The sequence below is a fragment of the Desulfobotulus alkaliphilus genome, from assembly GCF_007830435.1.
Lineage (GTDB): Bacteria > Desulfobacterota > Desulfobacteria > Desulfobacterales > ASO4-4 > Desulfobotulus > Desulfobotulus alkaliphilus.
In genome coordinates, this window is the sequence record NZ_VLLC01000008.1 from 18,807 (window position 1) to 119,483 (window position 100,677).

The window sequence follows — 100,677 nt, forward strand, 5'->3', positions numbered from 1 at the left end:
TTTGTCATAAAGTAACTTTTGAAGTTACTCAGAAGCAACCCACGCCGTGTTACGGCGCTTTGTCATAAAGTAACTTTTGAAGTTACTCAGAAGTTACGAAAATCTTTAACTTTTTTCATCCGACCGAGAGCTTATTTATGCATATCCAGATAGCAAAAACAGCAGGCTTCTGCATGGGTGTCCGCAGGGCCGTTGACATGGCCATTGATGCGGCAAACAAAAGTGAAGGCCCCATATGCACCTATGGGCCTCTGATTCATAACCCACAGGTCCTTGACATTCTTGAAGAAAAAGGCATCCCCATCCTCAACGGCATTCCGGAAAAGGGAGAGGGTACCATCATCATCCGTGCCCACGGAATCCCTCCCTGTCAGCAGAAGAAACTTCAGGATGCCGGATACACGGTCATGGACGCCACCTGCCCCCGCGTCATCCGTGTGCAGACCATCATCCGGAAGCATACGGAATCGGGGCACCATGTCATTATTGCAGGGGATGCCGATCACCCCGAGGTTGTGGGACTTCTGGGCTACGCCGGCAGTACTGGCCATGTCATAAGCAGCATGGAAGAACTGGCTGCCCTTCCTGTCTTTGAAAAGGCCATTATCGTGGCCCAGACAACCCAGAACACCCGCTTTTATGAGGATATGCGCACATGGGTTGCAAGGGAAAGATCCCACTACAAAGTATTTAACACCATCTGTGACTCTACGGAAAAACGCCAGAATGAAACCATGGCTCTGGCAAAGGAGGTTGATCTTGTCATTGTTGTAGGCGGCAAAGAGTCCGGCAACACCCAGAGGCTTGCGGAAGTAGCCATGGAAGCCGGAACCCCCAGCCTTCACATTGAATCCGCCGAAGAAATCCCAAGGGATATACTGAGCGGTAAAAAACGCATCGGTATCACCGCAGGTGCTTCCACACCCAACTGGATTCTGCGTCAGGTCGTCAGTACCCTTGAAGGTCAGGCCATGACGGACAGCCCCATGCAGGCATGGATAAAAAGAACCCAGCGTTTGCTTTTAAGCAGCAATATCTACCTTGCCATGGGGGCTGCTGCCCTCAGCTATGCCGCCAGCACGCTGCAGGGATTCGACCATGAACTTCGCTACTCCCTCATTGCCGCAAGCTATATTCTTTCCATGCAGATCTTCAATACCCTCACGGGGATTCCTTCGGACCGCTACAACAATCCGGAGAGGGCAAAACTCTACGAAACCCACCGGCCATTTTTCTTTTTTCTTGCGGGTGCTGCCGGAATTACAGGCCTTGCAACGGCATTCCAGGCTGGCATCTTTCCCTTTACCATGCTTTTTTTCATGACCCTTGCGGGCCTTCTTTACACAGCCCCCCTTTTACCAGCCTCCTTTTCCCGCACCCACATCCGCAGCTTAAAGGATATTCCGGGATCCAAAACCATCCTGATTGCCATTGCCTGGGGAGTTCTCTGCGTTATTCTTCCTTCGGCAGGCATCAGGGGGAGTCTTGACACCGCCACCCTTTCGGCCTTTCTCTTTGTGGCTGCGCTTGTTTTTGTCCGCACCGCTTTTTTTGATGTCATGGCCCTTCAGGGAGACCGCATTGTCGGGAAAGAAACCCTTCCCATTCTCCTTGGAGAAGAAAGGAGCCGCAGGCTGCTCATTCTCCTGAGCACCCTTGTGTTTACAGGAATTTTTTTCTGCATCCATCTTTCCATTTTCCCTGATCCGGCCTTTTTTCTGGCCCTTGCCCCCTTTCTTCTGATATGGATGCTGTGTGGTGAAATCAGCGGTCGCATTCCTGCGGATACACATCTGGCTTTTCACATTGAAAGCCTGCTCATCCTGACCGGTATTCTGGCAACCATGATTAAAATTCCCACGCTGCAAAATATTTGGTAAAGACCTGCTGCCGCACCGAAACAGCAGACTGCTGTGCAACAAGGAGCCTTTCCATGGTTTTCCATAACGATAATGCAAGGGATCTCTCCAGAGAGGTTCTCGTGGCCCTGCGCCGTATCACCCAGGCCATTGAGCTGCACTCCAGACAACTGGTGAGGAGCCACGGTCTCACAGGACCCCAGCTGATTATTCTCGAAGAAATTGCCAGAAACGGGGAAATGGCCGTCACGGAGCTGGCACGGGCCATCAGCCTCAGCCAGGCAACGGTGACGGGTATTCTGCTGCGCCTTGAACGTCAGGGCCTGATTTCAAGACTGCGCGGGATCAGGGACAAACGCAATACCCTTGTCTCCGTTACGGAAAAAGGAAAAGCCATACTGGACGAGGCCCCTCCCCTGCTGCAGGAAACCTTTGTGCGCCGCTTTGCGGACCTGCCCCAGTGGGAACAGCTCATGATCCTGTCCAGCCTGCATCACATCGTCCATATGATGCAGGCCAGAAGCATAGACGCTTCTCCCTTTCTCGTTACAGGCCCCATCCACAATGAAAATGAAACAAAGGGTCAATAGCGGATAAGAAATCCATAAGGCCTGCACCAGAAAAAGAGGACGCATTTATCCTGATGGGGATATCCTTAAACAGGCTTTAAGTAAGAAAGACTTTTTGCCGATCACATAAAAGAAGCTGCGAAGGATCAAACAGCATCCGACAGACAGGGGGTATTCAACCTTTACTCCCAATTTTCAGTGTCGATTTCCGGCACTCATCTGAATAAGACAGAACGTAACTGTTCAGCACAGTTTATTATGAACTGCCAATGCTGCAATTGTAGCAGCTTCGTACTGTTGCAAGGCTCCGTGGCTATTTGCAAGTGACATTGCAATCGTTTCGGATTCCGGCACTCAAGCCATAAACTCAATGCCTACTATAAATAGCAATAAGCTTTTTCAGGCTTGAGTGCCGGAGTGCGTCATGGGCAAATAGCCTGGGGCCTGTGTATATGTCTTGCAGATATGGTAATTGGAAAACTGTGCTGAATAATTACGACAGAGCAAAGCAAACGGGTGAAAGAGCCGTCGGAATGTTACTGCCTCCTTTTTCCCATGACCTGAACGTCTGGAGAGCCCATGCCGGAAAAAACCCTTTCCTACCAATGCAAAAAATGCCATGCAGAGCAGCAGCTTTCAGGCGCTGCAGCGGGCAGTGTCGTGCCCTGCACCCATTGCAGCGCCCCCATGGCCATACCCGCCTCTGCACCTCCGGTGATTCTGCAGCTGGCCCTGCACGCAGGGGATATTACAAAGGAAGGGCTTTCTGAAATCATGCGGCTGTGGGAGGAAAAAAGGGCCGAAAACCCCCATACGGAAATTCTGGAAGTTCTTAAGGATCAACCGGGCATAACTGAAGAAAAAATCAATAAACTGAAAAAAACCCATAAGGTTTGGCTGCTGCGCAGCCGGGAAAAACGCCTTGCAGCGGCCATTCTGCGCCTTGGGTGGGTTTCCGAAGAAAAAATAAAGCAGGCCACGGACATTCAGCAGCTCATTTTCCGCAAAAAAGGCGTTCACCCCGGCCTCGGAGATGTTTTAATCCAGCAGGGCCATTTGAAAAAGGCCCAGCTGGATGCCATTCTCAAGGCCATGAATAAATGTGATGAACCCGCTGCAAAAGCCCCGCCTGAAACAAAAAAAACACCACCCAAAGACCCTGAAGGGGATCCTGTCTGCCATGCATCCGCCCCCGATGGAATTCCCTGTTATACAATGGAGCAGGATGAAACATCCCCGTCTGAACTGGACAGCTATCTCAGCCTGACCGTTTCCAAAGACAATATGGCCGCATTCATCAGGGAAAAAGAACCCCTTCCCCCACACCTTACAACCGATGAGCTGCTGGACTGGATTCAGGCAAAGGGCATCATTTATGGCCTTGTGGACCAAAACCTGCTGGATGGTTTCATCCGTTTTGAATCCGTGCGCCAGTCCAGCTTCAAAACAGCCTCAGGCAAGCCTCCAAGGCCAGGGAAGGAAGGAAGGATTCAGTTTCATTTTCCAACGGATTTCCTCTCCAGCGGTGCCATGCTCACCGATGACGGACGCATTGACTTCCGGGAGCGGGGTGCCATTCCCCATGTGACAAAGGGCAGTCTTCTTGCTGAAAAAACAGCTACCATCCATGGAGTAAACGGAGTGGATGTCTTTGGCAATATACAGGTGGTTCCCGAAGTGAAGGATCCCCCCTTAAAAGCGGGAACCGGCGTCTACACCAGCGAGGACCGTCTCAAAATATTTGCCAAAATCGACGGTCAGCCTTCCCTCCGGGCCTCGGGCGAAGTCTCTGTGATTGACGAAATTCTCATCAAAGGGGATGTGGGCTATGAGACCGGCCATATTCAGTATGAGGGCAAAGTCCGCATTACGGGTAAAATTCCGGCGGGATTCCGGGTAGAGGCCAATGAAGTAACCGCAGAAGCCGTAGACGGCGGCCAGATCAGTGCCAAGGGAGATGTGGTGATCACCAATGGAATCACCGAGGGGGAAGTTTATACGGAAGGGGAAGTGCGGGCCAAATTTGTCAATAAGTCCAAAATACGAACCCTTTCCAATGTCACCATTCACAGTGAAGTGATTGATTCCGACATTGCCTGCTCCGGTGGTTTCAACATCCGTAGCGGAAAAATCATTGCTTCGGAAATAGCTGCCCGTCAGGGTATTGAAGCGGGTACCATCGGAACGGAAATATCCTCTTCTTCCACCCTGCATATCGGTATTGATCTCCCCCTTCAGGAAACCTTCATGGAGATCGACCGTAAAATTCAGAAAAAAAAGGATATCCTATCCAAAGTGCTTCTCCTGCCCCAGGAGCTGGAAAATGAGGAGAAGAAACTTCTCGCCGACATCACCCATTTTGCCCAGGTCCAGGACCGTTCCGGCCTGAAACTGAAACTCATTCAGGAAAAAAAATTTGACGAAGCAGAAACCACCGCCGCCGAAGCCCCTTCTCTGGTAAAAAAACTCCATGAAGACATGCAGGAGGCCGAAAAAAGACTGGGAGAACTCTTTAACCGTCAGGACACCATTGATGATGACAAAAAAAAGGCCCGGGAAGCCATAGATGCGGCAGAAAAAAATCTGAAAGAAGACGAGCAGGAAAAAAAGGCCATGGAAGACTGGGCTGCCCAGCGTACGCCCATTGCCCTTTTGAAAATCAACAGCAAGGCCTATCCGGGGACACGGATTGTCGGCTCCAAAGCCCAGGCCACCCTTCAGGAGCCCTTATCCAAGTGCATGGTACGTCAGGTTGAAGTCCAGGATACGGGGGAAAAGGAATATATCATACGTATATTCAGGTAAGAAATGTCAAAGGAATGTAACAGGCTTTTCAAAGCCCTTTTCCCCGTGCTATCCTTTAGAAAATAATCAAAGAGGCTGTATCTGCCCATTTTCATAACAAGGATACCCCCCATGAACACCATTATTCCTGCCCCCCTGCGGGGGACGCTTGTCATCAGCATCATCGGACTTTCCACGGCTGTCCTGTTCATTCCCCTCATCTGTCTCGCCATACTAAAAATTGCCATCCCATGGAAAGCCAGCCGAAGCGTATGCACCCGGATACTCATCCACATCAGCACCCTCTGGGTTTACATCAACAGCCAGACCTTTTCCCTTCTACTCCCTACGAGGTGGGAAGTGCGGGGCGGGGAGAGGCTGTCTCCCAAAGGATGGTATCTTGTGCTGTGCAATCACCAGAGCTGGGTAGACATTCTGGCCCTGCAAAAGGAGCTGAGGGGAAAAGTACCCTTTTTAAAGTTTTTTTTAAAGCAGCAGCTCATATGGGTCCCCGTCATGGGTATCGCATGGTGGGCGCTGGATTTCCCCTTTATGAAGCGCTACAAAAAAGAATACATCCTTAAATATCCCCACAAAAAAGGCAAAGACCTTGAGGCCACACGCAAAGCCTGTGAAAAATTCCGGACCAGCCCTGTTTCCGTCATGAACTTTGTGGAAGGCACCCGCTTTACCCCCAAAAAACATCTCTGGCAGAAAAGCCCCTTTACAGGGCTTCTAAGGCCAAAGGCTGCAGGCACGGCCTTTGTTCTCTCTGCCATGGGAGATCAGATGGATCAGATCGTTGATGTCACCATTGCCTACCCCAAAGGCATTCCCACCTTCTGGCAGTTCATATGCGGCAAAACCCCCCTTATCCGTATGCACATCCGTACATTACCCATCCATGCAAAACTGCGGGGAGACTATTTTAATGATACGGATTTCAGGGAAACCTTCCAGCAGACCCTCAACGGTCTCTGGCTGGAAAAGGAAAAACGCCTGATGGAAATGCAGCAGGAGATATGGAGAGATCCAGATCAGATAAAAATGGAAGCTGCATAACCGGCGACTCCAGCCGGAGCCTTTCTGTCGCCTGACACAGGGTAATTATTCCGCCATCTGGTTAACTCTGTCCCTCAGAACAGAAGAACATTTAAAGGTGACCACCTTCCTGCCATCCAGCATCATGCTGTCTCCAGTAGCAGGATTGCGTCCAAGCCTCGGCTTTTTATCCCTGACACAGAATTTTCCAAACCCGCTGACCAGCACGTCTTCTCCGGACTCCAGATTGCGTTTGATTATTTCCAGCAGTATCTCCACGATCTCTATACTGTGCCTGCGGTGAATACCAAGACCTTCCTGAATGGCATCAGCAATATTATTTTTCGTCAACGTCATATCCTCATCCCCTTTAGCGTGAATTCATCCCGGGCTATCGTAACAATTTGGAACAAATCTTACGGATGTTTTTAAATAAATCAAGCATAAACGGCACATTGCAATGGAATCTTTCTGATATCTGACATATCAGGAGATGCCCTTCCCTGATAAGGACAGGACACCTGACACAGGCTACAGAACAATTGACAAAAAAAAGAAAGCCCTTCTATAGTGGCGGAGTTTCACCATCAGATTTTTTATTCAGGTAAAAAATATCAGTCGGAAATACCCATTCATACGGAGAAGAAACCATGCAAGGAAAAACTGTCAGGGAAAGCCGGGTTATTCTGTCCCATCTTATGCTGCCGGAAGACACCAACCCCGCTGGCAATGTCCATGGTGGTGTTATCATGAAATACATTGATAATGCAGCAGGGGTTGTGGCCGTACGCCATGCCAGAAAACTCTGCGTCACAGCGTCTGTTGACCGGCTTGATTTTTTTAACCCCGTTTTCATCGGCAATCTTCTCATCATCAAAGCCAGTATGAACATGGTTGGCAGCACATCGGCAGAAATCGGCGTACGGGTAGAAGCAGAGGATGTCCTTACCGGTGAAATAAGGCACGTGGTTTCTGCTTACCTCACCTTTGTGGCGCTGGATGATAAAATGAAACCCAGCCCCATGCCTCCCCTGATACTTGAAAATAAAGACGAGGAACGCCGTAACAGGGAAGCAAAGGACAGGCACAGGGTACGTATAGCAGAAAAACAAAAGGAGAAAGCCTGCCAGAAAAACCCGGACCTCTGCGCATAAACTAAAATCATGGGTTAAAAACCCGGCTACCCGGGTTTTTAGCCCTTTGGCATCCATAAAACCAAACAAAAATCTCCTGCCATGGAAAAAAGATATGACCCCAAAAAGCTTCATCGTACAGATCTTTTTTTTATGCCTTCTCTTTGCCAGCCTCCCATCGGCGCAGGCCGTTTCCGAAGAAAAAGATACGCTGCAGTCCGCCGGTCCACCTTCGGCCCTTCAGACACTCAAAGACCTTCGCCTGTCCATCGAAGCCATTGATAAGGATATCCTTGAAAAGGAAGAGAGCTACGCAAAAGCCCTCATGGAAGAACGCAAAAAAGCCATCCGCATGGAAGTCAGCCACCTGCTGAGGCTCAAGGATGCCTATCAGCGGGAATTTGAATCCATTGCCTCGGGCATAGAGATTGAAGAAACTGCACAGGCCCCTCTGAAAGCCTTCCGCATTGAAGAAGAACTCATGGAGGTACTGCGGCCCCTTGTGGAAGGCTTAAAGCAGATGACATCAAGGCCGAGGGAACTGGAAAGGCTGAGAAAAGACATTACATTTTACGAGAATCATCTCCCTGAAATCCGCTATGCCATCTCCAAGGTAGAAGGCTTCATGGCAAAAACAGAGGATGAGCAACTCTCCCTGCACCTTGAAGAGCTTCTCATGAACTGGCAGGAAAAAGAGCAGGAAGTGATCCGCCAGATACGTCGCCTCCGCTTCCAGCTGGAACAGAAAACCGGCCCGGATGAGTCCATGCTGGTCACCATGCAAAAAGGGGTCACCAATTTTGTCAAAACAAGAGGGCGCAATCTTTTTCTGGCCTTTTCCGCTTTTATCACAACCTTTCTGCTCCTGAGACTGGCCTACTGGAAGTGGAGTCAGAACCAGAAAAAATCCCCACCGCCCTTTTATCACCGCCTGCTTCAGGTAATTTTTCACAGTACAACGGCCTTTGTCTCCGTCAGTGCTGCCCTGCTCCTGCTTTATGCCTTCGGAGACTGGATGCTCCTCAGTATCGCCCTGCTCCTGCTGATTACCCTGATCTGGTCCGCCAGAAATGGTATGGCCCAGTTCTGGGAACAGGGTAAACTGATCCTGAACATGGGAACCCTCAGGGAGGGGGAAAGGGTCATTTACACAGGCCTGCCGTGGAAGGTTCAGAAACTGGGTCTGCACGGCATCCTCATCAACCCCAGCCTGGAAGGGGGAATGCTTCGCATTCCACTGAAGCACCTTGTGGGTATGCAGTCCAGACCCTATGAAGAAGATGAACCCTGGTTTCCTTCCGAAAAAAATGATGTCCTTCTTCTGGAAGATGGCAGCATTGCAAAGATCCTCATGCAGACACCGGAGCAGGTTGTGGCAGAGCTGGAGGGTGGGGCCAGAAGAACCTGGGCCGCCGTGGATTTTCTGGGCTTGTCCCTTTGCAATCTCAGCAGAAAAAAATTCGGCATCAGCGTGACCATGGGGCTTGACTACGGATATCAGGCAGAAATTACAAACAAAATACCCGGACTCCTGGAGCAGTATGTCAGAAAACACCTTGATCGGGAAAATCATAACAGGTATTTGCAGTACCTTGATGTCATCTTCCTTGAAACGGGACCATATGCCCTCAACCTCAGGGTTTTTGCCGTATTTTCTCCCGAAGCTGCGGAAGAGTACCTGAACCTGCAAAGAAAAATCAGAAAACTCTGCATGGAGGCTTCCAGCCATTATGGCTGGTGCATTCCCTTTCCCCGGCTTGCACTGCACCGACCCGCCAGTGACTGACAGCGCAGATCCCGCAGGCGATAACCGGCCTCCACGCCTTCCAGTCCGTGATCCGGAGGAAGATGGATGGAAAGAATCCGTTCAAGGTCCTTTTTTACCCTTTCAAGGAAATCCTCTCCGTGATCTGCCCTGACCAGACGGAACAAAGCTTCCACAAGATCTGCCCTGTGCAGTGTGACCAGAAGATCCACACGGGTACCCGGGCGGAGGCTGCCATAGAGCCCTGCCTTCATATGATAACGTGCAGCCATGCGACCGGCTTCCGTAAGCCGCCTTGAAAGCCGCAGCTTCAGGGCAAAACTCCTGGCCATGGTTTCACCCGCCCTATCATGGCCATGGTGGGAAGGCCACGCTTCCTTCGGGGTGGCAAGCTTTCCAAGATCATGGCACAATCCCATCCATGCCAGAAGCTGGCTCCCATGCAAAGCATCCGTCACATCCATCATATGTTCAAACAGTGACCCCCTGTGCCATGGAGCAGGACCAGCCGGAACATCCATGGCTTTTTTCATCTCACTGAACCAGGGAGAAAGACAGCCGGTTTCTGCAAGAATACGGAAAAAACGGGATGGTTTTTCACCGGAAAGGGCAGAAAGAAGCTCATTCCCTACCCGTTCCGGTGAAAGGTTTTCCAGCACATGAGACGTTTCCTTCATGGTTTCAAGAAGTTCTGGGGCTGGGGTAAAATCCGGAAAAAGACTTGCAAACCTTGCGGCACGGAAGACCCGGAGGGGATCTTCCAAAAAATTTTCCCTGCGCACCGGCCGCAGTATTTTTTCCTTCAGATCCCTGAGGGCCATGGGATGATAATAAAGTCTGCCCCCTTCATCTTCTGCCATGGCGTTGATGGTCAGATCCCGCCCCAGCAGATCCTCCTGAATATTATCTGTATGGGAAAGAATATATTCATCCCCTCCCACCCTGTACACTGGTGTCTCTTTTCCCTGCTTCCGGGCAGAGGGAAAAGCCTTCATAAAATCCGCTTCGTTGGCCCCTAAAACCAGAAAATCCCTGTCTTTAAAGGCTCTTCCCATAAGCCTGTCACGGACAGCCCCACCTACGCTATAGATTTTCACACGCTATTTCCCGCCAAGCATGGCCCGGATTTTCCTTATCAGGCCGGCTCCGATCATCTCATCGGCCACATCCAGCACACGGCGCACCGTCTCAAAAAGATCCTCCTCACCGACCCAGTGTTTTTCAAGGACATGGGCCGGGGTCCGGGTCATGACACTGTTCAGGGCATAGGTGGCCAGAACAATATCATCCAGATAACCCGCAGGTCCCAGAATGGCTTCGGGCAGAAGATCAATGGGTGAAATAAAATAAGCAATGGCAAAGGCAAGCTTGGCCTTTTCTCTGGCTGGAACTTCCGGATCCACAACCAGTTTACATAAAAGATAGAAAAGATCCGGTGCCAGCAGAATATACTCCGACCATCTGTTGTTTCTGCCTGCTTCGGATACGGCCCAGTCTTTAATTTTTACCCGAAGCTTCCGGTAAAAATCTTCATTTTTATTGTCTTCCCACTCTGTCATTTGCTCCCCCCTGTTTTGATGCACTGCCCATTATTATTCAATTTGCCCTGGGACAAATTGACAAAAAGTATGGTAAACCTTGAGTAATTATTCAGCACATTTTTATATGCAAGATTGTGTATTATTTTCAAAGTACTGGTTCCTGCAAAAGACAATCGGGCTGTTTGTGAGTGACATTGCAATCGTTTCGGATCAGAGATTCGAAGGCCTGTGTAAAACCATCAAAGCTTAAGCCACGGCCGCCGGGATTGCAAGCACCACGCTGTCTGGATTCCAAAGACTGAAATCAGCATTAAAAAAAATCCTTAAAGCCTGTATCAATGGGCTGCACGTCCTTGATGTTTCCACCCGATGTGTGGATAATAATAAATGCATAAAACATAAATACCTGTCATGGAGAAAACATGGAAAAGAAAAAAGCACTGGTAACGGGCGGCAACGGCTTTCTTGGTTCAGCCATTACCCGCAGCCTTCTTGATACGGGATGGGAAGTCCGGATTCTGGCCAGAGGACAGACAGGGATACCGGAAAAAAAAGAACATCTTTCCTGGATTCGGGCAGATATACGGGACAGGGGACAGGTCATGCAGGCCGCAGAAGGGGTTGAGACCGTCTTTCACACGGCAGCCCTGGCCGGCGTCTGGGGGCCTGAAGAAAATTACCGCAGCATCAATGTGGAAGGAACGGAAAATATCCTTGAAGCCTGCAAAGCAGCAGGCTGCCGCCTGATCCACAGCAGCTCGCCTTCGGTGATCTTTGACGGCAGTGACATGGAAGGGGTAGACACAAGCCATCCCTACCCGGACACCTACAGTGCCGCCTACCCGAAAACCAAGGCGGAAGCAGAAAAAAAAGTAAAAAAAGCCGCCGCAGAAGGACTTCCCTGCATCATCCTGAGGCCCCACCTGATCTGGGGGCCGGGCGACAACCACCTTGTTCCGAGAATCCTTGCCCGCTCAAAAAGACTGGCCCGCATCGGAAAGGGAAACCCGCCCATTGATACCGTATATATTGACAATGCCGCCCACGCCCATATCCTTGCGGACAAGGCCCTTGCCGCCAGACCGGAGCTTTCCGGAAACATCTATTTTGTTTCAGACAACGATCCTGTACCCCTATGGGATATGGTGGATGCCATTCTGGCAGCGGGTTGCAAGCCTCCCGTTTCCAGGCGGGTTCCCCTGAAACTTGCCCGCGGACTGGCCTCTTTCCTTGAAGGCCTTTATACTCTTTTCAAACTTCCCGGCGAGCCCATGCTGACGGGCTTCACCGTTAAAGAACTGAGTACGGCCCACTGGTTTGACATAGAAGATCTCTGCCGGGATACGGGGTATGCCCCTCTGGTTTCCAGAAAAGAAGGCCTTAACCAACTTGAACGCTATCTGAAAGGGACGCCATTATGAAAAAGAAAAAAACGCTGTTTCCTGCCTTTGTTCTGATTGCTGCTCTGGGCCTTTCCCTTGCCCTCTTTTCTCCCGTCGCATCTTCCGACGCTCTGGCCGAAGGGGAAAATCTGCTCCAGAACCGGTGCACTTCCTGCCATGGGGCAGGAAAAATTACCCGAGCAAAAAAAGACAGAAACGGATGGGAACGCACCGTAAGGCGAATGGAACAGAAAGGGGTTCAGTTAACGGATGCCGAACGAAGCCTTCTCATCCATTACCTTGCCACAAGCTACGGGAAATAATTTTCTTCAGTACTTTTTTTCAAGCCTTGCAAGCTGCCCGTACAGCCGCTGCTGACGGGCAGTATCCATAAAGGGCAGATGGGTCTGGATATCCGCCAAAACCTCCCTCAGGGCCTCTTTTTTCTGAACAGGATGGGGCATCCAGCTTCCATCCACGGGATGCTGCATCTCAACACTTTCCCAAAAGACCCTGTTCAGAGGAACAAGGGAAACCCGCCAGAAACGGATATCCGCGCCACAGGCTTCGGCAAACTGCTGCAGAACCCTCAGATGGCGGTTGGATATTTTACTGATGCGCTTATACTGCTCAAAGGTAAAAAGCTTTGCCTCACCTGCTATCCGGATACGGCCCAGCCCCCCTTCGGCCCTCCGGATTTCCTCTTTTGTTCTGCGGATGACCCTGCCATCGGGAAGGGTATGCACACAGCCCGCACTGGGCTCCCAGTCTTCCAAAGCGGAGCACCAGACCACAGCCCTTTCCCTTGGTGAAAAGGACGGCGAGGTGCGGATGACGCCGGCAGCAAGAATCCCTGCAAGGGCTTTTCCCGTTGTGTAGTGATAGACGGACTCCGAAGCGGCCATGGCATATTCCTTAGAGATAAGTCGGCTAAAGATTTTTTTTGTCCCACATCCTGACTTACGGTGAATTCCCCCTGTTTCTACTGAGGGCTTTTTTGTAAAAACTTTCTGGCAAATTTGATAAAGGCTTTAGGCTCAGAAAGCTCCTTCACTTCTGCCATCAGCCCCATCTTCATCAGGTTATCGAGGGGCCTGTTAATGGCCGTTCCCGAAGCCTTGCCCTGATCCACCAGTGTAAACAAAAGCTTCTGCCTGTGACGCAGCGAAACGGTCACTGCGTGAAGAATTTCCTCCTTGCCCTTCAATGCCTCGGTGGCCTTGCGTACCCTTCCCTCGTGCTCGGAAAGGAAGCGGCGACCATCCTCACTGGCCGGTGGTACAGAAAAAAGCCTGTTGGTCACAGCCGCAGCCAGCAGCCCTGCCCTTTCCTGCTCCATACTTTCAAGGTATTCCTCCAGCAGTCTTCTGTATACCCCATGCTTGATCTGATCAAAGGCCCTGTCCATACTTTTATAAAACTGTTTTTTTGTAAAAAAGAACACGTCTTTGCCCCATATATTTAAAAAGTCATATGTTTCCTGAAACACGCCCGCAGAACTTAAAAATGAAAAGAACAATTCTTACAGCTTTTCTTTCTAGCCGAAAAAACACCGGGCCTCAAGGAGTGAGCCCTTATAAAAAATCATATTTTTTCAAATTTGATTTTTATTCACAGCAATGATAGCAGATACCTTCCAGAAAGATCATGATTGGACAAAAATCAGGTCTTTTTGTCCACCATGTTCACCATCCATATCATCAGCAGGGAGGCTCTCCATGAAAAGCATTCGGGATACGGCAAGGGAAAAAATGACCGGCTACTGCCGGGTCTGCCCCATCTGTAACGGTAAAAACTGCGCTTCCGGTGTTCCCGGAATGGGCGGACTGGGAACGGGTGAAGCCTTCCGGGCCAATGGCGAAGCCCTTGCTGACATCCGGCTCAACATGCGTCTGATCCATGATATTACGGAACCGGATACCCGGACAGAACTCTTTGGAACAAGCCTTGATTTTCCCCTGCTGGCCGCACCCATTGGCGGTGTTTCCTATAATATGGGCGGTGCCATTCCCGAGGCAGCCTATATCCATGCCATTGTGGACGGATGTCGCAAGGAAGGCCTCATTGGATGCACGGGCGACGGCGTTCCTCCGGAAATCTCCCAGTGCGGGTTTGAAGCCGTCAAAGCCGCAGAGGGTCTGGCCATCCCCTTCATCAAGCCATGGGAAGACAAGGAGCTTTTTGAAAAACTCGATAAGGCTCTGGCATGCAACCCCATGGCCATCGGCATGGACATTGATGCCGCAGGTCTCATTACCCTGAGACTGCAGGGCCGCCCCGTTTCTCCAAAATCCATCTCAAAACTCAGGGAAGTCAGAAAGCATATCCAGAGGCCCTTTATCCTCAAAGGCATCATGACACCGGATCAGGCGGAACTGGCCATGGATGCCGGGGCCGATGCCATTGTGGTTTCCAACCACGGCGGCCGTGTTCTGGATATGACTCCGGGAACGGCGGATGTGCTTCCGGAAATCGTTGAAACCGTAGGCGGAAAAATCCGTGTACTGGTGGACGGTGGCATCCGGAGTGGGGTGGACATACTGAAAATGCTGGCTCTGGGAGCGGATGCCGTCCTCATTGGAAGGCCCTTTTCCATTGCCGCCTGCGGGGGAGAAAGCGAAGGTGTATGCACCTATATCCGCCAGTTGCGTACCGAACTGAAACAGGCCATGGTGATGACCGGCTGCGCCAGCATTGCAGACGTGGATGAATCCATCCTGTACTGATACCGGAAACCGGGGAAGTTGGACTGCCTTCCCCGGTTTTGACTGCCCTTCAGAAATCTGTACATCCCGTTTTACAGTCTGATAACCAGCTTCTTTTATCCACTGGGATCTGAATCAGAATAATTTACAGCCGGTTGAAGGAGAAAGCGTGACAGACACATTCCGTATTGTATCCTGGAACGTAAACGGTCTTCGGGCCATCTGGAAAAAGGACTTTGAAGCTTCTGTCAAGGCCCTTGATGCGGACATTCTCATGCTGCAGGAAACCAAGCTGCAGGAAGACCAGAGAAGTGAGGAGATGCTTCATCTGGCCGGATACCCTTTCCAGGCATGGAGTTATGCCCGGAGCAAAAAGGGCTATTCCGGCGTGATGAGCTACTCCCGCACGGCACCCGCAAGCACGTCATCGGATATCGGCGTCCAGGAATTTGATGATGAGGGACGTGTCAACCAGCTTGATTTTGAAGATTTTACCCTTTTCAATGTGTATTTTCCCAATGGTCAGATGAGCGAAGAGCGCCTTGACTACAAGCTGCGTTTTTATGAGGCCTTCTTCAGCCATGCGGATGGGCTGCGCAGGAAAGGACGACCTGTCATCGTCTGCGGAGACTACAACACAGCCCACAATGATATTGACCTGAAACACCCTAAGGCCAATGCGGACCGCTCCGGGTTCCTGCGCATCGAACGTGACTGGCTGGACCGCCTCATGGCCGGTGGATGGACCGATACCTTCCGCCATCTCTACCCGGACACCGTGAAATACTCGTGGTGGTCCTACCGGTCCAATGCACGAAAAACCAATGCAGGCTGGCGCATTGACCTTTGCCTTGTCTCGCAGAATATCGTAGAAAAGGGCTGGCTGAAAAGTGCCTTCATCGACAATGATATTATGGGCTCAGATCACTGCCCCGTGGGACTGACCCTGGAAATACCTTAAGGCTTGCGCCTTGCAATCAAAGATTTTTACAGAAACACCGACACCAAAGGTTGGTTTATGGCCTGTTTCCCGCCGGAATCCTCTCTTAGATGCTGCGCGCATCTGCCCGTATCTCCGGAATCTTCCCCGGAGCAATCATGTGAGAACGCAAGGGGCAGACAGAAAAACAAACTCTTTAAGCATTTTAAAATACTATCTATTTTAAAAACATCCCTATTGTTTTTTCTTTTTTCGGGCTGTTCCTCAGGCAGCGTGCTTATCCGGGAAGCAGATCTCGCCCGGATGGACCGCCATCTTTCGGATCAGGCACTGATGACCAGTCATATACTGGAACTCCAGAGCCGTAACAATGATGTCCTGATCAGCCTTTTTCACAGGGTCCAGTCAGGTCAGGACTGTGGCGAACTCATACCATATATTTCTGAAATCATTGAACTCAACAAAAAAAACACCTGCCTGCTGGAAAAATTACCCGAGAGACTGAGCACAATAAAAAGCTCTGAAGCTCCGATAAAAAACGATCCCCCCCGACTTCCGCCACCCCACACAACGGAAACCCTGCCAACCCAAAAAATGCTCGTTGGTGCCGAAGAAAAAATCCGTATCACTCCGCCGGGGCTGGTTTTCCCGGCCCGCATGGACACAGGTGCGGAAACGGCCTCTCTGGATGCCAGAAACATTGAGCGCTTCGAACGGGACGGAGAACGCTGGGTACGCTTTGACATGCCCCATCCGAAAACCGGAGACATGATTCCCATGGAGCATAAACTTCTCCGTAAGGCCCGCATTCTCCAGTCCAGCAGCGATGAAAGTGAACGCCGCGCAGTAATTGAGCTTTCCATTACCATAGGTGAAACCACCCAGCTTGCGGAATTCACTCTCACGGACCGCAGTCACCTAAGCTTTCCTGTCCTCATTGGCAGAAATGTTTTAAAGGATGTCATGGTGGTGGATGTCGGCCTGTCCAATACCATTCCTCTGACAGAAAGTCCGGCTGCACAGAGGCCAGACAGAACGGATATGCCCTGATGCAGCGACTCAGCCTGTACTGGATTGTCGTACTTCTGATCACAGCGGGCATCAGCCTTGCCTGGCTCCGCCACACCCAGATGCAGATCCCCTTCAAGCCCGGCTGCGATACCGGTGTCTGGCTCATTGAGGCCCGCTTAAGCTTCACCGCCTCCCAGCGCCCCGTACTTGCCAGCCTGAGCATTCCCAAAAACCCTCCCGGATTCCGGATCTTCAATGAGCAGGCCGCATCTCCGGGCTATGGCTTTTCCATTGTGGGTCAGGGAGAAAACCGCAGGGCAGAATGGTCCCGGCGCACGGCCGAAGGTGCCCAGACCCTGTATTATAAAATCCAGCTGAGCCCAGATCCATTGCAAAGGCAAAAAACGGAAATCCCGCCGCCCCCTCCGGATATGGTTTACTGGCAGCCATCCGAAGCAACCGCAGCCCTCGCTCTGATTGAAGCGGCAGGTGCCACATCCAGCACACCGGAAAGCCTTACCCGGGAAATCATAAAAATTCTGAATACGAAAGAAAAGGAACAGAATGCCGCCCTCCTGCTTGCAGAGTACAGGCAGGAAATCCTCCTTACCCGCCTCCTTGCGGAAGCAGGCATCCCAAGCCGTGTGGTGCAGGGAATATTTCTGGAAGACGGCAGAAGAAACCAGAGCCTTGTCCCCATGGTCGAAGTCTATGCAGGGGAAAAATGGATACTTTTCAATCCTGCAACGGGTGAGCAGGGCATTCCGGATCATTTTCTTCTGTGGCACAGAAGTGGCCCATCACTGCTGGATCTCTCCGGTGGCAGTTCGGCAAGGGTCAGTTTTTCCATGATTTACCAGAGTATCCCTGCCCTTGAAATGGCTAAAATCCAGTCGGACAGCAATGGCTTTTCCTTTTTAAGCATGCACCATCTGCCCCTGGATCAGCAGGGTGTCTTCAAACTGCTGCTTCTCATTCCCATGGGAGCTCTGGTGGTCACTTTCATGCGGATTCTCATCGGTATCCGGACATCCGGCACCTTCATGCCCGTACTCATCGGCATGGCCTTTCTCCAGACCTCCCTGATCCCCGGTCTGGTCTATTTTCTGGCCATCGTGGGGACTGGCCTTCTTATCAGAAGCTATCTTTCCTATCTCAACCTTCTTCTGGTGGCACGCATAGCCACCATTGTCATCATTGTGATCACCCTGATTACCCTGGCCAGCCTCATGGCCATCCGCCTTGGCTTTCACACGGGCATGCCCGTCACGGCCTTTCCCCTCATCATCATTGCATGGACCATTGAACGCATGTCCATTCTCTGGGAAGAGGAAGGTATGCGGGAAGTCATGGTACAGGGTACGGGAAGCCTTGCGGTGGCACTCTGTGCCTATGCCTTCATGCGTCATCCCCTCGTGGCCCATTTAAGCTTCAATTTTCCCGAACTCAACCTGATCATCGCCGCCCTGATTCTCTTGCTTGGACAGTACACGGGCTACAGACTCTTTGAGCTCCACCGCTTTGCAGCCATGAAAGACCGGACACCATGAGCTGGATTTCACCCTTTGCGCTGAAAGATATGGGAATATTAGGCATGAACCGCCGCAACCATGCCTTTGTGGCCCGTTACAACCCACGCCGTTTCTACCCCCTTGTGGACAACAAGCTCAAAACCAAACAGCTTGCTGCGGCCTGCGGTGTCCCCACCCCGACCCTTCGCCTCGTCGTCAATGCCCAGCATGAAGTAAAATATGTGAAAAATAAGATGCAGGACTGCGAAGGCTTTGCCATCAAACCAGCCAAAGGCTCCGGTGGGAAAGGTATTCTTGTCATCTCAGGAAAACGGGGGAATCATTTTATCAAATCTTCGGGCAAACATCTCAACGAGCGGGATATGGAAAGACATATTTCCAATATCCTTGCGGGTCTGTACTCTCTGGGCGGTACCCCGGACACGGCCCTGATCGAAGACATCATTCAGATGGATCCCCTGTTTGAAGGATACTCCCATCAGGGGATTCCCGATATCCGCGTGATTGTTTTTCAGGGCTATCCCGTTATGGCCATGCTCCGGCTGGCTACCGAAGCTTCCGATGGCAAGGCCAACCTGCATCAGGGGGCTGTGGGAGTAGGGCTGGATATGGCCACAGGTAAAGGCCTGAGGGCGCTTCAGTTTGGAAAATCCGTATCCCGCCACCCGGACACGGGCAAAGAACTGACATCCATCACAATACCCGACTGGAAAAACCTGCTGGTTCTTGCCAGCCGATGCTATGAAATGACAGGATTAGGCTACATAGGAGCAGATATTGTACTGGACAGAAACCGCGGCCCTTTAATGCTGGAACTCAATGCAAGACCCGGACTTGCCATACAGATGACCAATGGAGAAGGCCTTCTGGGCCGTCTGAAAAAAATTGAGGGGCTGAAACAGCAGAAAACAGACATTCATGACCGGGTCAGTCAGGCCATGGAGTTATTTGGGAAAAAGACCCCCGGCCCATAATCAGGCGACTGACAATTTTTCGGACAATCGTTGCAGAACATGGCAGACCCTCTGCAGGCCTTTCACACCCATCCATGCCCCTTACAGGACAGGTCAGGTCAGGGACCGGACTGTTTCGCAAGGAGGGTAAGCCCATAGAAAAGAACCGGCACAAAGATGGCGGGCAGCATATTGCCCAGGCGGATGCGGGTGATTTCCATCAGGTTCATGCCGATGGCAAGGATAAGGAGTCCCCCCGTACCGGACATCTGGGCAACCACCTCCGGAACGAGAAAGGGTTTGACGGCAACAGCGGCGATGGTGATACTTCCCTGATACAAAAGAACCGCCAGCGCCGAAAACAGTACACCCGCCCCCATGGAAGCGGCAAAAATAACCGAAGCCACACCATCCAGAGCCGATTTGGCAAAAAGGGTCTGATGATTGCCTGTCAGGCCACTTTCTAAAGAACCCACTATGGCCATGGAGCCTACACAGAAAATAAGACTGGAGGTAACAAAGGCCTGGGCCATACTGCCCTCACCGTCTTTTCCGGCAAACCTCTTCTCCAGCATCCTGCCCAGTCCTGCCAGCTTTTCTTCTATGCCCAGCCATTCGCCCACAAGGGTTCCCAGCACAAGACTCCCGATCATGATCAGAATGGCATCACAGGCCAGGGCTGTTTTAAGACCAATGAGCATCACAGCCAGTGCCAAAGCCTGCATGATGGTCTGCTTATACCGCTCGGGGATGCCTTTTCCAAAAAGGAGTCCCACAAAGGCACCGACGCATATTGCCGCAACATTGACAAGGGTTCCCAGCATAAAACGCTTTCTTTTTTCATATGAAAAGGGCGAAAACCGGACTTTTCCGGCATCCGCCCCTTCGGTGCTGATTTTTCAGAAAAGCTATTTAAACACTTACAATTAAAGACCGTTGATAACAATGGCAGTGGGCTCACACACTTCAAGACAGGACTCGCAGCCAAGGCATTCGTCTACATTGACAACTTCAGACTTGCCGTCTTTCATTTCAAACACGTCCACAGGGCATACATCAACGCATTCTTCACAACCAATACATTTGTCCTGATCTACAATGGGTTCGTAAGACATTCTGCTTCTCCTTAAAAAATTATTTTTTTAAACAAAACGGGGAAATCCCCACATTCACTCCCAAAGGCCAGTTTACGTTTCAGGCGACTCCCTTGCGGCCTTTCAACCTGACCGTTCTTTCGGGTACAGTGAAACGGCTGCTCTGTCAACAGATCTGACAAGGAAAAAAACACCCCATCCCCAAAAACCAGTCCTCTTACAATTTTTTTTTGATGTCAGGGCCATGGATGCAGCTCCTGCATCAGAATCTGTAAAATTCCCCGGAAGCCATGGTCCGTTGCCCATGGGCTGATGAAAAGCAAAAAGATACAGATACCCCCAAAAACAAGACAGACCCGGTCCCCAGCGGTCCACGCAGATCTGTCTGCATTTCTTCCGGAAAAACCATTCCCCGCCTCCGCAGCAACGCAAGGGGGATTTTCTGCCACTCCGTCTGACCTCCGCCGCCTGCGCAGCAAGACACGCAGCACCTGAGCCAGATCATCCATAGAAAGAAGAACAGCCCTGAGTGCCTTTTCCCATACCACAAACCGGGCACCGGTTTTCACACCCTGCACCCCTGCCCGTGCCGCAGAGCCAAGGCCAGCAATCCCCATGATGATCTCCATATAAACCCCAAGGACCAGTGCAAAAATCACAAGACTGATGTCCAGCTTGATGGACCAGCAGACCCTTGCCAATATAAGTGGAAAGGGGGCGCCTTCATCTTCGGCCTTCTGCCGGATTCCTTCGAAAAGACCATGGACAGCCACCACGGCAACCAGCCAGAAAAGACTGATCCAGATGCTTAACACCACGGCAAGCCCAAGATAGAGAAGGATAAAGGACCAGCGCTCATCATGGTTCAGAATCCAGTCATACAAAATGCTTTTCAATTCCCTTCCCTTCAGCCTGCACCCTCTCCTCCCATGCCGATACCGGGAGGCGGTTTGATTTCCATGGCAGGCTGTCTGAAGTCATTGTTTAAATCATAATGGACGGCTTTCAGAAAAAGACCCTGAGGCGGTGCGGTAACACCTGCCAGCTCACGCTTTTTCCCTTCAAGGATTTCTGGTAATGACTCAGGCTTTATTTTACCCCGTCCCACCTGAATAAGGGTACCTGCCAGATTTCTTACCATATAACGCAGAAAACCATTGCCTGTCACCTCAAAGGCAAAAACATCGGGAATACCCGGCTCATCGCTAAAAAAAACACTGTACAGGGTCCGTACCGTATGGCTTCTCGGGCTGCCAGCCGCCTCAAAGCTTTTAAAATCATGGGTTCCCACCAGATATGCCGCAGCGGCATCCATGGCTTTCCTGTCCAGAGGCTGCCAGACATGCCAGAGATAATTTCTGCCAAGGACCGGGCGCAGTGGCCGGTTCAGAATGCGGTATCTATAGGTTTTTGCCCTTGCAGCAAAGCGGGCATGGAAGGCAGGGCCTGCCTCCATACAGTGATGGATGGCAAGACCTTCGGGCAGAAGACAGTTCAGGGCCTTTTTTATGGCAGAGCCATTCATGCGGGTATGCATATCAAAGTGGGCCACCTGGGCAAGGGCATGGACACCAGCATCGGTCCTGCCGGAGCCATGCACGATGACGGGCATATTGGCAATCAGGGAAAGGGCCTTTTCCAGCTCTCCCTGAACGGTTTTAATTTTGGGCTGGCACTGCCAGCCATGGAAACATGAGCCGTCATATTCCATGACAATTCTGAATCGACGCACCTTTTTTCCAATCCCTTTCAAAGACGATCCACGGGAATCCAGGCAAGGCGCTCTTCCATGGCCTCATCCATGAGCTCCTGTACCCTGGATTCCGGACAGTTATGGCCGCACACCGTGCAGCGGAAAGTCACCCTCCGTCAGCTGCGTCTTACCAGAATTCTGCCCTTCCCGCATACGGGACAAACCAAAGCTGTTTCCACCATCCATCCCTTCCCTGTCAAGGTGAATAAAAATCTGTGTATTATGCCTTGATCCCCTGAAAAGATAAAGTACAATGGAAAAATGTCTCAGGGAAAGAAATGTTCCCTTATTCTCCACAACCTTATTTTTCAGGAACACACCATGACAGCCATGCAATGCAGAGGTTTTTCCGCCGGTGCCCTTTGTGCCGGAATCAAATACAAGGACAGACCGGATCTGGCCATGCTGGTCTGCGACCACCCCGCAGCCGCAGCCGCCGTTTTCACCCGGAACAGGGTCACGGCTGCGCCGGTGAGGCTCAGCCGGGATCACATCGCCTCCGGCCGCTGCCAGGCCCTTATTGTCAATTCCGGAAATGCCAACTGCGCCACCGGAGAAAAGGGAATGGAGAATGCAAAGGCCATGGCAGAGGCCACAGCCCATGCCCTGCAGATGGCACCGGAGCTGGTGCAGGTGGCCTCCACGGGAGTCATTGGCCAGCAGCTTCCCATGGACCGTATTCTTCCCAAAATACCGGAACTGGCCGCAGCCCTTCACCCGCAAGGGCTTGATGATCTCGCCTCTGCCATCATGACCACGGATCTTGTGAAGAAAACAGCTTCCCGCACCCTGCAGATCCGGGGAAAGGAAATCACCCTCTGCGGTGTTGCCAAGGGCTCCGGAATGATCCGGCCGGACATGGCCACCATGCTGGCCTTCCTTGTCACGGATGCGGATATTCTTCCGGAAAAGCTGTCTGCCCTTTTAAAAGAAGCCGTAAATAAAAGCTTCAACCGCATTTCCGTGGACGGCGATACCAGCACCAACGATACCGTACTGCTCATGGCCTCCGGTGCTTCCGGCATACAGCCCGCAGGAGAGGAAGAAAAGACCTTTGCCTCGGCACTGAACGACATCTGTCTGGACCTCGCCACCCAGGTGGTTCAGGACGGTGAAGGTGCCACCAAGCTTGTAAAAATTGTGGTGGAAGGGGCAAAAAGCAGGGAAGATGCCCTGAAAGCCGCAGATACGGTGGCCTGCTCACCCCTGGTAAAAACCGCCATCTTCGGAGAGGATGCCAACTGGGGCCGCCTTGCCATGGCTGTGGGCCGATCCGGTGCGGACCTTGACCCGGACCGCATCACCCTGTCCTTTGACAACACCCTGCTCGTGAAAGACGGCGTATGGTTAGGGCAGGATGCGGAAAGCCGTGCTTCTGCCGTCATGAAACAGAAAGCCTTCACCATTCTCATTGATCTGGGGATGGGGGACGGCAGGGATTTCATGCTGACCTGTGACTTTTCCTATGACTATGTGCGCATCAATGCCGACTACAGATCATAAACAACAAACTCCGCCATCGGAAGGCATCCGCCTGCAGAAATATCTGGCGGACGCAGGCCTGTGCTCCCGCAGGGAAGCAGAACGCCGCATCGAAAAGGGCCGGGTGCGCATCAATGGAAAAACCGTCCGGGAAATGGGCCTCCGGGTAAAGCCCGGAGACCTTGTTGAAATGGACGGTAAAAAAGCCGAGGCCAATGATCCTTTCATCTATGTGATGCTGCACAAACCCGCAGAGGTGGTCACCTCCTGCAGGCACAGGGGAGAAAGGGTGGTCACCGACCTTGTGGACCTTCCTTTCCGGATTTTTCCCGTGGGAAGACTGGACAAGGATTCCACGGGCCTTGTGCTTTTAACCAACGACGGCCCCCTGCACCACAGGCTTTCCCATCCCTCCTTTGACCATGAAAAGGAGTATCTGGTGGAAACGGCCCCGGCCCTTGACGCCAAAGCCCTGAAACAGATGGCTGAGGGCATTGTCATTGAAGGCAGAAAGACCCGGCCGGCAAAGGTATTTCCACAGAACCGGAATGCCTTCCGCATTGTGCTGCTGGAGGGACGTAACCGGCAGATCCGTAAAATGGTTGCGGCCTGTGGCGCAGAGGTTCTCCGGCTGCACCGTATCCGGATGGCCGTCCTGAACCTTGGCAGCCTGCCATCGGGTGAATGGCGGCATCTCACCCCTGAGGAGGTGGCAAAGCTCAAGACCTTAAATAAAATGTAACTGTTCAGCACAGCTTTCCAGGTACCATAGCTGCCAGACAGATGCACAGGCCCCAAGCTATTTGCCCGTGACGCAATCTTATTCGGGAGCTTCTTGCCCTGTGCGGAAGCGGCAAAAACTCGCCGCCACAGGCAGGATAAGCTTTTTATTACCATGGCAGGCCTTGGTACGCTGCCTTTGTGGCGGCTCAAACAATTTGCCGCTTCTTTCGCACAGGCCTGCAAAGCTCTGATCCGAAACGATTGCAATGTCACTTGCAAATAGCCACGGAGCCTTGCAACAGTACGAAGCTGCTGCAACTGCAGCATTGGCAGTTCGGAATAAACTGTGCTGAATAATTACAATAAAATGAAAACCAATTTCAGAAACACAAAACAGCTTACAGGGAGAAAATAATGCGCATTCACATTCCTGTTCTTTTCATCTGCCTGCTGCTGGCCGGAACAGCGGTCATGGCAGGCACCCTGCAGGTGCAGACCGGCAGCACTCCGCTGCGGGAAATGCCTTCTTTCCTTGCGGGTACCATTACAAACCTTTCCTACGGTCAAACCGTGGAAATCCTTTCCCGGCAGGGTGACTGGCGCAGGGTAAAGGTGGCAGGATCAAAAACCATGGGATGGGTTCACGCCTCGGCCCTGACGGACCGGAAAATTGAGCTGGCTGCCGGTGATGCCCTCTCCGGCAGCGTGAGTTCCGATGAGCTGGCTCTGGCGGGAAAAGGTTTCAGCCCGGAAGTGGAAGCTGCCTTCCGTGCGGAAAACAGCAAGCTGAATTATGCGGATATCAACCGCATGGAAACCTTCCGCATCTCGCCTGAAACATCCTTACGCTTTCTCCGGGAAGGGGGCCTGCGGCCCGAAGGAGGTCTTCAATGAAAAAAGCAGCCTTTCTCCTTCTCTGCCTGTCCATGACTTTTTTTGCAGGGTGCAAAACCATGGGCGTGGTTTCTGAGGTGGGAACCACCGTGGGCGTTGCTTCCGGAACCATCAGTGAGTCCCAGGCGGAAGCCATCAAAAGAAGCAGTGCGGCACTGGCCAAAAGTTTTGAAGATATCACACCGGAACAGGAATATTATATCGGGCGCAGTGTGGGCGCCGTCATCCTGTCTTCCTACAAAGTATGGAACAATGAAAAAGCAACGGATTACGTGAATGTTCTGGGTCAGACCCTTGCCCTCTACTCCAGGACCCCTGAAACCTACCGGGGTTATGCCTTTCTGATCCTTGATTCCGATGAAATCAACGCCTTTGCCGCACCCAGCGGCTTTATTTTCATCACAAGGGGCATGCTGCGCCTCTGCAACAATGAAACGGAGCTGGCTGCGGTGCTGGCCCATGAAATCGCCCATGTTTCGGAAAAACACGGCCTGAAAGCCATCAGAAGATCCCGCCTGACCACAGCCCTCACCACCATTGCCGTGGAAGGGGCGGGAGCCTTTGCCGGAGGCCATCTGGCAGAACTCACCGAAGCCTTTGGGGGTTCCGTTGCGGATATCACAGGCACCCTCATGACCAATGGCTATTCCAGAGCCTTTGAACGGGAAGCCGATGCCGGAGCCGTGGCCATACTCAGGGCTGCGGGCTATGATCCTGCAGGGCTTCCCAACATGCTGTCTGCCATGGAAATACACCTGAAGCCCGGAGCTCCTGACTTTGCCAACACCCATCCCGCACCCCGGAACAGGATAGCAGAACTCCGCCAGATGGGAGTTCAGGCCAGAACCATACAGGCGCACCATGTCCGGGACGCCCGGTTTAAAAATGCACTGGGCAGTGTATAGGAGAAAATCATGCAATCCGGCAGCTCCCTGATTCGCATCCTGTACCGCACGGGCCTTGCAACGAGCCTTGCCATGGCCCTTGTGCTTATGGTGTCTTTCACCGGACTGCTGGACAGGATGGAATGGAAAACCTTTGATGTCCGTGCAAGGATGATGGCCAAACCTTCCGCCAGTACAGAAAATGTGGTCCTCATTCTTGTGGACCAGAACAGCCTGGACTGGGCCAGGGAAACCAACCACCTTTCCTGGCCCTGGCCCAGGGAAATCTGGGCCTACATCCTTGATTTCTGCCAGTCCAGAGGAGCAAAGGCCATAGGACTGGATATTCTGTTTACGGAACCCTCCATTTACGGAGAATACGATGATGCGGCCCTTGCTGCGGCTTCCCGGCGCTTTGGCTCCGTTGCAGGTGCCCTCTTTCTGGGAGACAGCACAGGTGCGGCGACAGACTATCCTGACAGGTATCCCCAACCCCCTCCCTTTCTTGGTACACAGCCACCGGAGCGCAAAAGGGCCAGTCTGGCCCATGGAGATATTGCAGCCAGCTGGGGGATACCCGGCAATGTGGGCCTGAACCCTGATCCCGACGGAATTTACAGAAATGTACGGCTTTTCACCTCCTTTGACGGTAAGGCCTTCCCAAGCTTAGGGCTGGCCACATGGATGGCGGCCCACCCCCATGTCCGCCCGCTGCAGGACGGCAAGACCCTCTATCTTGACCACCGGAGTATTTTTTTAAACAGTCACCATGAAGCAAGACTCCGCTTCCGGGGGCCATCACGCACCCACCCTTCCATCCCCGCAGCAGCCATCCTCAGGGCTGCCATTCTGGAAATGCAGGGCAAGGATGCGGAGCTAGCCGAAGCAGATTTTTTAAAGGATGCCTATGTCCTTGTGGGCTATTCCGCTCCCGGACTCCATGACCTCACGCCCGTCCCCGTTGGCGGTGCCTATCCCGGCGTGGAAGTTCATGCCACCCTGCTGGACAATTTTCTGGAAGGGGATTTTTTAAGGGATATTTCAAACAAGGCCTTTTACGGTCTGGCCCTTCTGCTGACGGCATTCTGCGCCCTGATACCTGCGGCTTTTCCCGCCATGGCTGCTGCCCTTACAGCCCTTGCACTGGCCCTGCTTCTGCCAGCAACCCTCAGTTTCAGCCTCTATGGTGCGGGTATGGTGCTTCCCCTTCTTCCCCTGATGAGCGGCACAATCATGGCATCCGTCACCGTCATTTTCATCAATTACACCACGGAGGGTAAGCAGAAGCGTTTCATCAAAAATGCCTTTTCACAATATCTCAGTCCTGCGGTCATTGATGAGCTGCTTGTCCATCCGGAAAAACTGAAACTGGGGGGAGAAAAAAGGGAAATCACCATCTTTTTTTCCGACCTTGAAGGCTTTACAAGCATATCCGAAGGCATGGACCCCGAAGATCTCACCTCCTTTCTCAACCATTATCTCTCCGCCATGACAGACATCATTCTGGAAAGCGGTGGCACCGTGGATAAATATGAGGGGGATGCCATCATTGCCTTCTGGAATGCCCCCCTGTCCCTGGAAAACCATGCAGACAGGGCAGTTCAGGCTGCCCTGCGCTGTCAGGATACCCTAAGGGAAATGGCTGATGCGCTGAAAAAATGGACACAAAAAAAAGTGCGCATGCGAATCGGCATCAATACAGGGGATGCGGTGGTGGGTAACCTTGGGTCCAGCAAACGCTTTGACTACACCATGTTGGGGGATGCGGTGAACCTTGCGGCCCGGCTGGAAGGAGTAAACAAAATATTTCGTACCTACACCCTTATTTCAGAAAGCACGGCATCTGCCATGGGACCGGAAATCCTTCTGAGGGAAATTGCAAGGGTGAAGGTTGTGGGTAAGGAAACACCCATCCGGATCTATGAACCCGGATGGGCCGGAGCTGACGATGGGCTCCTCCCCTTATTTAACGGGGCAAGGGAAGCCTTTTACAGGGGAGAATTCAGGAAAGCCTCAGAAAAATTTCTGGCTCTGGCAGAAAAGGATGGGCCATCACGATCCTATGCAAAAAAATGCAGGGAACTCATGGAAAATCCTCCCGAAGAATGGCAGGGCATCTGGGTGATGGATCAGAAATAATCAGGCAAGGTGTCAGCAGGTAAGAGTGCATCCCATGGCCTGTGTTGGCCATGGGATTTTTTTTGAGAGAATCCGATTACTTATTTGAAGGTATATTCCAGGCTGAATGCCAGAACATGGGCATCGGGCCTTTTGTATGTGGTTGGATAACCTTTACCCTCAGGAAACTCAGTGGCATTGTTTTTCACATCAAAATAAATGTTCCGCATGTAACCGACACCAATGGAGAAATGATTGTTCACTTTTGTTTTTACGCCCGTACCCAGATTGAAATAGTTATTCTTGTAAAGACCTTCCGACTGATACTTGTCATCATAGTTGAGGAATGCATAGGCAATACCGGCGCTGAAGGTGGTATTTTGAGAAATTTTATAATTTCCGCCCACACCGATTTCAAATCCCGGATCCAGATCATACTTGATTTCATTCTCGACCATACCCTGAGCCGTGCGGGTAGATGTTGCTGGCTTCTTATATTCCCCCCACATGGGCAGATAAAGGATGAACATACCATTCATGTTCAGCCTTTCAGTCAGGGCATAATCCGCCCCCAGAAATATTTTGGTGGGCTCATCAAAACGGAAGGTTCTCTTATCCGTATAACCGGAAGCATGGGAGAGGACATTGTCTTGGGAAAGGTCCTTTTTCACATCCACCTCCCAGTCCATGGGAGCAAGGGACTCGATCATAAAGGCAAGGTTCAGCCTTTCAACGGGCTTATAGTTCACACTTAAAAAAACAAGTCCCCCCAGAGCCGACCATTCCCCCTCATAAAGGGTATCCTTCACCCCCAAAGGACCTGCGCTCTGCACGTCAATCTGTGTGGACTGGAAGCCGTAAATAATCCTTGCCCCTGCCGCCACAGACAGCCTCTCATTCACCGCACGGGCCGCACCAAAGGTAAAGGCCGGCATCATGGAAAGGATTTCCACGCTGGCTCCTGCTCCTGGTCCAGCAATAGGCCTCATAACAGGATTGCCATCTTTTCCTATAACAGGATTACCATCTGGTCCAGATACAGGTACATAATCAATATCAAAATAATTTTTCCCATTTGTCCAGGGAGATTGGCTTCCAGCTTTTGCCTCAATACCCCACAAGGCCGTATTCACCATGGGTGTACCATCGGCAAAAAAGATGCTGCCTCCCCCGCCATAGAAATATAAGCCGCCAAAGAAGGCCCAGTCATCCCTCTTGTAATTGGCGTAAATGGAAGGAACAAATTTGGTCGCCCTTTCCTGCGAGTAGGATCTCTGTCCCGGATAGTCTCCGCCCACCTCAATTTTGTATGGGTTGTAAAGGGACTGACTGGAAAAATGAAGGTGTACCCCATCGTCCATCCGTACAAGCCCGGCAGGGTTCATCACCACACCATCGGCACTGTCCGTTGCGGCATGCCTGCCTGCCGGGTTGGAAATCCAGTTGGCACTTAAGTTTGTTGCATAATTGATATAGGTTGCATACGCCGAGGATGCTAAAAAAATTAAACTCACTGTCAAACCAAAAACCAAACCATTCCTTTTCATCAAACTTCTCCCCTGACAACATTAAATAATAAATAAGTACCTGCCCCTGCGACAGCATACCAAAAACAGCTTTTGCATCCGCAGACCCTTCACAGTCAGCAACCATGGTCTTCCATGGCGGCCTGCATATCCCGACAGCGGATCAGGATTGGCTCCGCATCAGAAGCCCCGTCCTGCACTGTGCGTAAATACAGACAACATCCGTATTCAGTGCGTAATCACAGCCAATCCCAGAACTGGAATTACCTCAGGTAAATCCTGTTCTCTTACAATGTCATTGCAAGTCCTGTTCCCGGACACATGTCACCATGGCATCCGTCACAGGATCAAGGATGCGAACGCAGCCTCATCTTTTTTAACGGCCTGAAAAAAAGTGAAAAAATCAACCAAAAAAAATACCCTGTTTTCATCCCATGCCGGATACGGCAGGATCTGAAGCAGGGCAGCAGCAACAATAAATTTAAAAATAAATACAAAAAAACAAACACTTAAACCAAACAACCCAAAGAAAAAAACGTACGCTTTCTACCCGCAAAAAAGAGTACGACGATACAGAACAAAAACCTTAACGGTGGGACATTTATGCCCTTTCCCTCAAAAATCAAATAAACATATATAAATTACAAAACCTTAACACAAGCACAACAAAACCACCCATAGTTACATGTTTTACCCATACCTGAAACAATTCCTTACGGGAACACAGATCTCACCAAAAAAACAATCCTCCAGTATTTCCAATCGAGTAGTTGTAGTGCAGAGTGATCCTCTCCGCAAAATCTCTCTCACAGAACCGTGCTTACGGGCCTCGTACACAGCTCCTGTGAGAAAATCGAGAAAATTACGAAAAATGTAAGTAGGGGCTTGTCAGAAGGGACATAACTGGGCTATGGGGAGTGCTTTGTTTTACAGAAAGGGATATCTGCGAGTAATTGTGCGATCCTTATCAGATTATTTTTTCTTCATAATTTTACTAAAGAGGTCATTTCCCACTCGACACAGATAAAACGGCCTGATTTTTGTGATCAGGGAGCAAGGAACCAAAACCATATCGAGGGATTTTTGAATTTTTTAAGCTGAAGATTTTATTTTTTTAAAAAAAGTGAGGAGGGGTATCGTGGAAAACCGTGTAGAGTTTTATAGGATGAGTAAAACATCCAATCCTAAAATTTTGAATAGAATTACTGAGCAAATTTTAAAGGCAGGTTTTTCTGGAAATATTAAAGTTTATGATTTGGGTTTAGACGATGAGGCATCAATGAGCTTAATAGTTGAAGGAACTTATGAAAATGAAGATTGTTGCGTAGCTGTTGGATATGGAATGAACAGGCAAAATCTGGCAATTAGAAAAAAATGGTTCAGGCATGCTCCTTGAGAAGACCAAAAGAGTTGACAGGTTATTATTGTGAAATCTTCGGCAAAAAAGATCCTTTTTTATGCTGGAAAGCATGGCTGGAAGGAAAATGCTATAACAATACGACTGTTTAAGAGCTTATCCAAAATTAATAGATTTAAGCCAAAACAGGCAATAAATGGCCGCTATTGACTAATAATAATACTATATACTGTATAACGAGCTGTTCGGAAGAGATTTTGGGCAAGCTCTTAAACCTGTAATCCTTAAAACAATAACCATGAACTTTAAAACCATCAGTAAAGAAAAGAACAAATGAATAAAACATTTAAATTTCTAATATTTTTTGCGTTCATTACCATCTTGCCAGCAGAAGCCGGAATTTTTGGTAAACGATATATTGGATTTAGCGTAGGGCATACTATTGTAGGAGATGAAGAACTACAAAACATTGATGACCCTATTTTGTCATACGGATTAGGCGGACGTTTCCCTGTCAGCCCTAATCTTGACTTGATGGGCTCAGTCACTCAAAGTAAGATTAGTGGAGACATGTATTTATATAATCAATGGGGTGGATACTACTCGGTATCTATGAAAACAACAGGAACAATAATTTCTGGTAGTTTTCAATATCATTTTTTACCTGAAGAAAAAGTTAACCCCTTCATTGGTCTTGGCCTTGCTTGGTCGAAAGTGGAGACTGAGACATCGTTTGGAGGATATACTTATTCAGAAACAGATAACGATGCAGGGGCTCTGCTAGGAGCTGGGGCAGAGATCAGCCTTGACGACACTATCTCATTAAATTTTGGTATTTTGTATCAAACAGAAATGTATGATAAAGAAGACTTCATTCTGGGTGGCGGGTTTAACTTATGGGCAACACCTCAGCTGCTACTGACTATCGCTGGACAATATAGCTTTGAATTTGAAAATAAATCAATCTCGGCTGGTATATCGATAGGATTCTAAAAAAAAAATAAAACCGTATTACTGCGTTTGCTTGTCAGTTGTGCGTTAAAAGGAAAAAAAATGAATCGAACTATGCTTCTCGTCTTTCTCTTCATGCTCATTACCGGATGTGCAACTACTGCAACAATGACAGGAAGAGCTTATCCTGCTGTTAATCCCTTACACGTGAAGGTCTTATTTGAAGAAAAACCATCTTGCGAATATGAGGAGTTGGCATTTATCGGAACACCTCTTCTATGGAATCAAAACATCGCTGTTCAGCAGGCTAGGGAAAAAGCAGCAGAAATCGGGGCAGATTACGTTGTGATTAAAAGGGTCCATGTGAACGCATTCAATGATGCCAGCGTTAGCGCTATTGCGTACAAATGTGGAAAAGTCGATAGGGAAAAAGTGGAAATCAATCAATAGGCAAGGTTATTGTAATTATTCAGCACAGTTTATTCCGAACTGCCAATGCTGTAGTTACAGCAGCTTTGTACTGTTGCAAGGCTCCGTGGCTAATTGCAAGTGACATTGCAATCGTTTCGGCACAGGGCAAAAAGCTTGGGGCCTGTGCATCTGTCTTACAGGTATGGTATTTAAAAAACGGTTCTGAACAGTTACGCATTATTAAAAAATAATCGAGTAGGATAGTGCAGAGTGAGCATCTCTGCACTATCCCTTTCAATTTATGGTGGGTCAAAATTATTGCCCGCTAGTGGGCCATTTACCATGATCACTAACAACTGCACATACCCGATGAAAATACCGGCACTGGCAATCTCCGCTCACCATTCCGGTATCCGCCTAAAATCTCAGACCTGCCTCCACAAAAGGCCCTGAGAATGTGGCATCCACATGAATACCAGATTCATCCAGATCAATAATTTCATGCCGCCAGCCTCCGGCTATGAAACTTGTAACAATAAAAGGAAGATTCATGAAATTATAACGGATGCGACCAATACCGGACAGAACCTGACTGTCTCCGATGGCAAGCCCCCGGAACTCCGCCTCAAGCCCCAGAGAATCAATGGGCTCAAAACGGGCGGCAAGATAAGCCATGGGAATGGCCACATTTGTACTTTCACTGAAAGAGTTCACCCCCTGAGTCATGCTGGCATCCAACTGATACAGCCGGACGTTGATACCAAAATCAATGGCTGTGGTGCCCAGGGTAAAAATACCCAGAAAGGGCACTCCGTAAAAAAGGGTCACATCCAGCTGGTCTGCGGTCAGGCTTGAGTCATAGGGCGTATTGGCGATAAACCTCTGACCGGCAAAATCAAAGGCATTCTGAAAGGTACCTGTCCCACTGAAATCCATGGCCGTTCCCATGACATACACATTGGGAAGAACAAGGGGCAGGTTGATCCTGAAACGGCCCGTCAGTCGCCACTCACTGTCATAGCCAAGATCCCTGTCCACATCCAGCCTTGTTCCGTTCACCCCCCCACGACTGACCCCCATGTCACCGGAAGGCATCTGCATCCATCCGCCAGCGGCCACTTCTGCATTGATGAGGGGCAGGGCCGAAGAATATGAAGGCAGTGCCAGAAAAAAAGCCAGAACAGCAATGAAGTGCATGCGTTTCATCAAAAAATTCCTCCAGAGTTTTTTAGTTAATCAGATGTTTTTGGTTGATAAGCGGAAAAGGTCTCAAAAAGTGCCGTAAAAACAGCCTTGCCTTCCTGATCTCCTTTTTTCTTTCCGGTAAACAGTTTTTTCACAATAGTTTCCGTTTCCTCAACGCCTGGGATCAGAGGACCAGAAATGCGGAAAATCCGGAAGTCCTGCCCACAGAATGCCGTCAGCCCGCGGACAGTCTTTTTGTCTCCTTCTTTTTCCTGCAATCCATAGAGCAGCCATCCCGGTTCTCTCCATGCCGCAGGACCAGAAGACAGGCCCAGCAGTTCGGCAAAAAGCATCAGGGCGGTTTTCACACCTTCTTCATCCCGGATCTCCAGTGCCAGTGCCCCTTCATCGGCAATGGCCTCAATATCTTTAAGCGTAAAGGAAAGATCCAGTCTTTCAAGGCAGTGGGAATGAAGATGGTCAAGAGTATCTGCTTTGCTGCTAACCAGAACGTCCGCATCCGAAAGTATCTTTCTGGCATTGGTAAAACTGATCATTTCCTTGATGGTAGGGCTTTTCCTCATGGCAACATCCTCAAGGCTGCTCCTGTAACGGCCCAGCCCCCTGTCGGCCACCACAATATCAGGAAGCGCTCCCGCCTCTTCCCATATATAAACATCCATATCCCGAACCGTTCGGGGCAGATAGCTGCTTTCTGCCATGAGGAGACGCAGGCTCTCTTTGTCAAGTTTTTCAGCATCAGGAGACAGAGATTTTTTTATCCTGAGGACCAGTTTGTCAAGAGCAATTTTTTTCAAAAGGGACTCACGAAAAGTCACGATAATCCTCCACGGCAAAAACAAGGTTTCCTTCATCCGGATTCCTGCAGGATCAGATAAACAATCTGCATTTTTTTCCGCACCCGAAAATAAAGAGGTTAAATATAATAATAGAATAAAAAAGCCTCTGTGGGAAGATTACTCTCAAACAAAAAAGAACCCGGCATTCCTAACGCAGTCCGAATAACGATTTCTGCCCCTTTTTTTCAAAACATGGATAGATCTGCACCAGCAGCACAAAAAAGCCATATATACCAAAAAGAAAAAGCAATGCCGCCTCATGGAGCCTGAAAAAAAAAGTCCCCTTCCACCACTTCCTTATCACCATAAACAGCACCAAAAAGAAAAGAATCCCCGCAAATGAAGTATGGTCAGAGAAATCAAGGCGCAGATCCGCGCCCCTGCCATATTCAGCTCTGGTCTGAACAACAAAGGGGAAAAGCATGGATCTGACCCTTGATGCCCCTGACGAAAGCCCTTGAATTCTTTCTTCTTCGTAAGAATGAACAGGATGATAGTCCAGCCCCAGACGCAGGGCATATATTTTTTCCTCATCCCCGTATACCACTGTGCGGCCAAGGAGATCTGCCATGAAAATAAGCCCCATGGTTTCAGGATCAAAATCTTTCAGATCAAGGCTTTCCACCCGGTAGTTTTCCTGCATGAGAAGATGAAACCTTCCGTCATCCGTTACAAGATAACCATAGAACTCCCGGCGGCGGTCTTCGGTCACAGCCAGATGCCGTATCTCTCCGATACCCCTAATGCCTGTATCCATGCAGACAGGTTCTCCCCTCACCTGCCTGAGGTGAAAAAGGCTTCCTTCTGCATCCCTGATAAAATAGCCGTCGTCATGGGGTTTTCTTGTGGTAGAATTGCCCCACAGGGCTTTTACGGGAAAGGAAAACCCCGCTTCCGAAAGGGCATTGTTCACCTTCTCTGTCATTTCAAGATCTTTTTTTCGGGTCAGACCATTTTCAAAAACAAGGCCACCATCCTTCCAGAACATGGTCTCGGGCAGCCTGAGATCGGAAAATTCCGAGGCCGATTCCAGCAAAGGCCACAGGGGAACAGGGGGTTCCTTCAGATCCTGCGGACGATACCTGAATACCTGATAGCCTTCTTCCACGGCTTCCCTTGTAATCAAAACGCCCTGAATCGTTTCAGGCATGCTGTTCCAGGCAAAAACATTTCTGTACCAGAACAGGGGCGTTGCCATCATAAATTCCATTCTGTCATACTGCCTGCCGGTTTCATCCCTGTAAACCCTCTGCCCATCCGGCGTACTGCCGGACAAGAAAAAAAGATCCTTTACCGGGCTGTACAAAATAAAGGGAGTCGGTGCTCCCTGCCTGAAGGCAAGGTCAAACATGCGGGGCAGGACAACGGCCATCACCAGCACGGCGGACAGACAAAGCACCCATCCGGATATTTTTTTAAAGAAACTTTCAATGATCATAGGGTTCCCCTTTTAAAGCGCTCCGCAGAAATAAAGGGGGCAAAGAGCATCAGCAGGGCCATCAGACCATAAAGCCCCAGCACACCCTCAAACCCCGCATAACCGCACCCTGCAAGGTAAAGGGACGCCATCTGCCAGCCAATAATTCCGTAAATCACCCTTCGCAGAAGAGAGATATCCAGCAGTGCGGCCCCCGCCATGGCATAGACGGGAAGGCCCGCCAGCATCCATGGAAAAACCGTCAGTCCCACAGAGCGCACCACAGGCCATGGGAAAAAGTACTGCGTGATCAGCAGCAGCGCAGCAATCATGAGACCGCAGACAACAATCACCGTAAGGGCACCACAGAGAACAAGGATGCCCACACCCTGCATCTGGGGGAAAGGAAGGTGAAGCTGCAGCCTCAGCCCCCTGTTCGGAGTATCCGGCAACCATTGCACCAGTGCCGTTACCAGGCCGGCCAGCACACCAAAATACTTAAGACCGGAAAAAAACATCACCTGCCGTTCCACAAGATTCTGCCAAATGGGCACAGCGGGCCCTGCAGCAAACTCCCTGTACAGTCCATGTCCCGTAAACAAAAGAAAAGAAAATCCCAGAAGAGAAAGCCCCAGAAAGGCCCAGCGCAGCTTCAGCCATTCCTTAAAGATGAAGGCCCGGATCATACAGCCCTCCTTTCCACAGGTTTCTGGCCCGGCACATGGCCTGCCCATAAAAGGGCAAAAAGACCGAAAAAACCACAAACCCCCAGCACCAGCCAGTCTGCGGGGCTCTCCTTCAGGGATCTTCCCTGCCAGTGCCGCCACAGAACAAAAGAACCAAGGGCCGCAAGAATCCCCAGCGCCCTTGCCAGAAGAAAATCATGATTCCATGAAAGGCGCAGGGTCAGATAACCCGAATCCGGAACCCCCTGCATAATCCTGAAGGGAAAGAAAAAAGCCTCGGCTTTGCGTGCAGACTCACTTCGCAGGGGAGGTAAGTCCATGCGAATTTCCCGGATGACCGCATCCCGATGATCTGTGACAGTCACGGAAAGGGCATCCCCCCCTTCTACGGTATAGTGGTGTACCAGAGGGTCCCTTCTCCATGTAAGCCGCATTTCTGATGGATTAAACTCTTTCAGGGGAAGGGGTGTAAGGCTGTAATCCGGATAGTTCATACGATGGACACCCCCTTTCCAGTCCACCAGAAGACCATAGGCATGCCGTCCCGGATGTTCTTCCACCTGAACATAACGGATACCGGGAGCAAAATCCTTGAGGACAGGCCGGACCTGGGGCTGTCCCTTCGCCTGTATGAGGTGAAAAAGGCTGCCTTCCGCATCCAGAATAAACCAGCCCCAGTCAAAGGGCTTGCGGGTTGAAGTCCTGGCCCAGGCTTTTTGTGCCGGAAAATGAAAACCCGCCCTCTCAAAGGCTGCGGTAAAAAGCAGGGATTTTTCTTTAAGAACCCTATTATCCGAAGTCCGGATAAATTCCGCCTGCCTGCCGGAAATTCTCATCACCTCTCCGGGCATTTCCAGATCAACAAATCCGGAGGCCGCCTCCATGACAAAACAGAGGGGGATTTCAGGACCATCCAGACTCCTTGGCCGGAAAAAAACATTTTGAACGCTCAAAGGCAGTTTTTCCGGTTCCACGGCCACACCCTGGATGGTTTCCGGCATTTCTCCCCACCGGACAAGGTCCCTTGCATAACGGAAAGGAAGCAGGCTTACAAAATCCTTCTGATCCAGCTCCCTGCCTTCTTCCGTACGGTAAAAATTCTGACCATAAGCGTCCAGTTCATGAATCAGAAACCCTTCACTCACGGAACTGTAAAATATAGCAAGCCTGTTCCGCTGACCCTCTGCTGCCTGCCAGAAAAAGCGTGGCAGGAAGGTGGCAAGAACCACAAGGGCAAAAAAAACAGCCGCATACCTCGAAAAAAACGTCACTGGTCACCTCCCCGTTTTGCCCTCATAACAGGAAGAAAGAGCATGATCACAAGGCTCAGGGTCACCAGCCCGTACATCCAGAGGGACTGGGCATAGGCAGCAGGCTGGCCGCCTGAGGTCAGCATCTTAAAAAAGCCGTAAACAAGGCATGCCCCCATGACTCTCCGCCACCATGCCGTTTCCATAAGCACCATGGCGGCCCCGCAGTAAAGGGTCATGCCTGCCAGCATATGGGGGAGCCAGGCCCACACAAGGCCCGTTACAATTTCATGGGGAAAACGCAGGGCATAGATGAAAACCAGCCCCAGACCATGCAATCCGGCAAGAAGACAGACAAAGAGAAGTCCCGTTCCCACCACCACGGGAATCAGAATTTTTTCCGATAAGGGCAGATGAAGAAGAAGCCTGAGGCTCCGCTGCCGTGTTTCCGGAAACCACTGGGAAACACCCAGTACCAGACCACAGACCGCAGGAAAAACAAGCTGGCCCCCATAGGGCATCTGCTGTTTCAGGATAAGGCCTTCCCACAGCTCCGTACTTTCCCTGATGGCAGCAAGGTAACGGAGACCCAGCCCCGCCTGCACCAGCGATGCAAGGCCCAGCAGTGCCAGTATGCCAATGGGCCAGCGGAGCTTGATCCATTCTTTATAAAACAATGCGCGCAGCATTTTTTCTCCTTTATAAAATTCTGACTAACTTCTTCAGCACATTTTTCCTTTGGTAAATAGAAAACCTTTAAGCAGATGCATAGACAACCGGACCATTTGTTCGTGACGCAATCTTATTCGGAAGCTTCTTGCCCTGTGCGGAAGCGGCAAAAACTCCCCGCCACAGGCAGAATAAGCTTTTTGATTACCATGGCAAACTTAAGCACGCTGCCTTTGTGGCGGCTCAGACAGTTTGCCGCTTCTTATTAGCACTCCGGCACTCAAGCCTGAAAAGGCTATGCTATTTGCATGACAGGCTTTGGGTTTATGGCTTGAGTGCCGGACGAAGCTCTGATCCGAAACGATTGCAATGTCACTCACAAACTGCCCGATTGTCTTTTGCCGCTACCAAAACATTTAAATTAATCCATAATATTTCCAGACAAAATGTGCTGAATACTTACAAACCTGAGGCAGTCAGTACTTCCCCGTCACCCCAATGAAGGCATCCTCAAGGCCCATGATCACCTCTTCGGGTTCCACCCCCTCCACTCCCAGTGCAGCAAGGCTTGCCATAACCGCCTCCCTGTCTTCGAAGGTGAAAACATCCACCCTTTCCCCCACAATATCAAAGTGGACAATGGCACCTCCCCTGCGCAGCCTGGAAGCCGCCTCAGCTCCCCTGAACCGGAAACATTTCACCCCATCCATGAAATCCTTCAGGGTGGACTGGCAGATCACACCACAGCGGTCGAGAATGATAATATCATCCACAAAGCGTTCCAGATCCTGAACAATGTGGGAGGTCACAAGGATGGTCTTGTCCCTGCCCTCCACATAATCTTTCAAAAAATCAATGAAAAGCCTGCGGTAGTTGGCATCCAGCCCCAGAGAATAATCGTCAAGGATCATAAGGTCCGCATCCTGAGCCAGAATCAGCCCAAGGGTCACCTGGGAGCGCTGGCCGCAGCTCATGCGGAAAATTCTGTGGGTATAGGGAAGCCCCAGCTTATCCATCAGATTATAATAAAGCTCCCGTTTCCATTTCGGGTAAAAGGCGGAATAAAACTTTTCCACCTCTTCTATGCTCATGTAGCCATATTGCAGATGGCCTTCGTGGAGAAGACCGATCCTTCTGCGGGTGGCCGGTTGTATGGCATGGGAAGGCTCTCCGAAAATCCTGCATTCTCCTGAAGAAGGCTGAAGAAAGCCCATGAGGATATTGATGGTGGTACTCTTGCCGACCCCGTTTTTACCCAGAAGACCGAAAATCCGCCCCGGTTCCACCGTAAAATTCAGGTTCCGGAGAACTTCCTTTCTGCCGTAGCTGTGGCAGAGGTTCCGGCATTCAATCACAAAAGACATGGTGCTTCCTTTCAAAAAAACATGGCAAGGCATGATTCGATCAGGGAAAGGGAATATGAACTCAGAACTCCAGAGAGATTCCTGCCCAGAACTGTCGGCCCATCAGAGGGGTGTTATCGGATGTGCGGATCTCCGTATCAAAAAGGTTCATGACCTCAAGATCCCAGGTTGCGGCAAAACGGCTTCCGAAAGGAAGCTTTCCTTTGAGACGCAGATCCATCTGCCAGAAGGCCTTACGAACCACCTTTTCATAGATGGGAGCATTTTCCCGCAGCACTTCTCCTGTAACGGGATCCCTTTCCTTCTCACTTTCGGGAAGTTCCCCTACTTCCCTGCTGTCCCGGATTTCATCGAAATCCGACTTCCAGGAGAGAAAGGCCGTAGCAGAAAGGTTCCAAGGCAATTTCTGAATCAGGGTCAGGTTGCCCACCCAGGGTCTGGCATAATTGCCCTTGGGTAGCTCATCCAGATAATAAAGCCTGTCCTCATACCAGACACGCCTGCTGTTTTTGTCTTCCTCCACCAGCAGTTCATTGAAGTCAATCGCATGGGTGTGGCTTTCCTGCCAACTGAGGTTGGCCAGTATCTCCCTCTCCTCCCAGCGTCTTCCCCAGCTTACACGCACGGATCTGTAATCGCTCCTGCCCTTGTTACTGAAGGTGTCGTAACGCAGGCCGTCCAGTTCATAGCTGCCCCTTTCCCGGGCAAACTCATTTTTGTTTTCCCTTTCCACATAACGCAGGGTCAGCCGCCCTCCCATAAGACGCTGATCCAGCCCCACGGTCCATTCATCGCTATAGGGGGTGTCCAGATCAGAAAAGCGCCAGGCGGTTTCGCTACCGCCTGCATGCTCCCATGGGGTCACCTGATTCTGATACGTCGTCCGCCATTCATTACGGGAACCCCTCCCCCTGCCTTCCTTCAGCTTATGGCTGAGGAAGGCCTGACCGTAATATCGGTTCAGGCCACCGGTCACTACCGTATCGCCTGTCCCCAAAACATCGAGATCCGCTGAAAATCTGGGAGCAAGATCGGTATTTTCAAGATAATCATCCCGGCTGATCCGCAGCCCCGGGCGCAGGGTAAGACGCTTCCAGCTCATGGTGTCGGAAAGATAAAAAGCCAGAGACTGGATTTCTGCTTCCGCTTCATAAGCTGGAAGAACCTGCCTCCTGGAAAAATACTGCTCGCCCAACACGAGGGAGACATCATTGGGATCTGCTCTGAAATTTGAATTATCCGTAACGGGCGATGTATAAATAAAGGCATCTTCGGGTCTTTTTTCCCGCCCCTTAACCCTGGAAAGGGAAAGACCTGTCTCAACACTGTGAGCCGTACCGGCAAAAGAAAAGGATGCCAGCTTCAGGGCCGTGTTGGCCTCCAAAGTATCCTGCTCCCTTTCAAGATTCCCGTATCCCCCTTCCATGCTTGAAGACTTGGCAGATGTACTCATGCCCCAGTTTTTTGAGGGGGTTATGGCCCATCTATACCAGGATGAACTCTGGGAAATCCGTTTATTTTCACTGTAGCGCCAGGAAAGGCTGGTATCAAGACTTCCCCAGCCCTTTTCCCGGAGGTGCCTGGCCCTGATGGCTGTCCCTCCACCTTCTATTTTATATCCGTTATTGACAGCATCCCGGTGAAAATACTCGCCCTCATAAGGCGCATGGGTCAAGGAAATATCCAGAGAATCCCAGTCGGATACGAAGGCACTGCCTTTAACAAAAAAATGTTGCCCTGTACGGGTCTGGTCCAGCGTTCCTCCAAGATTTTTCAAGGGTATGGTTGACCGGTCTTCTCTGAATGAAACAAGAAACCCCATATTTTCGGTAACTGGGATATCCAGTCTTATCCCATAATGTTCTTTTCGGAACTTCGGCTGCCAACTGGCATTGGCAGAATGGTGCATCTGATGCTTTTCCTGATCATTCAGATGAAACCGGGTCCAGGAATCCCTGGTAGTTCGATAGAAGAAAGCTCCTGAAAACTCCGTACCCGGTGTCCGTGTTCTGGCATCCACGACACCCCCTGTAAATCCACCATAGCTTGCTGGCACATTGCTGTCATACACCGTCAGGGACTCCAGGACATCCGGAGAAGGACTCAGTTCCATGGAATGACCCGGCACCTCATGCAGGCTGTTAACCGACTTTTGGGTAGGATCCAGAAAGCTGTTATTTCCTGTTCCATCCACGGAAAAATAGTTATCGTAAAAGCGACCTCCGGAGATGGATACTTCAGGCGGGAGAATCTCGCCGCCTGTGGCAGCCGAGCCATAGGCTTCATCAAACTGAACACCCGGCAGCACCTTCAGCATATCCGTGAGGGTGGCATTGCCTGCGGGCAGATTTTCCAGCACCGTACCGGAAATGACGGACTGGCCCGTCGCCCGGATATCCGCCGTGTCCTTCACCAGTATTTCCTGCATAAGATAAACGGAGTTATCAAAATCATGCTTTTCTGCCACGGATAAAGCAGGGCAGATAAATCCCGAACCTCCCAGGAGCAGCATAGCCAATAATTTTTTACACATGGCTTTTTCCCTGAATATAGAATCTGTTGATAAAAATGAAAACCGACGACACCCATCAGGGTGTCGCCGTTTTTTCTAAAAATCAATCAGGGAGCATGCCCTGATGATACTAAGGCAGAAAAATTGGCCGCATATCTTCCGTATCCGGGATACCGTTCCCGTTGGAATCCGGATCCAGCTCAAGCCCGGATTCTGCTATCATCTCATCCGTTGCCAGAGGGTGGAAAAAGTCCGGCCTGCCATCCTTGTCCGTATCCACCCATGCAATGTCCGTATCAGGAAAATCATCCTGCTTTACAACAAGTGCAGCAACATCCCCTATGGTGTCATAACGACCGGGGATGGCAGCACTGGGGCCATGGATCAAGGGGACTGCCAGAGCCGCTTCCATGGCAAATTCAATCAATCCGGCCTCTCCGGCTGCCCTTGCCAAATTGCCCATTTCTCTTGTTTTATTGCTCAGACTCGCCAGTTTTTCAGCGCTATTCTGGCCTTTACTAAAAATTCGTTGGGCCGTCACCATATCCCGGACTTCCCAGGCCCTCGATCCAAGGACACGATAGCGCTGTGCAGCGGTAACCAGCGTATTCTCCCTCTGGGCTTCCGGTGTGGCATCGCTAAAAATCTTATCAGCAAAATCCTCTCCCGCCAAAATCAGCCCTGGGGCCAGATCAGCTGAACCACTCCCAATGGCTGCACGGGCAAGATCATTGTACTGTAAAGCCAGAACAGCAGGCGCATGATCTTTGGCAACCAAGGCCAGATATTCCCTTCCCTCTTCAAAAAGGGCGCGGCTGCGCTCTCTTTCTCCGATCATTTCCCACATACGACCGGTGGCGCTCAGGGCATTGATCCGCCATGCAGGATCCGCAATACGGGCAAGGACTTCCTCCGCCTCTTCAAGGCTTTCAACAGCCCTGGTATGGGCACCGGCAAGGTGATAGACCCTTGCAATCTTCACATACCCCCGCTCAACCTTAAAACGGCTCATGTTTAAAGGAGTACTTCCATTGGGGTACATCCGCCGGACCTCCCCAAGGGCCGTATCCCCCATGCGCTCAGCAGCAGCATGGTTTCCTGCTTCCGCGAATATAACTCCGGCACGGGGAACCACCAAATTTACGTAGGTCAGCGCCCCTATACGGTTAATGGCTGTCTGGTCAGTATCAACATTGTTTCCCCTGTACCCGACAACATGCGTTTCAAGCACTTCCAGCAATTCATCGGGCCTGTTATCACGGGCAAGAAAATTGATAATGGCTTCATAGGAGCTGCTTTTGGCACGAACCTCGTTATCCGGGATGGTATCAATCAATGCCCAGGCCTTTTCTTCAGAACCTGCTTCGGCAAGGGCCTCAACCATGGAATCGACAAAGCTCCATGATCTTTCTTTGGTGAGATTTAAACGCTGGGGGTTGGTATCGGGGAAAGAGACAAGATCGTCATTCTCCCGCAATGCTTCAATCTCGTCAATAATTGCCTCCACCCGCTCTCTGTCACCGAGGGCTGCAAAACGAAGGGCTGTTTCCGCAAGGGAATACACCCGCGCCCTGTAGCTTTTTTCTCCATTTGTATCATTGGGGGGCTGAACGCTTGAAAAGAGATGCATATTTTCCAGAACAATGCGGGCGGCAGCGAAATCCTTCGAACTGGTATCTTCCTGCCTGTATGCAAGAAGCTCATCGGCATAGTTTCTGAAGGCTACAATCAGGCGACCGTGATGGCTCGTCCCGGTAAGAACTGGCAGCAGCTCAATGCCAATATAATCCATGACCTCTTCAGCTTTGTCATTGTTTCCGGCCCTTCTGTACAGTGCTGCCATCTGCTGAAGACGTGCTGTATCCGCATTGGATGTATTAATGGCCCCGGTACTGCTGATGATCTTCTTTTGCAGGGCAAAGGCTTTATCCAGGTTTGCTATGGCATCAGAGTTTCTGTCAAAGGGCAGATATCCCCTGGCCACTCCCATCCAGGCATCTACCTTGAAAGCCGGAAGATACATCTGGAAATCGATATATTCTTTGGCCCGGTCAAAATACCCGACCTTTGCCATACCACTGACGATCTGGACACGGATCCTGTCGTTCACATTGTCGTCCAGCACCGTACCCAGCATGGTTTCAGCCTTGTATAATCGGGATGCATTGGAATTATAATAATAATTTATCCGCTTAGCATTATCGTTCCCCAAAAGTTCGTGGGGGAGCAGGGGAAGGGCAATGTCATAGAGATAAGGCGATGCGGCAAGTTGAGGAATTCTTGGGTCTTTGCCAAGGGACACACCATCTTTTATCAGATGATCCGCATGCAGAGTGCCATCAACCAGGGGACCATGGACATCATAGGTGGTTTGATCCTGACTCAGCTCCATAGAAACAAGATCATAGGCATCAATCACATAGCGAAAAACCCTCTCCACAGCAAGACCATGGGCTGGCATGGCAGTATGCTCAAGGAGTGATGTGGCAAGAATTGCGGCACTGTGTCCGTAGGATTGCCGGTGGCCATCAAAATTTTCATCGGCATTTCCAAACAGACTTTCCATGCTTGCCATCAATGAACCCTGGAGTGTCTGCCGCTTCAAAGCAAGAACAACAGCCGCAGGGTCATTGGCATCTGCTTCGACCATTGCCTTATTAGAACTTGTGATCTCATCTCTTTTTTTCGGATCAGCAATCAGTGCCTCTAAAACCACCGGATCCACCTTGCCATCTTCACCTGTAAGGGGGGTACTGTCTATATCAAAATCAGAAAAGGGAGCAGGCTTATCTGATTTTGTGATGATATCCGAAATAAGTGATGCCCGTACCTGTACGATTCCACTGGTGGAAGGCAGGGCCATGACATCGGTATCATCCTGAAGACCTAAAAATCTGCGTACGCTATTTTTGGCTTCATCAGCATTCTTTCCATCCTCCATACCCTTTGTCACAAGGGTGGTCAGGGGTGTTACAGCCAGCAATCCTTTATCTGAAAAAAGATCAAGGGGACTTTCAAAGGCATTGCTGCCAATCCTCTTACCGGTAACAGTATCCTCCCCTCCCCTGGCAACAATTTTAAAAGGCCCCTCTGACATCCTGTCGTTTCTGATGAGAAGACTGAAAAAACCATCTTCTCCGCTTACGGTTGTACAGAATACATCACCAGAAGCACCGCAGATCTCAAGCCTTTCTTTTCCACCCATCTCCCAGAGTTCTACCGTGGCACCTTTAACGGGAGGATCTTCCACGATCCCAGAAAAATGGCTTGTTTTCGGTCGATCCGAAGGTGGAGGCGCCGAAGAGCTGGATGAAGAATCCCAGCATCCGGCAAGCAGCATGAAAGAGGCCAATCCTGCAGCAGCAAGGCTGATGGCTCTTATTTTTTTCATAATCTCTCCTTCTTTGCTTGTTTGGTCTGGCTAAAAAAATTAAGACCACCTATCAACAAGATGGTGGACTGTCAATAATTTAAAACATAAAAAATAAGCTTGGCAAACACGTTTTGTACTCAACAAAAATTCTATTGACTCTTAAATTATTGCCGACTACAAGGCAATCCACAAGGGATTTTGGATTCATGTAATCCAAATCAGCATCCAAAGAATAATTACAAGCTGCTCCCACCCCATCCTCCAAAGGACCGGTGAGCATGTAGTGAAAGGAATCAGCATGTTTTTCCATGGTATTCACCCCGGATTCCGGCTAAGCCGCATTCCTGCCATCGCAGTGGCCTGCTTCTTTCTCTTTACAGGTAGCCTTTTCGCCCTTCCGGACACAAGGGGCTGGATTCATGAAAAAAGCGACCTGCCCCTGCATCCGGATCTGATCACGGGAACCCTTGATAACGGACTTCGTTATGTGATTCTGCCCCACCATACCCCAAGAAACCGGGCCAGTCTTCACCTCAATGTACAGGCAGGCTCCTTCCATGAAACCGATTCCCAACAAGGTCTCGCCCATTTTGTGGAACACATGGCCTTCAACGGTTCCACCCACTTTCCTCCGGGCACCCTGATCCATTATTTCCAGAGCATTGGCATGAGTTTTGGCGGAGACACCAACGCCCATACCGGACTTGGTGAAACGGTTTACCACATTCTCCTTCCGCAGGCCGATGCCGATGGCCTTGAAAAAGGACTTCTGGTTCTTTCGGACTATGCCCATGGCCTTCTCTTCGATGAGAATGAAATAGAAAGGGAAAAAGGCGTTATCCTTGCGGAAAAAAGAGCCAGAGATTCTGCCCGCTACCGCACGGGGCAGGCCCTGCGCCGCTTTCTTCTCCCCGGCATACGCAGCAACGAACGCGCCCCCATCGGAAAAAAGGCCATCATCGAAAAGGGAGACAGGGCCGAGCTTCTGGACTATTACAATACCTGGTACCGCCCCGAGTACATGATGGTCATTCTCGTAGGAGACGTAGAACCGGTTGAAGCAGAATCCCTGATAACCAAACACTTTGCCCCCATCAAAGCCAGAGCCCCAGAACGGCAGATTCCGGAAATGGGAAAGTTTCAGCATAAAGGGGATGCTTTTTTCCATCATGCAGAACCCGAATCCGGCGATGTATCCGTTATCATAGCCACATCCCGCATGCTTTCTCCCAGAAAAGACAGCATCCGGTCCCGGAAGGAAAGCCTCACCCTGCAGCTGGGCAGCATGCTCCTCCGCCACCGCCTGTCCGACAGACTCAGTGATCCGGCAACACCCTATACCCGTGCTGTGGCCATGGCAGACATCCAGCATGAAACCATTTTATCCACCCGCCTTGTGGCCATCTCTCCCCAGGATAAATGGGAAGCCTCCCTTTCTCTCATGGAACAGGAGCTGCGAAAGGCCCTGACCCATGGCTTCAGCGAAGAGGAAATGGAGAGGGTTCGAAGGGAAGCCCTCTCCCGCATTGACCGACGTATTGCGGGCTTCTCCACCACACCCAGCCGTAAAGTGGCCGATGAGATCATCCGGGCCATGAATACCCCCCGGGTTTTTACCTCCCCGGAGGACGACAAAGCCCTTTTTGCAGATTTCATTGAAAATATGACGGCAGAAGATGTGCTGGAAGCCATGAAAGAGGCCTGGGGTGATGATCACAGACTGATTGCCATCACGGGCAATACGGGCATTGACGATCACACCGCCCTTTCCCGTATGCGGTCCGTGTGGAAAGAAAGTACCGCCATACCCGTTGCGGCACCGGACATGGCAGAAGCTGCCATCTTCCCCTATCTCCCGGAACCGGAAAAAACTGTCCAGCCCCTTGAGCTTATCTCCATTGAAGATCTGGAGTTTGCCACCGCCCGCTTTGCCAATCACACCACCCTCCATGTAAAACAGACGGATTTTGAGGCTGACACCGTCCGGGTTCTCCTCTCCTTTGGTCCCGGCAGGGCCCATGAGCCGGAAGAGTGGCCCGGTCTTTCCCTTGCTGCCCCCGCCCTTGTCAATCTGTCTGGAACCGCTACCCTTGACCGACCAGCTCTGGCACGGGCCCTTGCGGGTAAAGGAATGAGCGTGGAATTCTCCGTGGCACAGGAAAATTTCCGTTTCACCGCATCCGCCAGGCCGGAAGATTTTTCCGAACTGATGAATCTCCTGCGTCATCGTTTGCTGGACCCTTCCTTCCGGACGGAAGCCTGGGAACTTTCCCGCAGATGGGCAGAGCAGCAGGACCGACGCATGGACTCCGATATTGCGGCCACCATGCAACATATGGCCCCTTCTTTCTTTGCTTCCTTTGACCCGAGATTCTCCAGACCCAAAGCCTCTGAAATGGATGAGGCCATGCGGCTTGCCGCAGAAAACTGGCTGGCACCTGCCTTCAGGGATGCGGCCCTTGAAATCAGCGTCGTGGGCAATGTGAATCCTGACCTTGTCATTGAAGAAGTGGGACGTTATTTTGGTGATCTTTCCCGCAGCCCCCGCAAGGAAAAAATCATACGTCCCCTCAGCTTTAATCAGGGAGCCAGAGCCACCTACTGGGTGGCCACACAAATTCCCTCTGCCCAGATCCGTATCGGCTTTCCCACAACGGGTCTTGAACCGATGGAAGAATCCAGGGGGCTGAGCCTTCTGGCCCGGGTTCTTTCGGACCGTATCCGCAGGGAAATCCGTGAAAAACAAGGCCTTGCCTATTCGCCCCGGAGTTTCCATCAGGCCAGCTCCGTATACAAAGATTACGGCGGGCTTTACATGCATACCGGTGCAAGGCCGGATCAGGCCGCCATGGTGCGTAAGGCTTTGATGGATGTTGCCGAAAAACTTAAAAAAGAAGGGGTTTCTGAGGAAGAACTCCGCAGAGCCAGAGACCCGCTCATGACCGGCCTGAAAGAAAGGTTCCGGAACAATAACTTCTGGCTTGCCGGCGTAATGGCAGGATCTGTGGAAGATCCCCGCCAGCTGGATCGGGTGCGTACCCTTGAAAGCGGTTATCTGGAAATTACCACAAAGGACCTGACTCGGCTGGCGGAGAAATGGCTCCAGCCCGACAGAGCCTCTTCGATCACCGTATTACCCGTTGGAGAAGAAGGACTGTAATGCGCCTGAATCTGATATGTATGCTGCTGATACAGGGGCTCTACTTCATGACACCGGCACTGGCGGCTCCCACCCACGGCATAGCCCTGTGGGGAGAGCCCCAGTATGGCCCTGATTTCACACATTTTGCCTATGCCAGACCGGACGCCCCCAAAGGCGGGCATCTGCGAATGGCCGCCACAGGAAGCTTTGACAGCTTTCACCCCTTCACCATCCGGGGAACGGCAGCGGCAGGGGTGGGGCTTCTTTATGAAACCCTCATGACAGCCTCCCTTGACGAACCCTCATCCAGCTACGGACTCATTGCCCAATCCATTATGGTGTCGGAAGACCGTACTTCCGTAACCTTTCGGCTGAGACCGGAAGCGCGCTTCCATGACGGCCAGCCCGTACGGGCCGAGGATGTGGTTTTTTCCTTTCAGATTCTTGTCAGGGAAGGCTCTCCCCACTATCGTAAATACTACGAAGATATAACCGGAGCGCATGCCCTGGATGACCATACCGTGCGCTTTGATATCCGCCCCGGTTCTGCCATGGAAACACCCTATATAACAGGACAGCTCCCCGTTCTTCCCGCCCATGTCTGGAAGGAAAGGGAATTTTCCCGATCTTCTCTGGAAACGCCCGTGGGTTCGGGCCCCTACCGTATCCATTCCTTTGATACAGGCAGACGCATCACCTATGTACGAGATCCGGATTACTGGGGTTGGCATCTTCCTGTGAATCAGGGACATTTTAACTTTGATTTTATCTCGTGGGAATACTTCCGGGATAACACAGTCAGTCTTGAAGCCTTCAAAGCCGGTGTTTTTGATTACAGGCTGGAAAATACTGCCAAAACCTGGGCTACCCTCTACGACGGGCCAGCATTCCGGGACGGACGCATCCGCAAGGAAACCATCCCCCACGAACGACCCCAGGGCATGCAGGGCTTTGTTTTCAATATCCGCAAACCCGTTTTCAGAGACAGGGCGGTACGTAAAGCCCTGTCCCTGATCTTTGATTTTGAATGGGCCAACACCCATCTCTTTTATGGCCAGTATAATCGCAGTCACAGTTTTTTTCAAAACTCCCCCATGGCAGCGGAAGGGCTTCCTTCGGAAGAGGAACTTGTTCTGCTGGAACCCTTTCGCCATCTCCTGCCAGAATCTGCCTTCGGTCCTGCCATAGTACCACCTGTCACTGACGGATCGGGGAATATACGCCCCCTGCTCAGGGAGGCGGACCGCATTCTCAATGAGGCCGGGTGGATTCTCAAGGACGGAAAACGCATTCACAAAGAAACGGGCCGCCCCCTTTCCTTTGAGATTCTTCTCGCATCGCCTTCCTTTCAGCGTATTGCCATGCCCTTTCGGCAGAATCTCGCCCGGCTGGGCGTGGATGCCTCGGTCCGTGTGGTGGACCGCACCCGCTATGTGCGTCAGCTGCAGGATTTCAACTATGACATGATCGTGGGAAACTTCCGCCAGAGCCACTCCCCCGGCTCAGAACAAAGGGATTTCTGGGGATCGGCAGCGGCATCCGTACCCGGAGGCCGCAACACCATCGGCATTGCCGATCCTGTGGTGGACGCCCTTGTGGAACACATTCTCAATGCAGAAAACAGAGAAGAACTCATTACGGCATGCAGGGCCCTGGACAGGGTACTGCGGGCCAACCACTACGTGATTCCTCAATGGTTCAATGCCAGCTACCGCATCGCCTACTGGGACAAGCTCCGCCATCCGGAAAAATCACCTGAGCATGGCCTTGGCATTTATACCTGGTGGATTGATACCAAAGCCGAAGCCCGCCTCACACCCGGAGCCGTCATGCACACAGAGCCGGGAGAAAACAGAAAATGAGTGCCTACCTGCTGCGCCGCCTTCTTTTGATTGTTCCCACCCTGCTGGGAATTCTCACGGTAAACTTTTTTGTCATCCAGGCCGCTCCCGGCGGCCCCGTTGAGCAGATGATAGCCCGAATTTCCGGAACCAGCGGAGATCTGACAGAACGAATTTCCGGCTCCGGTGCTGACGACTTTTTTGAAAACGACAACGCCCTGGAGACGGAAGCCGGTATCCGCTACAGGGGTGCGGAAGGACTGGATCCGGAATTCATAGAAGAACTGGAAAAAATGTTCGGTTTTGACCGCCCCATGCACGAACGCTACTTCAAACTTCTCAAAGATTATTTTTTCTGGGATTTTGGCGAAAGCTTCTATAAAAATGAAACCGTTCTTTCCCTTATTGCCCAGAAAATGCCCGTATCCATTTCTCTGGGCCTCTGGTCTACCCTTATCATCTATATGGTCTGCATTCCCCTTGGCATACGCAAAGCGGTACACCATGGAACCCGCTTTGACGGATGGACCACCACCGTCATCAGTGTGGCCCACGCCATACCGGTCTTCCTGTTTGCCATTGCCCTTGTCATTCTCTTTGCGGGAGGCTCCTATTTTCAGTGGTTCCCGCTGCGGGGACTTACTTCGCCGGGGTTTGACCAGCTTTCCGCAGTTGGAAAAATTCTGGACTACTTTCACCATCTGGCTCTTCCCATCACAGCCATGGTCATTGGCGGTTTTGCCTCCCTCACCATGCTCACCCGCAACAGCTTTCTGGATGAAATTCACAAACAGTATGTGGAAACCGCCAGAGCCAAAGGAGCGGATGAAAAACGGGTTCTTTTCGGCCATGTGTTCCGCAATGCCATGCTCATTGTCATTGCCGGATTCCCTTCCGCCTTTGTTTCCATGTTCTTCACAGGATCCCTGCTCATTGAAGTGATCTTCTCCCTTGATGGTCTGGGGCTTCTGGGTTTTGAAGCCACCATGGGCCGGGACTATCCGGTAATGTTCGCAACCCTTTACATTTTCACCCTCATGGGACTTCTGCTCAGCATTATCAGTGATCTCACCTATACATTTGTGGATCCCCGCATTCATTTCGGTACAAGGGAGGGATCATGAAAGCTGCCACCCGACGCAGATGGGAACGATTCCTTGCCAACCGCAAGGGCCTCATCTCCCTTATCCTCTTCATCATACTTTTTTTCGTAAGCCTTTTTGCGGAATTCATTGCCAATGACAGGCCCCTTATGATCCGGTACCAGGGAGAAACCTATTTTCCCGTACTCAAAGATTATAATGAAACGGTTTTTGGAGGCGACTTTGCAACGCTCTGCGACTACAGAGACCCCTATATTCGGGAAAATGTGGATGCCCATGGGTTCATGATCTGGCCACCCATCCGTTTTTCCTACAACACCATTCGTATGGATCTCCCCGAACCGGCCCCTTCCCGTCCGGACAGAACCAACCTGCTCGGCACGGACGATCAGGGCAGGGATGTACTGGCACGGGTAATCTACGGCTACCGGATTTCCGTTCTCTTCGGGCTTTGCCTTGCCTTCGGAGGTGCTGTCATCGGCACCTTTGCCGGAGCCCTGCAGGGCTATTACGGGGGCAAGGTGGATCTTATCGGCCAGCGATTCATGGAAATCTGGTCCGGATTGCCAGTGCTCTACCTCATCATGATCCTCTCCAGTGTGGTGACACCCAGTTTTTTCTGGCTTCTCGGGCTCATGCTCCTTTTCGGATGGATGTCCCTTGTGGGCGTTGTCAGGGCTGAATTTCTGAGGGGACGTAACCTCGGCTATGTCAAGGCCGCAAGAGTCATGGGCATGACAGACAGGCGCATCATGTTTCGGCATATTCTGCCCAATGCCATGGTAGCGGCCCTCACCTTCTTTCCCTTCATTCTCAATGGTGCCATCACAACCCTGACGGCCCTTGATTTTCTGGGATTCGGCCTCCCTCCGGGTTCTCCCTCCCTCGGAGAACTGCTCTCCCAGGGAAAAACCAACCTCCACGCCCCATGGCTGGGGATTACCGCTTTCTGTGTTCTTTCCATCATGCTCACCCTCCTCATCTTTGTGGGAGAGGCTGTGCGGGATGCCTTTGATCCCAGACTGGAAAGTCTGTAAAGGATGTTTGACATGCATACACCCCTTGTCACCGTTTCCAATCTGTCCATTGCCTTTTCCAAAACCGGCGGAGCCCTTTCGCCCGTAGTCCATGGCATTGATTTTCAAATTCATCCCGGAGAATGCCTTGCCCTTGTGGGAGAATCCGGATCCGGTAAATCCGTGACCGCCAAAAGCCTCCTGCGACTCCTTCCTGCGGGCTGCCGCATTGACGGCAGCATGGCCTTCAAGGGCATGGACATCGCCACCATGGAGGAAAGCAGACTGAGGAAACTGCGGGGCGGACGCATTGCCATGATTTTTCAGGAACCCCTTTCCGCCCTGAACCCCCTGCATCCCGTGGGCAAACAAATTGCAGAAACCCTGTATCTGCATCAGGGTCTTCCCCTGCACCGTTCGGAAAAGGAAGTAACAGCCCTTCTGGACCGTGTGGGCATTCCCGATGCCAGCCGCCGCAGAAAATCCTATCCCCATGAACTTTCCGGAGGTCAGCGTCAGCGGGTGATGATTGCCATGGCCATTGCCAATAACCCGGATCTTCTCATTGCAGACGAACCCACCACCGCGCTGGATGTCACCGTGCAGGACAAGATACTGCGCCTGCTGGAAGACCTTCGCAGGGAACGGAACATGGCCATGCTCTTCATCACCCACGACCTCGGCGTGGTACGTCGCATGGCAGACCGCATTGCCGTCATGAAGGATGGCCGCATCCTCGAAACCGCAGACAGAGAAACCCTCTTCACAAAACCCGTCCACCCCTGGACCCGGGAACTCATCAAAACGACCCGGGCCACACCCCTGCGGGCCCTTCCGGACACCCCACCCCTCCTGCAGACACGGGAACTTGCCGTGCGTTTTCCCATCAAAGAGGGCATCCTTCAGAGGGTCAAAGGCCATGTCCATGCGGTGCGGGGGGCGGATCTTGTAATCCGCAAGGGAGAAACCCTGGGTGTGGTGGGAGAATCCGGCTCGGGCAAAACCAGTCTTGCCCATGCCCTTTTGCGCCTGATTCACACCGAGGGGGAAATTCTTCTGGAGAATCATCGCATAGACGGTCTCTCTACCGGTGAATTCCGCAAATTGCGGCCCAGAATGCAGATGGTGTTTCAGGACCCCTTTGACAGCTTAAGCCCCCGAATGACCGTGGGCGAAATTGTGGGAGAAGGCCTTGAGGTTCACTCCCAAATGAAAACGAAAGAAAGGAACATTCGAATTGCCCAAAGCCTTGAGGCCGTGGGCATGGATCCTTCTATGACAGACCGCTACCCCCACGAGTTTTCCGGCGGACAGCGCCAGCGCATTGCCATAGCAAGGGCCCTGATCCTCAATCCCGATCTCCTCGTGCTGGATGAACCCACCTCATCGCTGGACCGCTCCGTGCAGTTTCAGGTGCTGGAGCTTCTGCGACGTCTTCAGGAAGAGAGGGGGCTGAGCTATCTTTTCATCAGCCATGATCTTGCCGTTGTACGAGGCATCAGCCACAGAATCGCCGTGATGAAGGACGGGGATATTGTGGAAACAGGACCTGCGGAACAGCTCTTTACAAGGCCTGAGCATCCCTACACAAAAGAACTGCTTTCCGCCGCTCTGGCTGCGTGAAAAAAGCACCTTCGCCTTTCCTCACTCTCCCTCATTCGTCAGGAGCGAGAGGCGGGGATCAAAACATGGGGCACACAAAAGGGTGCTCAACGCAAAATTGCGTCTGCCCGTGGATGCGCATGGCATGCCAGTCAAGGCTATTATTACAATAAGGTACAACAGCAGATTTCACGCGGGCAGTTGCTTTGTTCAAAAAATTTGCCGCCCAGTGCTTTTTGGCCGACCGACATTATTGCCCAAGCGGAAAGACAAGGAATAGAGCCATCATTCCATCCAAAACGAACCGGAAAGAGAATCGTTATCCTGCTGCTGGCAACGGGAATCAGCAAGCAAAATCCCTCAACCGCAGTTTAGTTATCAAAAAAAGGGATTGAAAAATCAATAAGATTGATATTTCAATCCCTTACAGGCCACATAGCATGTACGTTTTTCGTAACTACAGCAAATTTTCCCGCCCTCCGGGAAAGGGGCCGGAGATGAGAGAAGTATGTTGTAAAAGCTTCTTTATCCCACTGGTTTTTTCTTAAATTTTTAAAGGGCTGACAAAGTCAGAAGAGTCCCGGTGAATAGTTACAGTCTTTCAATACTGTCACGATTCAGCTAAAGCAAAACACCAACGACTTCCTTTGCCATAGCCACAATGGGTTCAGGGAAAAGACCCGAAGCCAGAATCACCGCAGTGATAAAAACACCAAAGGCAGCCGCAGGCAAACCAAGGGAAAGGCCCTTTCCCTGCTCAGCGCTCCCTTCGTTTTCCGGCAGGGCATAGGCGGCCCTCACCAGTTTCAGATAGTAAAATGCAGATATGGCCGCATTGATTACCGCAAGAATGACAAGGCCGTAGTACCCCTTACCGATGGCTGCGGTAAATACGAGAAACTTCGTAGGAAAGCCTACGGCGGGTGGAATACCTGCCATGCCACAGGCAGCTACAGCCAGAGTCAGGGCAAGGAGGGGAGAACGCCTGTGCAGTCCCTTTAAACCCTCAAAACTCAAATTCTCACCGGCCGGTGCCACCTGACAGATCACATAAAAGCACCCAAGGGTCATTACCATATAACCGAAAACATAATAGATGGCCGAGGCAAAGCCTTCGGGCCCCACGGAAAGAATACCCACCATCACATAGCCCGCATGGGCGATGGATGAAAAGGCCAGAAGACGCTTGATGTCATTTTGCACAAGGGCCGCAAGATTACCGTAGGTCATGGAGAGTACGGCAAAGACAGAGAGTATCCATATAAGATGACCCGTATCCGCACCACTGGAAGCAACAAAGCGGATCAGCAGGGCAACGGCTGCAATCTTCGGCAGTGTTGCCACAAAGGCCGTGGTTTCATTGGCCGCACCTTCATAGACATCCGGGGTCCAGAAATGCATGGGAAACATGGCAAGTTTGTAGAAAAAACCCGCAAGAATCATCAGAAGACCAATGAGGGCCAAAGGTTCGCTACGAACCAGCTCCGGAAGTACGGGGCCCAGCTCCGAAAGATATGTGGTTCCCGTAAGCCCCACCACATAACTCATACCAAAAACGGTAATACCGGTGGCAAGGGCACCGAACAGCACATACTTGATACCCGCTTCATACTGAACCCGGTGGGCCCCTTTGCGCATGGGAATGGCCACGTAAAGGGCAAAGGAGGATATCTCAAGGCATAGGAGAATAGTAAGAAGCTCCACACTGCTCACAAGGAAGGTCAGGCCCATGGTGGAAATGGACAGGAACATGGCATATTCCGATGAAACTTCCCGCCGGACTCCGGGAAAACCGGAGGAAAGACAAAGCACACCAAGAAAGCCCAAGGCAATGAGCAGTTTAAATGTCTGTGAAAAAAGATCCACACGATAGGCATCAAAAAAAAGCATGCCTTCTGCATTCAGGGCTGCAAGGGAAGCAAGAACCAGCACCCCTGCACCCCCAAGGGCCACCCTTCCCACAAGGGCAGAGCCCGCATTAAAGAGGGAAAGCCCGAAAAAAATCAGGGTCATCCCGATAAGGACCAGTTCGGGGAGAAATTCCATCATAGACATGGCGTATAGATCCTAAACCTTGAGGTTGGCAACATATGGGTTGGGCACAAAAGCCCCTTATCATCATTCAGGCCAGACATGGAAGATTCCTTCTGATCAATGCCCGCTGACAGCCGCTGCCTGCCCTGCAGCAACCTGATCCAGCAGGTGCGTCACACTGGCATCCATTACGGACAGCACAGGCTGGGGATTCAGTCCGATCCAGAATACAAAAACCACAAGAAAAGCCAGACAGGCGGTTTCACGAAGATCCAGATCCCAGAGCCTTCTTCCATGGCCATGGTCTTCTCCATGATCTTCGCCATGTCCGCCTTCGAGGGCAGCCTCTCCATGGTGATGCATATGACCGTCACTGGTATCCCATACCATCTTCTGCAGAAGTCTCAGCATGTAGGCAGCAGCCAGGATGGCTCCGGGAATGGCAATGGCTCCCACCAGAGGCTGGCTCCGGAAGGCACCCATCAGAACCAGAAATTCACCGACAAAACTGTTGGTCCCCGGAAAAGCCAGAGAAGAAAGGGAAAAGATACCAAGGAAAGTGACATATACGGGCATGAACATGCCTAAGGCCGAATTATCTCCAATTTCCCTTGAATGGGTACGCTCGTAAATAATACCAATGCAGATAAAGAGGGCACCCGTTGTAATCCCGTGATTGATCATCTGCAGCATGGCACCCTTGACCCCTTCGTCATTGAGCAGAAAAATGCCCAGGGTGACAAAGCCCATGTGTCCGACGGAGGAGTAGGCAATGAGTTTTTTGATATCGTTCTGGCCAAGTGCCAGATATCCGCCATAGAGAATACCCACAAGGGAGAGGGCAATGAGAAAAGGCGCAAACATCTCCGTGGCCTGGGGCGCCATGGGAAGGCAGAAGCGGAGAAAACCATAGCCGCCCATCTTCAGAAGAATGGAGGCCAGAATCACCGAACCTGCCGTCGGCGCTTCCACGTGGGCGGCCGGAAGCCAGGTATGGAAGGGAAACATGGGAATTTTTACGGCAAAGGCCAGGGCACATGCGGCAAAAATCCAGGCCTGCCAGGCAAAGCTGTACTCCGAAGCCATGAGGTCGGGGATAAAAAAGGTACCGGTTTTCACCCGCAGGGCAACAATGGCCACAAGGAAGAAAATGGAGCCGATAAAGGTATAAAGGAAAAACTTGATGGCCGCATAATCCTTGCGGGGACCACCCCATACGGCAATGAGCAGGTACATGGGAATCAGCATGGCTTCCCAGAAAATATAGAAAAGCACCGTATTCATGCTGACAAAAACCCCGATCATGGCGGTTTCCATGGCCAGAATGACAAAAATAAACTCCGCAAGACGATGCTCAATGTATTTCCAAGAGCAGAGAATGCAAAGGGGCATGATCAGGGTTGTAAGCAGCACCAGAAGAACGGAAATACCATCCACGCCGAGCTGATAGGAAAGCCCGATGCTGGGAAACCACTCCAGCTCTTCTACAAACTGATAGGCAGCCGTACTTCTGTCAAAGGCCGTCCAGAGGGGAAGGCTCAGGGCGGCTGTCATAAGGGTCACCAGCAGGCCCCAAAGTTTCAGGACGGTCTGATTCCGGATGAAAAAACAGCAGGCAGCACCGGCAAGGGGTGTCAGCAGAATCACCGAAAGAATGGGATACCCAAGGCTGTTATAAAGCAGAGCATTTGTCATCGTAAATACCGTATCCGGGTCTTGGTTTCATATTAAAGGAGAATCACCACGATCATGATACCGAACAAAAGAACGGCAGCAGCACCAATATAGTGCTGAATCTTGCCCGTCTGGGCCTGACGGAGCTTATCTCCTGTATCCACAACGCCCCTGGCTGTTCCGTCCACAACATAGTCAATGCCTTCCCTGTCAAACCAGGAAAGCGCCTTTGCCGTCAGCATGGTCCAGGCCAGGCCGATACTGCGGTAAACCTCACCCACCCAGTCATTCACCCTTGAAAGGGGGCCGGAAGCAAAGGCCATGAAAACAAGACTCCCTTTCCGGTAAAACCAGTCCAGATCCAGATTCATTTTCGGCTCAGGCCCCAGCTTTTTGACCATGAGATAGAAGCCTAAGCCCGTAAAGCCCAGAAGCTGCAGGGTTTCCGAGAGATGATAGGCCGTATAGGGCTGATAATCCACCGCATAGGGCAGCATGCGGTAAAGGTACTCAGGGTAAAGCCCGAGGAAAAAACACATAAAGGCAGCGATACCCATGGCCCAGAGCATGCAGGCCGGAGGATCCTTGGCTTCGGGAACCGAAGGCTCGGACTTTCCACCATACCAGATATAGTAGGGAAGCTTGATGCCCACGGAAAGGAAAGTCCCCACGGCGGCAAGGGTCAGCATGAGCAGCAGCCCTGTCCGGTGGGCCTCGCCTGCGGCGGCTATGATCATGGATTTTGAAACAAAGCCCGATGTCAGGGGGAAGCCCGAAATGGCAATCCCGCCGATTACGGTAAAAATAAGGGCAAGGGGCATTTTGGCATACAGCCCGCCCAGCTCATTGAGTTTCGATCGCCCTGTCATCTCCAGAACAGCCCCCGCTCCCATGAAGAGCAGAGCCTTATAGAGAATATGGGCATAGGCATGGGCCACGGCCCCATTAACGGCCATGGCCGTCCCTATGCCGATACCGCAGACCATGTAACCGACCTGACTGACTATATGATAGGCAAGAATCCTTCGGGCATCGTTTTCTATGACGGCGTAAGCCACACCATAGAGGGCCATGATGGCACCAAGGATGGCCAGGGCCTCAAAACCGGGAAAGCCCCTTGCCAGAACATAAACCGCTGTTTTTGTTGTGAAGGCGCACATGAACACCGCCCCCGTAACCGTAGCCTCAGGATAGGCATCGGGCAGCCAGGCATGGATGGGCGGAACAGCCGCATTCAGCATGAAACCTATCATGATGAGATAGTCCGCAAGGCCTGCATCCGTAGGCAGAATCTGCACAAAGGTGAGATCCCCGCCCGTTGCCCGGTATTTCAGGAAGATGCCTGCCAGAAGAATCAGACCGCCAAGCATATGTACCAGAAGGTAACGGAATCCGGCCTCTATGGATTTCTTCTTTTTTCTGTACCAGATGAGGAAGGTGGATGCCACGGCCATCAGCTCCCAGAAAATGAAGAGCGTCAGATAATCACCCGCCAGGGTGACACCAAGGGATCCTGCCACATAGAGCCATGCCGCCGTGTGCTGGCCCCAGTCCTCCACTTTCAAGGCAAAAAGGGAGCCGATCACAGCCATCAGGGTAAAGACATGGAGAAAGACATAGGTGAGCTTGTCCACCCGTCCGAATACCATATCAAAACCCATCCAGCTCACATGACCGAAGCTTTCCGGCAGCATGTTGATCTGGAAAAAAGCCACAAGGGGAATAATCACCAGTACGGCATTTTTCAGTTTCATCCGGCAGAAAAAGGGCATCAGGACCGCACCCAGTATGAAAAGGGTGGCCGGATGCATCAGCCAGGGGTGCAGCAGGGCCAGAGGCGATAGCATGCTACTTGTCATCGTAATAGTCCTCTTGCTTCATAAGCCAGGCATGGGAAATACCTTTGCAGATCACAATCATGCCCAGACAGCCGAACAGGGCAAATACACTCCAGAATCCGATGAGGGTATCCCCGAAAAAATGAGGGTCATGCCGTTCTGCCATAAAATCATAGACAAGGGCCCCGCCAAGGAAGGCAAAAAAAGCCCACTTGAACCATTCCGTCCGTTTCCGGAGCCAGGTCATCAGTTGTCCCATACGTAAAAACCTCACATCAGAAGATGAATAATGGCCAGAAGAAGATCCGGCCGGATCCCGATGGCCACGGAAATGGCGCCTGTGATTAAAAGCGGAACCACCATCAGCAGAATCAGCGGACGGGTTTCCAGTAAAGCCGGAGCCGCAGCAGCGCCCTCCGCAGGCTTACCAAAATAAGCCGTCAGAATAACAGGTACAAAATAACCGGCGTTGAGCAGGGAACTGACCATCAGCACAGACAGAAGAATCAGGTTGTTCAGGTCCATGGTTCCCAGAGCAAGATACCATTTGGTAACAAAGCCCGATACCGGAGGCACACCGATCATGGAAAGGGATGCCAGGGCAAAGGCCAGCATGGTCAGGGGCATGGCAAAACCCAGACCTGCCATTTCACGGATATCCTTTTTTTGTGTAGCAACAAAGATGCAGCCAGCCGCAAAAAAGAGGGTAATCTTGGCAAAACCATGGTTGGCGATATGGATCAGGCCACCGGTAATGCTGTTGGGCGTCAGCATGGCCACACCCAGAATGATATAGGAGAGCTGGCTGACCGTGGAATAGGCAAGCCTCGCCTTGAGGTTGGTTTTGGTGAGTGCGATAATGGAAGCCGTGATAATGGTGAAACTGACAAAATAGGCTGTTATCAGCCCCAGCCCCGTGTCTGCCAGCAGATCCACACCGAAGACGGAAAGCATGATGCGGCAGATGGAAAAAACACCGATTTTAACAACCACCACCGCATGCAGAAGGGCTGAAACGGGGGTCGGCGCCACCATAGCCGAAGGAAGCCAGGAGTGCAGCGGCATGACACCCGCTTTGGCAAAACCGAAAAAGAGCAGAATGTAACTGACCACCACCATCCACCGGGAAGCATCCGCAGGGAAAATACCCGAAGCAATGTCACCCATGGCAAAATCAAGGGTGCCGCACTGCACGTAAATGATGGCCATGGCCGGAAGCAGGAAAGCCTTGGAGGTGAACATCAGGTAAACAATATACTTCTGTGCCCCTTCATAACCCTCTTCATCCTGATGGTGCATGACCAGAGGATAGGTGAAAATGGATACAATTTCATAAAAGAGATAGAGGGTGAACAGGCTGCCGGAAAAGGCTCCGCCCAAAGCAGCACCTACGGAAACGGCATAACAGACATAAAAACGGGTCTGGGCATGCTCGTTTAATCCCCGCATGTAGCCCACACAATAGATGGATGCCAGAATCCAGAGGAAAGATGCCGTTCCAGCAAAGAGAAGACCTAAGGCATCCACCTGAAATTTTATGGCAATTCCCGGCCAGAGCTCAAAAAGTGTGTAGGAGAAACTCCCGCCGGCCAGGATGTGAGGAACAAGAAGAGCAACGGATATAAAGGTAAGAACCGCACCTGTGAGAGACCAGGCCTCCCTGAGATTGGGCCTTGAGCCCGAAGCCATCACAGCAAAAGCGGTGAGCATGGGCAGCAGCACAGGTAAGAGTATTTTGCTGGTAATCATGGTTTCCATACCGGGTTCGCCTCAAATGGCTTCGGGTTAATGACGAAGATCATGGACCGCACTGGGATCATCGGTGTGGTACTTACGATAAACGGCCAGAATAAAGCTGACCACAATGGCAGCCTCAGCCGCAGCCAGCCCCATGATGAACAGGGTAAAAACCTGACCAATGGCAGGGTCCGGCAGCACAAAGCGGTTAAAGGCCATAAAGTTAATGGATGCACCGCAGAGGATCAGCTCCGTTGAAATCAGCATCCCCATAAAGGAGCGGTGTCGCACCATGCCGTAAATGCCCATGACAAAAAGCACCAGACCAATAATCAGGTAGGTTGTCAGGTGGCTGCTCACACTCAGCATATTTCAGGACTCCCTTCCACCGGTAGCCAGAATAATGGCTCCGATAATCGCCGCCAGAAGCACCACGGAAATGAGTTCAAAGGCCATACAATAACGGTAAAGAAGGGTTTCCCCCAGCCATGGCAGAGAAAAATCTCCTGTCTTTTCAAGGGCAGGTGTAAACGTGGCCCTGAGCAGGGGAATCAGCAGAAGAAAAAAACCGGTAAAGGAAGCGGCAACGGCCAGAAACCTGTTTTTTCCTTTAAAATTGCTTTCTGCAATTTCCTGGGGCGTGTAGCCCACCATCACACCGAAAACCATGAGGATACAGATGGCTCCCACATAGATCAGGATCTGCATCATGGTCAGAAAGATGCTGCCCAGATAAAAATAAAGCCCCGCAACTCCGAGAAGGCAGACCGCAAGTCCTAAAACCGCATGCATGAGAAGGCGGGCACGGACGGCAAGGATGGCTCCCATGAAGGTGAGTATGACAAAGGCAAAAAACAGGGCTTCTGCAATAAAAACATAGGTACTCATGTTAAAGAGCCTCCTCCCTTCCCAAGGCGACCAAGGAGATCCATATGGAACTCCTCACGGGAGTATCCTGCAAGATTGTATTCCTGAGAATAGGCAATGGCATCCGTAGGACAGCTTTCCACGCAGATCCCGCAGAGACTGCACCGGGTAAAATCCAGCTCAAAACCTGTAAGTATTTTTTTCTTGGAACCCTCGGGTTTTTCACTGTGGATGCTAATGCAGGCCGAAGGACAGGCTCTGGCGCACATGCCGCAGGTGATACAGAGGGAGCCTCCGGTTTTTTCATCGGAAACAAGTTCTATATGCCCCCGGTAATTGGGCGTAATGGTCAGGGTTTCACGGGGATAGTGAACCGTTACCGTTGGCTTGAGCATTTCTTTAAAGGTCACGCCAAGGCCCACCAGCAAACTTTTTGTACCGTGGTAGAGGTCGGAAAAATAGCCGCTCATAGCTTTACGATCACCGCCGTTACAATAAGGTTAAGGAGCGCAAAGGGAATCAGGTATTTCCAGGAGAGGTTCATCAGCTGATCAAAGCGGACCCTGGGATAGGTCCAGCGCACCCAGATCATAATGAACATCAGGATGTATACCTTCAACAGGAACCAGAAGGCTCCGGTCCATGCGTCCATGGGCAGGGGCAGGCCGCTCCATCCGCCAAGGAAGACGGCCACGGCGACACTGCTCACGATAAACATGTTGGTGTATTCACCAAGGAAAAAAAGCCCGAAACCCATGCCTGAGTATTCCGTATGGAAACCTGCGGTCAGCTCACTTTCCGCCTCGGGCATGTCAAAGGGTGCCCTGTTGGTTTCCGCCAGTGCCGCTATCAAATAGATGATGAAGGCAAGGGGCTGGAGCAGGCAGAACCAGAGGCCTGAAATCTGGGCTTCCACAATGGTCCGCATACTGAAGGAATTGGTGATCAGCACCACAGACAAAAGGGAGAGGAGAATGGGTATTTCATAGGCAATATTCTGGGCCACGGAACGCATGGCACCGAAAAGGCCGTATTTATTGTTAGAACTCCACCCGGCCACAAGAATGGCCATGACATTGAGGCTGGCCATAGCCAGAATGAAGATCAGGCCAATATTCATGTCAATGATAGTCAGATTCTCTGAAAAGGGCAGCACCAGAAAGGGCATCACCACGGGCGTGAAGGCCAGGAGGGGGGCCACACGGAAAAGCATGCGGTTGGCATCCCTTGGGATGACAAGCTCCTTGGTCATGAGCTTGATGCCATCCACAAGTGTCTGGAGAATGCCATGCCAACCGACCTCATAGGGACCGGGTCGGCGCTGGATATGGCCAGCGATTTTTCTCTCCGCATACACCATGAAAAGGGCATTCACAAAAACCACGGTCACCACAAAAAGGGCGGCAATCAGCATGCGCAGCAGTTCTGGTGGTAAAAAAGCAGTATCCATGTGATGTCTACCTGTCGATTTCCGGGATTACAAGGTCAAGGCTGCCCATCACGGACACCAGATCCGCAATCAGCATACCCTGGCAGAGTTCCGCAATGAGGCTGAGATTGGCATAGGAGGGAACACGGACCTTCAGGCGATAGGGTACATCGGAATCCTGCCCCACCATAAAATAAACAAGCTCTCCCCTTGCCGCTTCCACTGCAAAACTGGCCGCCCTGGGCGGCAGTTTGATTTTTTTCGGTGCCTTCCCCCTGAATTCCCCTTCGGGAAGCATGTCAAGGGCCTGTTCAATGATGCGCAGACTCTGCTCAATTTCTTTGATGCGCACAAGGTAACGGTCAAAGCAATCCCCCCGGCTTCCCACGGGAATCTCGAAATCCAGCTCCGGATAAATGGAATAGGGCTCCGTCTTCCGGATATCATAGGCAATGCCCGATCCCCTTAAATTGGCACCCGTAACCCCGTATCTGCGGGCCATTTCCGGCGAAATTACGCCAATGCCCTCGGTTCTTTTTATGAAAATGATGTTATCCGTTACCAGCTTATTGTAGATATCCAGACGTTTCCGCATTCTTTTAATAAAGACACGGGTATTTTCAACAAAACGGTCATCCACGTCACGGTAAACGCCTCCCACCCTGAAATAGGAATAGGTCAGACGACTTCCCGTGATATCTTCAAGGATATCAAGAATCTGCTCCCTGTCATCAAAACCATACAGGATGGGGGTAAAGGCACCAAGGTCCAGGAGAAAGGCCCCCAGCCAGAGAAGATGACTGGCAACACGGTTCAGCTCAGAAGTTGCCACCCTTATGCATTCTGCCCTTCTGGGCACCTCGACACCGGCAAGCTTTTCAATCAGACATACATAACCGTGATTATAGGGCAGCGCAGCCAGATAATCCATGCGTGCCGTGTTGGGCAGAAAGGAGGGCCATGGCCGGGCTTCAGCCATTTTTTCATGCATTCTGTGCCCGTAACCAAGCACAGGATCCAGATGGACCACATATTCCCCGTCCATCTCCAGCACCAGCCGCAAAACCCCATGGGTTGCCGGGTGCTGGGGCCCCATGTTCAGTAAAAAGCGATGTCTGCTCTCATCTTTGAAGGCTTCGGTTTTCATGCGTCCTCAAGACTCCCCCGGGCTTGTTCGTCCCCGGCTTCCGGTTCATCCGCAAGGGGCAAAAAGCCCAGCTTTTCTGCATCCATACAGACATTTTCCGCCTTAAGCAGCGGATGGAAACCCGCATCCATCTCCGAAAGAATCAAAGGACGCATATCCCCGTTTCCGGTGAAAGCAATACCGAAAAAATCGTGGATTTCACGCTCATACCACATGGCTGCATGGAAAATGTCAGAAATGGTGGGAGATTCATTTTCGTGGGCAAAAAGCCTCAGGTTAACCCGAAAAAGCACATCATGGCGGGCAAACTGATAGACAAGGCAGGCAGCCGGTTTTAAAGACACCGCCGTTGCAAACACCAGATAGAACTCCTGTTCAAGCAGATGCTGCACCACCTGACGAAGCTGCCTTTGTTCCAGAAGAAGATCAGCGTACACACCGCTTGCGGCATAATCTGAAGCCGTAAGGGAAAGGGAGAAGGCGCCAAGCTGATCCGCCAGTTCCTGAAAGGTCATGCCAGCCCCCCTCTTTTCGGATGACGGTTCTGGGGGAAGGGATGACGGGATCCGGCAATTTTTTCCTGCAGCTTGAGAATCCCTTCAATCAGGCCTTCGGGACGGGGTGGGCATCCGGGCACATAAACATCCACAGGAATCAGCTTATCCACACCCTCCACCACGGCATAATTTTCCTCTACGGCAAAGGGACCTCCGGAAATGGCGCAGTTGCCCATGGCAATCACCCATTTGGGATAGGCCATCTGCTCGTAAAGGGTAACAACGGCTTCGGCCATTTTCTTGTTCACCGTACCCGCCACAATCATGAGATCACTCTGCCGCGGTGATGGCCGGAAAACCTCCGCTCCGTACCGGGATACGTCGAACCGGGCCATACCCACGGCCATCATCTCAATGGCACAGCAGGCAAGCCCAAAGGTCATGGGCCAGAGGGAGTTGGCCTGACACAGGCGCATAATCTGATCCGCAAGCTCCAGACGCATGAGGGGGCCAGGGGCTCCCATGCCTGTGCCTGCTCCCCCATCCCCATGGACACGGCCTGCCAGTTCCGCCACATGGGCATCAAGACTTATGAATTGTTCTTTCTCTGCCAATTGAAGACTCCTTTGACCCAGGCATAAACGATGGCAAGGGACAGAATTCCCACGAAAATAACGAATTCCACAATGGCCCGCAGAGGCTCTGCTTCATGGAAAGCCGTGGCTACGGGAAAAAGGAAAAGAATATCCACATCAAAGGCCAGAAATATGAGTGCATACAGGTAGTAGGCCACACCATAGCGGAAATCCCAGGCCTTGCCATAGGGTTCTATGCCACACTCATAATTGGATTCATGGCTCCCGGTGTTTTTTCTCCTCGGTGCCAGCATCCATGCGGCAACAAAAGGTGCAAAGGCCACGGCAAAGCCCACACCCAGAAAAAGCATGATGTACATATACTCAATGAGAGACTCTTCTTCTATCAGCATTCCAAACACTCCCTGAGCTTCAGGCCTATAATCAGACATCAGGACGGCTACAAAATAACCGGGGACACCTGCAGAGTCAATTTTTAAACCGGAATCAAAAATCTGCCTTCTTAAAAATCTGTCTCCCTTATAAAACTTCATAAAGAAGTTTCATCCTATTGCAGGAACAAAGCCCCCCTGTCAAGGGATTTTCACGCAGTCTTATTAGACAGAAACCCGGACTTTGTCAAATAAAAGTTAAGACTTTTCCGCCTTACTCAAATTTAAATAAGGTTAGCCCTTGACATCCCAGGTCATGCCCTATCTATATTAAGAAAAAACAGACTGGCTGATGCCGACACAATGCAACGGGTACAAACAAGGAGACACACCATGACCTACAAAGAAGCCCTTGAACTTCTGATTTATTCATACAGACTGGATTTTGATCCTGCGGGGATTTTTTTTGTTTCCGGAGAAAAAGACCCGACCACACTTCCCGTCACCCATAAAACAAAAAACAAACTCACCTTCTGCCAGTACACAAGCGCCGTACGTCAGGCCCGCTATTCCCTTTACCTGCCCAAAGAGCAGCTCCTATGCAAAAATGCCCGGCTTGTTTTCGGATTCAGGGAAATCGATGAGAAAACCGATGAAAAGGTTCACCTCAAATACCTCATGGACCCGGAACTGTCCCTGCAGGCCGCCCGTGACAAACCCCGTCTGCCATCCGGAAAATTTCAGGGCGTCTATGCAGCGCCCATAGACACCTTTGACAGTTTCGGACAGGCCCCTGATCTTGTCTATTTCATGGTTCTCCCTTTTCAGGGATACCACATCCTCAATGATTACATGGCTGCCATGAATAAAACCCATCTCCATTTCCGTCACGCCCCCAATTCTGCGGTCTGCGGCGGATCCGTGTGGAGTCATATAAACCAGACGGCCAATATGAATACCATGTGTGCGGGCTCCAAATCGTCAGGAAAAACGGAAATGGCTTACATGAACCTTACCATGCCCGGAAGCCATTTCCTTGCCTCCATGGCGCATCTGCAGAAAAGAAAAGAAAAAAATGGCGGCGTATCCCTTGTGGGCAAAGGCGATTCAGACTGGCCCGGTCTGGACGCCTGCCAGGGATGCCCCCTGTTCCGCTTTGATCCGGCTTAAAAACCAGAACAGCCCATAAAAACCCACAATGCAAACTGAATAAATAAGGTTCCGGAAACCGTGATTCCAGCCAGTATTCTTATCATCAGCAGTGATCCAGAAACCCAGTCCATCCTGCAGCAGGCCATAGCCTCAAGATGCAGCTGCCCCACAAGCACTGCTTCAGGAGAAACGGCAGCCCTCCACTGCTTTGCCCCCCAGAGCCATGAACTTGTTTTCATTGACACCCGGACTGCTGAGCCAGAACTCATGGCCAGACTGTCCGGCATCCAGTCTCCCTTTAAAAATCATACCATTGTCCTGCTGAGCCATGACAGGAGGCTCATCCCTGAGATGGCAAATGAAGCACCTGCAGTCTATGAGATTCTGCCATGGCCTTCCTCCGGCGAACTTCTTGCTCCCTGTATAGACAGGGCCCTTGAACGCTGTATGCTGATCCGGGAAAAAAAACAGCTGCAGCTCGACTGCCGCTGCCACAGGATTTTTGCAAAGATTGCAGGCCAGTCCAAAACCATGCAGCAAATCCTCGACAGGATCAGCACCCTGGCCCATGGAAATGAGACCGTATTCATTACGGGGGAATCGGGGACAGGAAAAGAGCTGGCCGCCCGCACACTCCACCGCCTGAGTTCCCGCAGCGAAGGCCCCTTCATCCGGGTTCACTGCCCCAGCCTGCCCAAAGAAAGTCTGGAGCATGAAATTTTCGGCAGGCCCGCAGACCCGGCACCCGCCACAGACAGCCCTGCCTTCCTGAACAGAGCCAGAGGCGGCACCCTTTTTCTCGATGAAATCGGAGACCTCACCCCCGAAGCCCAGCAGAAACTTCTCGAATATCTCAAGGGTTCCCAAGCCCCATCATGCGCATCTCCGGAAGTCCGGCTGCTCATTGCCACCAACCGGGATCTTGAAAAAAAAACCGAAGGCCATGGTTTCAATAAAGAACTCTTTGATGTCCTGCGCACCCGGCATATCCATCTTCCGCCCTTGAGGAAAAGGCCGGAAGACATCCCGCCCCTTGCCCACTTTATCCTTGAGAAACAGGCATACAAACTGAAAAGATACGGCAGATATATTTCTCCGGAACTGATGAAACGCCTCATGGCACACCCTTGGGAAGGCAATATCCGTGAGCTGGAAAATACCATTATCCATGGCCTGCTCTTCTCCAGTTCCCAGGAGATAGGTCCCGATGATGTCCTGCTGTCCGGCCCCAAACCTTTAGGGCCCTGCTCTGCGGCCCTGCACCAGAATAACTACCGGGATGCCAAGGAAGAGGCCCTCAAGGGCTTCAATCATATTTATATCGGTCGCCTTCTCAAACGAAGCAAGGGCAACATCAGCCTTGCCGCCAGAGCCTGCGGCCTTGAGCGTCAGGCCCTTCAGCAGATCATGAAGCGCTATGACATCTCACCGGTTCCCTATCGTCCGGGAACCGGGTGTGAGGGGGGCTATCCGGAATAAGGACCGGATCCTCAGGCAAAAAGAATCCCCCCTGTTTTCATCTCTCATGGAAACAGGGGGGATTTATAAAAACGCATGAATGGAATTACAATCAGCAGCCGCAGGAACCGGAGGAGCCGGCAGAGCTGCATCCGGAGCATCCGCCACCGGCTGCTTCCAGCTTCAGGCTGGAATTCACGGCAAAACCCATACCATTGAAGGCCACTTCAAAGGGCTTTCCCGCTTCAAACAGGTCATTCTCCACCACATAGGTGATACCTGCAATCTCAAAACTGGTATCATTATCCTTTTTCTCATCCAGAGCCATGGCCACCATGGGACCACCGCAGCCACCCCCATGGATAAAAATACGAATGGGCTGGAGTTCCTTACCCTCAAAAAAAGATGCCACTTCCTTCTGGGCTTCCGGTGTTACCGTAAACATAAAAAAAGTCCTTTCCCTGCACCCGCAGGACATCATACCCTAAAAAAAGAATAAGAGGAGAAACGGCTTCTCCTGATTCTGCAAAATAGTGCCAGACTTCCTCAGGGTCAAATATTTTTTTTCAATGAAAAAAACATTTAGAATATAAAAGAAGAACAGCCTAGCTTCGCGCCTGTGAAGCAATCCACTCCATGAAAGGTCCGTGTCCATGGGAAACGTCCAGGGCAAGAATACAGGGGCAATCATAGCTGTGCAGCTCAAGCACTCTGGCTTTCAGTTTCTCGAACATCTCCTTTGTGGTTTTTGCCACCAGAACCACCTCGGCCCCTTCCTCCGCACGGCCCTCCCATACATAAAATGAGCGGACACCGGGAAAAACATTCACACAGGCCGCAAGACCTTCCAGAACCAGATTTTTTGCCAGTTTTTCTGCTTCTTCATTACTGCCGGCGGTCATATACACCCACTGAATCACAGGCAACCTCCTTTTTCAGATTCGTTGGTATTCAGCACAATTCTTCTTTGACAAATCGAAAAATTTCAATTAATTGCATAGACAATCGAGCCATTTGTTCGTGACGAAAACGATTGCAACGTCACTCACAAACAGCCCGATTACCTTTTGCTGCCAACAAGACCTTGAAATTAAAGAATAATTTTCAGAATAAAATATACTGAATCATTTCATTCGTTGAAGAATTCTGTCCAGAGCAAGACCTGCCAGACGCAGACCAAAGCTTCCCGTCACATGGGCGATGGAGCCCATGGGCTGCCGAATCCGTCCACGGGCCTGTGTCGCTGTCTCCTCCGTCTCTTCAGGGACCGGGCCTCTGGTGGGAGGCTCCGGGGAAAAAACACAGTCAACGCCTTTTTCTATGCCAAAACGATGCAGGCGACGGCGCACCAGCCGGGCCAGGGGGCAATGATGGGTTTCGGAAATATCACAGACCCGTATGGCTCCCGCATCATAGCGGGTGGCAGCCCCCATGCTGCTGGCGATATAAAGCCTCCGGTGCAGGGCTTCCCGGATGAGCATCACCTTGGAGTTAAGGCCGTCAATGGCATCGAGAACCACATCCGGCTCATTGTCCAGCACACGGTCAAGGGATGCCCCATCAATGAAAAGATCCAGAACTTCCACGTGACAGTCCGGTGCAATATCTTTTATACGCTTTTGGGCCAGAGACACCTTGGACTGGCCAAGGGTGGAGTGCAGGGCAAAAAGCTGGCGGTTGATATTGGAAGCCTCCACCACATCAAAATCCACAAGCCTGAGATGTCCCACACCACTTCTGGCAAGGGCTTCCACGGCAAAGGAACCCACAGCCCCAAGCCCGCATACGGTCACACGGGCTTCCTGCAGACGCCCAAAGGCTTCTTCACCCGTTAAAAGCTGCACTCTGGAAAAGGATGAACTCATGGATGAAAATCCCGTTCGGAAAGATGGGAAAGAAAACAGCGGCTGTTCATAAAAAGCTGCTCTGCCAGCACATCTTCGGACAGATTCCGCAGCCCGGCAAGGGCGCGGAAGGTATGCCTGAGAAAGGCTGGCTGATTGATACCCTTCTGAGCAAAGGGCGGAGGAATATCCGGTGCATCCGTTTCTATCAGCATTCTGTCAGCAGAAACCGCCTGCACACTGCGCAGCACCTTTTTATTGGCCGTTCTGAGAAGAGAGGCGGAAAAACCCACATGGGCTCCCAGCCTCTCCACCTCCCGGACCATGTCTGCGGAACCGGACCAAGCATGGAAGGCCCCCCCATGGGGGAGACCACCTTCTTTTTTTAATATATCCAGCATACGGCCCCAGGCCCTGCGGCAGTGCAGGGAAACCGGCCTCTTCAGATCACGGGCCAGACGAAGCTGGGTGACCAGCACCCTTTCCTGCTTTTCAAGGGTATGGGGAAAGGCCATGCCGTCAAGCCCTGCCTCTCCGATTCCTGCACCGGGCAAAGAAACCAGCAGATCCCCAAGAACCTTCTCCCATCCGGGTCTGGCCCATTCCACATAAAAGGGATGAAGACCCAAAAAGGGAATCACCCCCTTCCAGTGCAGGGAAATATCCAGCACAGCTTCCCAGTCATCCTCTGCAGATCCGCAGCAGACAAAAAAACCCACACCTGCGGCACAGGCCTCATCCATGAGGGAGGAAAGATTTTCATAGATCCTGCCATCCTGCAGATGGCAGTGGGTGTCCACCAGGGGAAACATCTTATTTTTTTCCATGCAGCGAGCGGTGAATGACGAGTTTATGGGCCTTGCCGTAATCCATCACACGGGAGGGATCAAAGCCGCCGGACGCATAAAATGTTCTGAAACCCGGCTCATCAAAAAGGTGCAGCACATAGGAGATATGACCGGAATATCCGTTCCAGTCCAGCCGCTGAAGCGCATCCCTGGCCCCGGCTCCCAGAGAAACGGCCTCCTTGTGAAGTACCGGCCCCCTTTCACTGCAGGGTTCCAGAGAGTAAAGGCGCCTGCATACAAGGGGACGGATGGCATAGATGGCACAGGTTCTGTTTTTTCTTAAAAAAGGACAGGAAGCCTTTCTTTCCTGCTTTCGGTTTTTCCTGTCCTTTGCAAGCGAGCTGCGCATTCTGGCATGGATATTCTGGGGAAGGGACTCCATGTAGCGCAGAATTCTCAGGCCTTCGAGGGTGTTGATGTCAATGCTGCCCGTACCCGTACAGCATAAAGAGCAGCCGGGGCCACAGAGTGCCTCTGACATCAGAGGGACCAGACGCTGATCAAGATCCCGGTAGATCTGATCCATGCTTTCAAAAAGAGCCTCCATAATCTCCCCTTTCTTCCGTGCACCATGGCCTGAGGTATGCCAGAAGGTTTTCCATGTCTTCGGGCAGGGGTGCCTCAAATGCCATGGCTGCACCTGTGACAGGATGGGTAAAGCGAAGAAAGCGGGCATGGAGCATCTGGCGTTCCACCTTCAGAAGGGCTGCCCTCATGCGGGTATCCTTCATGCGCTCACCCGGTCTCCGGGAACCATAAAGGGTATCCCCGACAATGGGGTGACCAGCATGGGAACAATGCACCCGGATCTGATGGGTTCTGCCCGTTTTAATGTTAAGCAGAAGCCGTGTCAGCCCCTGATAACGCCCTGTGACAGACCAGAGGGAAAGGGCCTGTCTGCCGCCGCTCACCAGAGCCGCCATTTTTTTTCTGTCCACAGGATGCCGACCGATGGCGGCATCCATGCACCCCTCATCTCCAGCCAGCTCTCCCCATACAAGGGCCTCGTAGTATTTTTCTGTTTTCCTGTCATGGAACATGGAGACAAGGCGCTCATGGGAAAGCTGATGTTTGGCCACCACCATCACACCGGAGGTGTCCTTGTCCAGGCGATGGACAATGCCCGGCCGCACCTCCCCGCCGATACCGCCAAGATCCGGGCAATGGTGGAGCAAGGCATTGACAAGGGTCCCGTCGGGATGCCCCGGAGCCGGATGCACCACCATGCCTGCGGCCTTGTTCAGCACCAGAAGATGGGCGTCCTCATGGAGAATATCCAGAACCAGATTCTGGGCACAGAGGGGAGAGGGCCGCATATCCGGAATACGGCCCGTCACCTGCTGCCCTGCCCTAAGCTTCACCGAAGGGCGGACCCTTTTCCCGTCCACCAGAAAAAAACCATCCTTCACCTGTCTCACAGCAAGGCTTCTGCTTAAGGAATCTATCGCTTCTGCCAGAAAAACATCCAGGCGTTTTCCATCATGGGTACTGGATACCTCACAACAGAAAACGCCTGCATTTTCAGTGTCCATAAGCTTCTCTGAGAAGTCAGCTGGCAAACAGATTCTCAATTTCCGTCAGCATGCTCTTTTCATCGGTTTCCTTGGCAAGGCTCAGCTCCTTAAGGAGAAGGCCCTGGGCCGTATCCAGAAGCTTGCGCTCACCAAAGGAAAGATCCTTGGTCAGTTTCAGGACAAAAAGATCCCGGAAAACCGCTGCCACATCGTAGAGGCTGCCACTTTTTATCTTTTCCATATACTCACGGTAGCGCCGGTTCCAGGTCTGGTTATCCTGCTGGCCGTCCCCCTTGTGGGTCATTACCGCATATACTTTGGGGATATCGTTTTTTTCGATAACATCCCTCAAACCAACATTCGCCACATTGTCCGTGGGAATCATGATAACCATGCCGTTTTCCAGAATTTTCATAATATAAAAATCCTGTTTTTTCCCATTGATCTCACGGGACTCTATGGCTTCAATACGACCCACGCCATGGGCAGGATAAACCGCAAGGTCACCGACATGAAACTGCCGTGTACCTTCCTCCAGTGTCATTGCCTTTTCTGCCATTTTCTCACCACCATTGTTAGGGGTTTACGCTTTAAAAGTTTTTTATATCACAAACTTGACAATGGGTTCAACCATTTTAAATAAAACCTTTCCCCAATGACAATGAAACACCCGTACAACAAGGCTTTTCCATACAAAAAAAATCGGGGCAGACCCATAAGGATCTGCCCCGATTTTTATTTCATCTCATTCCTGAAACCCTCCACACAGGTGAAGGGCAAAAGTTACTACATCAGGAAAGGCACCATGAGAAGAGCCACAACGTTGAGGATCTTGATCATGGGGTTAACAGCAGGACCAGCGGTATCTTTGTAGGGGTCACCTACGGTGTCACCGGTTACAGCAGCCTTGTGGGCGTCGGAACCTTTACCACCATAGTGGTTGTCTTCGATGTACTTCTTGGCGTTATCCCATGCAGCACCACCAGTGGTCATGGAGATGGCCACGAAAAGACCTGTAACAATGGAACCGATGAGCATACCACCCAGAGCAATTTTGCCCAGCAGGAGACCCACAACGATGGGGGCAATTACGGGCAGAAGTGCAGGAACAATCATTTCCTTCAGGGCAAACTTGGTAACGATATCCACGCAGGCCGCATAATCGGGCTTGGCGGTACCTTCCATGATGCCGGGAATTTCACGGAACTGACGACGTACTTCTTCAACAACGGCACCACCTGCACGACCAACAGCACTCATGGCAATGGAAGCGAAGAGGTAGGGGAGCAGGCCACCGATGAAGAGACCAATGATAACATTCACGTCTGCAAGGTCGAAACGAAGCTGTGCTGCATCTGCACCACCATGTACGGCAAATTCCTGTACATAGCAGGCAAAAAGTACCAGAGCGGCAAGACCAGCGGAACCAATGGCGTACCCTTTGGTTACGGCCTTGGTGGTGTTACCAACAGCATCCAGAGGATCGGTAACGGCACGTACGGAGTCGTCCATTTCAGCCATTTCAGCAATACCACCGGCGTTGTCGGTGATGGGGCCGTAGGCGTCAATGGCAATAACCATACCGGTCATGGAAAGCATGGACACGGCGGCAATGGCAATACCGTAAAGACCGGCAAAGCTGTGGGCCATGAAAATACCAAGACAGATGGTAAGAACAGGAGCAGCCGTGGACTGCATGGATACGGCAAGACCTGCAATGATGTTGGTGCCATGACCCGTGGTGGAGGCAAGGGCAATGTCTTTTACAGGCTTGAAGATACCGGTGTAGTACTCAGTAATGATAACGATGAGTACGGTCAGTGCAAGACCGATCAGCGCAGAGTAGTACAGGTTGATGGCGGAAACACCTTCAACACCGCCCATGAAGTGCATGATGGCATAGTAGAAGGCAATGGCTGCAATGATGGCAGAACCGAACATACCTTTGTACAGGGCGCCCATGATGTATTCGCTCTTGGCACCAAGGCGTACAAAGAAGCTGGCGATAATGGAAGCAATAATGGAAATGGCTCCCAGAATCAGGGGCAGCATGATAATGGCTTCATTACCGTTGAAAAGAATGTCGCCAAGGAACATGGCGGCAACAAGGGTAACGGCATAGGTTTCAAAGAGGTCAGCAGCCATACCGGCGCAGTCACCTACGTTGTCACCTACGTTGTCAGCGATGGTTGCGGGGTTACGGGGATCATCCTCGGGGATATTGGATTCAACCTTACCCACAAGGTCAGCACCTACGTCAGCACCCTTTGTGAAGATACCACCACCCAGACGGGCGAAGATGGAGATCAGGGAGCCACCGAAACCAAGGGCAACCAGGGCAGGAATGTTGGCGGTAGCAGCATACAGACCAGCTGTAGCAGCAAGACCAAGACCTGCAACCATCATACCTGTTACTGTGCCACCACGGAAAGCCATGGAAAGACCGGCGTTAAGGCCGTGCTTGGAAGCTTCTGCGGTACGTACGTTGGCAATAACGGAAACGCGCATGCCAATGTAACCGGCCACATAGGAAGCTACGGCACCAATGATGAAGCCCAGAGCACTCATGGCACCCAGGGCAACAAAAATAACAACAGCAATTACGCCACCAACTACAGCAATACTTTTCATCTGACGATTCAGATAGGCAATGGAGCCTTCCTGAATGGCCTTGGCAATGGCACCCATTTTTTCATCGCCTGCAGGAGCTGCCTTTACAAGCCCTGCAAGGATCAGCGCAAACAGAATGCCGAGTCCCCCCACCAGTGCACACACCAGCGGGATGTTCCCCATTACAAATTCCATGCTTTCCTCCATCAAAGAGTTAGGTTGAACAGAAAACTACGATTGATACTTTTGCATAGCGGCCGAAAGCCCCTCCTGAAGAATACAGGAGACAGCCTCCCTCGCCCTTTCAACCACGCGGAGCCAGATTTCCTTTTCCTGCCTTGAAAAACCACTGAGTACGTAATCGGCAACGTCCTGTTCCCCTTCCGGTCGTCCGACACCAATCCGTACCCTGGAAAAATCCCGGGTTCCAAGCTGTTCGATCAGGGATCTGATTCCGTTGTGCCCACCATGTCCCCCTTTTTCACGGATACGTATCCGTCCAAGGGGAAGATCAATGTCATCGTATACGACAACAAGGTCAGATACTGCAACATCAAAAAAATGACAAAGCTTCTGAACCGGTATGCCGCTTCGGTTCATGTAGGACTGGGGCCTGACCAGAAGGACATCGCATCCTCCCATCCGCCCCCGTCCGAATTCAGCATCAAACTTCTTTTTATCCAGAGATATGGAACCCCATTCCCCGAGGGATTCCACAACCTGAAAGCCTGCATTATGACGGGTTTCTGCATAGCGAAGGCCGGGGTTTCCCAGGCCAGCCACCATCATTGGCCCTTTCGTATTCATAGGGAAATCCCTTTTTAGTCACAAAAAAACAGATAAACCGCTGCCTATGCTTCCTCATCTGCATTTGCTGCTGCTGCAGCACCCCTGGGAACAGCAACCATGGCAAGGGGAGCATTGCCCTCAACCACCAGCTCAACGCCCTCGGGAACCTCAACATTTTTCAGGTAAAAGGTTTTTCCAAGGCCAATACCCCTGACATCCACCGTGATATTCTCAGGGGTTGCTTCGGGAAGACAGCGAACCGTTACCATTCTTTCAAAAACCTTCAGGTTACCGCCCATATCCACACCCTTGGGTGTTCCCGAAACACTCAGATTCACCTTTGCTGTAATTTTACGGTCCAGCTCAAGGGCATAGAAGTCCGCATGGACAAAATCTCCGTTCATGGGGTCTTTCTGGAAATCCTTCATCATGGCCTTACAGGTACCATCGCTGAGCTGAAGATCAAAAAACAGCTCACGGGTTTTGCTTTTTTTTATCGCATCTTCCAGATCTTTAACGGAAACCACAAGATCCCGACTTTCCACTTTGCGACCATACAGAACCGCAGGAATCTTACCATTCATCCGCAGTTTTCTGCAGACACCTTTTTTTGTTGCCTCGCGGTTAGCCGCGTTCAAAGTCACAAATTCCAAAGTTTTTCTCCTTCAGGTCTACACCCACATAAAATCGTCTGTCACACAAAAAGCGAGGTTACCGAATCTCCGCGGTGACTGCGGATAATGGCTTCCCCCACCAGATCTGCAATGGAAAGAATATGAATTTTATCCGATTCCAGCGCTTCTTTACTCAAAGGAATACTATCCGTTGCCACCAGTGTCTGAATGGGCGAATTTTCTATACGATCCACGGCAGGGCCAGACAGAACCGGATGGGTGCAGAAGGCATGGATGGACCTTGCACCCTTTTCATCCAAAGCCCTTGCGGCCTCCGTCAGAGTTCCTGCCGTATCTGCCATATCATCCAGAATGATCACATTCTTATCACTGACATTGCCTATGACTGCCATGGCCTGGGCCTTGTTGGGCATGTCCCGTCTTTTATCCACAATGGCCCAGTCCGCATTCAGCCTTTTGGCAAAGGCCCTTGCCCGCTCCACACCCCCGGCATCGGGTGACACGATGACCAGATCCGCTATATCTTCAGGGGTGGCACCAAAAACCCTCTTTGCATAATCCCTGAGTACGGGAGCTGCATAAAGATTATCTACGGGGCAGTCAAAAAAACCCTGAATCTGACCTGCGTGGAGATCCATGGTGATGACCCGGTTGGCACCTGCTGCCATCAGCATGTCTGCTGCCAGCTTGGCACTGATGGGAACTCTGGGCGCAACCTTCTTATCCTGCCGGGCATAGCCAAAATAAGGAATCACTGCAGCAATACGTCTGGCTGCGGACCTCTTCACCGCATCCAGCATCAGCAGAAGCTCTACAAGGTTATCATTCACGGGCTTGCAGGTGGACTGAATAATATAGACATCCCGACCACGCACGTTTTCCTGAATTTCAATCTGGATTTCTCCGTCACTGAAATTGGTCACCTTTGCGCAGCCCAGAGGTTTCCCTACATAATCTGCTATCCGGGATGCCAGAAGCGGGTTTGAGTTCCCCGCAAATAAAACAAGTTCGTCCATCTTCCTGCAATCCGATCTGATATATTTGAACAGTTTTGTGGCGGGATACGCATTCTTTAGCCATTACCCAGAGGGGCAAACTAAAAAAAGGCTGGGGCGGGAGGATTCGAACCTCCGAATGCAGGAATCAAAATCCTGTGTCTTACCGCTTGACGACGCCCCAGAAAGCACAAACCTGTATAAATCAGGGCATGAGCTGCGTCCCCACAACCCGCCAGTGCCTAAAATTTTCCGACAGAAAAGACCGGGCTTCCCCTGCTGCCCTTTGATCCTTAAAAAGACCAAAGACCGTAGGCCCACTACCGGACATGAGAACCCCGGATGCGCCGGTTTCAAGAACTGCTTCCCTGATACGGGCCACTTCCTGACACATGGAAACGGCCACAGGCTCAAGATCATTGAAAAGCCATGGCACAGGATCCATGAGGGTCTCTTCAAAATGAGGTTTTTTAGTTTTTATTCCTTCTTTTGTCAATCCCCATTTCAGGTTTTTGTAGACTGCCGCCGTTGAAAGCGCCACATTGGGATTCACAAGAACCATGGGTAGTGGCTGTATCTTCCTGAAGGATTCAAGCTGATCACCAATGCCTTCGGCCCAGGCAGCGCCCTGCATTAAAAAAAACGGGACATCGGCACCCAGCCCCGAAGCCAGCCTGAAAAGTTCAGGAGGGGAAAGGGGATGACCATACACTGCGTTCAGCCCCATCAGAACTGCGGCTGCATCACTGGAACCTCCCCCCAGACCCGCTGCCACGGGAATGTTTTTTTCCATCTCCACGTCCAGTGCCGCAGGTATCTCAGCAGCCCCATAGAAAAGCGCAGCAGCCCGGACAGCAAGGTTTTCCCCATTTTCCGGTACCAGGCCCTTTCCGTTTTTCACACGGATTCGAATGCCCGGCCTGCCCGGAGAAAGCCAGAGTCCGTCAAAGAGCTCTATGGGACACATCAGCGACTGCAGCTCATGGTAGCCATCGGCCCTTTTTCCCCTTATCCGGAGGATCAGATTCACCTTGGCCGGGGCCTTGATGTGTCGGGGCATAAAATCCACAGACTAGCCCTCACGGTCCATGGAAATGACAAGGAACTGTCCCCGCCTCTGAATCAGAAACTGAAGCCGCTCCTTTTTTTTCAACCTTTTCAGAACCGCTTCATAGCTTTTCAGAGAATCCATTTTTTTATGATTGATCTCCATGATCAGGTCTCCCCGGCGCAGCCCCGCCCTGTCGGCCGCACTGCCTTCGGCAACACCCGCAACCAGAAGACCGGCATCCCTGTCCACACCCATACGTTCTGCCATATTCTCATCCAGCACACGCAGGGACAATCCCAGAGCGTCCTCTGTGACGGCGGGCTCAGGAGCACTCTCCTTCTTCAGCTCTCCCGCATCATCCCTGCGGGCCACAGTTACACCCAGCTTTTTTTCCTTTCCTGAGCGCACCACGGTCACCTCGATGGTTTCCCCCACCCTTGCCGCTGCCACCTTGAGAATGAGATCCTTGGTATCCTCCACCTGCTGCCCGTTGATGTGGGTAATAATATCTCCCCCCCGTATTCCCGCACGATGGGCAGGGTCGCCCTCAATGGCACGCACCACAAAGACCCCCTTTGCCTCCTTCATGCCATGGTAGGAAGCCATGGTCGGATCCAGAGGCTGGATTTCCACCCCCATCCATCCACGGGTGACGGAACCGCTGGCCTTCAGCTGTGCGATAATCCCCTTTGCAAGATTCACGGGAATGGCAAAACCGATACCCTGCCCCGAAGCGGCAATGGCCGTATTGATACCCACCACCTCGCCATCCAGATTGAGAAGGGGGCCGCCGGAGTTTCCGGGGTTGATGGAAGCATCGGTCTGTATAAAATCATCATAGGGGCCGGAGCCAAGAACGCGGCCCTTGGCCGATACAATACCTGCGGTGACGGTCTGCTCCAGCCCAAAGGGGCTGCCAATGGCCATGACCCACTCGCCTACCCGCAAAGCACCGGAATCCCCCATGGATATGTAGGGAAATTTCCTGTCCGCCTCAATGCGTATCAGGGCCAGATCCGTCTTGGGATCCCTTCCCACAATCCGGGCATCATACTCTTCTCCATCCTTCAGTCTCACCCGGATCTTATCGGCACCTTCAATCACATGGTTGTTTGTTACAATATAACCGTCCTCACTGATCAGAAAACCGGACCCGAGGCTCTGGCGGCGGAATTCCCGCTGGTGGTTGTTATCACCCTGAAAACGCCTGAAAAACTCCTCAAAGGGATCGTTTTCACCAAAGGGACTTTCAAAAAAATGACGAAAAACCCGGTCCTGGGACTGTGCCGTTTTTTCCGTGCGGATATTCACCACGGCGCCCCCCGCCTTCTCCGCCAGAATGGTAAAGCTGTCCGGCCTCAGCAGGGCATGGGAGTGCATTGCAAAAACACTGAAAAACAAAGCAAAAAAACCTGCAAGAAAAAAAACGGCCAAAGGGCCTGACGGGCTGCCTGCAATCCTTTTTTCACCGGCTAACATAAAAGACCTCCGTTGTTTTTAAAAATGGCAGATATCCGACAGAAAAACATCAAGTCGTTTTTTCGCTGGCAACATAGCGCAACCGCAGATCCTGCAAAAGATGATGAAAAAGACGCTCCTCATCCTCCCTCAGATTGCCCCTTGTTTTTTCTTCCAGCATACCAAGAACATCAATGGTCTGTTTTGCAAGATCCATATTCCTTCGTCTCTGGCCGGTTCCGGGATCTTCCACAATCCCCAGATGCACAAGGGCAGAGGCATTCAGGGAAAGAATAAAGGTTGTAAAATCTATATTGGGAAAAAGATCCTCCCTCTTTTTCCCCGCCCTTTCTTCTGCCATGGTCACCCCCGAAGATCATTAACGGTTAAGAAAACAGCCTCTTTTGCACAGAAGTGCATTTAAAAGCCCCAAAAACCCCATATGGATATACCGAAACGACCGGACATTCAATATGTAAAAAACACCCATATAAAAAAGGCCCTTCCAAACCCCTTCAGGTTTTCAAAGAGCCCCCGGTATAGCAAAATCGTTCCCAATTGGTAAGAATCAGAGCAGATTATGTTCCGCCAGAAGCTCCCTTGGATCCACAAGATGCTTGCGTATCCATTTCTCCGTTCTGGGCAGACGGCAGGCCATGCCAATGAGTTCAGACACGTAGAAAACCGGCAGCGGTTCGGAATTCTTACCCCTGAGCTCCATGTTTACCTGACAGAGCGGGCAGAAGGAAATCATGCAGTTGGCTCCCACCCTCCGGGCATGATCCCGTATCCGGTCCACAAGGGTATCCACATGATCCGGCTTGGTCAGTGCCAGATGGGCACCACAGCACTGCTTACCATAGCCCCAGTCCAGGGTTTCAACCCCCAGCGCCTCCACAAAACTTCTCAGCTCATCCTCGTAGGGAAGCACGTCAAAACCCGTAATCCACTCAGGCCGGGTAAGGAGACAGCCGAAATACAGTACTCCCTTCAAACCCTTCAGGGGGTTAATCACAGCCTCCCTGAAAACATTCATCTGACTGGCACTGCCTACCTCAAGGAAAAAACGCAGGCGCACGGAACCCTGATAGCGTTTCCCCACAGCCTCTTCCAGAAGATCATTTTTATCGGGTTCGGCAATCAGGGTTTTTTCTGCCGTACGCAGGCGGACAAAACAACTGGGACAGATCACAAAAAGATCCCGTATTCCCTGACGCTCCGCCAGCACAAGGTTGCGTCCCGCAAGGAGCAGGGCATAATTCTGATTCACGCTGTGGGCAGGAGAAGCACCACAGCAGTTCCAGTCCTTCAGCTCTTCCAGCCAGGACCCCACAAGGCGGGCCATCTGAAACAGGGAATCCCCCAGATCCCTCGCCGTGGACATCAGGGAACATCCCGGATAGTAATATATTCTCGGATGCGGAACCGACTCCACACCTGATTTTACATCATTTTTTTCCATAACAGACCTCCCTGATCTTACGAACCTCATGAAGCTTTTTTACTGTGTGGGGAAAAAGCTCCAGCCTGCCATTCAGCAACATCTTCATACCGGAACCCATATCACTGAAAAGACTCATGGTAGAAAGCTTGTAGCGGGCCATGAACTCCAGCTCGTACACACGCCCCCTTTTATCCACCTGCTTCAGAAATTCCCTGTGGAAGGTCCAGATATCCGGCTCCCCTATCTTGACGCCTTCTTCCAGTGCCAGCTCACGCAGGGCATCCATCATGTAAGGTATATGGATGCGGTTCGGACACTGGGACACACAGCTGTAACAACCGACACAGACCCATATGGCACGGCTCTCCAGCACCTCTTTCCGCAAACCAAGCTGCATCATTCGGACAATCTGGTTGGGCAGATAGTCCATGATATCAGATACGGGACAACCACCGGAACAGGCCATGCAATGGAAACAGGCACCGAACCGCTGGCCGCTCCGCTCTTCCACCTCCCGGATAAATGAGCGGTCAACTTGCATAATACTCACCATTATATGGATTCTTGCCAAAGCAGGAATCCGAGATATGGCACAGAAAATACAACCTGTACCCCTGCTGAAGCAGGAGTAAGAGCTAAAAACTGTACCAAGTTGGCCCCTTGCCGGGCATTGCACGACAAGGGAAAACCACACAGGCCAATGCCTGAGCTCCCCTGACACGATTCAGGGCGATCACACTAGACCAAGGGCCCGGCAGTGTCAACCCAATTTGTATCAGACATCACCGATACACAGACAAGTATAGATATGAAGAAAAAACTGTCAACCAGCCCCCTGTCAGATTCCACCGGCAGCCCCAACCCAAGGGGCTCCAATAAAAGATACCCGGAGGCCCTGGCTTCATCCCCTCCCGGCTTCCCATTTCCATCCATGACGCCCGCCATGGCCAGCAAGGCCAGACAATCCCCCCATCACAAAAACGCATTGAAAAAAATGCGGCCCCGGACGGCCTTCCAGACATCCGCCCCAAGTGCAATAAATTTCATGCACCCCCTGTCTTTCAGATATGGAAAAGCTGTAACTGTGCAGCACAGTTTTTCAAGCACCATACCTGCAAAACAGATGCACAGGCCCCAGGCTTTTTGCCCGTGACGCAATCCGGCACTCAAGCTGAAAAACTCAAGCCCTTTGCGGGAGAAAAAGTGTTTCAAGGATCTTCAGCGCCGGATTCTTAGAGTTTCTTGGCCTGTGCGGAAGCGGCAAAAGCCCCCCGCCACAGGCAGGATAAGCTTTTTGATTACCATGGCAGGCCATGGCACGCTGCCTTTATGGCGGCTCAGACAGTTTGCCGCTTTTATAGCACTCCGGCACTCAGGCCAACAGCCTTCAGTGCATTGGACAAGTCCAATTTTTGGCCTGTTTGCCGGGCAAGGCCCCGGCCCCTCTCCCGGAGGGCTTATCTTTACCCATAAGTCCGGTAATATGAAATCAGGGGTACTAACATAAAGGAAATGGCGGGCAGCAGGCCTGTTTCCCTTGGGTGAGAATATTCTTTATGGAACTCTCACCCAAGGGGCAGACACAGGGGCCTTCCTTTACAAAACAGGGGCTGCCCAATTCATTCGCAGGTGCAGATTGTGCCTGCCCTACCTGCTCCTTTATGGCGTTGAGGCCGGTCGTTAGTATTGTCATTAAGGACCTTCGTGACCTTAAGGACTTTAAGGTCATTAAGGAAAGAGAGGGAAAAAGAGCATTTAGACACCCTCAAAACTACATTTTTGCAACTCAACAGACTTGATAAAAATTGTGGGTAAAGCCCAGCCCCTTGGGAGAGGGTTGGGGTGAGGGTCTCATTAAAAAAATCAGAATAACAATCCAATTTTCAAAAGTATATCCTGAAAGTCACAGGGCCTGTGACCATGAACGCTTGAAAAACCATGGAACCGGGCCAGTTTCCCCCGGCGGACAGGTACAAAGAAGAAAAAGAGAGCTTGACGCAAGGCCCATCTTTTGAAAGAGAGAATCTGAAAAACGGCATGGCGTATGGCAACATGACCCGGAAGATGCTTTTTTCCTGTTGCACTTCACCATGAATCCAACTATATTTTTTCTCTGTTTTTAGATGCATCGCAACATAAAAACGGAGATGCAGAAGAAATTCATGGGTAAAACAGCCCGGATCCCAGATACCAATGGTATTCTTCCGCTTTTGGGAAGGAGCCTGTTACAGGCTTTTCCGTATTCCCGGCCACAGGGATACGACAGTCATATTTTTTTATTTCATATTTTTATTTCATTCTTTTTTTCCAAAGGGTTCCTGCGGGAACCCGCAAACCCGGAGCAGGTACAAAAAAACCCGATAAGGGAAAATTCATTAAAAAAACACCTGCACGGCTCCGGCTTGCATACTAAGGAGATGCACAATGTCATTGATGGAAAAATTCTGGACCTCTGCCAGAGAAAAACAAAAAACAATTGTCCTTCCCGAAGGAGATGACGAGCGTACCATTGATGCGGCCCATGCCGTCATGGAAAACGGTCTTGTCAAGGAGCTGGTTATTCTCGGGGATGAAAAAGCCCTTGAAAAAGCCTTTACGGACAAAGGCTACCCCCTGCGCTGTCGTTTCATTGATCCTGCCAGCAGTGAGCTTCGGGAAAAATTTGCTGCGGAATTCTTTGAGATGCGTAAAGCCAAGGGCATGACCCTCGAAAAAGCCGATGAAACCATGAAAGACCCCCTCTTTTTCGGGGCCATGATGGTAAGGCTTGGCATTGCCGACGGTGCCGTGGCAGGGGCAAAAAACACCACCGGCGACGTTCTCCGGGCCGCTATTCAGGTTATTGGCACCAAGCCGGGTATGAAAACCGTATCCAGCTGCTTTATTATGGTCACTCCCCACAAAAATTTCGGTGTGGATGGCACCCTGATCTTTGCCGACTGCGCAGTCAACATTGATCCCGATGCCACCAAGCTTGCGGAAATTGCCTCTGCCTCTGCCGACTCATGCAAATCCTTCCTTGAAACCGAGCCAAAGGTTGCCATGCTTTCCTTCTCCACCAAAGGAAGCGCAAAGCATGAATACGTGGATAAGGTGACACAGGCCGTGGAAATTCTCAAAACCAACCGCCCGGACCTCAAAGCAGACGGAGAACTTCAGGCGGATGCCGCCCTCCTTGCTTCCGTAGGCGCCAAAAAAGCCCCGGGAAGCCCCATTCCCGGAGAAGCCAATGTTTTGATATTTCCCGATATTCAGGCCGGAAACATCGGCTACAAACTGGTGGAACGCCTTGGCGGCGCCGAAGCCATCGGGCCCATTATTCAGGGCCTTGCCAAACCCGTAAATGACCTCTCAAGGGGTTGTAAATATATGGATATTGTTAATGTAACGGCCATTACCGCCGTACAGGCCGACTAACCCGAAAAGAAGAAAGAAGAGATGCCCCATGAAAATTCTTGCCCTTAACTGCGGAAGCTCCTCGCTGAAATACCAGCTCTTTGACTGGACCAACAAAGAAGTCATTGCCACCGGCGTTGTCGAGCGCATTGGCATTGGCGATTCCTTCATTGAACACAAGGTACCCACTAAAGATTACAAAAAGAAAATCAAGTATGCCATTGATAACCATGAAACAGCCATTCAATGGATTATCAACGCCCTCACCACCGGTGAAGGTACTGTCATCGAAAGCATGGAAGAAATTTCCGCCGTTGGCCACCGGGTGGTTCATGGCGGCGAGCAGTTCAATCAGAGCGTTCTCATTACCGATGACGTGATCAACCACATTGGGGCCGTTTCCCATCTGGCACCCCTGCACAATCCGGCCAACCTTGTGGGTATCCGTGCCGCCCGTACCGCCATGCCCAAAATTCCCCATGTGGCCATCTTTGATACGGCCTTCCACCAGAGCATGCCGGAACATGCCTATCTCTATGCCCTTCCCTATGAATGGTACAAAGACTTCTCCGTGCGCCGCTACGGCTTCCACGGCACCAGCCATCTTTATGTATCCAAGCGTGCCGCAGCACTGATGGGCAAAAACGCCAACGAGTGCAACATCATCACCCTTCACATTGGCAATGGCGTTTCCTGCGCTGCCATCAAAAAAGGCCTTTCCATCGACACCACCATGGGGTTCACCCCCCTTGCCGGTGCCATCATGGGAACCCGCTGCGGTGACATTGACCCCGCCATCCCCATGTTCATGATGCAGCGTCTGGATGTCGGCCCCCGCTACATGGACAATCTCTTAAACAAAAAATCCGGCGTTCTCGGCATCACCGGCAAATACACCGACCGCAGGGACATTGAGGTAGCCGCCGAAGCCGGAGACTCCCGCTGCAAGCTGGCCATTGAAATGGAAGCCTACAAACTGCGTAAATCCGCAGGGGAATATGCCTTTGCCCTTGGCAGTGTGGATGCCATTGTCTTTACCGCAGGTGTGGGTGAAAACTCCGGCCTCATCCGCCAGAAAACCCTTGAGGGCCTTGAATTCTTCGGAATCAAGATCGACAAGGAGAAAAACATGAGCACCTTCAGCAAGCATGGAGAAACGGAAATTTCCACGCCCGACTCCAAGGTGAAGGTCTTCATGATCCCCACCAATGAAGAGCTTGTCTTTGTGGAAGACGTTGTCGCCATCATTCAGGACCAGTACGAAGACCACACAAAATATCCCTATACCTTCCTCAAATAAAAGGAATCAGGGATAAACCATAAAAAACTGGCTGCCTTCCTTACATAAGGAAAGGGGCCGGTTTTTTTTATTGTCTGATCTTTAGTAATTATTCAGCACATTTTACAATAAAAATCATGCATTAATTTCAAAAACCTGACTCCAGAAAAAGACCATCGGGCTGTTTGTGAGTGACATTGCAATCGTTTCGGATCAGAGCTTTGCAGGCCTGTGCGAAAGAAGCGGCAAACTGTCTGAGCCGCCACAAAGGCAGCGTGCTTAAGCCTGCCATGGTAATCAAAAAGCTTATCCTGCCTGTGGCGGGGAGGTTTTGCCGCTTCCGCACAGGGCAAGAAGCTCTAAGAATAAGATTGCGTCACGAACAAATAGCCCGGTTGTCTATGCTCCTGATTAATGGTACTCCATTTGCCAAAGAAAAATTGTGCTGAACAATTACGATCTTTATGGAATCAGGAATCCGTTTTCATCCCGAGAATACGGGCATAAAGATCCTTACGATCCATGCCGAGTCTTGCTGCAAGCCGCTTTGCCAGTGCAGAAGGCTTCTCCACACCCTCCCCAAGGGCTTTGGCAATGAGGGCGTCCAGATCCTCCATATCTTCACCGCCATCAAGGCCTTCGCTATCCCCCCTGCCAGCCACCATGAGGGAACATTCCCCCCGGATTTTCTCCCGGCTCTTCAGCGCCCCTGCAATCTCCGACAAGGTCCCCCGAAGATACTCCTCATACATTTTGGTCATCTCCCGGCCCAGAACCCCATGACGATCTCCGAAAATATCCATAAGCTCTCCAAGGAATCCCATCAGACTGTGGGGAGAGACATAAAAAATAAGGGGATAGCGGCTTTCGGAAAGCGCCTGAAGCCATCTTCGCCTGCGCCCTGCTTTTTTTGGCGGAAACCCGCAAAAGGTGAAGCTGTCCGTGGGTAGCCCGGACACACTCATCAGGGTAACTGCAGCGGAAACACCGGGGACGGGTACAAGGGGCAGCCCTGCGGCTATCACCTCCCGAACCAGCACAAAACCCGGATCGGACAGGGAGGGCGTTCCCGCATCGGAAACCAGAGCAAGGGATTCCCCCTGTCTCAGGGCCTCCACAAGGGCCTGACTGCGGTAGGCCTCGTTGTGCTCATGCAAAGACACCATGGGTTTCTGGATATTGAAACGGGCCAGAAGCCTCGCCGTATTGCGGGTATCCTCGGCAGCCACCCGGTCCACCGAGGCAAGAACGTCAAGGGCCCTGAAGGTGATGTCCCCAAGATTTCCGATGGGGGTGGAAACAATATAAAGATGCCCGGACTTTACCCCCTCACTCTTCAGGGCCAAAGGCATCGGGGATGTGGAAACACTGTCCATTGGCATTCACCGAAATCACATCAAAACGTAGATAAGGATCATCCAGCAGGTTCCGGCTGATATAAAAAAGGGCGGTCCGGAGTATTTTCTGCTGCTTTCTCCTGTCCACCGCCTCAAAGGCCGAACCATAACCGGATGAACTCCGGGCCTTTACTTCAACAAAAACAAGGGTATCCCCTTCCCGGGCCACAATATCAATTTCCCCGAAACGGCTCCTGAAATTTTTTTCAAGAATGCAGAAACCTGCACCTTTAAGAAAATCACAGGCAGCCCTTTCCGCGGCCAGCCCTTTGATCCGGGAAAAAAGACCACTCATCGGACAAACTCCCGGACTCCCCTGAAGGAAAGCCTGTGAACGGGCAGCACACCCATCCGGGCAATGGCCTCCCTGTGATCCTTCGTAGGATAGCCCTTGTGCCGGGCCAGCCCGTATCCCGGATACTCCTGATCCAGCCTTTCCATGATATGATCCCTTGTTACCTTGGCCAGCACGGAAGCCGCTGCAATGCTTGCAGACTTACCGTCTCCCCCCACAATGGCCTGTTGCGCCAGAGGAAGATCCAAAGTGAATTTACCGTCTATCAGGAGAAAATCGGGAACCGTGGAAAGATTATTCACGGCAAGGACCATGGATTCAAGGGATGCACGAAGAATATTGATTTCATCGATGCGGTTTTCGGAAACAATACCGATACCCATGGCAAGGCACTGGGAAGGAATATGGTCAAAAAGTTTTTTTCTGCGGGATTCACTGAGTTTTTTGGAATCATTCAGGCCGGGCAGATCATAGTCCGGCCGTAAAATCACCGCAGCAGAAACAACAGGGCCGGCCAGGGGTCCCCTGCCGGCCTCATCCACCCCTGCGATGCATGAAAAACCCTTTTCATGGCACATGGCTTCAAAGCTGTACATATCTTTCCCGTCATCCCCCCTGCCGGCCAAAACCGGCAGGGGAAGGGGAGATCAGTAAGATCCCTTTTCCTTGATACGGGCAGCCTTACCCCGAAGATTCCGAAGATAGTAGATCTTCGCACGACGGACACGGCCCCGGGTAACCACTTCAATTTTATCAATGGCAGGAGAATGCAGGGGGAAAACACGCTCCACGCCCACGCCACCGGAAATTTTACGTACGGTGAAAGAGGCCTGGGGAAGATTACCGCGCTTGCGGCAGATTACCACACCCTTAAAAATCTGGATGCGCTGCTTGTCCCCTTCTTTGATTTTTACATGCACATTCACCGTATCTCCTGCTCCGAAGACAGGCATGTCAAGGCGCATGCTTTCCTGTTCCAGTTTTTCAATAATATTCATTTGATTCTCTCCAAGCTCTGCGGGTCTGCCCCGCATCCGTTAAATGTCCTGGCCTTCCAGCGGCTCTCCCACCAGCCTGTCCAAAAGGATGGCTGCTGCGGAACGCACAGAAAGGTGATTGTATTCTGCAGCCCCCCGAACCGGTTCGAGAATCCGGTCCGCAGACAGCATCAGGGGCTCTGCGAGTCCCCATGCAGTTCCAAATACCAGAAGGCAGGATTGCCCCCCAGATATCATTGCCCTCAGTGACCCGTGGGAAAGGGCCTGCTCAGAGGCTCTGGCCGTTGTCACAACAACCATGGGCCTGTGCCCCAGATCTTCCTCTGCGGCCGCCACCGCCCCTTCCATATCATGGCAGAGGTGGATCAGTGACAGGGCTTCCTTCCTGTCCGGGTTATGCCTGCCCCCTACCCCCTTTGTCCAGTGTCCTGCAATACGTTCCACCAGACGCTTCTGGTCTTCCAGGGGGGTAATCACAAACAGGCGGCGCACACCATAGGTTTTACAGGAACGCGCCATGTCGTGAAGATCAAGGTTGGTCACCGCAGATGCAATGGTTTCCCCGTTTTTATTGGTAACGGGATAATGCACAAGGGCCATATAAAGTTCAGTTGTCGGCAAGGCGTGCAATCTCCCGGCTCCATTTTTGGAGGATACTGCGCTCCTCCCTGCTGAAACTCCGGTCTTCGAGAAGATCGGGCCGTTTCAGAAAAGTCCGTTTCAAAGAAGTTTCCAGACGCCACGAAGCAATGGCCTTATGATTTCCGGAAAGCAGTACATCGGGAACAGCCATGCCTTCATACACCGGAGGCCGGGTATAATGGGCATACTCTATCAACCCTTCTGAAAAGGATTCCTTTTCAGCGGATTCTTCTCCCCCCAGAACACCGGGAATCAGCCGGATCACCGCATCCATCACCACCATGGCAGCAAGCTCCCCACCGGTCAAAACATAGTCCCCGATGGACAACTCCATGTCCGCCTTGATGCAGGCACGCTCATCCATGCCTTCATAGCGGCCACAGACCATGATCATCCCTTTTTCCCGTGCCAGATCTTCGGCAAGGGACTGGGTAAAGGGCTGCCCCTGAGGGGTCATGGCAAGCACAGGAACACCGGGCATCTCAGCACGGAGATGGGCAATTCCCTTCATGAGGGGCTCCGGTTTCATCACCATACCGCAGCCCCCGCCATAGGGCTTGTCATCGGTGACCTTGTGAACACCCTCGGCAAAGGCCCTGAGGTCCACGGCCCTCCCCGTAATAAACCCGCCCATAATGGCTCTGCGTACCATACCCGTTGACCAGAAACCATCAAACATTTCAGGAAAAATGGATAGAGCCGCATAATGTTGCAAAGAAGACACAGGGTTCACAGATCAAGAAACCCTTCCGGAAGCCGGACAATCACACAGCCCTCTTCCAGCAGCACATCACAGATCCAGTCCGGATGGGCCGGTACGGCATATTCTTTATTGGGACCCGCCACATCCAGAAGATCATAGGCCCCGGTCTCCATGATGCCCCGGATCTTCCCAAGGGAAAAACCCTGCTCCGTACGGACTTCCAGCCCCATGAGATCACTCCAGTAATAGTAGCCATCTCCGGGATCCGGAAAACGGTCCTGATCGGCAAAAACAATACCACCTACCAGATCCTGGGCCGCATTGCAGTCTGTAATACCCTCAAAACGCAACAAAAGTACAGACCCTTTATGGACCTGTACCTGAAGTACCCGAAAGGTACGGTTGGGGTCCACACCCTTTTTCTCCCGAATCCAGAGGGGACCACAGTCCGTATAGACGGAAAGGGATGCGGCATCGGAATACACCTTCAGATTACCCGCAAGACCATGGGTTCCCACAATCTTTCCTATCCGTACAGGTTTCATCTCTTCTTTCATCCCGGAATACGTTTAAAAATTAAAAACCAGCCTTCGTCCCGTATTCCGGGAGCGCCTTACTCAATAATCTCAAGAACGGTGCGTTTTTTTACCTTGGCCGAGGCTGCGCTCAGAATCGTCCGCATGGCACGGGCCGTACGACCCTGTTTGCCAATGACCTTCCCCAGATCCTCTTTGGCCACCTTCAGTTCCAGAACGGATGTCTGATTTCCTTCAATTTCTGAAACCGTCACCTGATCCGGATGATCCACCAAAGCCTTAGCGATATAATCGATCAGCTCTTTCATCGCGCATCTCCTTGCAGTACCAGTAGTAGGACAGAGGAAGGCTTACAGAGATCAGCATCCCGCATCATGCGGCAGGGGCCGAATCCGTAACGCCGCTTTTCTTAAGAATGCTCCGGACGGTATCCGAAGGAATGGCTCCTTCACCCAGCCAGTAACGGACCCGCTCATCCTTCACGCTAATTTCCGCAGGATTCCTCAGGGGATTATACGTACCCACAATTTCAATGAAACGACCATCACGGCGGGCTTCGGAATCCGCAACCACAATGCGGTAGAAAGGTTTTTTCTTGGTGCCCATCCGGGTCAGTCTGATTTTTACTGCCATCTTTTTCAGTCTCCTTGCAACGATCTTTTTAGAAGGGAAGCATACCACGCATGCCGCGCATGCCCTTTAAACCACCCTTGTTCAGTTTTTTGACCATTTTCATGGTCTGGGTGTAGTTTTTCAAAAGCTGATTCACATCCTGCACCCGGGTACCGCTCCCCCGGGCAATGCGTTTTCTCCGGGAACCGTTGATAATGGCATGCCGCCTGCGTTCTTCCGGCGTCATGGAATTAATGATTGCCTCCACCCGGACCAGTTCCCGCTCATCAATATTCATTTTGCCCAGTGCCTTTTCATTCACACCGGGCAGCATTTTCAAAAGGTCTCCGATGGGCCCCATCTTGCGCACCTGACGCAGCTGGTCACGGAAATCCTCAAGGGTGAACTCATTTTTCCTGAGCTTGCGCTCCAGATCGGCAGCCTGCTTTTCATCCACCATCTCCTGGGCTTTTTCAATGAGGGAAAGGGTGTCTCCCATGCCCAGAATTCTCGAAGCCATGCGGTCCGGATGAAAAAGATCCAGAGCGGAAATTTTTTCTCCCGTCCCCACAAACTTAACAGGACGCCCGGTAACCGAACGGATGGAAAGGGCAGCCCCCCCCCTGGCGTCGCCATCGGTCTTGGTGAGGACAATACCGCCTATGCCCAGATCCTGATCAAAGGCAGAGGCCATTTTTACGGCATCCTGACCCGTCATGGCATCGGCCACCAGAAGAATATCCGAAGGGGTCATCTTCTCCCGGATACGCACCAGCTCAGCCATGAGGGTTTCATCCACATGAAGCCTGCCCGCCGTATCCACAAGGAGTACATCACAGCCCTGTTTTCTGGCGTCTTCTCTGGCATCAAGGCAGATATCAAGGGGATCCGCACTGCTTTCCGAAGGATACACAGGAACCCCTATCTCACCGGCCAGCTTCTGCAGCTGTTCAATGGCCGCAGGCCGGTAAACGTCCGCCGGAACCAGATAGGGTTTTTTGCCCGTTTTACGCAGGTAAAGGGCCAGCTTGCCTGCGGTGGTGGTTTTACCTGCGCCCTGCAGCCCCACAAGCATGACCACAGCGGGTTTCGGACCCGAAAGTTCCAGAGGCACACTGGCCTCCCCCATGAGGCGGGTCAGCTCCTCATAGACAATCTTTACCACCTGCTGGCCCGGAGTCAGGCTTTCCATCACCTCCCGTCCCAGGGAACGGGCCTTGACATCGGCCACAAACTGCTTGACCACACGATAATGCACATCGGCTTCCAGAAGTGCCATCCGCACTTCCTTCATGCCGTCTTCTATGTGGGCTTCGGTCAGCTTTCCCCTGCCCTTGAGGGCCTTAAAAACGCTGCCGAGTCTTTCATTTAAACTGTCAAACATGAAAAGTCATCCTAAGGGTCCAATCAAAAGCTTGAATTTAACGGGCAAAGGGTGATAAGTCAACCCAAATCAGGCAAGGCCTATGCCAGCGCCCCCCAGAAAACCTAAAGACTCCGGATTATGACAAAAAAAGAAACATCAAACCCAGACATTCTGGACTTCACCCTTCCCGAACTCCGGGAATATTTTACGGCTGCGGGCATGCCCGCCTTCCGGGCCAACCAGATCCATAAATGGCTCTACCTGCATCAGGCCGACAGTTTTGAAACCATGACGGATGTGGGAAAACAGCTCCGCAGGGATCTTGAAAATATTTTCAGCCTGAAACGGCTGGCCATTGAGCATGTGGCCCTTTCCAGAGATGGCTCCAGAAAATTTGTCTTCCGGCTCCAGGACGGCCATCTGATTGAATCCGTTCTCATTCCGGAAAAGGACCACCACACCCTGTGCATTTCCTCCCAGGTGGGCTGCGCCCAGAACTGCCGGTTCTGCATGACGGCCAGGGGTGGTTTCACCCGCAACCTCACCACAGGAGAAATTGTGGCCCAGGTCCGGGATATCCGCCACCGGATACAGATGGAAGCGGCCGGAAAACCGGAAGAAAAAGAAGCCAGACTTTCCAATGTGGTTTTCATGGGAATGGGAGAACCCCTTGCCAATTATGCCAACGTAAAAAAAGCCATTGAGGTTCTGACGGACGGAGACTGCGGGCTTAAAATTTCCCGGCGCAGGGTCACGGTTTCCACCTCCGGTATTCTTCCAAGGCTTGCGGATCTCGGCCGCGACACCCAGGTGAACCTGGCTATATCACTGAATGCCACGGATAACAAGACACGGGAAACCCTGATGCCCGTCAGCCGGACCTACTCCCTGGAGGACCTTCTGGCAGCCTGCCGGAAGTATCCTCTGGCACCCCGGCAGAAAATCACCTTTGAATATATCCTTATCAGGGGTGTCAACGACTCCCTTGCAGATGCCCGGAAACTTGCCCGTATCCTCAGCGGTATCAAGGCAAAAATCAACCTGATTCCCTTTAATGAGCATCCGGGATGCACCTTCCAGCGCCCTGCGGAAGCCCACATCCATGCCTTTTTACGGGTGCTGCTGGACAAGGGGTATACGGCCATCATCCGGTGGAGCAAGGGCGAAGACATCGGTGCCGCCTGCGGTCAGCTTGCCGGTACCCCAAGATCAGATCATGAGCCCCCGGACCTCGGTACTCCTCAGGGGGAGCACATCTAGGTTTTCCTTTTCTCCCCTGCCATCCATGTGCAGGGTTACGGGTACGGCATCCAAGGCCCTGGTGTAACCCGCCACGATACCTGCGGCCAGAAGGCGCATCCCCCTGTCCGCGGGACCACAGAGAAAAGCCAGAGGTCCGGGAAAATTCACGGTCCGGATACGGCAGTGCCGGTCCGGATCAAAAAAACCCTGCAAAAACTCATTATCCGCTGCCGTCCTTCCCACCACGAGCCTGATCTCCGGTGAAAGGCGGAAGTGACGCCCGCCTTTTAAAAGATGACAGTCAAGGCCGTCCGCATCCGCCTTGTGATCCAGAAGATCCTTCAGCCTTCTGCCAAAAACCTGATCCGTGAGAAGACAGCCCCCTGCAGGAGCAGGGAAATCCTTTACCCCCAACTCCTTTGCAAGGGCCAGCTGGGGTTTTCTGCCCCTCCCCTGAAAGCCCAGAAGGCCTTTCCTGTCCACCAGCCCCTCTTTTTCCACGGTGGTTTCCGGAAGGTTCAGGGCGGAAAGGGGTCTCAGAATCACGCCCTCGTACCCCGATTTTTTTTCCACATAACGAAGGGCCGAAGGGGTCTGGGACATGGGCCGCTGACCGGAGACCTCGCCGCTGAAAAGAAAATCAAAGCCTTCTTCGGCCATCATCCCTCCCGCCTCACGGAACATCAGGGAGTGACAGTCCTTACAGGGATTCATGGCTTTCCCGTATCCCCCGTCCGGATCTTTCAGCATGGGGAGATAGCGTTCTGTAATATCTCTGACATAAAGGGGAATACCATGGCTTTTTGCAGCCTTTACAGCATGGGCGGCATCAAAAAAAGGGGTTTCAAAGGCCACCCAGCTGACATCAATACCCTGCTGTCTGAGGATAAGGGCCGCAAGAATACTGTCCAGGCCACCCGAAGAGAGCCCCAGAGCCCGTACTTTTTTCATTTATACATCCCGCTTGATCATGAAAAGTCAAAAAAACGACAGGCAAGGCATAATAAATACACCTTGAAAACGGTGGTTTTTTACAGCAAATGGATTTTTCTTGCAATCCCTTCAAGGTTTTTCCCCCGCATCTTCAACCAAATCCCATTGACACCATGGCCCGTTTCAGACAAGTATAGTCTTTGTGAAAACCTAACTGTTCAGCACAGTTTTCCAGATACCATAGCTGCAAGACAGATGCACAGGCCCCAGGCTATTTGCCCGTGACGCAATCTTATCCTTAGAGCTTCTTGCCCTGTGCGGAAGCGGCAAAAACTCCCCGCCACAGGCAGGATAAGCTTTTTGATTAGCATAGCAGGCCTTGGTACGCTGCCTTTGTGGCGGCTCAGACAGTTTGCCGCTTCTTTCGCACAGGCCTGCGAAACTCTGATCCGAAACGATTGCAATGTCACTTGCAAATAGCCACGGAGCCTTGCAACAGCAAGAAGCTGCTGAATAATTACATGAAAAGTTAACTCCCGGCTGTCTGAATGCCCTGCGGGCATAAGAAAAATATCCCTGATTCAAGATGAAAAAGATGGTAAAACCCTTGCCGTGACGGATTGTTTTCCCGCCTGCATTTTGGTAAAAATCTGCAGCCGCAGGAAAAACGGTAACATATTTTCTGCAGCAGTCTTTTCTGCTCACGGATCAACCTCCGTTCCGTCACCTGATTTTTTCTCCCAAACCCCAAAAGAGGCGCTTATGTACGTGAAGTGCTGGGGGGCACGCGGTTCCATTCCCGTATCCGGGCCTCAGTACAACCGCTATGGCGGTGATACGGCCTGTATGGAAATCCGGAACGCCCAGGACGACATCCTGATCATTGATGCAGGTACAGGTATCCGTCGTCTGGGCAATCAGCTCCTTGAGGAAAGGCGTTTCCACTATCATCTGCTCTTCACCCACGCCCACTGGGATCATCTCATGGGCTTTCCCTTCTTTAAGCCCATATTCAGGGAAGGGACCACCATTCATGTATTCCGCTGCCCTTCATCAAACGGCTACGCTGAATCCATGATCACAAGGGTGATGACCCCACCCAATTTTCCCATCAAATATTCGGATCTTAAAGCAAAAATTCTTTTTGAAGACGGATGTCCGCAGCCTTTTTTTCTGGGAGATTTGAAAATTACCCCCATTGCCCTGAGCCATCCCAACGGAGGCTGCGGGTACCGTTTTACGGAAAGGGGTAAAAATTTCGTATTCCTGACAGACAATGAGCTGGGCTATTGTCATCCGGGCGGCCTGCGCTTTTCAGACTATCTGGACTTCTGTAAGGATGCGGATTTCCTTGTCCATGATGCGGAATATACACCCGAAGAATACGCAAAAAAAATATGCTGGGGCCACTCTTCCTATACCGATGTCGTTGAACTGGGCATCGCTGCCGGTGTCAGGCGGCTGGGCCTGTTTCATCATAATCAGGAACGTTCCGATACGGCCATTGATGCCATTGTGGAGGATGCCAGGCAACGTATCCGCAATGCGGGCAGTTCCATGGAATGCTTTGCCCTTGCTGCGGATATGCACTTTAACTTATAAAACGGGCCTTCTTGATAAAAGCGGTTTTGCGGAGAATATCCATGGAAATGTCCCTTGAAAAGGCATCTGAGCTTCTGAAAAAAAGCAAGAAAACCGTTGCCCTGACCGGTGCAGGCATCTCCGTTGAAAGCGGTATTCCCGCTTTCAGGGGTAAAGGAGGACTGTGGGAAACCATGGACCCCATGGAATTTGCCCATATCCGTGCCTTCCGCAAAGATCCGGGAAAGGTGTGGGATGTCCTGCTGCGGACCATGAAGGATGTTCTGGAAAAGGCCTTCCCCAACCCCGCCCACAAGGCCCTTGCGGATATGGAAGAAAACGGGAAACTTGAAGCCATTATCACCCAGAATATCGACGGACTGCATCAGGCTGCGGGCAGTAAAAGGGTCATCGAGTTCCACGGAAGCTTTGCACGCATCATCTGCAGCCATTGCCACCGAAGCCTTCCCATTCAGGAACTCTTTCTGGAAGAACTCCCCCCCTTATGCAGCTGCAAGGGCATACTGCGGCCGGACTGTGTGTTTTTTGGAGAAAATATCCCGGAAGATGCCCTGTATGCGGCACAGGAGCACAGCATGACCTGTGATCTCATGCTGGTGATCGGCACCTCCGCAGAAGTCTGGCCTGCGGCGGATCTTCCAAGGGTGGCAAAAAACAGAGGCGCTCTGGTTCTTGAAATCAATCCGGAACCGACCTCCCTGACCCCCATATCCGACGGGCTTCTCAGGGGGCAGGCAGGAGAGCTTCTTCCGCAGCTTGTCGCAAGGGTACAGGGTTAAAAAATTGTGCTGAACAATTACGAATAAAAAGTAACTGTTCAGCACAGCTTTCCAGGTACCATACCTGCAAGGCAGATGCACAGGCCCCAGGCTATTTGCCCGTGACGCAATCTTATTCGGGAGCTTCTTGCCCTGTGCGGAAGCGGCAAAAACTCCCCGCCACAGGCAGGATAAGCTTTTTATTACCATAGCAGGCCCTGGTACGCTGCCTTTGTGGCGGCTCAGACAGTTTGCCGCTTCTTTCGCACAGGCCTGCAAAGCTCTGATCCGAAACGATTGCAATGTCACTTGCAAATAGCCACGGAGCCCTGCAACAGTAAGAAGCTGATGCAACTACAGCATTGGCAGTTCGGAATAAACTGTTCTGAATAATTACAAAACAATCTCCGGTTTTTACATGCCGGTTCAAAACAAGGATTCAGGCCCTGCATGCAAGGAACCAGAACCCATATATTCTGGGATGCCCCCTTTGGCCGCAGACATCTCATTCCGTGGCTCATCAAATTCGGGTATCCACCTTCTCCCCGGGAAAAGACCATCCGGGAAGAAGATCCGGCCCCTCTGGAAATTGTCTTCACAGGAGCAGGTTCCCTACTGCCTTCCGACCTGACCGACAATACAATTCGCATATGCATCGGCGCAGAACCAGACAAAAAAACGAACTTTTTTCTACAGACACCCATCGCACCAAGGGCCCTTGCCCATCTGCTTGCCAACCTAAGGCACCCTGAAAAAATATGCTGCTATACACCCGGAATCCCTTCGGATTTCATGGAAATCATTCCCTGGCTGGACTCCCTGAATACTGGAAATGCGGCCATTTATCTTCCTGAACTTTTCCAGTACATTGATGGTAAAAGGGCAGATACGGCGGTCATCCCCCTTCTTACGGATAAAATACAGACCCTGCTAGAGAAGAATCCGGATCTTCTGCTCCTTGGGCTTGAACAGGGAGGCCTGCGGACAAAAATCATCTGCGCACGCACGGCAGGCCAGCTTGATCTCAAGGAAGCCCTGCCCCTGATGCTGAACCTTCTCCATAAGAGCCAGATACCGGATGAAAGCGAAACCCTGATAAGGGCCATCGGCATGTTCTCTACCCCCGCCGCAAGGGAATGCCTGAAAGAGGAAGCCACGGGGGAAGACACGGTCCGGGCCCTTGCAGCCATTGAAAGTCTTGGGAAAAACCATGCCAGTCCCGAAACGTTTCGCCTCCTGTCCTCCCTTATTGACCATGCAGAACCCATCCGGGCCGCCGATGCCGCAAGCGCCCTTGCAGCCACGGACACAGAAGCCGCCTATGAAGCTCTGGCAGAGCACCTCCACCCGGAAGATGCCCTTGTCCGTAAGGTGGTCGCCACCCTTCTGGTTCGTGCCGGGAAAAAAGCCGTGCTGCCCGTCAGCAGAACCATGGATAAGGGAAGCCCCCAGGAAAAGATTATGGGTGCCCTGATACTTGGCTATATGGGACTTGAGGAAGCCATTGGCCCCCTCTGTGGCCAGCTGCGCCATCCCGATGCCAGCGTCCGCTTTTCCGTATGTGAGGCTTTGGGAAGAATTGCTTCGGAAAAAACCTTTATCCCCCTCACAGCAGCCCTTGAAGACAGCAATCAGGATGTGGTCTGCGCGGCCATTACCGGCCTCAACTATCAGCATCCGAAAACCGGTGCCAATGCCGTGCGGCAGGCCATGGCCGCCCGCCCCCAGCGAAAATCCACCCTCATCGCAGCCATTGCCGCCATGCAGGCCATTGATCTCTTTTTAGGCCTGTCCGAAGACAGAAAAACGACAAAGGCCATTGTTCAAACCGCTGCGGAAAGCAGAAACCCCCTCCTTCTGCACCGTTTTCTCAAGGCCTGCGCCAGCATGGAAAACCCGATCACCCGACAGGGCTGTGAGGCCATGTTACGCAAGGCCATTGAAGAAATACCCCCGGAACGTCCACGTATTCTCGTGGCAGACGATTCTCCCACCATGCGCCGTTTCTACGAAACCCTTCTGCCCCAGTATGGTTATACGGTGGAAACAGCCCGTGACGGTCTGAATGCCCTGACAAGGCTGCAGACGGACCCTGCACGCTTCGCCCTTGTTCTTACGGATCTCAACATGCCCAATAAAAACGGCATTGAGCTGAGCATGAGTATCCGTGAAAAAATTGGCACAGATCTTCCCATTCTCATGGTTTCTACGGAAACCCTTGAAAACCAGAAAACCATTGCACTTCAAGCTGGCGTCAACGCCTTTTTAAGCAAACCCTTTACCACGGAAAAAATCATTGCCCGGATACGATCCCTGCTGCATCCGGATAAAAAAAAGAAAAAAGAATCGTAACTGTTCAGCACAGTTTATTCTGAACTGCCAATGCTGTAATTGCAGCAGTATCGTACTGTTGCAAGGCCCCGTGGCTATTTGCAAGTGACATTGCAATCGTTTCGGATCAGAGCTTTGCAGGCCTGTGCGAAAGAAGCGGCAAACTGTCTG

At 51.6% G+C, this 100,677-nt stretch carries 96 protein-coding genes and 1 tRNA gene; 34 read left to right on the forward strand and 63 right to left on the reverse strand.

The window, feature by feature from the left end:
• The first annotated feature begins 137 nt into the window (after positions 1-137).
• The 4 genes from ispH (at position 138) to LZ24_RS06285 (ending at position 6,274) form a co-directional block, all read left to right on the forward strand.
• On the forward strand, positions 138-1,880 hold the full coding sequence (gene ispH / locus LZ24_RS06270) for a 4-hydroxy-3-methylbut-2-enyl diphosphate reductase (protein ID WP_144683613.1): 1,743 nt from the start codon (positions 138-140) through the stop codon (positions 1,878-1,880).
• A gap of 53 nt (positions 1,881-1,933) precedes the next feature.
• The gene (locus tag LZ24_RS06275) at positions 1,934-2,449 is read left to right on the forward strand and encodes a MarR family winged helix-turn-helix transcriptional regulator (protein ID WP_144683616.1); all 516 of its coding nucleotides are present in this window, start codon (positions 1,934-1,936) and stop codon (positions 2,447-2,449) included.
• Between the two features lie 558 nt (positions 2,450-3,007).
• Positions 3,008-5,233 carry a FapA family protein gene (locus tag LZ24_RS06280; protein ID WP_144683619.1) on the forward strand — a complete coding sequence of 742 codons (2,226 nt, stop codon included), beginning with the start codon at positions 3,008-3,010 and terminating at the stop codon, positions 5,231-5,233.
• A 111-nt stretch (positions 5,234-5,344) separates the two neighbouring features.
• Positions 5,345-6,274: an acyltransferase gene (locus tag LZ24_RS06285; protein ID WP_144683622.1), complete on the forward strand. Its 930-nt coding sequence runs from the start codon at positions 5,345-5,347 to the stop codon at positions 6,272-6,274.
• Positions 6,275-6,319: 45 nt separating this feature from the next.
• On the opposite strand, the gene LZ24_RS06290 is transcribed toward LZ24_RS06285, so the two are convergent.
• Positions 6,320-6,610 (reverse strand): integration host factor subunit alpha, encoded by a 291-nt coding sequence (locus LZ24_RS06290; RefSeq protein ID WP_144683625.1) that lies wholly within the window; start codon positions 6,608-6,610, stop codon positions 6,320-6,322.
• Positions 6,611-6,903: 293 nt separating this feature from the next.
• On the opposite strand from LZ24_RS06290, the gene LZ24_RS06295 reads away from it, so the two are divergent.
• Both LZ24_RS06295 and LZ24_RS06300 read left to right on the forward strand, forming a co-directional pair.
• Positions 6,904-7,407, forward strand: a complete 504-nt coding sequence (locus LZ24_RS06295; RefSeq protein ID WP_144683627.1) for an acyl-CoA thioesterase — start codon at positions 6,904-6,906, stop codon at positions 7,405-7,407.
• A 94-nt stretch (positions 7,408-7,501) separates the two neighbouring features.
• Complete coding sequence (locus LZ24_RS06300; protein ID WP_144683630.1) at positions 7,502-9,172, forward strand: AAA family ATPase; 1,671 nt, start codon at positions 7,502-7,504, stop codon at positions 9,170-9,172.
• On the opposite strand, the gene LZ24_RS06305 is transcribed toward LZ24_RS06300, so the two are convergent.
• Together LZ24_RS06305 and LZ24_RS06310 are read right to left on the reverse strand one after the other, a co-directional pair.
• Complete coding sequence (locus tag LZ24_RS06305) at positions 9,115-10,248, reverse strand: HD domain-containing protein (RefSeq protein WP_144683633.1); 1,134 nt, start codon at positions 10,246-10,248, stop codon at positions 9,115-9,117. The two genes, LZ24_RS06300 and LZ24_RS06305, sit on opposite strands and share 58 nt — an antisense overlap.
• 3 nt (positions 10,249-10,251) lie before the next feature.
• The gene (locus LZ24_RS06310) at positions 10,252-10,710 is read right to left on the reverse strand and encodes a YkvA family protein (protein ID WP_144683636.1); all 459 of its coding nucleotides are present in this window, start codon (positions 10,708-10,710) and stop codon (positions 10,252-10,254) included.
• Positions 10,711-11,114: 404 nt separating this feature from the next.
• Here LZ24_RS06310 and LZ24_RS06315 point away from each other — a divergent pair, with 404 nt between their 5' ends.
• Both LZ24_RS06315 and LZ24_RS06320 read left to right on the forward strand, forming a co-directional pair.
• Positions 11,115-12,113: an NAD-dependent epimerase/dehydratase family protein gene (locus tag LZ24_RS06315; RefSeq protein ID WP_144683639.1), complete on the forward strand. Its 999-nt coding sequence runs from the start codon at positions 11,115-11,117 to the stop codon at positions 12,111-12,113.
• The gene (locus LZ24_RS06320; protein WP_144683642.1) at positions 12,110-12,397 is read left to right on the forward strand and encodes a c-type cytochrome; all 288 of its coding nucleotides are present in this window, start codon (positions 12,110-12,112) and stop codon (positions 12,395-12,397) included. Before LZ24_RS06315 ends, LZ24_RS06320 begins: the two co-directional genes overlap by 4 nt.
• 6 nt (positions 12,398-12,403) lie before the next feature.
• On the opposite strand, the gene LZ24_RS06325 is transcribed toward LZ24_RS06320, so the two are convergent.
• Both LZ24_RS06325 and LZ24_RS06330 read right to left on the reverse strand, forming a co-directional pair.
• Complete coding sequence (locus LZ24_RS06325) at positions 12,404-12,979, reverse strand: hypothetical protein (RefSeq protein ID WP_144683645.1); 576 nt, start codon at positions 12,977-12,979, stop codon at positions 12,404-12,406.
• Positions 12,980-13,056: 77 nt separating this feature from the next.
• On the reverse strand, positions 13,057-13,518 hold the full coding sequence (locus LZ24_RS06330; protein ID WP_144683648.1) for a hypothetical protein: 462 nt from the start codon (positions 13,516-13,518) through the stop codon (positions 13,057-13,059).
• Positions 13,519-13,792: 274 nt separating this feature from the next.
• Here LZ24_RS06330 and LZ24_RS06335 point away from each other — a divergent pair, with 274 nt between their 5' ends.
• The 5 genes from LZ24_RS06335 (at position 13,793) to LZ24_RS06355 (ending at position 19,236) form a co-directional block, all read left to right on the forward strand.
• Positions 13,793-14,800 carry an alpha-hydroxy-acid oxidizing protein gene (locus tag LZ24_RS06335; protein ID WP_144683651.1) on the forward strand — a complete coding sequence of 336 codons (1,008 nt, stop codon included), beginning with the start codon at positions 13,793-13,795 and terminating at the stop codon, positions 14,798-14,800.
• Positions 14,801-14,948: 148 nt separating this feature from the next.
• Positions 14,949-15,740 carry an exodeoxyribonuclease III gene (locus tag LZ24_RS06340; protein WP_144683654.1) on the forward strand — a complete coding sequence of 264 codons (792 nt, stop codon included), beginning with the start codon at positions 14,949-14,951 and terminating at the stop codon, positions 15,738-15,740.
• Positions 15,741-16,022: 282 nt separating this feature from the next.
• Positions 16,023-16,769 carry an ATP-dependent zinc protease family protein gene (locus tag LZ24_RS06345; RefSeq protein ID WP_186442972.1) on the forward strand — a complete coding sequence of 249 codons (747 nt, stop codon included), beginning with the start codon at positions 16,023-16,025 and terminating at the stop codon, positions 16,767-16,769.
• On the forward strand, positions 16,769-18,280 hold the full coding sequence (locus tag LZ24_RS06350; RefSeq protein ID WP_144683660.1) for a UUP1 family membrane protein: 1,512 nt from the start codon (positions 16,769-16,771) through the stop codon (positions 18,278-18,280). The genes LZ24_RS06345 and LZ24_RS06350 overlap by 1 nt, the downstream gene beginning before the upstream one ends.
• Positions 18,277-19,236 carry an alpha-L-glutamate ligase-like protein gene (locus LZ24_RS06355; protein WP_144683663.1) on the forward strand — a complete coding sequence of 320 codons (960 nt, stop codon included), beginning with the start codon at positions 18,277-18,279 and terminating at the stop codon, positions 19,234-19,236. Before LZ24_RS06350 ends, LZ24_RS06355 begins: the two co-directional genes overlap by 4 nt.
• A gap of 98 nt (positions 19,237-19,334) precedes the next feature.
• Here LZ24_RS06355 and LZ24_RS06360 read toward each other — a convergent pair whose 3' ends face one another.
• The 5 genes from LZ24_RS06360 to LZ24_RS18140 form a co-directional block, all read right to left on the reverse strand.
• Positions 19,335-20,039 (reverse strand): DUF554 domain-containing protein, encoded by a 705-nt coding sequence (locus tag LZ24_RS06360; RefSeq protein ID WP_144683666.1) that lies wholly within the window; start codon positions 20,037-20,039, stop codon positions 19,335-19,337.
• A gap of 102 nt (positions 20,040-20,141) precedes the next feature.
• Entirely contained in the window at positions 20,142-20,330 is a 189-nt protein-coding gene (locus LZ24_RS06365) for a DUF362 domain-containing protein (protein WP_144683669.1), read from the reverse strand.
• A 215-nt stretch (positions 20,331-20,545) separates the two neighbouring features.
• Positions 20,546-21,205, reverse strand: a complete 660-nt coding sequence (locus LZ24_RS06370; protein ID WP_144683671.1) for a hypothetical protein — start codon at positions 21,203-21,205, stop codon at positions 20,546-20,548.
• Between the two features lie 11 nt (positions 21,206-21,216).
• The gene (gene truA / locus LZ24_RS06375) at positions 21,217-22,041 is read right to left on the reverse strand and encodes a tRNA pseudouridine(38-40) synthase TruA (RefSeq protein ID WP_246118533.1); all 825 of its coding nucleotides are present in this window, start codon (positions 22,039-22,041) and stop codon (positions 21,217-21,219) included.
• Positions 22,042-22,058: 17 nt separating this feature from the next.
• The gene (locus tag LZ24_RS18140; RefSeq protein WP_456236627.1) at positions 22,059-22,172 is read right to left on the reverse strand and encodes a hypothetical protein; all 114 of its coding nucleotides are present in this window, start codon (positions 22,170-22,172) and stop codon (positions 22,059-22,061) included.
• A gap of 211 nt (positions 22,173-22,383) precedes the next feature.
• On the opposite strand from LZ24_RS18140, the gene argJ reads away from it, so the two are divergent.
• The 5 genes from argJ to LZ24_RS06400 all read left to right on the forward strand — a co-directional run bounded on the left by argJ (position 22,384) and on the right by LZ24_RS06400 (position 28,184).
• Positions 22,384-23,565, forward strand: a complete 1,182-nt coding sequence (gene argJ, locus LZ24_RS06380; protein WP_281282275.1) for a bifunctional glutamate N-acetyltransferase/amino-acid acetyltransferase ArgJ — start codon at positions 22,384-22,386, stop codon at positions 23,563-23,565.
• Positions 23,546-24,286, forward strand: a complete 741-nt coding sequence (locus tag LZ24_RS06385) for a pseudouridine synthase (protein WP_144683674.1) — start codon at positions 23,546-23,548, stop codon at positions 24,284-24,286. The genes argJ and LZ24_RS06385 overlap by 20 nt, the downstream gene beginning before the upstream one ends.
• A 395-nt stretch (positions 24,287-24,681) precedes the next feature.
• On the forward strand, positions 24,682-25,161 hold the full coding sequence (locus LZ24_RS06390; protein ID WP_144683677.1) for an SH3 domain-containing protein: 480 nt from the start codon (positions 24,682-24,684) through the stop codon (positions 25,159-25,161).
• A complete protein-coding gene (locus LZ24_RS06395) occupies positions 25,158-26,066 on the forward strand; it encodes a M48 family metalloprotease (protein ID WP_144683680.1) in 909 nt (302 codons plus the stop codon). Before LZ24_RS06390 ends, LZ24_RS06395 begins: the two co-directional genes overlap by 4 nt.
• A gap of 9 nt (positions 26,067-26,075) precedes the next feature.
• Positions 26,076-28,184: a CHASE2 domain-containing protein gene (locus tag LZ24_RS06400; protein ID WP_144683683.1), complete on the forward strand. Its 2,109-nt coding sequence runs from the start codon at positions 26,076-26,078 to the stop codon at positions 28,182-28,184.
• 80 nt (positions 28,185-28,264) lie between these two features.
• Here LZ24_RS06400 and LZ24_RS06405 read toward each other — a convergent pair whose 3' ends face one another.
• Entirely contained in the window at positions 28,265-29,683 is a 1,419-nt protein-coding gene (locus tag LZ24_RS06405; RefSeq protein ID WP_222427560.1) for an OmpP1/FadL family transporter, read from the reverse strand.
• A gap of 1,144 nt (positions 29,684-30,827) precedes the next feature.
• On the opposite strand from LZ24_RS06405, the gene LZ24_RS06410 reads away from it, so the two are divergent.
• The 3 genes from LZ24_RS06410 to LZ24_RS06420 all read left to right on the forward strand — a co-directional run bounded on the left by LZ24_RS06410 (position 30,828) and on the right by LZ24_RS06420 (position 32,447).
• Positions 30,828-31,085 (forward strand): hypothetical protein, encoded by a 258-nt coding sequence (locus LZ24_RS06410; RefSeq protein WP_144683688.1) that lies wholly within the window; start codon positions 30,828-30,830, stop codon positions 31,083-31,085.
• 294 nt (positions 31,086-31,379) lie between these two features.
• The gene (locus tag LZ24_RS06415; RefSeq protein ID WP_144683691.1) at positions 31,380-32,039 is read left to right on the forward strand and encodes an outer membrane beta-barrel protein; all 660 of its coding nucleotides are present in this window, start codon (positions 31,380-31,382) and stop codon (positions 32,037-32,039) included.
• A gap of 60 nt (positions 32,040-32,099) precedes the next feature.
• The gene (locus LZ24_RS06420) at positions 32,100-32,447 is read left to right on the forward strand and encodes a hypothetical protein (protein ID WP_144683694.1); all 348 of its coding nucleotides are present in this window, start codon (positions 32,100-32,102) and stop codon (positions 32,445-32,447) included.
• Positions 32,448-32,825: 378 nt separating this feature from the next.
• Here the strand turns inward: LZ24_RS06420 and LZ24_RS06425 are convergent, their stop codons facing one another.
• The 10 genes from LZ24_RS06425 to LZ24_RS06470 all read right to left on the reverse strand — a co-directional run bounded on the left by LZ24_RS06425 (position 32,826) and on the right by LZ24_RS06470 (position 46,034).
• Entirely contained in the window at positions 32,826-33,614 is a 789-nt protein-coding gene (locus tag LZ24_RS06425) for a TIGR04219 family outer membrane beta-barrel protein (RefSeq protein WP_144683697.1), read from the reverse strand.
• A gap of 26 nt (positions 33,615-33,640) precedes the next feature.
• Complete coding sequence (locus tag LZ24_RS06430) at positions 33,641-34,432, reverse strand: hypothetical protein (RefSeq protein WP_144683700.1); 792 nt, start codon at positions 34,430-34,432, stop codon at positions 33,641-33,643.
• 169 nt (positions 34,433-34,601) lie between these two features.
• Positions 34,602-35,891 carry a DUF4857 domain-containing protein gene (locus LZ24_RS06435; protein ID WP_144683703.1) on the reverse strand — a complete coding sequence of 430 codons (1,290 nt, stop codon included), beginning with the start codon at positions 35,889-35,891 and terminating at the stop codon, positions 34,602-34,604.
• Positions 35,888-36,556, reverse strand: coding sequence for a hypothetical protein (locus LZ24_RS06440; protein WP_144683706.1), 669 nt, complete (start codon positions 36,554-36,556; stop codon positions 35,888-35,890). The genes LZ24_RS06435 and LZ24_RS06440 overlap by 4 nt, the downstream gene beginning before the upstream one ends.
• Positions 36,553-37,827, reverse strand: coding sequence for a DUF4857 domain-containing protein (locus tag LZ24_RS06445; protein ID WP_144683709.1), 1,275 nt, complete (start codon positions 37,825-37,827; stop codon positions 36,553-36,555). Before LZ24_RS06445 ends, LZ24_RS06440 begins: the two co-directional genes overlap by 4 nt.
• Complete coding sequence (locus LZ24_RS06450; RefSeq protein ID WP_144683712.1) at positions 37,824-38,495, reverse strand: hypothetical protein; 672 nt, start codon at positions 38,493-38,495, stop codon at positions 37,824-37,826. The genes LZ24_RS06445 and LZ24_RS06450 overlap by 4 nt, the downstream gene beginning before the upstream one ends.
• 456 nt (positions 38,496-38,951) lie before the next feature.
• A complete protein-coding gene (locus tag LZ24_RS06455; RefSeq protein WP_144683715.1) occupies positions 38,952-39,839 on the reverse strand; it encodes an ABC transporter ATP-binding protein in 888 nt (295 codons plus the stop codon).
• A gap of 61 nt (positions 39,840-39,900) precedes the next feature.
• Entirely contained in the window at positions 39,901-42,372 is a 2,472-nt protein-coding gene (locus LZ24_RS06460) for a TonB-dependent receptor plug domain-containing protein (protein ID WP_144683718.1), read from the reverse strand.
• A 109-nt stretch (positions 42,373-42,481) separates the two neighbouring features.
• Positions 42,482-45,742 carry a hypothetical protein gene (locus LZ24_RS06465; RefSeq protein WP_144683722.1) on the reverse strand — a complete coding sequence of 1,087 codons (3,261 nt, stop codon included), beginning with the start codon at positions 45,740-45,742 and terminating at the stop codon, positions 42,482-42,484.
• Between the two features lie 79 nt (positions 45,743-45,821).
• Positions 45,822-46,034 carry a hypothetical protein gene (locus LZ24_RS06470; protein ID WP_144683725.1) on the reverse strand — a complete coding sequence of 71 codons (213 nt, stop codon included), beginning with the start codon at positions 46,032-46,034 and terminating at the stop codon, positions 45,822-45,824.
• On the opposite strand from LZ24_RS06470, the gene LZ24_RS06475 reads away from it, so the two are divergent.
• Genes LZ24_RS06475 through LZ24_RS06495 form a run of 5 tightly spaced genes read left to right on the forward strand, consistent with a single transcriptional unit; the run spans position 46,023 to position 54,449 of the window.
• Positions 46,023-48,884, forward strand: a complete 2,862-nt coding sequence (locus LZ24_RS06475; RefSeq protein ID WP_144683728.1) for a M16 family metallopeptidase — start codon at positions 46,023-46,025, stop codon at positions 48,882-48,884. The genes LZ24_RS06470 and LZ24_RS06475 overlap by 12 nt on opposite strands.
• Entirely contained in the window at positions 48,884-50,728 is a 1,845-nt protein-coding gene (locus LZ24_RS06480; RefSeq protein WP_144683731.1) for an extracellular solute-binding protein, read from the forward strand. The genes LZ24_RS06475 and LZ24_RS06480 overlap by 1 nt, the downstream gene beginning before the upstream one ends.
• The gene (locus LZ24_RS06485) at positions 50,725-51,831 is read left to right on the forward strand and encodes a microcin C ABC transporter permease YejB (RefSeq protein WP_144683734.1); all 1,107 of its coding nucleotides are present in this window, start codon (positions 50,725-50,727) and stop codon (positions 51,829-51,831) included. The genes LZ24_RS06480 and LZ24_RS06485 overlap by 4 nt, the downstream gene beginning before the upstream one ends.
• The gene (locus tag LZ24_RS06490) at positions 51,828-52,847 is read left to right on the forward strand and encodes an ABC transporter permease (RefSeq protein ID WP_144683737.1); all 1,020 of its coding nucleotides are present in this window, start codon (positions 51,828-51,830) and stop codon (positions 52,845-52,847) included. The genes LZ24_RS06485 and LZ24_RS06490 overlap by 4 nt, the downstream gene beginning before the upstream one ends.
• A gap of 12 nt (positions 52,848-52,859) precedes the next feature.
• Positions 52,860-54,449, forward strand: a complete 1,590-nt coding sequence (locus LZ24_RS06495) for an ABC transporter ATP-binding protein (protein ID WP_144683739.1) — start codon at positions 52,860-52,862, stop codon at positions 54,447-54,449.
• 600 nt (positions 54,450-55,049) lie between these two features.
• On the opposite strand, the gene LZ24_RS06500 is transcribed toward LZ24_RS06495, so the two are convergent.
• The 13 genes from LZ24_RS06500 to LZ24_RS06560 all read right to left on the reverse strand — a co-directional run bounded on the left by LZ24_RS06500 (position 55,050) and on the right by LZ24_RS06560 (position 66,639).
• A complete protein-coding gene (locus LZ24_RS06500; protein ID WP_246118534.1) occupies positions 55,050-56,483 on the reverse strand; it encodes an NADH-quinone oxidoreductase subunit N in 1,434 nt (477 codons plus the stop codon).
• A 96-nt stretch (positions 56,484-56,579) separates the two neighbouring features.
• Positions 56,580-58,157 carry a complex I subunit 4 family protein gene (locus LZ24_RS06505; RefSeq protein WP_144683742.1) on the reverse strand — a complete coding sequence of 526 codons (1,578 nt, stop codon included), beginning with the start codon at positions 58,155-58,157 and terminating at the stop codon, positions 56,580-56,582.
• A gap of 32 nt (positions 58,158-58,189) precedes the next feature.
• Complete coding sequence (locus tag LZ24_RS06510; RefSeq protein WP_246118535.1) at positions 58,190-59,995, reverse strand: Na(+)/H(+) antiporter subunit D; 1,806 nt, start codon at positions 59,993-59,995, stop codon at positions 58,190-58,192.
• Complete coding sequence (locus tag LZ24_RS06515) at positions 59,985-60,221, reverse strand: hypothetical protein (protein WP_144683745.1); 237 nt, start codon at positions 60,219-60,221, stop codon at positions 59,985-59,987. Before LZ24_RS06515 ends, LZ24_RS06510 begins: the two co-directional genes overlap by 11 nt.
• 23 nt (positions 60,222-60,244) lie before the next feature.
• Positions 60,245-61,732 (reverse strand): monovalent cation/H+ antiporter subunit D family protein, encoded by a 1,488-nt coding sequence (locus LZ24_RS06520; RefSeq protein ID WP_144683747.1) that lies wholly within the window; start codon positions 61,730-61,732, stop codon positions 60,245-60,247.
• Positions 61,733-61,759: 27 nt separating this feature from the next.
• A complete protein-coding gene (gene nuoK, locus LZ24_RS06525) occupies positions 61,760-62,080 on the reverse strand; it encodes an NADH-quinone oxidoreductase subunit NuoK (RefSeq protein WP_144683750.1) in 321 nt (106 codons plus the stop codon).
• A 3-nt stretch (positions 62,081-62,083) separates the two neighbouring features.
• Positions 62,084-62,599 (reverse strand): NADH-quinone oxidoreductase subunit J family protein, encoded by a 516-nt coding sequence (locus LZ24_RS06530; protein WP_144683753.1) that lies wholly within the window; start codon positions 62,597-62,599, stop codon positions 62,084-62,086.
• Positions 62,596-63,048 (reverse strand): NuoI/complex I 23 kDa subunit family protein, encoded by a 453-nt coding sequence (locus LZ24_RS06535; protein ID WP_144683755.1) that lies wholly within the window; start codon positions 63,046-63,048, stop codon positions 62,596-62,598. Before LZ24_RS06535 ends, LZ24_RS06530 begins: the two co-directional genes overlap by 4 nt.
• Positions 63,045-64,028, reverse strand: a complete 984-nt coding sequence (nuoH, locus tag LZ24_RS06540) for an NADH-quinone oxidoreductase subunit NuoH (protein ID WP_144683758.1) — start codon at positions 64,026-64,028, stop codon at positions 63,045-63,047. Before nuoH ends, LZ24_RS06535 begins: the two co-directional genes overlap by 4 nt.
• A 7-nt stretch (positions 64,029-64,035) precedes the next feature.
• Entirely contained in the window at positions 64,036-65,154 is a 1,119-nt protein-coding gene (locus LZ24_RS06545) for an NADH-quinone oxidoreductase subunit D (protein ID WP_144683761.1), read from the reverse strand.
• Positions 65,151-65,669 (reverse strand): NADH-quinone oxidoreductase subunit C, encoded by a 519-nt coding sequence (locus tag LZ24_RS06550; protein WP_144683764.1) that lies wholly within the window; start codon positions 65,667-65,669, stop codon positions 65,151-65,153. The genes LZ24_RS06545 and LZ24_RS06550 overlap by 4 nt, the downstream gene beginning before the upstream one ends.
• On the reverse strand, positions 65,666-66,265 hold the full coding sequence (locus LZ24_RS06555) for an NADH-quinone oxidoreductase subunit B (RefSeq protein WP_456236628.1): 600 nt from the start codon (positions 66,263-66,265) through the stop codon (positions 65,666-65,668). Before LZ24_RS06555 ends, LZ24_RS06550 begins: the two co-directional genes overlap by 4 nt.
• Positions 66,241-66,639, reverse strand: a complete 399-nt coding sequence (locus LZ24_RS06560) for an NADH-quinone oxidoreductase subunit A (RefSeq protein WP_144683767.1) — start codon at positions 66,637-66,639, stop codon at positions 66,241-66,243. Before LZ24_RS06560 ends, LZ24_RS06555 begins: the two co-directional genes overlap by 25 nt.
• 372 nt (positions 66,640-67,011) lie before the next feature.
• Between LZ24_RS06560 and LZ24_RS06565 the strand changes: the two genes are divergently transcribed.
• A complete protein-coding gene (locus tag LZ24_RS06565; RefSeq protein WP_186442973.1) occupies positions 67,012-67,788 on the forward strand; it encodes a DUF169 domain-containing protein in 777 nt (258 codons plus the stop codon).
• Between the two features lie 60 nt (positions 67,789-67,848).
• Positions 67,849-69,249, forward strand: coding sequence for a sigma-54-dependent transcriptional regulator (locus LZ24_RS06570; protein WP_144683772.1), 1,401 nt, complete (start codon positions 67,849-67,851; stop codon positions 69,247-69,249).
• 91 nt (positions 69,250-69,340) lie between these two features.
• On the opposite strand, the gene LZ24_RS06575 is transcribed toward LZ24_RS06570, so the two are convergent.
• The 17 genes from LZ24_RS06575 to LZ24_RS06655 all read right to left on the reverse strand — a co-directional run bounded on the left by LZ24_RS06575 (position 69,341) and on the right by LZ24_RS06655 (position 82,957).
• Entirely contained in the window at positions 69,341-69,673 is a 333-nt protein-coding gene (locus LZ24_RS06575) for an IscA/HesB family protein (RefSeq protein WP_144683775.1), read from the reverse strand.
• A 160-nt stretch (positions 69,674-69,833) separates the two neighbouring features.
• Positions 69,834-70,148: a divalent-cation tolerance protein CutA gene (cutA, locus tag LZ24_RS06580; protein ID WP_246118536.1), complete on the reverse strand. Its 315-nt coding sequence runs from the start codon at positions 70,146-70,148 to the stop codon at positions 69,834-69,836.
• Between the two features lie 204 nt (positions 70,149-70,352).
• On the reverse strand, positions 70,353-71,093 hold the full coding sequence (locus LZ24_RS06585; RefSeq protein WP_144683778.1) for a tRNA threonylcarbamoyladenosine dehydratase: 741 nt from the start codon (positions 71,091-71,093) through the stop codon (positions 70,353-70,355).
• Complete coding sequence (locus LZ24_RS06590; RefSeq protein ID WP_186442974.1) at positions 71,090-71,884, reverse strand: TatD family hydrolase; 795 nt, start codon at positions 71,882-71,884, stop codon at positions 71,090-71,092. Before LZ24_RS06590 ends, LZ24_RS06585 begins: the two co-directional genes overlap by 4 nt.
• A gap of 1 nt (position 71,885) precedes the next feature.
• The gene (locus LZ24_RS06595) at positions 71,886-72,467 is read right to left on the reverse strand and encodes a YkgJ family cysteine cluster protein (RefSeq protein ID WP_186442975.1); all 582 of its coding nucleotides are present in this window, start codon (positions 72,465-72,467) and stop codon (positions 71,886-71,888) included.
• Positions 72,451-73,452 carry an RluA family pseudouridine synthase gene (locus LZ24_RS06600; protein ID WP_144683788.1) on the reverse strand — a complete coding sequence of 334 codons (1,002 nt, stop codon included), beginning with the start codon at positions 73,450-73,452 and terminating at the stop codon, positions 72,451-72,453. Before LZ24_RS06600 ends, LZ24_RS06595 begins: the two co-directional genes overlap by 17 nt.
• Positions 73,453-73,468: 16 nt before the next feature.
• Positions 73,469-73,993 carry a CarD family transcriptional regulator gene (locus LZ24_RS06605; protein ID WP_144683791.1) on the reverse strand — a complete coding sequence of 175 codons (525 nt, stop codon included), beginning with the start codon at positions 73,991-73,993 and terminating at the stop codon, positions 73,469-73,471.
• A gap of 227 nt (positions 73,994-74,220) precedes the next feature.
• Positions 74,221-76,239: a sodium-translocating pyrophosphatase gene (locus LZ24_RS06610; protein WP_144683794.1), complete on the reverse strand. Its 2,019-nt coding sequence runs from the start codon at positions 76,237-76,239 to the stop codon at positions 74,221-74,223.
• 36 nt (positions 76,240-76,275) lie between these two features.
• Complete coding sequence (pth, locus tag LZ24_RS06615; protein WP_144683796.1) at positions 76,276-76,851, reverse strand: aminoacyl-tRNA hydrolase; 576 nt, start codon at positions 76,849-76,851, stop codon at positions 76,276-76,278.
• Between the two features lie 44 nt (positions 76,852-76,895).
• Positions 76,896-77,477: a 50S ribosomal protein L25 gene (locus tag LZ24_RS06620; protein WP_281282276.1), complete on the reverse strand. Its 582-nt coding sequence runs from the start codon at positions 77,475-77,477 to the stop codon at positions 76,896-76,898.
• Positions 77,478-77,527: 50 nt separating this feature from the next.
• Positions 77,528-78,484 carry a ribose-phosphate diphosphokinase gene (locus LZ24_RS06625; RefSeq protein ID WP_144683801.1) on the reverse strand — a complete coding sequence of 319 codons (957 nt, stop codon included), beginning with the start codon at positions 78,482-78,484 and terminating at the stop codon, positions 77,528-77,530.
• A 91-nt stretch (positions 78,485-78,575) separates the two neighbouring features.
• Positions 78,576-78,647: transfer RNA gene (locus tag LZ24_RS06630), tRNA-Gln, on the reverse strand.
• Between the two features lie 21 nt (positions 78,648-78,668).
• Positions 78,669-79,523 carry a 4-(cytidine 5'-diphospho)-2-C-methyl-D-erythritol kinase gene (locus tag LZ24_RS06635; RefSeq protein ID WP_144683802.1) on the reverse strand — a complete coding sequence of 285 codons (855 nt, stop codon included), beginning with the start codon at positions 79,521-79,523 and terminating at the stop codon, positions 78,669-78,671.
• Positions 79,524-79,535: 12 nt separating this feature from the next.
• Entirely contained in the window at positions 79,536-80,993 is a 1,458-nt protein-coding gene (locus LZ24_RS06640; protein WP_144683804.1) for a DegQ family serine endoprotease, read from the reverse strand.
• Positions 80,994-81,042: 49 nt separating this feature from the next.
• On the reverse strand, positions 81,043-81,333 hold the full coding sequence (locus tag LZ24_RS06645; RefSeq protein ID WP_144683806.1) for a DUF1844 domain-containing protein: 291 nt from the start codon (positions 81,331-81,333) through the stop codon (positions 81,043-81,045).
• Positions 81,334-81,540: 207 nt separating this feature from the next.
• Positions 81,541-82,434: a CoB--CoM heterodisulfide reductase iron-sulfur subunit B family protein gene (locus tag LZ24_RS06650; protein WP_186442976.1), complete on the reverse strand. Its 894-nt coding sequence runs from the start codon at positions 82,432-82,434 to the stop codon at positions 81,541-81,543.
• Positions 82,421-82,957 (reverse strand): 4Fe-4S dicluster domain-containing protein, encoded by a 537-nt coding sequence (locus LZ24_RS06655; RefSeq protein ID WP_179953232.1) that lies wholly within the window; start codon positions 82,955-82,957, stop codon positions 82,421-82,423. The genes LZ24_RS06650 and LZ24_RS06655 overlap by 14 nt, the downstream gene beginning before the upstream one ends.
• 1,883 nt (positions 82,958-84,840) lie before the next feature.
• Between LZ24_RS06655 and pta the strand changes: the two genes are divergently transcribed.
• Both pta and LZ24_RS06665 read left to right on the forward strand, forming a co-directional pair.
• Positions 84,841-85,833 carry a phosphate acetyltransferase gene (gene pta, locus LZ24_RS06660; RefSeq protein ID WP_144683815.1) on the forward strand — a complete coding sequence of 331 codons (993 nt, stop codon included), beginning with the start codon at positions 84,841-84,843 and terminating at the stop codon, positions 85,831-85,833.
• Between the two features lie 28 nt (positions 85,834-85,861).
• Positions 85,862-87,112, forward strand: coding sequence for an acetate kinase (locus tag LZ24_RS06665; RefSeq protein WP_144683818.1), 1,251 nt, complete (start codon positions 85,862-85,864; stop codon positions 87,110-87,112).
• A 449-nt stretch (positions 87,113-87,561) separates the two neighbouring features.
• Here the strand turns inward: LZ24_RS06665 and rsmI are convergent, their stop codons facing one another.
• The 10 genes from rsmI to ffh all read right to left on the reverse strand — a co-directional run bounded on the left by rsmI (position 87,562) and on the right by ffh (position 93,658).
• Entirely contained in the window at positions 87,562-88,467 is a 906-nt protein-coding gene (rsmI, locus tag LZ24_RS06670) for a 16S rRNA (cytidine(1402)-2'-O)-methyltransferase (protein ID WP_246118538.1), read from the reverse strand.
• A complete protein-coding gene (locus LZ24_RS06675; RefSeq protein ID WP_144683821.1) occupies positions 88,421-88,783 on the reverse strand; it encodes a YraN family protein in 363 nt (120 codons plus the stop codon). The genes rsmI and LZ24_RS06675 overlap by 47 nt, the downstream gene beginning before the upstream one ends.
• The gene (locus LZ24_RS06680) at positions 88,780-89,379 is read right to left on the reverse strand and encodes a ribonuclease HII (protein ID WP_144683824.1); all 600 of its coding nucleotides are present in this window, start codon (positions 89,377-89,379) and stop codon (positions 88,780-88,782) included. Before LZ24_RS06680 ends, LZ24_RS06675 begins: the two co-directional genes overlap by 4 nt.
• A gap of 51 nt (positions 89,380-89,430) precedes the next feature.
• Positions 89,431-89,781, reverse strand: coding sequence for a 50S ribosomal protein L19 (gene rplS, locus LZ24_RS06685; RefSeq protein ID WP_144683827.1), 351 nt, complete (start codon positions 89,779-89,781; stop codon positions 89,431-89,433).
• 39 nt (positions 89,782-89,820) lie between these two features.
• Positions 89,821-90,402, reverse strand: coding sequence for an RNA methyltransferase (locus tag LZ24_RS06690; protein ID WP_246118539.1), 582 nt, complete (start codon positions 90,400-90,402; stop codon positions 89,821-89,823).
• Positions 90,389-91,156, reverse strand: a complete 768-nt coding sequence (gene trmD / locus LZ24_RS06695; protein WP_246118540.1) for a tRNA (guanosine(37)-N1)-methyltransferase TrmD — start codon at positions 91,154-91,156, stop codon at positions 90,389-90,391. The genes LZ24_RS06690 and trmD overlap by 14 nt, the downstream gene beginning before the upstream one ends.
• Entirely contained in the window at positions 91,153-91,671 is a 519-nt protein-coding gene (gene rimM, locus LZ24_RS06700; protein ID WP_186442977.1) for a ribosome maturation factor RimM, read from the reverse strand. The genes trmD and rimM overlap by 4 nt, the downstream gene beginning before the upstream one ends.
• A gap of 68 nt (positions 91,672-91,739) precedes the next feature.
• On the reverse strand, positions 91,740-91,970 hold the full coding sequence (locus tag LZ24_RS06705) for a KH domain-containing protein (protein ID WP_144683833.1): 231 nt from the start codon (positions 91,968-91,970) through the stop codon (positions 91,740-91,742).
• 64 nt (positions 91,971-92,034) lie between these two features.
• Positions 92,035-92,295 carry a 30S ribosomal protein S16 gene (gene rpsP / locus LZ24_RS06710; RefSeq protein ID WP_144683836.1) on the reverse strand — a complete coding sequence of 87 codons (261 nt, stop codon included), beginning with the start codon at positions 92,293-92,295 and terminating at the stop codon, positions 92,035-92,037.
• 28 nt (positions 92,296-92,323) lie between these two features.
• Positions 92,324-93,658, reverse strand: coding sequence for a signal recognition particle protein (gene ffh / locus LZ24_RS06715; protein ID WP_144683839.1), 1,335 nt, complete (start codon positions 93,656-93,658; stop codon positions 92,324-92,326).
• A 120-nt stretch (positions 93,659-93,778) separates the two neighbouring features.
• Between ffh and rlmN the strand changes: the two genes are divergently transcribed.
• Positions 93,779-94,900, forward strand: coding sequence for a 23S rRNA (adenine(2503)-C(2))-methyltransferase RlmN (rlmN, locus tag LZ24_RS06720; RefSeq protein ID WP_144683842.1), 1,122 nt, complete (start codon positions 93,779-93,781; stop codon positions 94,898-94,900).
• Here the strand turns inward: rlmN and LZ24_RS06725 are convergent.
• Both LZ24_RS06725 and LZ24_RS06730 read right to left on the reverse strand, forming a co-directional pair.
• Complete coding sequence (locus tag LZ24_RS06725) at positions 94,850-95,833, reverse strand: tRNA 4-thiouridine(8) synthase ThiI (protein ID WP_144683845.1); 984 nt, start codon at positions 95,831-95,833, stop codon at positions 94,850-94,852. The two genes, rlmN and LZ24_RS06725, sit on opposite strands and share 51 nt — an antisense overlap.
• A gap of 192 nt (positions 95,834-96,025) precedes the next feature.
• Positions 96,026-96,520, reverse strand: a complete 495-nt coding sequence (locus LZ24_RS06730) for a hypothetical protein (protein ID WP_144683848.1) — start codon at positions 96,518-96,520, stop codon at positions 96,026-96,028.
• A 57-nt stretch (positions 96,521-96,577) separates the two neighbouring features.
• Between LZ24_RS06730 and LZ24_RS06735 the strand changes: the two genes are divergently transcribed.
• The 3 genes from LZ24_RS06735 to LZ24_RS06745 all read left to right on the forward strand — a co-directional run bounded on the left by LZ24_RS06735 (position 96,578) and on the right by LZ24_RS06745 (position 100,527).
• Positions 96,578-97,417, forward strand: a complete 840-nt coding sequence (locus LZ24_RS06735) for an MBL fold metallo-hydrolase (protein WP_144683851.1) — start codon at positions 96,578-96,580, stop codon at positions 97,415-97,417.
• A 41-nt stretch (positions 97,418-97,458) separates the two neighbouring features.
• The gene (locus LZ24_RS06740) at positions 97,459-98,196 is read left to right on the forward strand and encodes an SIR2 family NAD-dependent protein deacylase (protein WP_144683854.1); all 738 of its coding nucleotides are present in this window, start codon (positions 97,459-97,461) and stop codon (positions 98,194-98,196) included.
• Between the two features lie 429 nt (positions 98,197-98,625).
• The gene (locus LZ24_RS06745) at positions 98,626-100,527 is read left to right on the forward strand and encodes a response regulator (RefSeq protein WP_144683857.1); all 1,902 of its coding nucleotides are present in this window, start codon (positions 98,626-98,628) and stop codon (positions 100,525-100,527) included.
• Positions 100,528-100,677: the final 150 nt, after the last annotated feature.

What these genes read in the sequence shown, in the direction of transcription:
- LZ24_RS06310 (WP_144683636.1), bottom strand. Translation starts at nt 10,710, where the DNA reads ATGACAGAGTGGGAAGACAATAAAAATGAAGATTTTTACCGGAAGCTT.
- LZ24_RS06625 (WP_144683801.1), bottom strand. Translation starts at nt 78,484, where the DNA reads ATGGACGAACTTGTTTTATTTGCGGGGAACTCAAACCCGCTTCTGGCA.
- LZ24_RS06315 (WP_144683639.1), top strand. Translation starts at nt 11,115, where the DNA reads ATGGAAAAGAAAAAAGCACTGGTAACGGGCGGCAACGGCTTTCTTGGT.
- LZ24_RS06510 (WP_246118535.1), bottom strand. Translation starts at nt 59,995, where the DNA reads ATGACAAGTAGCATGCTATCGCCTCTGGCCCTGCTGCACCCCTGGCTG.
- LZ24_RS06385 (WP_144683674.1), top strand. Translation starts at nt 23,546, where the DNA reads ATGCCGACTACAGATCATAAACAACAAACTCCGCCATCGGAAGGCATC.
- LZ24_RS06300 (WP_144683630.1), top strand. Translation starts at nt 7,502, where the DNA reads ATGACCCCAAAAAGCTTCATCGTACAGATCTTTTTTTTATGCCTTCTC.
- LZ24_RS06335 (WP_144683651.1), top strand. Translation starts at nt 13,793, where the DNA reads ATGAAAAGCATTCGGGATACGGCAAGGGAAAAAATGACCGGCTACTGC.
- LZ24_RS06390 (WP_144683677.1), top strand. Translation starts at nt 24,682, where the DNA reads ATGCGCATTCACATTCCTGTTCTTTTCATCTGCCTGCTGCTGGCCGGA.
- LZ24_RS06450 (WP_144683712.1), bottom strand. Translation starts at nt 38,495, where the DNA reads ATGCTGCGCGCATTGTTTTATAAAGAATGGATCAAGCTCCGCTGGCCC.
- pta (WP_144683815.1), top strand. Translation starts at nt 84,841, where the DNA reads ATGTCATTGATGGAAAAATTCTGGACCTCTGCCAGAGAAAAACAAAAA.
- LZ24_RS06440 (WP_144683706.1), bottom strand. Translation starts at nt 36,556, where the DNA reads ATGATCCGGGCCTTCATCTTTAAGGAATGGCTGAAGCTGCGCTGGGCC.
- nuoH (WP_144683758.1), bottom strand. Translation starts at nt 64,028, where the DNA reads ATGGATACTGCTTTTTTACCACCAGAACTGCTGCGCATGCTGATTGCC.
- LZ24_RS06355 (WP_144683663.1), top strand. Translation starts at nt 18,277, where the DNA reads ATGAGCTGGATTTCACCCTTTGCGCTGAAAGATATGGGAATATTAGGC.
- LZ24_RS06675 (WP_144683821.1), bottom strand. Translation starts at nt 88,783, where the DNA reads ATGAGTGGTCTTTTTTCCCGGATCAAAGGGCTGGCCGCGGAAAGGGCT.
- LZ24_RS06565 (WP_186442973.1), top strand. Translation starts at nt 67,012, where the DNA reads ATGACCTACAAAGAAGCCCTTGAACTTCTGATTTATTCATACAGACTG.
- LZ24_RS06650 (WP_186442976.1), bottom strand. Translation starts at nt 82,434, where the DNA reads ATGGAAAAAAATGATGTAAAATCAGGTGTGGAGTCGGTTCCGCATCCG.
- LZ24_RS06520 (WP_144683747.1), bottom strand. Translation starts at nt 61,732, where the DNA reads ATGGAAACCATGATTACCAGCAAAATACTCTTACCTGTGCTGCTGCCC.
- nuoK (WP_144683750.1), bottom strand. Translation starts at nt 62,080, where the DNA reads ATGCTGAGTGTGAGCAGCCACCTGACAACCTACCTGATTATTGGTCTG.
- LZ24_RS06435 (WP_144683703.1), bottom strand. Translation starts at nt 35,891, where the DNA reads ATGATCATTGAAAGTTTCTTTAAAAAAATATCCGGATGGGTGCTTTGT.
- LZ24_RS06490 (WP_144683737.1), top strand. Translation starts at nt 51,828, where the DNA reads ATGAAAGCTGCCACCCGACGCAGATGGGAACGATTCCTTGCCAACCGC.
- LZ24_RS06535 (WP_144683755.1), bottom strand. Translation starts at nt 63,048, where the DNA reads ATGAGCGGCTATTTTTCCGACCTCTACCACGGTACAAAAAGTTTGCTG.
- rsmI (WP_246118538.1), bottom strand. Translation starts at nt 88,467, where the DNA reads ATGGACAGTGTTTCCACATCCCCGATGCCTTTGGCCCTGAAGAGTGAG.
- LZ24_RS06740 (WP_144683854.1), top strand. Translation starts at nt 97,459, where the DNA reads ATGGAAATGTCCCTTGAAAAGGCATCTGAGCTTCTGAAAAAAAGCAAG.
- LZ24_RS06530 (WP_144683753.1), bottom strand. Translation starts at nt 62,599, where the DNA reads ATGAGTACCTATGTTTTTATTGCAGAAGCCCTGTTTTTTGCCTTTGTC.
- LZ24_RS06575 (WP_144683775.1), bottom strand. Translation starts at nt 69,673, where the DNA reads ATGTTTACGGTAACACCGGAAGCCCAGAAGGAAGTGGCATCTTTTTTT.
- argJ (WP_281282275.1), top strand. Translation starts at nt 22,384, where the DNA reads ATGACAGCCATGCAATGCAGAGGTTTTTCCGCCGGTGCCCTTTGTGCC.
- LZ24_RS06455 (WP_144683715.1), bottom strand. Translation starts at nt 39,839, where the DNA reads ATGTCTTTTGTGATTGAATGCCGGAACCTCTGCCACAGCTACGGCAGA.
- LZ24_RS06495 (WP_144683739.1), top strand. Translation starts at nt 52,860, where the DNA reads ATGCATACACCCCTTGTCACCGTTTCCAATCTGTCCATTGCCTTTTCC.
- LZ24_RS06550 (WP_144683764.1), bottom strand. Translation starts at nt 65,669, where the DNA reads ATGACCTTTCAGGAACTGGCGGATCAGCTTGGCGCCTTCTCCCTTTCC.
- LZ24_RS06725 (WP_144683845.1), bottom strand. Translation starts at nt 95,833, where the DNA reads ATGAAAAAAGTACGGGCTCTGGGGCTCTCTTCGGGTGGCCTGGACAGT.
- LZ24_RS06595 (WP_186442975.1), bottom strand. Translation starts at nt 72,467, where the DNA reads ATGGAGGCTCTTTTTGAAAGCATGGATCAGATCTACCGGGATCTTGAT.
- LZ24_RS06365 (WP_144683669.1), bottom strand. Translation starts at nt 20,330, where the DNA reads ATGTCTTACGAACCCATTGTAGATCAGGACAAATGTATTGGTTGTGAA.
- rplS (WP_144683827.1), bottom strand. Translation starts at nt 89,781, where the DNA reads ATGAATATTATTGAAAAACTGGAACAGGAAAGCATGCGCCTTGACATG.
- LZ24_RS06505 (WP_144683742.1), bottom strand. Translation starts at nt 58,157, where the DNA reads ATGACAAATGCTCTGCTTTATAACAGCCTTGGGTATCCCATTCTTTCG.
- LZ24_RS06290 (WP_144683625.1), bottom strand. Translation starts at nt 6,610, where the DNA reads ATGACGTTGACGAAAAATAATATTGCTGATGCCATTCAGGAAGGTCTT.
- LZ24_RS06635 (WP_144683802.1), bottom strand. Translation starts at nt 79,523, where the DNA reads ATGCCCCGACACATCAAGGCCCCGGCCAAGGTGAATCTGATCCTCCGG.
- LZ24_RS06585 (WP_144683778.1), bottom strand. Translation starts at nt 71,093, where the DNA reads ATGAGTTCATCCTTTTCCAGAGTGCAGCTTTTAACGGGTGAAGAAGCC.
- LZ24_RS06590 (WP_186442974.1), bottom strand. Translation starts at nt 71,884, where the DNA reads ATGTTTCCCCTGGTGGACACCCACTGCCATCTGCAGGATGGCAGGATC.
- LZ24_RS06560 (WP_144683767.1), bottom strand. Translation starts at nt 66,639, where the DNA reads ATGCTGATAGAAGAAGAGTCTCTCATTGAGTATATGTACATCATGCTT.
- LZ24_RS06460 (WP_144683718.1), bottom strand. Translation starts at nt 42,372, where the DNA reads ATGTGTAAAAAATTATTGGCTATGCTGCTCCTGGGAGGTTCGGGATTT.
- LZ24_RS06470 (WP_144683725.1), bottom strand. Translation starts at nt 46,034, where the DNA reads ATGGAAAAACATGCTGATTCCTTTCACTACATGCTCACCGGTCCTTTG.
- LZ24_RS06295 (WP_144683627.1), top strand. Translation starts at nt 6,904, where the DNA reads ATGCAAGGAAAAACTGTCAGGGAAAGCCGGGTTATTCTGTCCCATCTT.
- LZ24_RS06350 (WP_144683660.1), top strand. Translation starts at nt 16,769, where the DNA reads ATGCAGCGACTCAGCCTGTACTGGATTGTCGTACTTCTGATCACAGCG.
- LZ24_RS06345 (WP_186442972.1), top strand. Translation starts at nt 16,023, where the DNA reads ATGGACCGCCATCTTTCGGATCAGGCACTGATGACCAGTCATATACTG.
- LZ24_RS06360 (WP_144683666.1), bottom strand. Translation starts at nt 20,039, where the DNA reads ATGCTGGGAACCCTTGTCAATGTTGCGGCAATATGCGTCGGTGCCTTT.
- LZ24_RS06325 (WP_144683645.1), bottom strand. Translation starts at nt 12,979, where the DNA reads ATGGCCGCTTCGGAGTCCGTCTATCACTACACAACGGGAAAAGCCCTT.
- LZ24_RS06705 (WP_144683833.1), bottom strand. Translation starts at nt 91,970, where the DNA reads ATGAAAGAGCTGATCGATTATATCGCTAAGGCTTTGGTGGATCATCCG.
- rpsP (WP_144683836.1), bottom strand. Translation starts at nt 92,295, where the DNA reads ATGGCAGTAAAAATCAGACTGACCCGGATGGGCACCAAGAAAAAACCT.
- LZ24_RS06485 (WP_144683734.1), top strand. Translation starts at nt 50,725, where the DNA reads ATGAGTGCCTACCTGCTGCGCCGCCTTCTTTTGATTGTTCCCACCCTG.
- LZ24_RS06645 (WP_144683806.1), bottom strand. Translation starts at nt 81,333, where the DNA reads ATGGCAGAAGAAAGGGCGGGGAAAAAGAGGGAGGATCTTTTTCCCAAT.
- LZ24_RS06600 (WP_144683788.1), bottom strand. Translation starts at nt 73,452, where the DNA reads ATGGACACTGAAAATGCAGGCGTTTTCTGTTGTGAGGTATCCAGTACC.
- LZ24_RS06400 (WP_144683683.1), top strand. Translation starts at nt 26,076, where the DNA reads ATGCAATCCGGCAGCTCCCTGATTCGCATCCTGTACCGCACGGGCCTT.
- LZ24_RS06285 (WP_144683622.1), top strand. Translation starts at nt 5,345, where the DNA reads ATGAACACCATTATTCCTGCCCCCCTGCGGGGGACGCTTGTCATCAGC.
- LZ24_RS06415 (WP_144683691.1), top strand. Translation starts at nt 31,380, where the DNA reads ATGAATAAAACATTTAAATTTCTAATATTTTTTGCGTTCATTACCATC.
- LZ24_RS06475 (WP_144683728.1), top strand. Translation starts at nt 46,023, where the DNA reads ATGTTTTTCCATGGTATTCACCCCGGATTCCGGCTAAGCCGCATTCCT.
- LZ24_RS06745 (WP_144683857.1), top strand. Translation starts at nt 98,626, where the DNA reads ATGCAAGGAACCAGAACCCATATATTCTGGGATGCCCCCTTTGGCCGC.
- pth (WP_144683796.1), bottom strand. Translation starts at nt 76,851, where the DNA reads ATGAATACGAAAGGGCCAATGATGGTGGCTGGCCTGGGAAACCCCGGC.
- LZ24_RS06515 (WP_144683745.1), bottom strand. Translation starts at nt 60,221, where the DNA reads ATGACCTGGCTCCGGAAACGGACGGAATGGTTCAAGTGGGCTTTTTTT.
- LZ24_RS06655 (WP_179953232.1), bottom strand. Translation starts at nt 82,957, where the DNA reads ATGCAAGTTGACCGCTCATTTATCCGGGAGGTGGAAGAGCGGAGCGGC.
- LZ24_RS06465 (WP_144683722.1), bottom strand. Translation starts at nt 45,742, where the DNA reads ATGAAAAAAATAAGAGCCATCAGCCTTGCTGCTGCAGGATTGGCCTCT.
- LZ24_RS06735 (WP_144683851.1), top strand. Translation starts at nt 96,578, where the DNA reads ATGTACGTGAAGTGCTGGGGGGCACGCGGTTCCATTCCCGTATCCGGG.
- ispH (WP_144683613.1), top strand. Translation starts at nt 138, where the DNA reads ATGCATATCCAGATAGCAAAAACAGCAGGCTTCTGCATGGGTGTCCGC.
- LZ24_RS06640 (WP_144683804.1), bottom strand. Translation starts at nt 80,993, where the DNA reads ATGTTAGCCGGTGAAAAAAGGATTGCAGGCAGCCCGTCAGGCCCTTTG.
- LZ24_RS06320 (WP_144683642.1), top strand. Translation starts at nt 12,110, where the DNA reads ATGAAAAAGAAAAAAACGCTGTTTCCTGCCTTTGTTCTGATTGCTGCT.
- LZ24_RS06500 (WP_246118534.1), bottom strand. Translation starts at nt 56,483, where the DNA reads ATGTCTATGATGGAATTTCTCCCCGAACTGGTCCTTATCGGGATGACC.
- LZ24_RS06680 (WP_144683824.1), bottom strand. Translation starts at nt 89,379, where the DNA reads ATGTACAGCTTTGAAGCCATGTGCCATGAAAAGGGTTTTTCATGCATC.
- LZ24_RS06275 (WP_144683616.1), top strand. Translation starts at nt 1,934, where the DNA reads ATGGTTTTCCATAACGATAATGCAAGGGATCTCTCCAGAGAGGTTCTC.
- rlmN (WP_144683842.1), top strand. Translation starts at nt 93,779, where the DNA reads ATGACAAAAAAAGAAACATCAAACCCAGACATTCTGGACTTCACCCTT.
- LZ24_RS06395 (WP_144683680.1), top strand. Translation starts at nt 25,158, where the DNA reads ATGAAAAAAGCAGCCTTTCTCCTTCTCTGCCTGTCCATGACTTTTTTT.
- LZ24_RS06280 (WP_144683619.1), top strand. Translation starts at nt 3,008, where the DNA reads ATGCCGGAAAAAACCCTTTCCTACCAATGCAAAAAATGCCATGCAGAG.
- LZ24_RS06480 (WP_144683731.1), top strand. Translation starts at nt 48,884, where the DNA reads ATGCGCCTGAATCTGATATGTATGCTGCTGATACAGGGGCTCTACTTC.
- LZ24_RS06605 (WP_144683791.1), bottom strand. Translation starts at nt 73,993, where the DNA reads ATGGCAGAAAAGGCAATGACACTGGAGGAAGGTACACGGCAGTTTCAT.
- rimM (WP_186442977.1), bottom strand. Translation starts at nt 91,671, where the DNA reads ATGAAACCTGTACGGATAGGAAAGATTGTGGGAACCCATGGTCTTGCG.
- LZ24_RS06610 (WP_144683794.1), bottom strand. Translation starts at nt 76,239, where the DNA reads ATGGAATTTGTAATGGGGAACATCCCGCTGGTGTGTGCACTGGTGGGG.
- LZ24_RS06545 (WP_144683761.1), bottom strand. Translation starts at nt 65,154, where the DNA reads ATGAAAACCGAAGCCTTCAAAGATGAGAGCAGACATCGCTTTTTACTG.
- LZ24_RS06425 (WP_144683697.1), bottom strand. Translation starts at nt 33,614, where the DNA reads ATGAAACGCATGCACTTCATTGCTGTTCTGGCTTTTTTTCTGGCACTG.
- LZ24_RS06420 (WP_144683694.1), top strand. Translation starts at nt 32,100, where the DNA reads ATGAATCGAACTATGCTTCTCGTCTTTCTCTTCATGCTCATTACCGGA.
- ffh (WP_144683839.1), bottom strand. Translation starts at nt 93,658, where the DNA reads ATGTTTGACAGTTTAAATGAAAGACTCGGCAGCGTTTTTAAGGCCCTC.
- LZ24_RS06665 (WP_144683818.1), top strand. Translation starts at nt 85,862, where the DNA reads ATGAAAATTCTTGCCCTTAACTGCGGAAGCTCCTCGCTGAAATACCAG.